Annotated in this window: 115 protein-coding genes, 1 tRNA gene and 6 pseudogenes (2 of these 122 cut by a window edge); 40 read left to right on the forward strand and 82 right to left on the reverse strand. The window is 49.0% G+C overall.

The window, feature by feature from the left end; genetic code table 11:
* Positions 1-551, forward strand: partial view of a TetR/AcrR family transcriptional regulator gene (locus tag OGY83_RS07410; RefSeq protein ID WP_048226943.1) — the 3' portion only. The gene continues 52 nt to the left of window position 1, outside the view; only the last 551 of its 603 coding nucleotides appear in the window; the start codon falls outside the window, past its left edge; it ends in the stop codon at positions 549-551.
* 77 nt (positions 552-628) lie between these two features.
* Entirely contained in the window at positions 629-1,783 is a 1,155-nt protein-coding gene (locus OGY83_RS07415; RefSeq protein WP_286635601.1) for an MFS transporter, read from the forward strand.
* A 194-nt stretch (positions 1,784-1,977) separates the two neighbouring features.
* Here the strand turns inward: OGY83_RS07415 and OGY83_RS07420 are convergent, their stop codons facing one another.
* The gene (locus OGY83_RS07420; protein WP_286635602.1) at positions 1,978-2,199 is read right to left on the reverse strand and encodes a hypothetical protein; all 222 of its coding nucleotides are present in this window, start codon (positions 2,197-2,199) and stop codon (positions 1,978-1,980) included.
* 97 nt (positions 2,200-2,296) lie between these two features.
* Between OGY83_RS07420 and OGY83_RS07425 the strand changes: the two genes are divergently transcribed.
* From OGY83_RS07425 to OGY83_RS07440, 4 genes are all read left to right on the forward strand, one after another.
* Positions 2,297-2,524: a hypothetical protein gene (locus OGY83_RS07425; protein ID WP_286635603.1), complete on the forward strand. Its 228-nt coding sequence runs from the start codon at positions 2,297-2,299 to the stop codon at positions 2,522-2,524.
* A gap of 80 nt (positions 2,525-2,604) precedes the next feature.
* A complete protein-coding gene (shiA, locus tag OGY83_RS07430) occupies positions 2,605-3,921 on the forward strand; it encodes a shikimate transporter (protein ID WP_079937954.1) in 1,317 nt (438 codons plus the stop codon).
* Positions 3,922-4,039: 118 nt separating this feature from the next.
* Positions 4,040-5,494 (forward strand): AMP nucleosidase, encoded by a 1,455-nt coding sequence (locus OGY83_RS07435; protein WP_126318479.1) that lies wholly within the window; start codon positions 4,040-4,042, stop codon positions 5,492-5,494.
* A 15-nt stretch (positions 5,495-5,509) separates the two neighbouring features.
* Positions 5,510-7,288, forward strand: coding sequence for an aminopeptidase P family protein (locus OGY83_RS07440; RefSeq protein ID WP_286635604.1), 1,779 nt, complete (start codon positions 5,510-5,512; stop codon positions 7,286-7,288).
* 55 nt (positions 7,289-7,343) lie between these two features.
* Here OGY83_RS07440 and ptsG read toward each other — a convergent pair whose 3' ends face one another.
* The 14 genes from ptsG to yceD form a co-directional block, all read right to left on the reverse strand.
* Entirely contained in the window at positions 7,344-8,777 is a 1,434-nt protein-coding gene (gene ptsG / locus OGY83_RS07445; protein ID WP_003836725.1) for a PTS glucose transporter subunit IIBC, read from the reverse strand.
* Between the two features lie 416 nt (positions 8,778-9,193).
* Positions 9,194-9,991: a metal-dependent hydrolase gene (locus OGY83_RS07450; protein ID WP_020996495.1), complete on the reverse strand. Its 798-nt coding sequence runs from the start codon at positions 9,989-9,991 to the stop codon at positions 9,194-9,196.
* A 10-nt stretch (positions 9,992-10,001) separates the two neighbouring features.
* Complete coding sequence (holB, locus tag OGY83_RS07455) at positions 10,002-11,006, reverse strand: DNA polymerase III subunit delta' (protein WP_286635605.1); 1,005 nt, start codon at positions 11,004-11,006, stop codon at positions 10,002-10,004.
* Positions 11,003-11,644: a dTMP kinase gene (tmk, locus tag OGY83_RS07460; RefSeq protein WP_123266920.1), complete on the reverse strand. Its 642-nt coding sequence runs from the start codon at positions 11,642-11,644 to the stop codon at positions 11,003-11,005. Before tmk ends, holB begins: the two co-directional genes overlap by 4 nt.
* Entirely contained in the window at positions 11,634-12,656 is a 1,023-nt protein-coding gene (gene yceG, locus OGY83_RS07465) for a cell division protein YceG (RefSeq protein ID WP_079937959.1), read from the reverse strand. The genes tmk and yceG overlap by 11 nt, the downstream gene beginning before the upstream one ends.
* A 2-nt stretch (positions 12,657-12,658) precedes the next feature.
* Positions 12,659-13,468 carry an aminodeoxychorismate lyase gene (gene pabC / locus OGY83_RS07470; RefSeq protein WP_123266918.1) on the reverse strand — a complete coding sequence of 270 codons (810 nt, stop codon included), beginning with the start codon at positions 13,466-13,468 and terminating at the stop codon, positions 12,659-12,661.
* Positions 13,469-13,603: 135 nt separating this feature from the next.
* Complete coding sequence (gene fabF / locus OGY83_RS07475) at positions 13,604-14,845, reverse strand: beta-ketoacyl-ACP synthase II (protein WP_003036260.1); 1,242 nt, start codon at positions 14,843-14,845, stop codon at positions 13,604-13,606.
* Positions 14,846-14,930: 85 nt separating this feature from the next.
* The gene (gene acpP / locus OGY83_RS07480) at positions 14,931-15,167 is read right to left on the reverse strand and encodes an acyl carrier protein (protein ID WP_000103754.1); all 237 of its coding nucleotides are present in this window, start codon (positions 15,165-15,167) and stop codon (positions 14,931-14,933) included.
* Positions 15,168-15,322: 155 nt separating this feature from the next.
* A complete protein-coding gene (gene fabG / locus OGY83_RS07485) occupies positions 15,323-16,057 on the reverse strand; it encodes a 3-oxoacyl-ACP reductase FabG (protein ID WP_003036255.1) in 735 nt (244 codons plus the stop codon).
* A gap of 12 nt (positions 16,058-16,069) precedes the next feature.
* Complete coding sequence (gene fabD / locus OGY83_RS07490) at positions 16,070-16,999, reverse strand: ACP S-malonyltransferase (protein ID WP_016152640.1); 930 nt, start codon at positions 16,997-16,999, stop codon at positions 16,070-16,072.
* A gap of 15 nt (positions 17,000-17,014) precedes the next feature.
* Positions 17,015-17,968, reverse strand: a complete 954-nt coding sequence (fabH, locus tag OGY83_RS07495; RefSeq protein WP_079937963.1) for a beta-ketoacyl-ACP synthase III — start codon at positions 17,966-17,968, stop codon at positions 17,015-17,017.
* A 77-nt stretch (positions 17,969-18,045) separates the two neighbouring features.
* Positions 18,046-19,125 (reverse strand): phosphate acyltransferase PlsX, encoded by a 1,080-nt coding sequence (plsX, locus tag OGY83_RS07500; protein ID WP_286635606.1) that lies wholly within the window; start codon positions 19,123-19,125, stop codon positions 18,046-18,048.
* A gap of 123 nt (positions 19,126-19,248) precedes the next feature.
* The gene (gene rpmF / locus OGY83_RS07505; protein WP_003036242.1) at positions 19,249-19,422 is read right to left on the reverse strand and encodes a 50S ribosomal protein L32; all 174 of its coding nucleotides are present in this window, start codon (positions 19,420-19,422) and stop codon (positions 19,249-19,251) included.
* Between the two features lie 16 nt (positions 19,423-19,438).
* Positions 19,439-19,960 carry a 23S rRNA accumulation protein YceD gene (gene yceD / locus OGY83_RS07510; RefSeq protein ID WP_003036239.1) on the reverse strand — a complete coding sequence of 174 codons (522 nt, stop codon included), beginning with the start codon at positions 19,958-19,960 and terminating at the stop codon, positions 19,439-19,441.
* Between the two features lie 197 nt (positions 19,961-20,157).
* Here yceD and OGY83_RS07515 point away from each other — a divergent pair, with 197 nt between their 5' ends.
* Positions 20,158-20,742, forward strand: coding sequence for a Maf family protein (locus OGY83_RS07515; protein ID WP_003832177.1), 585 nt, complete (start codon positions 20,158-20,160; stop codon positions 20,740-20,742).
* An 82-nt stretch (positions 20,743-20,824) separates the two neighbouring features.
* Here the strand turns inward: OGY83_RS07515 and rluC are convergent, their stop codons facing one another.
* Entirely contained in the window at positions 20,825-21,778 is a 954-nt protein-coding gene (rluC, locus tag OGY83_RS07520) for a 23S rRNA pseudouridine(955/2504/2580) synthase RluC (protein ID WP_181508846.1), read from the reverse strand.
* A gap of 574 nt (positions 21,779-22,352) precedes the next feature.
* Here rluC and rne point away from each other — a divergent pair.
* Positions 22,353-25,616, forward strand: a complete 3,264-nt coding sequence (gene rne / locus OGY83_RS07525; RefSeq protein WP_286635607.1) for a ribonuclease E — start codon at positions 22,353-22,355, stop codon at positions 25,614-25,616.
* A 40-nt stretch (positions 25,617-25,656) separates the two neighbouring features.
* Here the strand turns inward: rne and OGY83_RS07530 are convergent, their stop codons facing one another.
* On the reverse strand, positions 25,657-26,682 hold the full coding sequence (locus OGY83_RS07530; protein ID WP_286635608.1) for a LysR family transcriptional regulator: 1,026 nt from the start codon (positions 26,680-26,682) through the stop codon (positions 25,657-25,659).
* Between the two features lie 21 nt (positions 26,683-26,703).
* Between OGY83_RS07530 and OGY83_RS07535 the strand changes: the two genes are divergently transcribed.
* Entirely contained in the window at positions 26,704-27,903 is a 1,200-nt protein-coding gene (locus tag OGY83_RS07535; protein ID WP_286635609.1) for an MFS transporter, read from the forward strand.
* Positions 27,904-27,981: 78 nt separating this feature from the next.
* Here the strand turns inward: OGY83_RS07535 and flgL are convergent, their stop codons facing one another.
* From flgL to flgB, 11 genes are all read right to left on the reverse strand, one after another.
* Positions 27,982-28,935, reverse strand: coding sequence for a flagellar hook-associated protein FlgL (flgL, locus tag OGY83_RS07540; protein WP_286635610.1), 954 nt, complete (start codon positions 28,933-28,935; stop codon positions 27,982-27,984).
* Positions 28,936-28,949: 14 nt separating this feature from the next.
* Positions 28,950-30,608: a flagellar hook-associated protein FlgK gene (gene flgK, locus OGY83_RS07545; protein ID WP_286635611.1), complete on the reverse strand. Its 1,659-nt coding sequence runs from the start codon at positions 30,606-30,608 to the stop codon at positions 28,950-28,952.
* A gap of 64 nt (positions 30,609-30,672) precedes the next feature.
* The gene (gene flgJ / locus OGY83_RS07550; protein WP_016152632.1) at positions 30,673-31,623 is read right to left on the reverse strand and encodes a flagellar assembly peptidoglycan hydrolase FlgJ; all 951 of its coding nucleotides are present in this window, start codon (positions 31,621-31,623) and stop codon (positions 30,673-30,675) included.
* Complete coding sequence (locus OGY83_RS07555; RefSeq protein ID WP_019076467.1) at positions 31,623-32,699, reverse strand: flagellar basal body P-ring protein FlgI; 1,077 nt, start codon at positions 32,697-32,699, stop codon at positions 31,623-31,625. The genes flgJ and OGY83_RS07555 overlap by 1 nt, the downstream gene beginning before the upstream one ends.
* 33 nt (positions 32,700-32,732) lie before the next feature.
* Positions 32,733-33,431, reverse strand: coding sequence for a flagellar basal body L-ring protein FlgH (locus tag OGY83_RS07560; RefSeq protein WP_191212941.1), 699 nt, complete (start codon positions 33,429-33,431; stop codon positions 32,733-32,735).
* 57 nt (positions 33,432-33,488) lie between these two features.
* Entirely contained in the window at positions 33,489-34,271 is a 783-nt protein-coding gene (gene flgG / locus OGY83_RS07565) for a flagellar basal-body rod protein FlgG (RefSeq protein WP_003036202.1), read from the reverse strand.
* Positions 34,272-34,284: 13 nt separating this feature from the next.
* Entirely contained in the window at positions 34,285-35,040 is a 756-nt protein-coding gene (locus tag OGY83_RS07570; protein ID WP_003832161.1) for a flagellar basal body rod protein FlgF, read from the reverse strand.
* A 20-nt stretch (positions 35,041-35,060) separates the two neighbouring features.
* Entirely contained in the window at positions 35,061-36,314 is a 1,254-nt protein-coding gene (gene flgE / locus OGY83_RS07575) for a flagellar hook protein FlgE (protein WP_079937971.1), read from the reverse strand.
* Between the two features lie 26 nt (positions 36,315-36,340).
* Complete coding sequence (flgD, locus tag OGY83_RS07580; RefSeq protein WP_079937972.1) at positions 36,341-37,039, reverse strand: flagellar hook assembly protein FlgD; 699 nt, start codon at positions 37,037-37,039, stop codon at positions 36,341-36,343.
* An 11-nt stretch (positions 37,040-37,050) separates the two neighbouring features.
* A complete protein-coding gene (flgC, locus tag OGY83_RS07585) occupies positions 37,051-37,455 on the reverse strand; it encodes a flagellar basal body rod protein FlgC (protein WP_003036191.1) in 405 nt (134 codons plus the stop codon).
* A gap of 3 nt (positions 37,456-37,458) precedes the next feature.
* Positions 37,459-37,875 carry a flagellar basal body rod protein FlgB gene (flgB, locus tag OGY83_RS07590; RefSeq protein WP_003036189.1) on the reverse strand — a complete coding sequence of 139 codons (417 nt, stop codon included), beginning with the start codon at positions 37,873-37,875 and terminating at the stop codon, positions 37,459-37,461.
* 157 nt (positions 37,876-38,032) lie between these two features.
* Between flgB and flgA the strand changes: the two genes are divergently transcribed.
* The 3 genes from flgA to flgN all read left to right on the forward strand — a co-directional run bounded on the left by flgA (position 38,033) and on the right by flgN (position 39,505).
* Complete coding sequence (flgA, locus tag OGY83_RS07595) at positions 38,033-38,692, forward strand: flagellar basal body P-ring formation chaperone FlgA (RefSeq protein WP_286635612.1); 660 nt, start codon at positions 38,033-38,035, stop codon at positions 38,690-38,692.
* Positions 38,693-38,785: 93 nt separating this feature from the next.
* Positions 38,786-39,079 carry a flagellar biosynthesis anti-sigma factor FlgM gene (flgM, locus tag OGY83_RS07600; protein ID WP_003832153.1) on the forward strand — a complete coding sequence of 98 codons (294 nt, stop codon included), beginning with the start codon at positions 38,786-38,788 and terminating at the stop codon, positions 39,077-39,079.
* A 3-nt stretch (positions 39,080-39,082) separates the two neighbouring features.
* Entirely contained in the window at positions 39,083-39,505 is a 423-nt protein-coding gene (flgN, locus tag OGY83_RS07605) for a flagella biosynthesis chaperone FlgN (RefSeq protein WP_016149928.1), read from the forward strand.
* An 88-nt stretch (positions 39,506-39,593) separates the two neighbouring features.
* On the opposite strand, the gene murJ is transcribed toward flgN, so the two are convergent.
* The 4 genes from murJ to rimJ all read right to left on the reverse strand — a co-directional run bounded on the left by murJ (position 39,594) and on the right by rimJ (position 43,543).
* Complete coding sequence (gene murJ / locus OGY83_RS07610; protein WP_286635613.1) at positions 39,594-41,129, reverse strand: murein biosynthesis integral membrane protein MurJ; 1,536 nt, start codon at positions 41,127-41,129, stop codon at positions 39,594-39,596.
* Between the two features lie 222 nt (positions 41,130-41,351).
* Positions 41,352-42,275: a Gfo/Idh/MocA family protein gene (locus OGY83_RS07615; protein WP_286635614.1), complete on the reverse strand. Its 924-nt coding sequence runs from the start codon at positions 42,273-42,275 to the stop codon at positions 41,352-41,354.
* Between the two features lies 1 nt (position 42,276).
* A complete protein-coding gene (locus OGY83_RS07620) occupies positions 42,277-42,924 on the reverse strand; it encodes a YceH family protein (RefSeq protein ID WP_191233806.1) in 648 nt (215 codons plus the stop codon).
* 34 nt (positions 42,925-42,958) lie between these two features.
* On the reverse strand, positions 42,959-43,543 hold the full coding sequence (rimJ, locus tag OGY83_RS07625; protein ID WP_003832145.1) for a ribosomal protein S5-alanine N-acetyltransferase: 585 nt from the start codon (positions 43,541-43,543) through the stop codon (positions 42,959-42,961).
* 259 nt (positions 43,544-43,802) lie between these two features.
* Here rimJ and mdtH point away from each other — a divergent pair, with 259 nt between their 5' ends.
* The 9 genes from mdtH (at position 43,803) to OGY83_RS07670 (ending at position 50,546) form a co-directional block, all read left to right on the forward strand.
* Positions 43,803-45,011: a multidrug efflux MFS transporter MdtH gene (mdtH, locus tag OGY83_RS07630; protein ID WP_003832142.1), complete on the forward strand. Its 1,209-nt coding sequence runs from the start codon at positions 43,803-43,805 to the stop codon at positions 45,009-45,011.
* Between the two features lie 114 nt (positions 45,012-45,125).
* Entirely contained in the window at positions 45,126-45,686 is a 561-nt protein-coding gene (locus tag OGY83_RS07635; protein ID WP_079937976.1) for a lipoprotein, read from the forward strand.
* A 103-nt stretch (positions 45,687-45,789) separates the two neighbouring features.
* The gene (gene pyrC / locus OGY83_RS07640; RefSeq protein ID WP_286635615.1) at positions 45,790-46,863 is read left to right on the forward strand and encodes a dihydroorotase; all 1,074 of its coding nucleotides are present in this window, start codon (positions 45,790-45,792) and stop codon (positions 46,861-46,863) included.
* Between the two features lie 37 nt (positions 46,864-46,900).
* Positions 46,901-47,146, forward strand: a complete 246-nt coding sequence (gene dinI, locus OGY83_RS07645; RefSeq protein WP_003036157.1) for a DNA damage-inducible protein I — start codon at positions 46,901-46,903, stop codon at positions 47,144-47,146.
* A gap of 340 nt (positions 47,147-47,486) precedes the next feature.
* Positions 47,487-47,741 carry a biofilm formation regulator BssS gene (bssS, locus tag OGY83_RS07650; RefSeq protein ID WP_003036154.1) on the forward strand — a complete coding sequence of 85 codons (255 nt, stop codon included), beginning with the start codon at positions 47,487-47,489 and terminating at the stop codon, positions 47,739-47,741.
* Between the two features lie 114 nt (positions 47,742-47,855).
* Entirely contained in the window at positions 47,856-48,971 is a 1,116-nt protein-coding gene (gene solA, locus OGY83_RS07655; protein ID WP_191233808.1) for an N-methyl-L-tryptophan oxidase, read from the forward strand.
* Positions 48,972-49,026: 55 nt separating this feature from the next.
* Positions 49,027-49,140, forward strand: a complete 114-nt coding sequence (locus OGY83_RS07660) for a YceO family protein (protein WP_003036148.1) — start codon at positions 49,027-49,029, stop codon at positions 49,138-49,140.
* A gap of 262 nt (positions 49,141-49,402) precedes the next feature.
* Entirely contained in the window at positions 49,403-49,969 is a 567-nt protein-coding gene (locus tag OGY83_RS07665) for a cytochrome b (protein ID WP_286635616.1), read from the forward strand.
* Position 49,970: 1 nt separating this feature from the next.
* Positions 49,971-50,546, forward strand: coding sequence for a YceI family protein (locus OGY83_RS07670; protein WP_003832130.1), 576 nt, complete (start codon positions 49,971-49,973; stop codon positions 50,544-50,546).
* A gap of 45 nt (positions 50,547-50,591) precedes the next feature.
* Here the strand turns inward: OGY83_RS07670 and trhO are convergent, their stop codons facing one another.
* A complete protein-coding gene (trhO, locus tag OGY83_RS07675; RefSeq protein WP_286635617.1) occupies positions 50,592-51,644 on the reverse strand; it encodes an oxygen-dependent tRNA uridine(34) hydroxylase TrhO in 1,053 nt (350 codons plus the stop codon).
* A gap of 220 nt (positions 51,645-51,864) precedes the next feature.
* Here trhO and OGY83_RS07680 point away from each other — a divergent pair, with 220 nt between their 5' ends.
* The gene (locus tag OGY83_RS07680) at positions 51,865-52,785 is read left to right on the forward strand and encodes a Kdo(2)-lipid IV(A) acyltransferase (RefSeq protein ID WP_286635618.1); all 921 of its coding nucleotides are present in this window, start codon (positions 51,865-51,867) and stop codon (positions 52,783-52,785) included.
* A 155-nt stretch (positions 52,786-52,940) separates the two neighbouring features.
* Entirely contained in the window at positions 52,941-54,161 is a 1,221-nt protein-coding gene (mdtG, locus tag OGY83_RS07685) for a multidrug efflux MFS transporter MdtG (RefSeq protein WP_079937982.1), read from the forward strand.
* Positions 54,162-54,225: 64 nt separating this feature from the next.
* Here mdtG and OGY83_RS07690 read toward each other — a convergent pair.
* Positions 54,226-55,557, reverse strand: a pseudogene (locus OGY83_RS07690) (sensor domain-containing diguanylate cyclase).
* Positions 55,558-56,249: 692 nt separating this feature from the next.
* On the opposite strand from OGY83_RS07690, the gene OGY83_RS07695 reads away from it, so the two are divergent.
* Complete coding sequence (locus tag OGY83_RS07695) at positions 56,250-56,627, forward strand: MysB family protein (protein ID WP_123267752.1); 378 nt, start codon at positions 56,250-56,252, stop codon at positions 56,625-56,627.
* Here the strand turns inward: OGY83_RS07695 and OGY83_RS07700 are convergent, their stop codons facing one another.
* The 3 genes from OGY83_RS07700 to mdoG form a co-directional block, all read right to left on the reverse strand.
* On the reverse strand, positions 56,628-56,855 hold the full coding sequence (locus OGY83_RS07700) for a YceK/YidQ family lipoprotein (RefSeq protein WP_003832117.1): 228 nt from the start codon (positions 56,853-56,855) through the stop codon (positions 56,628-56,630). It abuts the gene before it with no gap.
* A 76-nt stretch (positions 56,856-56,931) separates the two neighbouring features.
* Positions 56,932-59,460, reverse strand: a complete 2,529-nt coding sequence (gene mdoH / locus OGY83_RS07705; protein WP_032941800.1) for a glucans biosynthesis glucosyltransferase MdoH — start codon at positions 59,458-59,460, stop codon at positions 56,932-56,934.
* Positions 59,453-60,988, reverse strand: a complete 1,536-nt coding sequence (gene mdoG, locus OGY83_RS07710) for a glucans biosynthesis protein MdoG (protein WP_286635913.1) — start codon at positions 60,986-60,988, stop codon at positions 59,453-59,455. The genes mdoH and mdoG overlap by 8 nt, the downstream gene beginning before the upstream one ends.
* 271 nt (positions 60,989-61,259) lie before the next feature.
* Between mdoG and mdoC the strand changes: the two genes are divergently transcribed.
* Complete coding sequence (gene mdoC, locus OGY83_RS07715) at positions 61,260-62,420, forward strand: glucans biosynthesis protein MdoC (protein ID WP_286635619.1); 1,161 nt, start codon at positions 61,260-61,262, stop codon at positions 62,418-62,420.
* 19 nt (positions 62,421-62,439) lie between these two features.
* On the opposite strand, the gene OGY83_RS07720 is transcribed toward mdoC, so the two are convergent.
* From OGY83_RS07720 to csgB, 6 genes are all read right to left on the reverse strand, one after another.
* The gene (locus OGY83_RS07720; protein WP_502873074.1) at positions 62,440-63,930 is read right to left on the reverse strand and encodes a phospholipase D family protein; all 1,491 of its coding nucleotides are present in this window, start codon (positions 63,928-63,930) and stop codon (positions 62,440-62,442) included.
* Positions 63,848-64,405, reverse strand: a complete 558-nt coding sequence (gene ymdB / locus OGY83_RS07725) for an O-acetyl-ADP-ribose deacetylase (protein WP_286635621.1) — start codon at positions 64,403-64,405, stop codon at positions 63,848-63,850. The genes OGY83_RS07720 and ymdB overlap by 83 nt, the downstream gene beginning before the upstream one ends.
* 100 nt (positions 64,406-64,505) lie before the next feature.
* Positions 64,506-64,826, reverse strand: coding sequence for a YmdA family protein (locus OGY83_RS07730; RefSeq protein ID WP_286635622.1), 321 nt, complete (start codon positions 64,824-64,826; stop codon positions 64,506-64,508).
* Positions 64,827-64,976: 150 nt separating this feature from the next.
* On the reverse strand, positions 64,977-65,309 hold the full coding sequence (gene csgC / locus OGY83_RS07735) for a curli assembly chaperone CsgC (protein ID WP_123266889.1): 333 nt from the start codon (positions 65,307-65,309) through the stop codon (positions 64,977-64,979).
* A 60-nt stretch (positions 65,310-65,369) separates the two neighbouring features.
* Positions 65,370-65,822 (reverse strand): curli major subunit CsgA, encoded by a 453-nt coding sequence (gene csgA / locus OGY83_RS07740; protein ID WP_079937990.1) that lies wholly within the window; start codon positions 65,820-65,822, stop codon positions 65,370-65,372.
* Positions 65,823-65,862: 40 nt separating this feature from the next.
* Positions 65,863-66,318 carry a curli minor subunit CsgB gene (csgB, locus tag OGY83_RS07745; RefSeq protein WP_079937991.1) on the reverse strand — a complete coding sequence of 152 codons (456 nt, stop codon included), beginning with the start codon at positions 66,316-66,318 and terminating at the stop codon, positions 65,863-65,865.
* A 760-nt stretch (positions 66,319-67,078) separates the two neighbouring features.
* Between csgB and csgD the strand changes: the two genes are divergently transcribed.
* From csgD to csgG, 4 genes are read left to right on the forward strand one after another with little or no spacing between them, the layout of a single operon-like run.
* The gene (gene csgD, locus OGY83_RS07750) at positions 67,079-67,729 is read left to right on the forward strand and encodes a biofilm master transcriptional regulator CsgD (protein ID WP_003832092.1); all 651 of its coding nucleotides are present in this window, start codon (positions 67,079-67,081) and stop codon (positions 67,727-67,729) included.
* Positions 67,730-67,733: 4 nt separating this feature from the next.
* Entirely contained in the window at positions 67,734-68,132 is a 399-nt protein-coding gene (csgE, locus tag OGY83_RS07755; protein WP_008784336.1) for a curli production assembly/transport protein CsgE, read from the forward strand.
* Positions 68,133-68,157: 25 nt separating this feature from the next.
* The gene (gene csgF / locus OGY83_RS07760) at positions 68,158-68,571 is read left to right on the forward strand and encodes a curli production assembly/transport protein CsgF (RefSeq protein WP_003832089.1); all 414 of its coding nucleotides are present in this window, start codon (positions 68,158-68,160) and stop codon (positions 68,569-68,571) included.
* 25 nt (positions 68,572-68,596) lie between these two features.
* Positions 68,597-69,430: a curli production assembly/transport protein CsgG gene (csgG, locus tag OGY83_RS07765; RefSeq protein WP_003036082.1), complete on the forward strand. Its 834-nt coding sequence runs from the start codon at positions 68,597-68,599 to the stop codon at positions 69,428-69,430.
* 46 nt (positions 69,431-69,476) lie between these two features.
* Here csgG and OGY83_RS07770 read toward each other — a convergent pair whose 3' ends face one another.
* The 4 genes from OGY83_RS07770 to ghrA all read right to left on the reverse strand — a co-directional run bounded on the left by OGY83_RS07770 (position 69,477) and on the right by ghrA (position 72,526).
* Entirely contained in the window at positions 69,477-69,959 is a 483-nt protein-coding gene (locus tag OGY83_RS07770) for a DUF1097 domain-containing protein (RefSeq protein WP_032934412.1), read from the reverse strand.
* 101 nt (positions 69,960-70,060) lie between these two features.
* Positions 70,061-70,615: a TorD/DmsD family molecular chaperone gene (locus OGY83_RS07775; protein WP_079937992.1), complete on the reverse strand. Its 555-nt coding sequence runs from the start codon at positions 70,613-70,615 to the stop codon at positions 70,061-70,063.
* 23 nt (positions 70,616-70,638) lie between these two features.
* Complete coding sequence (locus OGY83_RS07780) at positions 70,639-71,376, reverse strand: phosphatase (protein ID WP_079937993.1); 738 nt, start codon at positions 71,374-71,376, stop codon at positions 70,639-70,641.
* A gap of 211 nt (positions 71,377-71,587) precedes the next feature.
* Entirely contained in the window at positions 71,588-72,526 is a 939-nt protein-coding gene (ghrA, locus tag OGY83_RS07785; RefSeq protein ID WP_286635623.1) for a glyoxylate/hydroxypyruvate reductase GhrA, read from the reverse strand.
* A gap of 236 nt (positions 72,527-72,762) precedes the next feature.
* On the opposite strand from ghrA, the gene OGY83_RS07790 reads away from it, so the two are divergent.
* A tRNA-Ser gene (locus OGY83_RS07790) sits at positions 72,763-72,850 on the forward strand.
* Positions 72,851-73,324: 474 nt separating this feature from the next.
* Here OGY83_RS07790 and OGY83_RS07795 read toward each other — a convergent pair.
* Positions 73,325-74,092, reverse strand: a pseudogene (locus OGY83_RS07795) (IS5 family transposase); the annotation flags it as partial.
* A gap of 279 nt (positions 74,093-74,371) precedes the next feature.
* Here OGY83_RS07795 and OGY83_RS07800 point away from each other — a divergent pair.
* Positions 74,372-74,881, forward strand: a complete 510-nt coding sequence (locus OGY83_RS07800; RefSeq protein ID WP_286635624.1) for a hypothetical protein — start codon at positions 74,372-74,374, stop codon at positions 74,879-74,881.
* A 713-nt stretch (positions 74,882-75,594) separates the two neighbouring features.
* Here OGY83_RS07800 and OGY83_RS07805 read toward each other — a convergent pair.
* From OGY83_RS07805 to OGY83_RS07905, 21 genes are all read right to left on the reverse strand, one after another.
* Positions 75,595-76,047: a transglycosylase SLT domain-containing protein gene (locus tag OGY83_RS07805; RefSeq protein ID WP_502873097.1), complete on the reverse strand. Its 453-nt coding sequence runs from the start codon at positions 76,045-76,047 to the stop codon at positions 75,595-75,597.
* A 191-nt stretch (positions 76,048-76,238) separates the two neighbouring features.
* A complete protein-coding gene (locus OGY83_RS07810) occupies positions 76,239-76,937 on the reverse strand; it encodes a CZB domain-containing protein (protein ID WP_286635626.1) in 699 nt (232 codons plus the stop codon).
* 195 nt (positions 76,938-77,132) lie between these two features.
* Complete coding sequence (locus OGY83_RS07815) at positions 77,133-77,951, reverse strand: CZB domain-containing protein (RefSeq protein ID WP_286635627.1); 819 nt, start codon at positions 77,949-77,951, stop codon at positions 77,133-77,135.
* A 62-nt stretch (positions 77,952-78,013) separates the two neighbouring features.
* On the reverse strand, positions 78,014-79,603 hold the full coding sequence (locus tag OGY83_RS07820) for a vWA domain-containing protein (protein WP_286635628.1): 1,590 nt from the start codon (positions 79,601-79,603) through the stop codon (positions 78,014-78,016).
* Positions 79,604-79,862: 259 nt separating this feature from the next.
* Positions 79,863-80,492, reverse strand: a complete 630-nt coding sequence (tadF, locus tag OGY83_RS07825) for a tight adherence pilus pseudopilin TadF (protein WP_286635629.1) — start codon at positions 80,490-80,492, stop codon at positions 79,863-79,865.
* Positions 80,467-80,949, reverse strand: a complete 483-nt coding sequence (locus tag OGY83_RS07830; protein ID WP_286635630.1) for a TadE/TadG family type IV pilus assembly protein — start codon at positions 80,947-80,949, stop codon at positions 80,467-80,469. The genes tadF and OGY83_RS07830 overlap by 26 nt, the downstream gene beginning before the upstream one ends.
* Before the next feature lie 10 nt (positions 80,950-80,959).
* Entirely contained in the window at positions 80,960-81,382 is a 423-nt protein-coding gene (locus tag OGY83_RS07835) for an A24 family peptidase (protein WP_286635631.1), read from the reverse strand.
* Positions 81,382-81,810, reverse strand: a complete 429-nt coding sequence (locus OGY83_RS07840; protein ID WP_286635632.1) for a hypothetical protein — start codon at positions 81,808-81,810, stop codon at positions 81,382-81,384. Before OGY83_RS07840 ends, OGY83_RS07835 begins: the two co-directional genes overlap by 1 nt.
* Positions 81,811-81,862: 52 nt before the next feature.
* A complete protein-coding gene (locus tag OGY83_RS07845) occupies positions 81,863-82,414 on the reverse strand; it encodes a roadblock/LC7 domain-containing protein (RefSeq protein ID WP_286635633.1) in 552 nt (183 codons plus the stop codon).
* A 2-nt stretch (positions 82,415-82,416) separates the two neighbouring features.
* The gene (locus OGY83_RS07850) at positions 82,417-82,956 is read right to left on the reverse strand and encodes a GTP-binding protein (protein ID WP_286635634.1); all 540 of its coding nucleotides are present in this window, start codon (positions 82,954-82,956) and stop codon (positions 82,417-82,419) included.
* A 37-nt stretch (positions 82,957-82,993) separates the two neighbouring features.
* On the reverse strand, positions 82,994-83,356 hold the full coding sequence (locus OGY83_RS07855) for a hypothetical protein (protein WP_286635635.1): 363 nt from the start codon (positions 83,354-83,356) through the stop codon (positions 82,994-82,996).
* Between the two features lie 39 nt (positions 83,357-83,395).
* Complete coding sequence (locus OGY83_RS07860) at positions 83,396-84,607, reverse strand: tetratricopeptide repeat protein (RefSeq protein WP_286635636.1); 1,212 nt, start codon at positions 84,605-84,607, stop codon at positions 83,396-83,398.
* Positions 84,595-85,437 carry a type II secretion system F family protein gene (locus tag OGY83_RS07865; RefSeq protein WP_286635637.1) on the reverse strand — a complete coding sequence of 281 codons (843 nt, stop codon included), beginning with the start codon at positions 85,435-85,437 and terminating at the stop codon, positions 84,595-84,597. Before OGY83_RS07865 ends, OGY83_RS07860 begins: the two co-directional genes overlap by 13 nt.
* Positions 85,438-85,456: 19 nt before the next feature.
* Positions 85,457-86,362, reverse strand: a complete 906-nt coding sequence (locus OGY83_RS07870; RefSeq protein WP_286635638.1) for a type II secretion system F family protein — start codon at positions 86,360-86,362, stop codon at positions 85,457-85,459.
* The gene (locus tag OGY83_RS07875; protein WP_286635639.1) at positions 86,359-87,648 is read right to left on the reverse strand and encodes a TadA family conjugal transfer-associated ATPase; all 1,290 of its coding nucleotides are present in this window, start codon (positions 87,646-87,648) and stop codon (positions 86,359-86,361) included. The genes OGY83_RS07870 and OGY83_RS07875 overlap by 4 nt, the downstream gene beginning before the upstream one ends.
* Before the next feature lie 16 nt (positions 87,649-87,664).
* Entirely contained in the window at positions 87,665-88,813 is a 1,149-nt protein-coding gene (locus OGY83_RS07880) for a CpaE/TadZ family protein (protein WP_286635640.1), read from the reverse strand.
* Positions 88,814-88,825: 12 nt separating this feature from the next.
* Positions 88,826-90,256 (reverse strand): type II and III secretion system protein family protein, encoded by a 1,431-nt coding sequence (locus OGY83_RS07885; protein WP_286635641.1) that lies wholly within the window; start codon positions 90,254-90,256, stop codon positions 88,826-88,828.
* A gap of 48 nt (positions 90,257-90,304) precedes the next feature.
* Positions 90,305-91,189 carry an SAF domain-containing protein gene (locus OGY83_RS07890; RefSeq protein WP_286635642.1) on the reverse strand — a complete coding sequence of 295 codons (885 nt, stop codon included), beginning with the start codon at positions 91,187-91,189 and terminating at the stop codon, positions 90,305-90,307.
* Positions 91,190-91,284: 95 nt separating this feature from the next.
* Positions 91,285-91,524, reverse strand: coding sequence for a Flp family type IVb pilin (locus OGY83_RS07895; RefSeq protein WP_286635643.1), 240 nt, complete (start codon positions 91,522-91,524; stop codon positions 91,285-91,287).
* A 450-nt stretch (positions 91,525-91,974) separates the two neighbouring features.
* A complete protein-coding gene (locus OGY83_RS07900) occupies positions 91,975-92,277 on the reverse strand; it encodes a PapB/FocB family fimbrial expression transcriptional regulator (protein WP_286635644.1) in 303 nt (100 codons plus the stop codon).
* 50 nt (positions 92,278-92,327) lie between these two features.
* Positions 92,328-93,089, reverse strand: a complete 762-nt coding sequence (locus OGY83_RS07905; RefSeq protein ID WP_286635645.1) for a hypothetical protein — start codon at positions 93,087-93,089, stop codon at positions 92,328-92,330.
* 532 nt (positions 93,090-93,621) lie between these two features.
* Between OGY83_RS07905 and OGY83_RS07910 the strand changes: the two are divergent.
* The 3 genes and pseudogenes from OGY83_RS07910 to OGY83_RS07915 all read left to right on the forward strand — a co-directional run.
* Positions 93,622-94,082, forward strand: a pseudogene (locus tag OGY83_RS07910) (IS66 family transposase); the annotation flags it as partial.
* Positions 94,083-95,104: 1,022 nt separating this feature from the next.
* Entirely contained in the window at positions 95,105-95,365 is a 261-nt protein-coding gene (locus tag OGY83_RS25180; RefSeq protein ID WP_353622043.1) for a PapB/FocB family fimbrial expression transcriptional regulator, read from the forward strand.
* Positions 95,366-95,486: 121 nt separating this feature from the next.
* A complete protein-coding gene (locus tag OGY83_RS07915) occupies positions 95,487-96,326 on the forward strand; it encodes a helix-turn-helix transcriptional regulator (protein ID WP_286635646.1) in 840 nt (279 codons plus the stop codon).
* A gap of 217 nt (positions 96,327-96,543) precedes the next feature.
* Here the strand turns inward: OGY83_RS07915 and tnpC are convergent.
* The 3 genes and pseudogenes from tnpC to OGY83_RS07925 form a co-directional block, all read right to left on the reverse strand.
* Positions 96,544-97,232: pseudogene (gene tnpC, locus OGY83_RS07920) on the reverse strand (IS66 family transposase); the annotation flags it as partial.
* A 51-nt stretch (positions 97,233-97,283) separates the two neighbouring features.
* Positions 97,284-97,421, reverse strand: a pseudogene (gene tnpB, locus OGY83_RS25295) (IS66 family insertion sequence element accessory protein TnpB); the annotation flags it as partial.
* 111 nt (positions 97,422-97,532) lie between these two features.
* Positions 97,533-97,877, reverse strand: a complete 345-nt coding sequence (locus OGY83_RS07925) for a transposase (protein WP_286635914.1) — start codon at positions 97,875-97,877, stop codon at positions 97,533-97,535.
* Between OGY83_RS07925 and OGY83_RS07930 the strand changes: the two are divergent.
* Positions 97,855-97,938: pseudogene (locus tag OGY83_RS07930) on the forward strand (QacE family quaternary ammonium compound efflux SMR transporter); the annotation flags it as partial. The gene OGY83_RS07925 and the pseudogene OGY83_RS07930 overlap by 23 nt on opposite strands.
* Before the next feature lie 197 nt (positions 97,939-98,135).
* Positions 98,136-98,504: a hypothetical protein gene (locus tag OGY83_RS07935; RefSeq protein WP_123268166.1), complete on the forward strand. Its 369-nt coding sequence runs from the start codon at positions 98,136-98,138 to the stop codon at positions 98,502-98,504.
* A 57-nt stretch (positions 98,505-98,561) separates the two neighbouring features.
* Here the strand turns inward: OGY83_RS07935 and phoH are convergent, their stop codons facing one another.
* From phoH to putP, 6 genes are all read right to left on the reverse strand, one after another.
* On the reverse strand, positions 98,562-99,350 hold the full coding sequence (phoH, locus tag OGY83_RS07940) for a phosphate starvation-inducible protein PhoH (protein WP_003036052.1): 789 nt from the start codon (positions 99,348-99,350) through the stop codon (positions 98,562-98,564).
* Positions 99,329-99,625 carry a hypothetical protein gene (locus tag OGY83_RS07945; RefSeq protein WP_286635647.1) on the reverse strand — a complete coding sequence of 99 codons (297 nt, stop codon included), beginning with the start codon at positions 99,623-99,625 and terminating at the stop codon, positions 99,329-99,331. Before OGY83_RS07945 ends, phoH begins: the two co-directional genes overlap by 22 nt.
* Positions 99,626-99,872: 247 nt before the next feature.
* Entirely contained in the window at positions 99,873-101,156 is a 1,284-nt protein-coding gene (gene efeB, locus OGY83_RS07950; protein ID WP_008784328.1) for an iron uptake transporter deferrochelatase/peroxidase subunit, read from the reverse strand.
* A 5-nt stretch (positions 101,157-101,161) separates the two neighbouring features.
* On the reverse strand, positions 101,162-102,289 hold the full coding sequence (gene efeO / locus OGY83_RS07955; RefSeq protein WP_286635648.1) for an iron uptake system protein EfeO: 1,128 nt from the start codon (positions 102,287-102,289) through the stop codon (positions 101,162-101,164).
* Between the two features lie 58 nt (positions 102,290-102,347).
* A complete protein-coding gene (gene efeU / locus OGY83_RS07960) occupies positions 102,348-103,181 on the reverse strand; it encodes an iron uptake transporter permease EfeU (RefSeq protein WP_286635649.1) in 834 nt (277 codons plus the stop codon).
* Between the two features lie 943 nt (positions 103,182-104,124).
* The gene (putP, locus tag OGY83_RS07965) at positions 104,125-105,633 is read right to left on the reverse strand and encodes a sodium/proline symporter PutP (protein ID WP_079937999.1); all 1,509 of its coding nucleotides are present in this window, start codon (positions 105,631-105,633) and stop codon (positions 104,125-104,127) included.
* A 422-nt stretch (positions 105,634-106,055) separates the two neighbouring features.
* Here putP and putA point away from each other — a divergent pair, with 422 nt between their 5' ends.
* Positions 106,056-110,018 (forward strand): trifunctional transcriptional regulator/proline dehydrogenase/L-glutamate gamma-semialdehyde dehydrogenase, encoded by a 3,963-nt coding sequence (putA, locus tag OGY83_RS07970; protein ID WP_286635650.1) that lies wholly within the window; start codon positions 106,056-106,058, stop codon positions 110,016-110,018.
* A 59-nt stretch (positions 110,019-110,077) separates the two neighbouring features.
* On the forward strand, positions 110,078-110,473 hold the full coding sequence (locus OGY83_RS07975) for a lysozyme inhibitor LprI family protein (RefSeq protein WP_003832062.1): 396 nt from the start codon (positions 110,078-110,080) through the stop codon (positions 110,471-110,473).
* Here OGY83_RS07975 and rutR read toward each other — a convergent pair.
* The 3 genes from rutR to OGY83_RS07990 form a co-directional block, all read right to left on the reverse strand.
* Positions 110,470-111,108 carry an HTH-type transcriptional regulator RutR gene (gene rutR, locus OGY83_RS07980; protein WP_286635651.1) on the reverse strand — a complete coding sequence of 213 codons (639 nt, stop codon included), beginning with the start codon at positions 111,106-111,108 and terminating at the stop codon, positions 110,470-110,472. The two genes, OGY83_RS07975 and rutR, sit on opposite strands and share 4 nt — an antisense overlap.
* Positions 111,109-111,166: 58 nt before the next feature.
* Entirely contained in the window at positions 111,167-112,081 is a 915-nt protein-coding gene (locus OGY83_RS07985; RefSeq protein ID WP_286635652.1) for a DMT family transporter, read from the reverse strand.
* Positions 112,082-112,242: 161 nt separating this feature from the next.
* Positions 112,243-112,416, reverse strand: a complete 174-nt coding sequence (locus tag OGY83_RS07990; RefSeq protein ID WP_003036022.1) for a con-10 family general stress protein — start codon at positions 112,414-112,416, stop codon at positions 112,243-112,245.
* 386 nt (positions 112,417-112,802) lie between these two features.
* Here OGY83_RS07990 and wrbA point away from each other — a divergent pair, with 386 nt between their 5' ends.
* Together wrbA and OGY83_RS08000 are read left to right on the forward strand one after the other, a co-directional pair.
* Positions 112,803-113,399 (forward strand): NAD(P)H:quinone oxidoreductase, encoded by a 597-nt coding sequence (wrbA, locus tag OGY83_RS07995; RefSeq protein WP_003036019.1) that lies wholly within the window; start codon positions 112,803-112,805, stop codon positions 113,397-113,399.
* A 20-nt stretch (positions 113,400-113,419) separates the two neighbouring features.
* Positions 113,420-113,647, forward strand: a complete 228-nt coding sequence (locus OGY83_RS08000) for a YccJ family protein (RefSeq protein WP_003036015.1) — start codon at positions 113,420-113,422, stop codon at positions 113,645-113,647.
* 38 nt (positions 113,648-113,685) lie between these two features.
* Here the strand turns inward: OGY83_RS08000 and agp are convergent, their stop codons facing one another.
* Positions 113,686-114,925 carry the 3' portion of a bifunctional glucose-1-phosphatase/inositol phosphatase gene (agp, locus tag OGY83_RS08005; RefSeq protein WP_286635653.1) on the reverse strand. 2 nt of this gene lie beyond the right edge of the window, so only the last 1,240 of its 1,242 coding nucleotides appear in the window; its start codon straddles the right edge of the window (only 1 of its three bases is visible, at position 114,925); its stop codon occupies positions 113,686-113,688.

A 114,925-nucleotide genomic window follows, 5' to 3' on the forward strand; every position in this document is an offset into this window, starting at 1 on the left:
AGGATGTCATTGATGCTGCCGTCGCTGTTTTCAGCGCCAATGGTTATGCAGGCACCTCTGCACAAGATTTATGCAATGGTACGGGATTAGGGCGGGGAAGCCTATACAATGCCTTTGGAAGCAAGCAAGCCCTGTACGAGCAAGCTTTGTTGCGCAGCCATGAACAAACTATGTCAGCACAGTTAGCAATACTCACACAATCAGGTCTGGTAAAAGAGCGATTGCATACCCTTCTGCTCTGGGGTATTGCCGAAGATCTTTCTCAGCCAGAGCAGCATGATGCGATGGTCTTATTTTCAGCCCTGGAGATGGGCAGTAAAGATGAAGCCGTTGCAAACCTGAATAATGAATATCGTCAGCATTTAGAACAAACGCTGGTGGCAGTATTCATTGAAGGTCAACAAAGCGGCGAACTAAACAATAAAGCATCAGCCGTCGAAATGGCGAGAGGCTTTATGGCAGGCTATTACGGTTTACGTGTGCTGAATAAAAACATTTCAGATAGAAAAATCCTCGAAGATGTCGTCGCTGGTCTGTTAATCAATTTATAAAAAAACGCAAAACTTCATTGTCTACTTGCATTCATTTTTGTAACGATCATTCCAATACAAGGAGAAAATAAAAAACCATGCCATTAGTCGTATATATTTTAGGGTTAGCCATTTTTTCATTAGGTACAGCAGAGTTAATGGTAGCGGGTATGATGACCACGCTATCTGAAGCATTTGGTGTTACAGTCGGCGAAGTTGGGCATTTGATTTCATATTATGCATTCGGTGTAATGCTAGGTGGCCCTGTATTAACCTACGCCTTTCTTAAATTTAAAGCACCCTATCGTTCAACGTTATTATGGCTGTTAGGGTTATATGTTATCGTACAAGGATTAAGCGTCTTTGTCTCCGATTACAATGTGTTAGTTGCTATTCGAATCATGACAGGAATTTTGTGTGCAGGGTGTTTAAGTCTTTCACTCGCGACAAGTATGGCTCTTGTATCTGTAGAAAATCGCCCTCGTGCCGCCTCAATAGTGATAGCAGGTTTTATGGTATCCAATGTCTTTGGTGTACCTATCGCGACAATCATTGACCAGCAATGGGGCTGGAAAATGAGTTTTGGGCTGGTCGCGATCCTGGTTTTCATATGCCTGTTAGCATTAGTACGATTATTGCCACATATGAGCGGCGGCAGTGCTATTAAGATGGCTGAAGAGATTAAGGCATTTAAAAATAAAGCCTATTGGAAAGCCTGTGCAACCAGCTGTTTGATTTTGGGCGCAAGTTTTGCGGCATTCAGTTATTTTGTTCCCGTGCTGACTGATGTCAGTGAATTTACAATGCAGACGGTCCCCTTCATTCTAATGCTTTATGGGCTAGCCAATATCATCGGTAATATGGTAACGGGACGTCTTGCATATCGCCATAGTTTAGCTGTTATGGTTGTCGGTTTAACAATATTGAGTATTTCTTTGCTCGGCATGGCACTATTTGTTCAATATCAGATTATTGCTATTCTGGCTGTCATACTCATCGGTTTGTCAGGCGTACCAATGAATCCGGCAATGATGGCAAGAATTGTCAGCGTGGCACATCCAGGACCAATGGTCAATGCCGTTCATACTTCCGTTATCAATATTGGATTAGGTGGCGGTTCTTATTTAGGTGGAATGGCAATTTCATCTGGATTCGGTTTGCGTTCAGCTTTATGGATTGGAATGGTATTAGCGGTTATGGCCTTATTATCCGTATTACCTTATATCCGTCGTAGTAAACAAGGCTGGAGTTAATAGGTTCTGAAGATAAAAATGCCCCGATTACAAAAATCACGGGGCGTCGATTTAGCCGTTAAATTTTATTCAAAACTCACTGACTGTATGTCGCTCAAAGTTGCCCCTCAGCACCACACCAGGTGCGGAGTAAACGCATCCATGTAAGTGCACAATTTTCATGTGCCATTTAAGCAGCGTGTTCCCATCAACATTCAGTCAGCTTTATACGCCTGCCACTCGCGCCAGACATTCTCAGGATCAATATCGCGGTAGCCACGCTCTCTGATTATATCCTCGACTGCTTCGGCCGGCAGGCGGATGGCTGTAGCGCCATCGCGGATGGACTCAACCTCATCGCGGGTCAATTCCCGTCCCATGTCCTGTTCTTTATCAATCAGGACTACGATCAACGCAGGGATAAAAACAATCTTCATACTGATAAGCCTCTGAAATGTTCGCATACCACTGTATCACTGACAGTTTTGATATGGTTCAGCAATCGCCAATTTATTACCAGGACGGGAATCATTCATGACATTACAAATCCGTGAAGCCACACCGGCCAACGCGATGTTGCTTAATGCGCTGGGCTACCGCATCTACCGCGCACACTTTGAACAAAAGGCACCAATTTTTGAACACCCTGCTTTCGAGCAGTTTTTTTGCTTTTCTGTTTTCTCATTCGTCTTATTTTTCATGTTGCCATCAGATGAGGGAGATAATCGTTTTCACTTCCCGTCTGTCGCGGTAATCTCATAACGGTCGTTAATATTGCGACTGCAATGTGTGTAACCCAACTCAAATACTAATAACTAAAAAACAGTACAGACAGGATAACTATGGATTCCTCCCTCACCTCCACGGGTCCCCAACAGGACGCCTCTTCGCTTAACCGCGCCCGACGCGCTGCGCTTGGTAGCTTCGCGGGTGCCGTGGTCGACTGGTATGATTTTCTGCTTTATGGCATCACTGCCGCACTGGTCTTTAACCGCGAGTTCTTCCCGCAGGTCAGCCCGGCGATGGGGACGCTTGCTGCATTCGCCACCTTTGGCGTCGGATTTTTGTTCCGCCCGTTAGGCGGGGTGATCTTCGGCCACTTCGGCGATCGCCTGGGTCGTAAACGTATGCTGATGCTCACCGTCTGGATGATGGGGATCGCCACTGCACTGATAGGGATTATTCCTTCCTTTGACGCCATTGGCTGGTGGGCTCCCGTTCTGCTGGTGACGCTGCGTGCTATTCAGGGATTCGCCGTTGGCGGTGAATGGGGCGGCGCGGCGTTGCTCTCGGTCGAAAGCGCACCGAAAAATAAAAAAGCCTTCTACAGCAGCGGCGTTCAGGTCGGTTATGGCGTCGGGCTACTGCTTTCTACCGGTCTGGTCTCGCTGATTAGCTCGCAAACCACCGATGAGCAGTTCCTGAGTTGGGGCTGGCGTATTCCATTCCTGTTCAGCATCGTACTGGTATTGGGCGCGTTGTGGATGCGTAACCGAATGGATGAATCGGCCGAATTCGAACAGCAGCAGCAGGCACCGCAACCAGAGAAAAAGCGGCTACCGGTGGTCGAAGCATTAATCCGTCATCCGGGCGCGTTCTTGAAAATTATCGCCCTTCGCCTGTGCGAATTGCTGACGATGTATATAGTCACCGCGTTTGCCCTGAATTACTCCACGCAGAATCTGGGCCTACCTCGCGAACTGTTTCTGAATATCGGCTTGTTGGTAGGTGGGCTGAGCTGTCTGACCATCCCCTGCTTCGCCTGGCTCGCCGACCGTTTTGGTCGGCGGCGCGTCTACATTACCGGTGCTCTGGTCGGGACGCTGAGCGCCTTCCCGTTCTTTATGGCGTTGGAAGCGCAATCCATTTTCTGGATAGTATTCTTCGCGATTATGTTGGCCAACATTGCCCACGATATGGTGGTCTGCGTGCAGCAACCTATGTTTACCGGTTTATTTGGCGCAAGCTATCGCTACAGCGGCGCAGGCGTTGGTTATCAGGTAGCAAGCGTGGTTGGCGGCGGTTTTACCCCCTTTATTGCTGCTGCACTGGTGACATTCTCCGGCGGAGACTGGCACAGTGTGGCCATTTATCTGATGGCAGGTTGTCTTATTTCCGCTATTACAGCATTGCTGATGCGGGATAAGCAGCACGGTTAAGCCTGGGTGCGAAGGCCGTCCGGTCTTCGCACAATCTTCCTCAACGTCTGACTTTTGTTTCACATTCCTGTGACATACTATCGGGAGAGCAGTACATCTGTGGAACAAGGAGACAGACATGAACAATAAGGGCTCCAGCCTGACCCCGGCTCAGGCACTGGATAAACTGGACGCGCTGTACGAGCAGTCGGTTAAAGCACTGCGCAGCGCCATTGGTAAGTATATTGAAACAGGGACGCTCCCTGATGTAATCGCCCGCCATAACGGTCTTTTTGTTTACCCATCGCTGTGTGTCACCTGGGATGGCAGCGCCACCAATCCACCTAAAACCCGCGCCTATGGTCGTTTTACCCATGCGGGTAGCTACACCACCACGATTACCCGTCCGTCGCTTTTTCGCCCGTATCTTGAAGAACAACTCACGCTGCTGTATCAGGATTATGATGCGCATATCTCCGTCGAGCCGTCGCAGCATGAAATCCCCTATCCGTATGTCATTGACGGTTCTGAACTGACGCTCGACCGCTCGATGAGCGCCGGATTAACGCGCCATTTCCCCACTACCGAACTGTCTCAGATTGGCGATGAGACCGCAGACGGAACCTATCATCCGGCGGAATTCTCCCCGTTGTCGCACTTCGACGCCCGACGAGTAGATTTTTCTCTGGCACGACTGCGTCACTACACGGGAACGCCGGTTGAACATTTTCAACCTTTTGTGCTGTTCACCAACTACACCCGCTACGTCGATGAGTTTGTGCGCTGGGGTTGCAGCCAGATCCTCGACCCGGACAGCCCGTATATCGCGCTGTCTTGCGCGGGCGGGATCTGGATCACCGCGGAAACTGAAGCGCCGGAAGAAGCCATCTCCGACCTCGCCTGGAAGAAACACCAGATGCCCGCCTGGCATTTAATCACCGCCGACGGTCAGGGGATCACGCTGGTCAATATCGGCGTTGGCCCGTCTAACGCCAAAACCATTTGCGATCACCTGGCCGTACTGCGTCCTGACGTCTGGCTGATGATTGGTCACTGTGGCGGACTGCGTGAAAGCCAGGCGATTGGCGACTATGTTCTGGCCCACGCTTATCTGCGTGACGACCACGTGCTGGATGCCGTACTGCCGCCGGACATTCCAATTCCGAGCATCGCGGAAGTGCAGCGCGCACTGTATGACGCGACCAAAGAAGTCAGCGGTATGCCGGGCGAAGAGGTTAAACAGCGCCTGCGTACCGGTACCGTCGTCACCACCGACGATCGCAACTGGGAGCTACGCTATTCCGCTTCTGCGCTGCGTTTCAACCTCAGCCGCGCGGTGGCTATCGATATGGAAAGCGCCACCATCGCTGCTCAGGGATACCGTTTCCGCGTTCCGTACGGCACGCTGTTGTGCGTTTCCGACAAGCCGCTGCACGGTGAGATCAAACTGCCTGGCCAGGCTAACCGTTTTTATGAAGGTGCCATTTCTGAGCATCTGCAAATAGGTATCCGGGCTATTGACCGTCTGCGTGCTGAAGGCGATCGACTGCACTCCCGTAAATTACGTACATTCAACGAACCGCCGTTCCGTTAAGACCTGAAGGTAACTATGCACAACTCAACTCCTCTTTCCGCCCTGCGCAAGCTGCTGTTAGCACAGGGGCTGGATGGCATGATTGTTCCACGCGCCGATGCTCATCAAAGCGAAGATTGTACGCCGCATGACAATAAACTGGCCTGGCTGACCGGTTTTAGCGGCTCTGCCGGCCTCGCGTTGGTTCTGCGCGACCGTGCGTTAATATTTGTCGATGGACGCTATCAGGTCCAGGTGCGCAATGAAGTCTCGCTGGATGATTTTGAAATTCATCATTTACACGATGAGCCGCTGGCCGACTATTTGCAGTCTCATGTTGCAGCAGGTACACGTATCGGCTTTGAACCAATGCTGATGGTCAATAGCCAGTTTGAAGCACTGTCGGCAACGCATTGTGAGCTGGTGCCTCTTGAGCAAGATCCTTTTGACCAGGTATGGCTAGACCGCCCGGCAGCCCCCTGCGGTATCATTCGTGAAATGCCCATTGAAATCAGCGGGGAAAGCAGCACGCAAAAGCGTGCCCGCGTCGTGGAACAACTCGCTCAACACCAGGCTGACGTGCTGGCAATTACCCTGCCGGATAACATTGCATGGTTATTGAATGTACGCGGTTCGGATCTGGCCATGGTGCCAGTGCCGTTTTCGTTTGCCCTGCTCCATCGCAGCGGTGAGCTGGAATGGTTCGTGGATAGCAATAAAACGCAACAGCTCCCCGCATCACTGCTGGATACGCTTACCCTGGCCCCGCAAGAGAATTTTCTGACTCGCTGCCAGCAGTTAGCTAATGGGAAGCGCTTCCTGGTCGATAAAGACTACGCCCCGGTTGCGTTGCGTTTTGCCATTGAAGAACACGGCGGCAACGTCTTATGGGCGCCCGATCCCATTACCTTGATGAAAGCCCATAAAAATGACGTTGAACTGGCAGGTTATCGCGAATGCCATGAACAAGATGGCGCGGCCTGGGTAAACTTCCTTGCCTGGCTGGCCCATGAAGTCCCTTTGCGCGAAGCGGCAGGCAATCCGGTCACCGAGCTGGAAGCGCAGGCAAAGCAACTGGAATTTCGCCAACAGCAGCCGGGATTTATCGAGCAAAGTTTCAGCACGATTTCGGCCTCTGCCAGCAATGCCGCCATGTGTCATTACCACTCCAGTGAAAAAACCAATACGCCAATCACCTCGCAGGCCATGTATCTGAATGATTCCGGTGGCCAGTACCACAATGGAACGACGGATACGACGCGTACCCTCGCGTTTGGCCCACAGGATCCGCAACGTCGCCTGCATTACACCGCCGTGTTGAAAGGCTTTTTGTCGCTTATTTCACTGCAGTTTCCCAGCGGGACTCAGGGTCATCAACTGGATGCCTTTAGCCGTCGGGCATTGTGGGAGCTGGGACTGGATTTTGATCATGGAACAGGACACGGCGTAGGCCACCAGTTGCTTATCCATGAACAACCCCATCGCATTGCCAAGAAAGTAAACCCCTGGCCACTGGTCGCAGGCAATATCATCACCATCGAACCGGGTTATTATCTGGCCGGACAATATGGGATCCGCATTGAAAACCAGGTGGAGATTATCAACAGTCGTCCAGGCTTCTGCCGTTTCTCAACGCTGACGCTGGTACCGATTGATTTGAATCTGGTTGAACTGCATCTGCTGAGTGAAGCTGAAAAGCAGTGGATTGATGATTACCACCAGCAGGTCAGAGAGACGCTATCCCCGCGTGTGAACGCAGAAGCACGCCCCTGGCTGTTCGCTGCCACCGCACCGATTCGCGTTCAGGCTAATTAATGCAATAAAAAAGGCAGCCCGCAGGCTGCCTTAGTTCTCCCCAACTTCTTACTGCTTAGCTGTTACGGATGTACTCATCCATTTCAGTTTTCAGGTTATCGGACTTAGTCCCGAAGATAGCCTGAACACCGGAACCAGCTACCACAACGCCTGCCGCACCCAGTTTCTTCAGGCCAGCCTGATCCACTTTAGCAACGTCAGCCACGCTGACACGCAGACGAGTGATGCACGCATCGAGGTTAGTGATGTTTTCTTTACCGCCGAATGCAGCAACCAGAGCCGGAGCCATTTCACCGGTAGCACCTGCTTTGCTGTCTTCAGTAGCATCTTCACGACCCGGAGTTTTCAGGTCCAGCGCTTTGATCAGCACACGGAAGATGGTGTAGTAAACGATCGCATAACCGATACCAACAATCGGGAACAGCCACAGCTTGCTACTGTTACCGGACAGAACGATAAAGTCGATCAGACCGTGGGAGAACGACGTACCGTCGCGCATACCCAGCAGGATACAGATCGGGAATGCCAGACCAGCCAGAATCGCGTGGATGATGTACAGGATCGGCGCCACGAACATGAAGGAGAACTCGATCGGCTCGGTAATACCGGTCAGGAACGAGGTCAACGCCGCGGAGATCATGATACCGCCCACTTTCGCGCGGTTTTCTGGTTTAGCAGAGTGCCAGATAGCGATAGCGGCAGCCGGCAGACCGTACATTTTGAACAGGAAGCCACCGGACAGTTTGCCCGCAGTCGGGTCGCCCGCCATATAGCGAGGGATATCACCGTGGAACACCTGACCCGCAGCGTTGGTGTATTCACCAATCTGCATCTGGAAAGGAACGTTCCAGATATGGTGCAGACCAAACGGCACCAGGCAGCGTTCAATGAAGCCATAGATACCGAACGCCACGACCGGGTTCTGGTATGCAGCCCACTGAGAGAACGTCTGAATCGCGGTACCAATCGGCGGCCAAATGAAGGACAGAACCACACCTGTGAAGATGGCAGCCAGACCAGAAATAATAGGAACGAAGCGCTTACCCGCAAAGAAGCCAAGATACTCAGGCAATTTAATACGGTAGAAGCGGTTGAACATATACGCTGCAATCGCACCGGAGATAATCCCCCCGAGAACACCCGTATCAGCAAGGTGTTTAGCGGCGATCTCTTCAGCAGGTAAATGCAGAACCAGCGGCGCAACAACAGCCATGGTCTTAACCATGATGCCGTAAGCAACAACGGATGCCAGTGCAGATACACCGTCATTATTGGTGAAGCCTAACGCAACACCGATAGCAAAAATCAGCGGCATGTTCGCAAAAACAGAACCGCCTGCTTCTGCCATTACGTGCGATACAACGGCTGGCAGCCAGCTGAAGTTAGCGGAACCGACGCCCAGCAGGATACCTGCAATCGGGAGTACGGATACCGGCAGCATCAGCGATTTACCGACCTTTTGCAGGTTAGCAAATGCATTCTTAAACATAATTAGGAGTGCTCCTGAGTATTTGTGCTTATACACTTCATCCTTCAAACCGCCTCAGCGTGGGCTGCGCTCGTTCATCCCAGTCACTTACTCTGGTAAGCTCCTGCAATTCACTCACTTGCCGCCTTGAAGCAGCTTGAATGACTTTGTGTATTCTACGTTCTCACGCATTGGCGAGGGGGGAGAACCTCGCCGTATACAGGGCATCTAAGTACCCTTTATTTATTACACAGAGTAAAATAATTCAGTTTGTTTTTGTTTGACGGCTATCACAGTTCAGTCGTGAATGGCCGCAAAATCCGCACATTCCGATAAAATGAGTTTCTTAATGTGTCAAACTGGTTATTCACCGCCCATTTTGTGGCGGTGAACTTTACTCGCATTAGTGATTAATTACGAGCTTTAAAAAAAGTCAGTTAACGAACAGATTGCAGGCGAGAAGCGTCGATGTGAAACAGGCGGGCAAAGTTATCAGTGGTTGCCTGCGCCAGTTCTTCAACGGCAACACCTTTCACTACGGCCATGTACTCTGCAACGTCACGAGTCATGGCGGGCTGGTTCTCTTTTCCACGATGCGGTACAGGCGCAAGGTAGGGAGAATCCGTCTCGACCAATAACCGATCCAGAGGAACGTAGCGGGCGGCATCACGGAGCTGCTCTGCGTTTCGGAACGTGACGATGCCGGAAAACGAGATATAGAATCCAAGATCCAGCAATTTGCCCGCCGTTTCTCTGTCTTCTGTAAAACAGTGTAGTACGCCGCCACAATCCGTCACTTTTTCTTCGCGCAGAATAGACAGCGTATCGGCTCGCGCATCGCGGGTATGCACGATAACCGGCTTCTGTAACTCACGGCCGATCTGAATATGGTGGATAAAAGACTCCTGCTGGCGCACCTTTGTTTCCGGCGTGTAAAAATAGTCCAGCCCGGTTTCTCCCATCGCTACAACCCCCTCTTCGGCGGCAAAACGACGCAGATCCTCAACATCATAGGTTTCATCCTGATTTAACGGATGCACGCCGCAGGAGAAAACGACATTGTCACGCTCACCGACCAGTTCGCGCATACTGCGGTATCCTGGCAGAGTGGTCGCGACGGCAAGACAGAATTTCACATCACGTGCGGCCGCTTTCGCCAGCACGTCGTCCACGTCCTTATGCAGAGATTGATAATCCAGGCCATCAAGATGGCAGTGTGAGTCGACTAAAAACATAATGTCTCTCTCAAAGATGGGGAACAGGCAGTACGGTGCCTGGTTGCAGGTAATGCTCAATACGAAGAATAAGATCGGTTAATACCAGCTCACGGTTTACGCCTGTTACGTTCAGCAGTTGCTGACGACACTGGCAAACGTCACCGAGTATCGCCTGTATCTGGTCAACGGATAACCGTTCTGCGATAGAAGATATCAGGTCCAGCGCATCAGGATTCGTTAAATGGGAAACGCCATACGGACGTTTCAACGCATCCGTAAACAACGTTGCCAGCCAATGTAAACGGGCGGCAGCCTGATCGTGGTTTAACGCCGCAAGCAAGATATACCAGTCGCCTGCGTTTAATGTGTTCACCAGTGCCGTGCAAAAATCTGTGCGGTGCGCCCAGCTTTCAGCCTGTAACAACGTGAGTGCCGCGCCAGGCGAACCAGCACTCAGCCGTAACGCGCTAAGCAGCGCTTCTGACGACGCAGTCACCTCACGGGCAAGCCAGGAGATCGCATACGACTCCGGAGGTGGCGCAAGATGATGTAACCGACAACGGCTGCGTAATGTCGCCAGCAAGCGAGCTGGCTCTGTGCTGGCGAGGAAAAACCAGGTTTGTGCCGGAGGTTCTTCCAGCGTTTTCAACAAGGCATTGGCGGCGGCATCGGTTAACTGGGCAGCATCCGGGATCCACACGACCTTCGCACCGCCGAGACGCGAATGCTCATACAGTTTTTCACTGACCTCGCGTACCGCATCAACCCCCAGCGTGCTTTTGCCTTTTTCCGGCAACAGCGAATAGTAGTCAGGGTGCGTCTCCGCCTGCATCAGCTGACAGCCGCGGCACTGTCCGCAGCTTTTATGCCCTTCCGGCTGCTGGCACATTAAATAGCGGCTAAGGGCGTAAATCAGCGCGTCGTCACCCATTCCGGGTAACGCCTGAATCAGTAACGCATGGTGACCACGACCCGCCTGGTAGCTGGCTACCAGTTTCTCAAAATCCGGTCGTAACCATGGGTACCATTTCATGCGCCCTGCTCCTTCACCCATTGGGTGATGGTATGACGGATATCAGCCATTACAGCCTCCAGCGGCTGCGTAGCGTCTATAGTACGAATGCTGGCGTCTTTGGCAGCCAGCTCAAGATAGCGCGCGCGAGTACGATTAAAGAAATCGAAAGATTCCTGCTCAATACGATCCAGCTCACCGCGGGCACGGGCACGCTTCAACCCGACTTCTGGCGTCACATCCAGATAGATCGTCAGATCCGGGCGAAAATCACCAAGCACCGCATCGCGCAGGGTTGCCAGCATGTTTTGATCGATACCGCGGCCGCCACCCTGGTACGCCTGGGTCGACAGATCGTGACGATCGCCAATTACCCACGCGCCTCTCGCCAGTGCAGGTTTAATAACGGTTTCGACCAACTGTACACGCGCCGCGTAAAACATCAGCACTTCTGCTTTATCGGTAATGACCTCGTCACCGACCGATTTAATATCCAGCACCAGACTTCTTAGTTTCTCAGCCAGCTGCGTTCCACCAGGTTCGCGGGTGAAAACCATGTCACGAATACCGAGTTGCTCAAGTGTCTCCACCACCACGTTACGCGCAGTGGTTTTTCCGGCGCCTTCCAGGCCTTCAATGACGATATAGTTACTGCCCATTTTTTTCCTTAAGCACTTTCAGGTAATCCTGCACGGACCTGTTATGGCTGGCAAGATTGGTGTTAAACGTGTGGCCGCCTTTACCGTCAGCCACGAAATAGAGATACGGCGTTTTTGCCGGATGTGCCGCGGCTTGCAACGAAGCCTCTCCCGGCATGGCAATCGGGCCTGGCGGCAGTCCCGTAATGGTATAGGTGTTATAGGCTGTTGGGGTATCTAAATCCACACGCGACAATTTGCCATTATACCGTGTCCCCATCCCGTAAATCACTGTTGGATCGGTTTGTAGACGCATACCGATACGTAAACGGTTAATAAAGACCGAAGCCACCTGGTCACGCTCGCTGGCAACCGCAGTTTCTTTTTCAATAATGGAAGCCATGGTTACCAGCTGATTTTTGTCCTGATAAGGTAGGCCATCAGCGCGCCCCTCCCAGACAGTATCCACCGCTTTGACCATTTTCTGATGTGCGCGTTTTAGCAACGCTACGTCAGTAGTATTAGCGGTATACATCCAGGTATCTGGCCAGAACCAACCTTCCACCCATTGCGGGTTTTCCAGCTTCAGCGCCTCGGCAACGGTCTCATAGCTATCGTTGCTCAGCGTATGTTTGATATACGGGGCATCGCGCAGCTGTTTCAGGTAATCGCTCAGGCGCATCCCTTCAACCAGACGTAACGGGAACTGCGCCTCTTTGCCGCTTTCCAGCAGTTGCAGCATGTCCCGCACCGTCATGTCGGGCGTGAAGCGATATGTTCCGGCCTTAAAATGCGACAGCTCGGGCTCCACACGCAGTAGCCACTGGAACACGCGCGGACGATTGATAACTTTGTCTGCGTACAGCTGTTCTCCGAGGGCCAGACGTCCTGTCCCCGCTTTCAGCGTAAAAATTGTTTCTTCTTTAATCAATAATTTGCTGTCCGCCAGATGGCGAACTTTCCACATTCCCACTCCAGCGGCAATGCCCAGCACAACCAGCAATAACAGGACAACAAGTAACAGTTTTTTCATGACTAATTCGGGTGCTCACAAAGTGGGGCTAAATAATCGAATAACAAACGTGAAGACAACAACGTGTCGCCACAGGCACGCACGGGAATAATGGGCATTAACGCGTTACAAACGACGATTTCATCGGCCTGCATTACTTCCTCCAACCTGGCATACACTTCGACAATACTGAACGGCGATTGTGCCAGCATACGGATACAGAATTGTCGCATAATTCCGTTCACTCCAGCCTGGTCCAGATGGGGCGTGTAAACCACACCACCTTTACGCCAGAACAAATTAGCCGCACAGCATTCCGTAACCCATCCCTCGCTGTCAAGAACCAGCGCTTCATCTGCGTCCGTCTGTTCAAGATGAGTGCGAATCAACACCTGCTCCAGCCGATTCAGGTGTTTAAGCCCGGCAAGCAGTGGATTACGTCCCAGCCGAACAGGGCTTAGCGCCAGCGTAATGCCTTCTTGCCGCCAACGATCGTAATGAACGGGCCAGGCTGAAACGGAGAGGATGCGTGTGGCGCTGTGACAACTTTTGCCACTGTAACCCCGGCCTCCACTGCCACGGCTGATAATCACTTTCAACACACCGCGTACGTGCCCTTTCGCCAGCATTTTCATTTCATTTTGCAGCTCGGACCAATTATCGAAAGTGATCAGCAGTTTTTGGCAAGCATCTTGTAAACGCGCAAGATGCGCTGCAAAGAGAGGGATTTCGCCGTCGATAATACAAGCGGTGGTAAAACAGCCATCACCAAACTGGGTCGCTCGATCGCTTGCGGCCAGCATATTCTGCTCGCAGCCATTAATTAAGAACATGGTGGCTCCTTATTTCTGGTCCGCTAGTTTGGCAGGATGAGGTACACAGGACAAGGGCGGAAAACCGAATAAAAAAAGGCCCGACAAGCGGACCTTTTTAAATTGCTATCGATGCTAGCGCATCACCTGACGGACTTAAATCTTTTTAAAGATCAAAGAGCCGTTGGTACCACCGAAGCCAAAGGAGTTACACAGCGCATACTCCAGACCACTAACCTGACGCGCTTCGTGAGGTACGAAGTCCAGGTCACAACCTTCATCCGGATTATCCAGGTTGATGGTTGGCGGAATAGCCTGATCGCGCAGCGCCAGGATAGAGAAAATTGACTCTACCGCGCCCGCCGCACCCAACAGGTGTCCGGTCATGGATTTAGTGGAGCTTACCATCACACGGCTTGCCGCATCGCCAAAGACAGATTTCACTGCCTGGGTTTCCGCTTTATCGCCCGCTGGGGTAGACGTACCATGTGCGTTGACATAGCCAATCTGACCCGCTTCGATAGCCGCATCGCGCAGTGCGTTGACCATTGCCAGCGCAGCGCCTGCACCGTTTTCCGGTGGCGACGTCATGTGGTAAGCATCGCTGCTCATACCGAAGCCAACGACTTCAGCATAGATTTTTGCACCGCGCGCTTTCGCATGCTCGTACTCTTCCAGTACCACCATGCCAGCGCCGTCGCCCAGCACAAAGCCGTCACGCTCTTTGTCCCATGGGCGGCTTGCCGCTTGCGGGTTATCATTACGCGTAGACAGTGCTCGTGCCGCGCCAAAGCCACCCACACCCAACGGCGTACTGGCTTTTTCAGCACCACCCGCAACCATCGCGTCTGCATCGCCGTATGCAATGATACGTGCGGCATGACCGATGTTATGCACGCCGGAAGTACAGGCGGTTGCGATGGAGATGCTCGGCCCTTGCAGGCCATACATGATGGTCAGGTGACCAGCCACCATGTTAACAATCGTCGACGGAACGAAGAACGGGCTGATCTTACGCGGTCCACCGTTTACCAGAGAGGTATGGTTTTCTTCGATAAGACCGAGACCGCCAATACCAGAGCCGATTGCGGCGCCAATACGATGAGCGTTCTCTTCCGTAATTTCGAGGCCAGAATCCTGCATGGCCTGAACGCCAGCGACAATTCCATATTGAATGAAGGCATCCATCTTGCGCTGTTCTTTGCGCGAGATAATGTCTTCACAGTTAAAATCCTTTACTAAGCCAGCAAATTTCGTTGCATAGGCGCTAGTATCGAAATGGTCGATCAGGCTGATGCCACTCTGACCGGCAAGGAGAGCTTTCCAGGTAGACTCTACGGTATTGCCGACAGGAGACAACATGCCCAGTCCGGTCACAACTACACGACGCTTAGACACGGTTGTCCTCCAGGGAGGGAAAATAATTCAAGTGGGATAAAAAGATAAAACTCAGGCGGTCGAATGACCGCCTGGAGATGTTCACTTACGCCTGGTGACCGTTGATGTAATCAATGGCAGCCTGAACGGTAGTGATTTTCTCAGCTTCTTCGTCCGGAATCTCAGTATCAAACTCTTCTTCCAGAGCCATTACCAGCTCAACGGTGTCAAGAGAATCTGCGCCCAGGTCTTCAACGAAGGAAGCATTGTTGGTTACTTCTTCCTGCTTAACGCCCAGCTGTTCGCCGATAATTTTCTTAACGCGTTCTTCGATAGTGCTCATACTCTTAAATTTCCTATCAAAACTCGCTTTCGCGATGGTTTTCGTAGTGTATAAAATGTTGAAAAATTTGCAACTAAATCCCGGCAGGTCTTACCACGATTTTACGTTATTTTGAGGGCATTCACCCTAATAACGCAAATTTTTTTATCTCGTGGTTAAACCATGTACATCCCGCCGTTGACGTGCAAAGTCTCACCTGTGATGTAACTTGCTTCGTCAGAAGCTAAAAATGCAACCGCACTGGCGATTTCCTGAGCGCCGCCAAGGCGACCCGCAGGAACCTGCGCCAGAATACCCGCACGCTGATCATCAGACAGCGCACGCGTCATGTCCGTTTCAATAAAGCCCGGAGCAACAACGTTTACAGTAATGCCACGAGACGCAACTTCGCGCGCCAGTGATTTACTGAAGCCGATCAGACCCGCTTTCGCCGCAGCGTAGTTAGCCTGACCCGCATTTCCCATGGTACCAACCACAGAACCGATAGTGATAATACGCCCATGACGCTTTTTCATCATAGCTCGCATTACCGCTTTTGACAGACGGAAAACAGATGACAGGTTGGTTTCGATGATATCGTTCCACTCGTCATCTTTCATGCGCATTAACAGGTTATCACGAGTAATCCCGGCATTATTGACCAGGATATCGACTTCACCAAATTCTGCGCGAATATTTTCCAGAACAGATTCGATAGATGCCGGATCGGTCACATTCAACATCAGACCTTTACCATTTGCACCTAAGTAATCGCTAATGGCCTGCGCGCCGCTTTCGCTGGTAGCGGTACCGATAACTTTCGCGCCACGGGCAACAAGTGTCTCAGCAATTGCGCGGCCAATGCCACGGCTTGCACCGGTAACCAGCGCGATTTTTCCTTCAAAACTCATGGTCTTCCTCTTTTATTGCTCGAGCGCCGCAGACAGTGCCGCCGGCTCATTCAGTGCCGAAGCAGTCAGGGTGTCAACAATACGTTTCGTCAAACCGGTCAGAACTTTACCCGGACCGACTTCATACAGGTGCTCTACACCCTGGGAGGCCATAAACTCAACAGTTTTGGTCCACTGAACCGGGCTGTACAGCTGGCGAACCAGCGCGTCGCGAATCGCATCAGCATCAGTTTCGCACTTCACGTCGACGTTGTTCACAACCGGAACAGTCGGCGCGTTAAAAGTGATTTTCTGCAGCTCAACGGCCAGTTTCTCAGCAGCAGGCTTCATCAGCGCGCAGTGAGAAGGCACGCTGACCGGCAGCGGCAGAGCACGCTTAGCGCCAGCAGCTTTACAGGCAGCGCCGGCACGTTCTACGGCTTCTTTGTGCCCGGCAATAACCACCTGACCCGGTGAGTTAAAGTTTACCGGTGAAACCACCTGGCCTTCGGCAGACTCTTCGCACGCTTTAGCGATAGCGGCATCGTCCAGACCGATAATAGCAGACATGCCGCCAGTGCCTTCCGGAACCGCTTCCTGCATGAATTTACCACGCAGTTCAACCAGACGTACGGCATCGGCAAAACCGATAACACCCGCACATACCAGCGCAGAATATTCGCCCAGGCTGTGACCCGCCATCAGCGCAGGTGTTTTACCCCCCTGCTGCTGCCATACGCGATAAAGCGCGACGGATGCGGTCAACAGCGCGGGCTGCGTCTGCCAGGTTTTATTCAGTTCTTCAGCCGGACCTTGCTGAGTCAGCGCCCACAGATCATAGCCCAGTGCAGCTGATGCTTCAGCAAATGTTTCTTCAACAATTGGGTAGTTTGCTGCCATTTCAGACAACATCCCAACGGTCTGGGAACCCTGCCCCGGAAACACAAATGCAAATTGCGTCATGTTTAAATCCTTATACTAGAAACGAACCAGCGCGGAGCCCCAGGTGAATCCACCCCCGAAGGCTTCAAGCAATATCAACTGCCCAGCTTTAATACGCCCGTCGCGGACGGCTTCGTCCAGCGCGCACGGTACGGAGGCAGCAGAGGTATTACCATGTCTGTCGAGCGTCACGACAACATTATCCATCGACATACCCAGCTTTTTCGCTGTCGCGCTGATAATGCGCAGATTAGCCTGATGCGGTACCAGCCAGTCCAGCGCAGAACGGTCGAGATTATTGGCTTCCAGCGTTTCATCAACGATGTGCGCAAGCTCGGTCACCGCGACTTTAAATACTTCGTTACCCGCCATCGTCAGGTGGATCGGGTTTTCCGGATTCACACGATCGGCGTTAGGCAGCGTCAACAGTTCGCCGTAGCGACCGTCAGCGTGCAGATGCGTGGAGAGAATGCCAGGCTCTTCTGATGCGCTCACTACAACCGCGCCAGCCCCATCACCGAAAATGATGATCGTTCCGCGATCGGTTGGATCGCAGGTACGGGCCAGAACATCGGAGCCAACGACCAGAGCATGCTTAACTGCACCAGATTTAACGTACTGGTCGGCAACGCTCAGGGCGTAAGTGAAACCAGCACAAGCGGCTGCAACGTCAAACGCCGGACAGCCTTTGATCCCCAGCATACTTTGGATCTGGCACGCCGCGCTTGGAAATGCGTGAGTGGATGATGTGGTGGCAACCACAATCAGACCAATTTGTTCTTTGTCGATGCCCGCCATTTCAATCGCACGGTTTGCGGCGGCAAAGCCCATCGTCGCAACTGTTTCATTTGGCGCTGCAATATGGCGTTCACGGATACCTGTACGAGTGACGATCCACTCATCAGATGTCTCAACCATTTTTTCCAAATCGGCGTTAGTACGCACTTGTTCAGGCAGATAGCTGCCAGTACCAATAATCTTCGTATACATGTACGCTCAGTCACTTTTTGGTTATATACCGCCACGAGCAAATCGCTGATACGTTGGCCACATTCACAAACGCACCGTTATCTGTGTGTTCGTGAGGCTGCGCTTTCGCCACCGTCCAGCAGTTCGAATCCAGCTGGGTATACAGATTCCAGGCGAGCGGCAATTCGCTGAGGAACTTGTCGCTGCACCGCCTGCACTGCCTGTTCAATCGCGACTTCAAATGCTCGCTGATTGGCCGCACCATGACTCTTAATCACCGTGCCGCGCAATCCTAACAGACAGGCGCCATTATACTGGTCGGGGTTGAGGTGACTAAATCGCCTTGTCAGGCTTTTTTGTAACCAACGTTTTAATAACAGAAGCCACCACGACCGTTTTTTGCCCTCACCCTGAGATTTCAGCAGTGAAAGGAACATTCTGACAACACCTTCCATCGTCTTTAATGTGACATTACCTGTAAAACCGTCACAGACCAACACATCGGTTTTGCCAGTCAGTAACTCATTGGCTTCAAGATAGCCGATATAATTAATGGAAGGGATTGTTTTTAGCACAGCTGAAGCATCTCGAATACTGTCGAGACCTTTCGTTTCTTCTTCGCCGATGTTAAGTAACGCTACGCGAGGATTGGCAATGCCAACAACCTCTTCTGCCAGCACGGAACCCATGACGGCAAATTGCACCAACATCGTGCTATCACAATCTACGTTGGCGCCTAAATCCAGCACCACCGTTTTGCCCTTTTGCTGATGGGGTAACACCGTCACCAACGCAGGACGCTCAATCCCCTCAAGAGGTTTGAGCATTAACTTCGCAAGTCCCATGAGTGCGCCCGTATTACCGGCGCTGACACAAGCTTGTGCCTGACCTTCTTTCACGAGCTCCAGGGCAACACGCATTGAGCTTCCACGACTGGCGCGAATAGCTTGCGAGGGCCGGGCATCACTGGCAATAACTGACTGAGCAGGGATAATCTGCAGACGCGAACGTTGTTCGAAGTCAGCTTTGGCAAGTAATGGCGTGATTGTATCGGGATCCCCGACTAAAAGAAGTGTGAGTTGCGAATTAGAATTCAGTGCCTGCAATGCTGCAGGCACTGTCACGGTAGGGCCAAAATCTCCCCCCATGACATCTAACGCCAGGGTTAGACGTGTCAAGGTATCGTCGCTGCCCGGTTAGGTGTTTCCCCAGTTACCCGGGGAAAGCCTCACTAAGCTTCATCACGCGTTCACTCTTTGTCTTTCTCACCAGAAGTGGGAAAGCCATTGAGTCATGCGTGATTACTTAGCGATTACCTTACGGCCGCGGTAGAAACCGTCGGCAGTGATGTGGTGACGCAGGTGTTGTTCACCAGAAGTTTTGTCTACAGACAGGCTGGTGACTGCGGTCAGAGCGTCATGAGAACGACGCATGCCACGTTTGGAACGGGTTGGTTTATTCTGTTGTACGGCCATGGACCTTACTCCTCAATTACTTACGCTTTAAGCTGGCTAATACGGCAAATGGGTTTGGTTTTTGCGCTTCATCAGGCAATTCGCCAAAGACCATGTCCGCCTCGGACACTTCACAGTGTTCAGAATCATGCACCGGAACTACCGGCAAGGAGAGGATAATCTCATCTTCAACCATTGCAAGCAGATCGATTTCACCGAATTCGTTAACCTCAATCGGCTCATACGCTTCCGGGAGTGCTTCAGCCTGCTCGTCAGAACGAACAGGACTAAAACAATATGTTGTGTGAACATGAAGTGGGAACGGTTTCCCGCAACGCTGACATTCGAGCGTAACCGATACCTTTGCATCACCGGTTATAACGGCGAGACGCTGGTTATCGATAGCGAACGACATGGAGCATTCCACATCACTGTCCACACTGACTACAGAATCGGCGACGCGCTCAACCAGATCAGAAGTATAGATACCTTCATAATCGAGGCGTTTTTGAGCCGTACGAACCGGATCAAGAGTCAGGGGTAATTTTACCTTTTGCATAGGGCGCGCATATTAACTTTGTAACGTCATATAGTCAAAGAAAAAGGCAGCCTGTGGTTGCCTTTTGCCAATAATTCGCACACATTGCGGGTCATCGACTTAAAATCGCTCAAGACAAGCCACTACAGCCAGCTTGTAGGTCGAAGTCCATAGTTTAAAATGGCTCTCATCAATACGCTATATGCGAGGGAAAAAATATGCCTCAACTTATTCTTGCCTCTACCTCCCCCTGGCGTCGCGCTTTACTCGAAAAACTGGCAATCCCGTTTGAATGCGCGGCGCCAGAGGTTGATGAAACGCCGTTGCCCGGCGAAGCACCACGCCATTTAGTTTTGCGACTGGCGCAGAAAAAAGCGCAATCTCTCGCCCACCGTTACCCATCGCATCTGATTATTGGCTCCGATCAAATTTGTGTTCTTGATGGTGAAATAACCGGCAAACCATTAACAGAAGAAAATGCGCGCCAACAATTACTCAAAGCCCGTGGCAATATTGTGACGTTTTACACCGGACTGGCGCTGTATAATTCTGCGACCGGACATTTACAAACTGAAGTAGAACCTTTTGACGTCCATTTCCGTCATTTAAGCGAGGCGGAAATTGATGATTATCTGCGCAAAGAGCGCCCGCTCCATTGTGCAGGTAGTTTCAAAAGTGAAGGGTTAGGTATTGCACTCTTTGAACGCCTGGAGGGTCGTGACCCAAATACCTTGATCGGTTTGCCGCTTATCGCGTTGTGCCAAATGCTGCGTCGGGAAGAGATGAACCCGTTGAACGCCTGATTAATCTGCCTGATGGCGACACGATGCGTCTTATCAGGCCTACGGTGCATCACACGATTGTAGGCCTGATAAGCAACGCGCATCAGGCTTTACTGCGTAATACCTCGAGACAGCGCTTCAACTGCTTATCCATCGGCGCTTCAATACGCATCACTTCACCCGTACCCGGATGGGTAAATTTCAACGCTGCTGCGTGCAGGAAAAGTCGGTTCAACCCCGTACCCGCCAGTTGCTTATCAAACTCACGGTCACCGTAGCGATCGTCAAAAGCAATTGGATGGCCGGCATACTGGGTATGCACACGAATCTGGTGCGTACGTCCGGTCACCGGGCTACAACGCACAAGCGTGGCAAACGCATAGCGCTCTTCCACTTTGAAACGTGTTTCTGACGGTTTGCCTTCCTGGTTCACCCGCACGATACGCTCGCCGCTTTGCAGAATGTTCTTTAACAGCGGTGCCTGCACGGTTTTGACATGCGACTGCCATTGGCCTCGAACCAGCGCGAGGTAGTCTTTCTGCATGCCTTTTTCACGCAATTGTTCATGCAATGAACGCAAGGCTGAGCGTTTTTTTGCAACCAGCAGCACACCAGAGGTATCCCGGTCGAGGCGATGCACCAGTTCAAGGAAACGCGCTTCCGGGCGCAAGGCACGTAATCCTTCAATGACGCCAAAGCTTAACCCGCTTCCGCCATGCACGGCGGTACCTGAAGGTTTGTTAAGCACCAGAATGTGGTCATCTTCATATAAAATGACATCGGTCAGCGCCGCGACCTTCTGCAGGTTTGGCGAAATGGCCTCTTCTTCACGTTCAGCGACACGCACAGGTGGAATACGCACAATATCCCCATCTTCGAGTTTGTACTCGGGTTTAATGCGTTTTTTATTCACCCGCACTTCGCCTTTACGCAAAATGCGATAAATCATACTTTTCGGCACGCCCTTAAGCTGGGTGCGCAAAAAGTTGTCGATGCGTTGCCCTGCTTCGTCGGCAGTAATGGCAACTGTTTTTACGGCTGGAGTCTCTGTTTTCATGGGGGCCGATTTTAAATAGCCATCAAGATTCGCGCCACACATTTTTCTATGCTTATATTAACTGCTATACCTTATTACTTAAGTTTGACATAGCCGATTTGGTGGTTATTAAAGCAATCACCACGCGGAAGTGAAAAAACTGTGAGTAACCGGGTGATAAATGGCAAAAGTCATCTTGCTATAACAAGGTTAGCAGTGGAATAATGAGGTTGTTTCCGTGTTGAATCTTGTTAAAACAAGAACTTTTCCGGAATGACCCAATTTTGCCCGACCGATCATCAACGCAGCAATGGCGTAAGACGTATTGATCTTTCAGGCAGTTAGCGGGCTGCGGGTTGCAGTCCTTACCGGTAATATGGAAGCTTTTCTGGAGAGTAACACCCAGACTGTTCCCCTGATAATTGCGCTGTGTTTCCGTATGAAATGCAGGCAACCGACACTCTGCGCCTCTTTGAGCTGACGATAACCGTGAGGTTGGCGACGCGAATAGACACGAGGCCATCGGTTCACACCCGGAAAGGCATTACTCTGCCCGCAGCTTAGTCGTCAATGTAAGAATAATGAGTAAGTTACGATGAAAAGAATGTTAATTAACGCAACTCAGCAGGAAGAGTTGCGTGTCGCCCTTGTAGATGGGCAACGTCTGTACGATCTGGATATCGAAAGTCCTGGACACGAACAGAAAAAAGCCAACATCTATAAAGGCAAAATTACCCGTATTGAACCGAGTCTGGAAGCTGCTTTTGTTGATTACGGAGCTGAACGTCACGGTTTCCTCCCGTTAAAAGAAATTGCCCGCGAATACTTCCCCGCTAACTACAACTCCCATGGTCGTCCCAACATTAAAGACGTGTTGCGCGAAGGTCAGGAAGTCATCGTTCAGATCGATAAAGAAGAACGCGGCAATAAAGGCGCTGCGCTGACCACTTTTATCAGCCTGGCGGGTAGTTATCTGGTTCTGATGCCGAACAACCCGCGCGCGGGCGGTATCTCCCGTCGCATTGAAGGCGATGACCGTACCGAATTAAAAGAAGCGCTGGCAAGCCTGGAATTGCCTGATGGCATGGGGCTTATCGTGCGTACCGCAGGGGTCGGCAAATCCGCCGAAGCGCTGCAGTGGGACCTGAGCTTCCGCCTGAAGCACTGGGAAGCGATTCAAAAAGCCGCTGACAGTCGCCCTGCTCCGTTCCTGATCCACCAGGAAAGCAACGTTATCGTACGTGCATTCCGTGACTACTTACGTCAGGACATCGGCGAAATCCTCATCGACAACCCAAAAGTTATGGAGATGGCGCGTCAGCACATCGCCGCACTGGGTCGTCCGGATTTCAGCAGCAAAATCAAACTGTACACCGGCGAAATCCCGCTGTTCAGCCACTATCAGATCGAGTCTCAGATTGAGTCCGCGTTCCAGCGCGAAGTGCGTCTACCGTCCGGCGGCTCAATCGTTATCGACAGCACGGAAGCGCTGACCGCCATCGATATCAACTCCGCACGCGCGACTCGCGGCGGCGACATCGAAGAAACAGCGTTCAACACCAACCTTGAAGCAGCCGATGAAATTGCGCGTCAGCTGCGTCTGCGCGACCTCGGCGGTCTGATTGTCATCGACTTCATTGATATGACGCCGGTTCGTCACCAGCGCGCGGTTGAAAACCGTCTGCGCGAGGCCGTACGCCAGGACAGAGCGCGTATTCAGATCAGCCATATTTCTCGCTTCGGCCTGCTTGAGATGTCTCGTCAGCGTCTGAGCCCGTCTCTGGGCGAATCCAGCCATCACGTGTGCCCGCGCTGCTCCGGCACCGGTACCGTACGTGATAACGAATCACTGTCGCTGTCTATTCTGCGTCTGATCGAAGAAGAAGCACTGAAAGAAAATACGCAGGAAGTACACGCTATTGTTCCTGTGCCGATCGCCTCTTACCTGCTTAACGAAAAACGTACCGCGGTTAATGCTATCGAAACGCGTCAGAATGGCGTGCGCTGTGTGATTGTGCCAAACGATCAGATGGAAACCCCGCACTATTCCGTGCTGCGCGTACGCAAAGGGGAAGAAACACCGACCCTGAGCTATCTGCTGCCGAAACTGCATGAAGAGGCAATGGCATTGCCGACGGAAGAAGAGTACGTCGAGCGTAAACAGCCTGAGCAACCAGCGCTGGCCACCTTCGCCATGCCAGACGTTCCGCCAGCCCCTGCTCTGCAGGAACCTGCCGCGAAAGCCGCCGCGCCTAAAGCTGCAGCAGCAACCGCAGCCGTTGCCGCGCAGCCCGGTTTGATTAGCCGTTTCTTTGGCGCACTGAAGTCCATCTTCGGTGGTAGCGAAGAAGTGAAACCGGTTGAACAGCCTGCACCGAAAGCTGAAGAGAAAACCGAACGCCAGCAGGATCGTCGTAAACCACGTCAGAACAATCGTCGCGACCGTAACGATCGTCGTGATAGCCGTGATAATCGCGGTGACCGTGACAACCGTAGCGAACGTTCAGAAAACGGCGAAAACCGTGAAGATAACCGCCGTAACCGTCGTCAGTCACAGCAGCAAAATGCGGAAGCTCGCGATAACCGCCAGCAAACTACTGACGTTGCCGACAAAGCGAAATCCGGTGATGAGCAGCAGGCGCCGCGCCGCGAACGCAACCGCCGTCGTAACGATGACAAGCGTCAGGCTCAGCAGGAAGTTAAAGAGCTGAACCAGACTGAACAACCTGTGCAGGATACCGAGCAGGAAGAGCGCGTACGTCAGCCTCAAACCCGTCGTAAACAGCGTCAGTTGACTCAGAAAGTTCGTTTCACAGACAGCCCGGCGGTTGAAGCCGAAGTGGCTACTGTTGCAGCTATCGCTGAAACTGCTGTTGCTCAACCAACTGAACAGCCGGTACCGGCACAGCGCACCGAACTGGCGAAAGTTGATCTGCCAGCCGTCGTTACGACTGAGCAAGAAGAAAACGGTGAAGCACGTGACTCCAACGGTATGCCGCGTCGTTCTCGTCGCTCTCCTCGCCATCTGCGCGTCAGTGGACAGCGTCGTCGTCGTTACCGTGACGAGCGCTATCCGGTTCAGTCGCCGATGCCGTTAACGGTCGCCTGCGCATCTCCTGAATTAGCGTCCGGTAAAGTTTGGATCCGCTACCCTGTTGCACGTCCTCAGGATCAGCAGGTTGAAGAACAGCGCGAACAGGAAATGGTCCAGCAGCAAACTGCACCTGTCGCAGTAGAGCCTCAGGTTGCTGCAGCTGCCGTTGAACACATTGTGGATGCCCCTGCGCCGGTTGAAGCCGTGCAGCCAGAGGTTGTCGTAGCTGAGCCTCAGGCCGCCGTTGTTGAAACCACTCAGGTTGAAACCACGCATCCGGAAGTGATTGCGACCCCTGTCGAGGAACAACCACAAATTATCGCTGAATCTGACGCACCTGTTGCAGAAGAAATCGCCGCTGAAGCCGAACCTGTGGCTGACGCTGTGACTGCACCGGTTGCCGAAGAAGCGGTAGACGTCGTTGTCTCCCAGCCAGAGGTAGTTGAAGAGGTTGCTGAAGTTGTGGAAACAGCGCCAGTTGTTGAAGAAGTTGCTGCGCCGCAGGAAGTTGTTGCGGCGCCAATTGTAGAAACGACTGCCGTTAAGCCTGAAGTTGTCGCAGCCAGCGTCGATGCTGAACACCTGCACAGCCATGCAACCGCGCCAATGACCCGCGCACCGGCACCGGAATATGTGCCAGAAGCACCGCGTCATAGCGACTGGCAGCGTCCGGCATTCGCCTTTGAAGGCAAAGGTGCCGCAGGCGGACACAGCGCAACGCATCTGGCGACTGCGCCAGCAACACGTCCTCAGCCTGTTGAGTAAGCCATAATCAATATCAAAGCCGACCTTCGGGTCGGCTTTTTTATATCTGATCTACGCCTTTCATCCCCGTCAGCTGCGGCATAACATCCTTCATTAAGGCCAGAAACTTGCGTAAACGGGTCGGATAGTAACGTGCCCACGGATAAACCAAATGTACAGGCAACGGCGCCGCATGCCACTCAGGTAGCAACGCAACCAGACGTCCGTTGGCAATATCCTCCGCCACCATCCAGCTTGAAACAATCGTCACTCCCAACCCCGCCAGCGCGGCATTTCTTGCGACATAAATACTGTCGGTACTTAATCTGGGTGAAATATTAAGCGTGACTGGCTCATTACGCAATTGGTGCAGCAACGAAACGCTATGCTGATAAAACGTGTTCACGGCAATCCAGGGCAGCGCTGATAACTGCTCAGGATGAGAAAGCTCGCCATATTGCTCCAGCAGTCCAGGACTCGCCACCATACTACGGGGAACTTCAGCCAGTAAAACGGAAACCGTGGCCGGATCCACCTCTGCACCAACCCTGATAGCGCAGTCAATATTATCGCTCAGAAAATCAACGGTTTTATCGTTGAGCATCCACTCTACTGCCACCTGGGGATAGCGCGAAAGAAACTGCAAAAGCGGTTCAAGCAGTTGTTGTTGCCCGAACGCATGCGGTGCACGGACTCGCAACGTCCCCACCGGTTCATCTTCTGTGACATTAAGTCCATCTTCCAGCGCCAGCCAGGCATCAATAATCTTCTTAGCATGCTGATAGCCTCTTTCGCCGTCGTCGGTCAATTTCATCGCATGCGTGGTACGCATAAGCAGTTTCACACCCAGCAGCGTTTCCAGCGATTGCAGCCGTCGGCTGATGGTCGCCTGCGTGGTCCCTATCTGTTTTGCCGCTGCCGAAAGCGATCCTGCTTCGACAATACGTACAAACGTACGCATCAGCTCCACCCTGTCTATACGCTCATTTTTTATCATCTTCAGTTTCATCATACGCCTGACGTATAACTGTTTTACCACTGCGCTCGCTACCGCGCCACTCGCTGAAGGATAAAAATAGCCGCACATCCTGTGATTGAGGAATCATTTGTGAACACACATACCGCACTTTCCCGTTGGGTCATTTTTGTTCTGGCAATGGGCGCCGGATTCAGCGTGGCCGCTATCTACTACGCCCAGCCTCTTCTGCCTTTAATGGGTCAGGATCTGGCCTTAAGTCTCACTGGCATGGGGTTGGTCCCGACGCTGACCCAGGCGGGATATGCGTTAGGTATATTGTTTTTATTGCCATTAGGCGATCGTTATGACCGTCGGACATTAATCCTGCTGAAAAGTATCTCTCTTGCCGTGCTGCTTCTGGCTTGTAGCTTTACCGGACAGTTGCATTCGCTATTATTGGTGAGTCTGCTGATGGGAATGGCGGCAACCATGGCACAAGATATTGTGCCTGCGGCGGCAATACTGGCGCCCGAAGGCAAACAGGGAAAAACGGTGGGCACCGTGATGACGGGCCTTCTGCTGGGAATTTTACTCTCACGTACCGTCAGTGGACTGGTGGGCGAAGCGTTTGGCTGGCGCGAAATGTACCAACTTGCTGCCGTCAGTATTGCCGTAATTACCGCGATTATGTGGAAGGTACTGCCTCGTTTTGCTGTCCATTCCACGCTGAGCTATCCATCATTAATGCTCTCCATGGCGCAACTCTGGCAACGATATTCCACCCTGCGCCGCGCAGCACTGGCACAAGGCTTTCTGTCCATTGCTTTTAGCGCCTTCTGGTCTACGCTGGCGGTGATGTTATCTGAGCATTACCACATGGGTAGCGCTATAGCGGGTGCTTTTGGTATCGCGGGAGCAGCAGGAGCGCTTGCCGCACCGATGGCGGGCCATCTTGCCGATAAAGTGGGTGCTGCAAAAGTAACGCAATTGGGTGCTTTGCTGGTAACGGTATCTTTCGCACTGATGTTTTTGTTACCCGCCCTGCCCGTTCAGGGGCAGTGGCTGCTCATCGCCCTTTCGGCGGTAGGTTTTGATCTCGGATTGCAATCCAGCCTGGTTGCCCACCAGAATCTGGTCTATAGCCTGGAGCCTCTGGCACGAGGACGATTGAACGCTCTGCTGTTTACGATGGTGTTTATCGGTATGGCGCTGGGTTCGGTTCTCGGAAGTCAGGTCTACGCCTTGGCAAATTGGGAAGGTGTCGTTGCGCTGGCAACCTTCAGCAGTGCGATTGCGTTGGTCATAAGACTGACGGGGACCCCGTCGCTCAGTAAGACGTCGGTTGCCTAAAAAAATGCCCGCTCCGGGGTGTTAAAGGAGCGGGCAGACAAACATACCCAGTTTCAAGATATGTTTCAAAACGAGACGTTAACGATTGAGCTGGAACAACGACATTCCCTGCATATCGGTAAACGCTTTGTATGATGCCTGTAGCGCAGCCTGCTGCATGACATAAGACGAAATCGCGGCGTTCCAGTCGACATCCACCAGATTACTCATCTGCTGAGTTTGGCCTAATGCACGATCGGCGCCCAGTGAATCCAGCGAGCTTAATTCACTAAGCTGCGTACCTAATTCTGCACGGACGCCCAAAACATTGTTGAGTGAATTTTTTAAACCACGGTTGGTTTTATCAATGGCAGCAGCGGCGGTAGCTTTTGCAACGTCATCACCCTCAATAGGGGTTTTGAGCGCATCAATAGCGGTATCCAGCATTTTAAACAGGTTCTTTTCCTGAGTACCGCCACCAGGTTCCGGTACAGCGTTACTGGTCAGGTTGGCGAATACTTTATCGCCAGTATGACCAATCACCATGGTTCGGGAGGCATCAACCTGTTGGGTAACGTTTGTTGTACCGCCGCTGTAAGCGCCATCTGCCTGGGCAAACGGTGCGGATTCTGTTTTATATCCACCGAAAATATAGCGACCATTACCGTCAGTACTGTTTGCCAGGTTCATCAGCTGATCGCGGATCCCCTGTAGATCGGTGGCCAGCGATGCACGGTCGTCATCGCTTAACGTTCCGTTTCCGGCATAAACAATTTTTTCCTGCGCAGCCTGAATTGCCGTCGTTACCTGGCTCAGAACGTTCTCTTCAAGCGACACCTTTTGCGTCGCGAACGAGCGTGCCAGCGTATATTGGCTGTTCTGCGCCTGAGCCTGAGAAAGTACCACGGCCTGCGAGGCGGCAATCGGATCGTCTGATGGGTTGATTACGCGTTTGCCCGTTGACATCTGCTCGCCGAACTTCATCCATTCAGCCTGAGAGTTAGTGATGCCACGCATATTCTGCTGGTACATCATCTGGGTGCTGATACGCATTGTGTCCCTCTCCCTTAGCGGATATTAATCAGTGCATCAAACAACGCATTCGCGGTCTGCAGCACTTGCGCGTTTGCCAGGTAATACTGCTGAAAACGCTGTAAATTACCGTACTCTTCATCGAGATTAACGCCGGAAATAGACTGTTGCTGCCGGTAAAGCTGTGTCACCACGTTGTTCTGGGTGGTGGCGCTGGTTTTCAGCGTAGCGGTTTTGTTCCCGACATCGCTTACCAGCGTGGCATATGCATCGTTGAAGGTCTTATTGCCAACGGTAGCTTTGGTTTGCAGATCTAACAGTTTCTGACCGTTACGGTTGTCGCTCTTGCCTTTATCGATGGTGGGATCCGGATCATTTTTAGACACTTGAGCCATGGCGATTTTCGATTCGTCGGTCACCAGGACTTTCATATCAACGATAGCGTTACTCACAGGTTTTACAGTAAAGCTGTCATTAGCTGTTGCGCCAGCATTAACGGTGATTTCCATCCCGTCAAAGGACATTTTTCCACCGGTAACGGTGGCTTTGAAGCTGGTATTATCCGCCAGGCGAGTAACCTGCCAGTCCGTCCCATCAAAAACAATTTTATAATCTGTCGCCTGCACTGCGGAGCTGTCAGTAATCTTCGCGGTTAACGATCCTGTTCCCGTATTTTTCGCGTTGTTGAAGACGGTCGGGCTGCCGATAGCAAAGAAATCTTTACCCTGATCGCCGTTAGCATCAAAGCCTTCTTTATGCTGGGTGTTAAACGCATCGGCAAACGCCAGCGCCAGTTGACCCAGCGTGTTACGCGTCTGGTCAAGTTCTTGAGAACGGAAGGTCAACAGTCCGCCCAGTGAACCGGTATTCAGCAGTTTCTCAGGGATCTCTATATTCCCGGCAACACCATCAACGTAGGCCACAGTGGTACGGTTGGGATCGTCACTGGAAGGTACAGCCGCCAGTTGGCGTGCATTGCTACCCTGTACCAGCGAATAGCCGTTCGCCATGGTCAGGTTATAGGTGCCACCATCCTGAACGCTGACTTCAACACCGACAATCTGATTCAGTTCACTGACCAGCTGATCGCGTTGGTCAAGCAGGTCGTTAGGAGATGCACCTGCGCCGACGCCCGTCATACGAGAAATCTGGTCGTTGAGGCTGGCAATTTGTTTCGAATAGTTGTTGATCTGATCAACGCTGGCTTTAATCGCGGTATTGACCTGCTTATCCTGATCGCGCAGATACTGGTCGGTCGTTTTAAACTGATTTACCAACCCATCAGCTTTACCGATCAGCGCCTGGCGTGCCGCCGGATCTTCGGCGTTGCTGACCAGCGTTTGCAGGCTGGTAAAAAAGTCCTGCATTGAGGTCGAAATAGAACTGGTTTTGCTGGAGAGCAAATTGTCTATTTTTGACATTTGCTCATAGCGCGTCGCCAGGCCGCTGCTCTGGTTCTGCGCTGCTCGCAACTGATTAGTGATAAAGGAGTCATACTCGCGCTGCACGCCAGAAACATAGACGCCATTGCCAACCCAGCCCCCCGCACCCAGCGTGCTGTTCGCTTGCGCCATAATTGTTGTTTGACGGGTATATCCGGCAACGTTATAGCTGGAGATGTTATTACTGGCAGAATTCAACGCGGCCTGCGCTGCGGCGAGTCCACTCATCGCGTTATTAATCAAGCTGGACATGGAGGTTCCTTGTAATCCTTCAATACTCGTTATTATCGGCAGCAGGTCGGTAGACTTGAGCTATTTAAAAGAGATTATCGATGTTCGTGCTGTAGGTTTTGCTTACTTTTTCACTCATCGATTTCAACTGCTGGATCATGCTGGTTAATTTTCGCGCATAGTTAGGGTCCGTGGCGTAACCCGCATTTTGCAATGCCTGCGCCCCTTGCTCGGCGGTCGCGGCAGCGGTCACCGCCGCATAGCGCGGGTTACGGGATATCAGACCGACATAATCCGACAACGCCTCAAGGTAAGAGCTATAAACGCGGAATCTGGCTTTCACCTTTTTCGCCTCACCGTTTTCATATTCAGTGGTGGTGATTTCGGTGGTTGGGCCTTTCCAGCTTCCCGAAGCCTTCACGCCAAAAATGTTAAAACTCGGTTCGCCGTTTTCACGGCGAATTTGTCGCTGCCCCCATCCGGACTCCAGCGCTGCCTGCGCCAGAATCAGATGATGCGGTACCCCGCTTTGCTGACTGGCCAGCTTAGCCGGCAGTGATAGCTGGGCAAGGAAGTCTTTGCTGTCACCTGACAGCGGCTCATCATTGCTTTCTGTTGCCCGGGGGATGGCTTTGCGGACCAGTTGCGTCAGTGCCTGATTTTGATAGCTAGTCACCGTTTCCAGGGAGAACTTCATCGGCACCTGCGGCGCGTCATCCGCAGGTTGCGCTTGCCCTTCAGTCATCTGCTTAACCATCATTTCAGCCAGCCCCAGACCTTTACCTGCGGTCATTTGCTGCGCAATTTGTTGGTCATACATGCTGGTATACAAACGTGTTGAATCGCTGCTAAACACGCCATCTTTCGGCAGCGCTTCGCGCATGCTTTTCAACATCATTTGCACGAACATCCCTTCGACCTGACGGGCGACCGGGCGGATATTCGCCGCCGGGTCCTGGCCCGCTTTCGCTTTCAGTTCGTTCAGTGATTGCGCATCCCAGGCGGCGCTGGTCAGCAGTTTGCTGTCACCAATCATTAGATGATTTCCAGTTTGGCGCGTAAGCAACCCGCGCTCTGCATCGATTGCAGAATGGACATCAGATCCATCGGCGTTGCCCCCAGCGCATTCAGTGCACGCACCACATTGTTCAGGTTGGCGCTGGAACGCACGCTCTGCAGTGAACCACCGCTCTGGCGCAGATCGATCTGGGTTTGTGGCGTAACCACGGTTTGTCCACCGCCAAACGGTGTGTCCGGCTGGCTGACGTTCGCCTGGCGGTTCACCGTGATCGACAAGTTGCCTTGTGCCACGGCACAGCTATCCAGCGTCACTTCGCGGTTCATGACAACAGATCCGGTGCGCGAGTTGATAATCACTTTCGCATCCTGCGGCGTGACGTTCACCTCCATATTCTGGATATCAGCAAGGAAACGCACCTGCGAGCTGTTGCCGCTTGGCACGCGCACCTGAATAGTTCGGGCATCCAACGCCGTTGCGCTGCCAAAGCCACGCGAGCGGTTGATGGTGTCGGTAATCTGCTGCGCCATAGTGAAATCTTCATTATTGAGCTGCAGATTAATGGTGTTGCCACCGCCGAACTGGCTGGGCAACTCACGTTCGATGGTCGCGCCGTTGGTAATGCGTCCACCATTGAGCTGGTTAACCTGCACGCTACTACCACCCGCAGCCGCGCCCGCACCGCCAACTAAAATGTTCCCCTGAGCCAGCGCATATACCTGACTATCGACCCCTTTTAACGGGGTCATCAGCAGCGTTCCGCCGCGCAGGCTTTTGGCGTTCCCCATAGAGGAAACCACCACGTCAATGGTTTGTCCCTGACGACCGAATGCAGGAAACTGCGCGGTAACCATCACCGCCGCCACGTTTTTCAGCTGCATATTAGTGCCAGTTGGCACGGTGATCCCCAACTGCGAAAGCATGTTATTGAGCGTTTGCGTCGTAAACGGCGTCTGGGTGGTCTGGTCACCCGTACCATCCAGACCCACCACCAGCCCGTAGCCTATCAGCGAGTTTTCCCGCACGCCCTGAACGCTGGTCAGGTCACGAATACGGTCAGCATGCGCAAAGGTGGTTATCAGCACCAGTACCATTCCAACAAAAGATTTAAACACTGGGTACCTCGCTTACATCGGCGACAAGTTAAGGAAGAAACGCTGCAACCAGCCCATATTCTGCGCTTCATTGATGTAGCCGTTGCCTACGTACTCAATACGCGCATCCGCAACCTGGGTTGACGGTACGGAGTTGCTGCCACTGATGGTGCGCGGGTTAACGACCCCGGAGAAGCGGATGAATTCAGTGCCCTGATTTATGGCGATCTGTTTTTCACCCACGACATGTAAGTTGCCATTCACCAGTACCTGATCGACCGTTACGGTCAGCGTACCGCTGAAGGTATTTCTGGCGTTCGCGCCGCCTTTACCGTTAAAGGAGTTACCGCCGGAGGCTTCTACGTCGGCACGTTCGTTACCGAACAGACCTTGCAGATAGCGCGGTACGGTATCAAAGCCAAAGTTTGTCTTGCCGTCGCGGCTGGCGTTCGCCGAAGAGCTTTTGCTCGCGCTGACGTTTTCCTGCAATACGATGGTCAGCGTATCGCCAATATTGCGTGGACGCCGGTCTTCAAAGAGTGGCTGATAACCATAGTTAATCGGTTGTGCCGACTGGAAGATTGAGCCATTCGCCACTGGCGTTGGACCTGGAACGGGCTGGGCAGACGTTGCGCCCTGCACGAGCGGCGTGGCCGGGATCCAGGCACATCCTGTTAGTGAAATCACCAGCAGGGCTAAAATTGGGTATGGGTGAAGCGCGTATTTTCGCATTGCGGTCATCTTCAAAATCAGTGTGCCGGTGAGGTTTTCACCCCACCGGACTCCACTTTAGAGTTGCGTCAGTTTTTGCAGCATCTGATCGGTGGTCGATACCGCTTTACTGTTGATTTCGTAAGCGCGCTGAACCTGGATCATGTTTACCAACTCTTCCGCCACATTGACGTTGGAGGTTTCAACATAGCCCTGATACAGCAGACCCGCGCCGTTCAGACCCGGCGTGCTCTCGTTCGGCGCACCGGATGACTGCGTTTCGGTGTACAGATTCTCGCCAATGCTTTCCAGACCGGTATCGTTCATGAAGGTTGTCAGGTTAAGCTGCCCTACCTGAACAGGCGCCGCCTGCCCCTGTTGGGTCACGCTGACAATACCGTCGCGTCCAATGGTGATACTGAGCGAGTTAGCCGGAATGGTGATGGCAGGCTGAACCTGAAAACCACCCGCCGTCACCAATTGACCGTTCTGATCCACCTGGAAAGAACCGTCGCGGGTATAAGCGGACGTACCATCGGGCAACATGACCTGGAAAAAGCCCTGGCCTTTAATCGCCACATCTTTACTGTTGTTGGTCTGCGACAGGTTACCCTGGCTGTGTAAACGCTCGGTCGCAACCGGACGTACACCGGTACCAATCTGCAAACCAGACGGCAGCGTGGTCTGCTCAGAAGACTGTGCGCCAGGCTGACGAATCGTCTGGTACAACAGATCTTCAAACACGGCACGTTGGCGTTTAAATCCGTTGGTGCTGACGTTTGCCAGGTTGTTGGCAATCACATCCATGTTGGTTTGCTGCGCATCCAGGCCGGTTTTGGCGATCCATAATGAACTGATCATAAAATGTCCTGTATTAACTCATCGACAGCAGTTGGTTGGCGCGGCCCGCGTTATCATCCACGCTACTGATAATTTTCATCTGCATTTCAAAGCGGCGGGCGTTGGCGATCATGTCGCTCATCGCAGCAACCGGTTTAACGTTACTGCCTTCCAGCACGCCCGACATCACGCGAATGCTGGGGTCAGCCTGTAACGTCGCACCACGGGTAGCCTGTGCGGCCTGGGTCAGGCGGAACATACCGTCATCACCACGTTGCACTTCAAGCCCTGTTGCCTTCACCAGCTTCAGCCGCCCCACTGGCGCGACCGTATTAGCCGGATCGCCAGGGTTAAGTGCAGAAATTGTCCCGTCCGCCGCAATGGTGACTTCTGAACCTTCCGGTACGGCTATCGGTCCGGCTTCGCCAATTACCGGGTGTCCCTGGATAGTCAGTTCACCCGTAGGGCTTACCTGAATAGCGCCGTTGCGGGTATATCCTTCGCTACCGTCTGCGGTCTGCACAGCCAACCAACCATCCTGTTGCAGCGCCACATCCAGCGGGCGGGAGGTATAGTCCATCTGACCGGGCGTCATATCGGCCCCCGGCGTGGAGGCCACCACCAGCGTACGCGTCGGTAAAGACAATCCTTCTACAGGAACTGCGCGCAGCGCATTGAGCTGTGCACGAAACCCTGGCGTAGAAGCGTTTGCCAGGTTGCTGGCCGTCACCGCCTGTTGATTCAGCGTCTGACTGGCCGCGCCCATGGCGGTATAAATTGCGTGATCCATTAAGCCATCCCGTCAGGCGCTTAGCGCAGGTTGACCAGCGTGTTGAGGATCTGATCCTGGGTTTTGATGGTCTGCGCGTTCGACTGATAGTTACGCTGAGCGACAATCATATTCACCAGTTCTTTACTCAAATCCACGTTTGACGCTTCCAGCGCGCCGTTGGTCAGCTTGCCGAAGTTACCTTCACCTGCGGTCCCCAGCAGCGCAACGCCGGAAGACTGAGTGGCTGCCCAAACGTTGTCGCCCTGAGACGCCAGACCTTCGTTGTTGGCAAAGTTTGCCAGCACGATCTGTCCCAGAACCTGTTGCTGTTCGTTGGAGTAGTTACCGACCACAGTACCGTCATTGTTAATCTGGTAGCTCACCAGATCGCCCGGCTTGTAGCCGTTCTGATTCGTGGCAACGATGTTGTTGGCACCGGTGTTCTGCTGCATGGAGTTCAGGAAGCTCAGGGAGAAATTAGCAACATCTGCGCCGTTAATCTGCCCTGTATCGATTCTGATATCCTTTGGCCAGACGGCTGGAGCCGTCGGTGGTACTTCGGCTGCCGTGGCGCTAATCCCTAAAAACACACCGTTTTCGTTAAAGCGCATAAACCCGGCTGATTTTGCAGGATCGCCGGTTGAAGCATCCTGAGTGTGAACTTCCCAGGTATTGCTCTGCGCATTTTTGACATAAAAAATATTCATGTCATGGGCATTACCCTGGCTATCGAAAACGGTAACGGTGCCTTTTTTGTTGTAGGAATCGGCATCGCTTGGGTTAAACGGGGTCTTGGTAGGAACCTTGTCAGTGGAGTTCAGGTTGACCTGCATTGACGCAGTGGTGGTTGATTTAGCCGCCATCAGCGTATTCGGGATAGTGATCGGTGCCGGGTTCGCACCCTGCTGAACTGTCGGCGGTGTACCGGTAGCCGGATAGCCTGTCAGCTGTAGCCCCTGCATGTTAACAATATTGCGGTTTTCATCGAGTTTGAACTGACCGTTACGGCTGTAGAAAACAGAACCGTTACTGTCTACCATACGGAAAAAACCGTTCTGGCTGATAGCAACATCCAGACCACGTCCGGTGTTGGTGGTAGTACCGTCGGTAAAGTCCTGAGTAATACCCGCAACTTTAACGCCCAAACCGACTTTCGAACCGGCAAACATATCAGCAAAAGATGCCGTGCCAGATTTAAAACCGTAGGTGGCGGAGTTGGCGATGTTGTTACCAATGACATCGAGGTTGGTCGCTGCAGCGTTCAGACCGCTGACCGCTTGAGAAAAGGCCATGACTTACTCCTGATAAGTGTGAAGGCTTAAATTATCTGCCGTACTTCGTCGAGGGTGGTGGTTCCATAGGTGCCAAGATCCAGCGTATTACCGCCGTTACTGCGAATAACGCCCTGCACCAGCGCAAACTGAAGCGGCTGTGCCACCAGTTGCGTTCCGCCATTACTGGCAGCAATTGACACGTTGTAAGAACCGCTTGGTGCATCCGTGCCATCGGTCATGGTGCCGTCCCAGGTAAAGGTATGAACGCCCGCTTTCAATCCACCAATGTCAATGGTGCGTACCACTTTGCCGTCTTTATCGGTAATGGTTGCGGTAACCTTATCTGCCGGTTGCTGCAGTTCAACGCCAAATGGTGTTGTCGTGGTTTTGGCACCTTCTTCTGTCCCTTTACCGGTCAGAATGGTCGTACCCGGGATCATGACACCGTGACCAATCAGCGTACTGGCCTGCAGCGACTGACTGTTGTCGATCTGTCCGGAGATCGATCCCAGCGTAGTGTTCAGTTTCTCAATCCCGCTCACTGTACTGATTTGCGCCAGTTGGGTAGTCAGTTCGTTGTTTTGCAGCGGGTTAGTTGGATCCTGGTTTTTCAGCTGTGCAACCAGCAGCGTCAGGAAGCTGCTTTGCAGATCAGCAGCGTTGTTGCCCGTCAGCGAATTCTTCCCCGTGGCGTCATTAACGCCAGTGGTGCTTGGGTCATTCATTTTTACAGCAATAGACATGTGCGCCTCCTTTACTGGCCTAGCGTCAGCGTTTTAAGCATCAAGCTTTTCACGGTGTTGAGCACTTCGACGTTTGCCTGGTAGCTACGTGAGGCAGACATGGTGTTGACCATCTCGCCAACAACGTCCACATTCGGCATTTTTACGTAGCCGTTCGCATCGGCCAGCGGATTACCGGGTTCATAAACCAGCTTATCCGGCGCCTGACTTTCAATGACGTCAGCGACTTTTACACCACCTGTCGCCGCGCCTGGCGCAGCATCTACCTGAAAAACAACCTGCTTTGCGCGATACGGCTGACCGTCGGGTCCGCTGACGCTATCCGCATTCGCCATGTTGCTGGCCGCGACGTTCAGTCGTTTAGACTGAGCCGTCAGCGCAGAACCTGCGATATCAAAAATATTTAACAGCGCCACGAATTAGTTCCCTCCTTGCAGCACGTTCATCATGCCTTTGATTTGTCCACCCAGCGCCGTCAGCCCCATTTGATATTTGAGGCTGTTGTCTGCAAATTGCGTGCGCTCCCGGTCCATATCTACCGTGTTGCCATCAAGAGACGGCTGATCAGGAATACGGTAGAGCAGCTCCGTAGACGGCGCAGAAACGGTCTGGGCTGGAATGTGTTGTGCAGAGGTCAGCGTCAACGAAACGCCGCCGGTTTCTTCCCGTCCTCGCACCATGACTTTTTTTAATTCACTGGCGAAATCCAGATCGCGCGCCTGGTACCCCGGCGTGTCGGCATTGGCAATGTTGGCCGCCAATATTTCCTGGCGTTGGGCGCGCAAATTCAGCGCTTCCTGTTGAAAACGTAAGGCGGCGTCGAGCTTATCGAGCATATCTCCTCCGCAAATGACAAAATTCAGCCGACAGCTTAAATCCCATTACGCGCGCGTTATCGCCGGAATAAACGCAAAATGCGTCGCTATTTGTTGCGTTGATGACTGCGTCACACAGGTAAAATCCTGCCACTACCTGAAAAAGCGCGAGGTTTTGATGCAAACGTTTAAACGTGGAATGGTCGTGGCAGCACTGCTGTTCAGCCCTATGACGATGGCGCAAGACCTGAATTCGCAGCTAACGGCATGGTTTTCCCAGCGTCTGGCCGGGTTTAGCGATGAGGTAGTCGTCACTATCCGAACGTCACCAAACTTATTGCCCAACTGCGAACAACCGGCATTAAGCGTGTCAGGTAGTGCGAAACTGTGGGGTAATGTGAATGTGCTTGCCCGCTGTGCCAACGAAAAACGTTATCTGCAGGTAAACGTGCAGGCGACGGGAAACTACGTAGTAGCCGCCGCGCCTGTAGCGCGAGGTAGCGCCCTGACCCCGGCCAGCGTAACGCTGAAACGTGGTCGACTGGACCAACTACCGCCGCGCGCTGTGCTGGATATGAGTCAGGTGCAGGATGCTGTGAGCCTACGGGATCTGGTGCCGGGACAACCGATACAGCTTTCGATGTTGCGCCAGGTATGGCGGATCAAGGCCGGTCAGCGCGTGCTGGTTATTGCCAACGGAGATGGCTTTCGGGTCAATGCCGAAGGTAAAGCGCTGAACAACGCCGCTGTCGCACAAAACGCGCGAGTGCGGATGATTTCAGGCCAGGTGGTGAGCGGCGTCGTCGATTCTGATGGGAATATTCTTATTAACCTATAATAGGTTAAAGATTTTTTAGCGTGTGCCGATAGATAAACAACCAATGATTACAGCGGGCCGCTATAGCGTAACCCCTCGATGAGGAAAAATAAAATGAGCATTGATCGTACCTCACCATTGAAGCCAGTAAGCACCGTTCAGCCGCGTGAAACCAGCGATGCGCCGGTACAAAAAGCGCGGAAGGAAAAAACCACCGCGACCACCAGCACCAGCGTCATGCTGAGCGACGCCCAGGCCAAACTGATGCAGCCCGGCACCAATGACATCAATATGGAACGCGTGGAAGCACTGAAAACCGCAATCCGTAACGGTGAATTAAAAATGGATACCGGAAAAATTGCCGACTCGCTGATTCGCGAGGCGCAGAGCTACCTACAGAGTAAATAAAGTATGACTCGTTTGTCAGAAATACTTGACCAGATGACGACCGTCCTCAATGACCTGAAAACGGTAATGGATGCTGAACAGCAGCAGCTTTCCGCAGGGCATATCAACGGCAGCCAGCTACAGCGTATTACAGAAGAAAAAAGCTCCTTGCTGGCAACCCTTGATTATCTTGAGCAGCAGCGCCGTCAGGAGCATGACGCCACGCGCAGCGCCAATGATGAGATTGCCGAGCGCTGGCAGACTATCACCATGAAAACACAGCACTTACGTGACCTCAACCAGCACAACGGTTGGCTGCTGGAAGGGCAGATCGAGCGTAATCAACAAGCAATACAAGTGCTGAAACCGCACCAGGAACCGGCGTTGTATGGCGCAAACGGTCAAACCTCTGCTGCGCACCGCGGCGGGAAAAAATTCTCTATCTGATGCAAGCCTGATAACGTTTTGCTTATCAGGCCTACGCTTTTTGTAGGCCGGATGCGGTGTGGTACCGCCATCCGGCATAGGATGCCCATTACGCCGTCCGGCGAACGAACTCTTTCACTTTAAAGCCCAGTACAGCAAGAGCGGCAAAGTAGGCAACGATTCCCACGACCACCACCGCCAGCAGACGCATCACACGCCACAACATCGTTCCCTGCGACCAGTCAGGCATGATATAGAGCATCCCTACCAATGCCGCCGACATCACCAGCACGGAAATCACCAGTCGCGTCAGGAACCAGGCCCAGCCCGGCAGTGGAGTGAATATTTTCTGTTTGCGCAGTTGCCAGTAGAGCAGTGAAGCATTCAGACACGCCGCCAAACCGATCGACAACGACAGTCCGGCATGCTTCAACGGCCCAATAAACGCCAGGTTCATCACCTGGGTCAGAATCAGCGTCACAATGGCAATTTTTACCGGCGTTTTAATATCCTGACGCGAGTAAAAACCAGGCGCTAATACTTTCACGATGATAATGCCAATCAGACCGACCGAATACGCCACCAGCGCGCGCTGGGTCATCGCCGCATCAAAGGCGGTAAATTTTCCGTACTGGAACAGCGACACCGTCAGCGGTTTGGCCAGAATCCCTAATGCTACGGCACTGGGTAACGCCAGCAGAAAGCACAGGCGCAGCCCCCAGTCCATCAGGCGGCAATACTCATCATGATTACCGCTGGAAAAACTTTTGGACAGCGACGGCAGCAGGATAGTCCCCAGCGCTACCCCCAGAACACCGGACGGAAACTCCATCAGGCGGTCAGCATAGTACATCCATGACACCGAGCCGGAGGCCAGAAACGAGGCGAAAATGGTATTGATGATCAGTGAGATCTGGCTGACGGAAACCCCCAGGATCGCCGGCCCCATTTGCTTGACGACGCGCATCGCCCCCGCATCGCGGAAGTTCACGCGTGGCAGTACCAGCATGCCAATTTTCTTCAGATGTGGCAGTTGATAAACTAGCTGCAGCACGCCACCAACGGTGACAGCCCACGCCAGCGCCAGCACTGGAGGATTAAAATAAGGCGCGGCAAACAGCGCAAAACCAATCATGCTGATATTCAGAAACGTCGGCGCAAACGCTGGAATGGAGAAGCGATTCCAGGTGTTAAGGATTGCACCCGCCAGTGAGGCCAGCGAAATCAGCAGAATATAAGGAAAGGTTATTCGCAGCAGTTGGGTGGTCAGTGTGAACTTATCTGCGGTATCGGTAAACCCTGGCGCGGTGACCATTATCACCCACGGCGCAGCAAGCATCCCGGCTACCGTCACCACGGCCAGCGCCAGCGTCAACAGCCCGGAAACGTAGGCAACAAACACGCGGGTAGCATCTTCCCCCTGCTTGCTTTTGTATTCAGCAAGAATCGGCACAAACGCCTGCGAAAATGCGCCTTCGGCAAAAATTCGGCGCAGCAGGTTAGGAAGTTTGAATGCCACAAAAAAGGCATCTGTCGCCATCCCTGCACCAAAGATTCTGGCGACAATCGCATCACGCGCAAAACCCAGCACACGTGAAAACATCGTCATCGAGCTGACGGCTGCCAGCGACTTTAATAAATTCATCTATGTTGTATTCCAGACTCTGAGGCAAAACCCCGACAAACCTGCCCGTAGGTCGGATAAGGCATTCTCGCCGCCATCCGACACTTTTGCTGTGCCTGATGGCGACACCGTAGCGCCTTATCAGGCCGACAAACCAGCCTATGGTTGAAAAGAGGTGTTATTTTGAGTGGGCATATAGTACCTGGATTACAATGAATTACTACCGCCAGATGTTACAGGGGGTTATTCAGCCATCGCCTCCCGCCACAGCTTTTCGACAACACGCTGGGCCAGTAGCGCCTGCTCGCCTGCCGTCTGGGGAACCGTCTGATTTTGCACGCACTCAATGAAATGACGCGCGCATCCGGCAAAACCTCGCTGTTCTAAGGTCGTTTGCCAGCCCGCTATCGGCTTATGAACAACACCTTGCCCACGCTCTTCCCGCCATTCCCGCATATCCGTAACGTCAATCAGGCCGCCGTCCGTCACCGCCTGCACGCTCTCGCGCTGACTACCGGCACGGCGATGCATACTGGTCGTTATCTGCATTTGCCCAACAGAAAAATGGTGCTCGGCGTAGAGCATCGCACCAGATTCATTGGTCAGCAGCGTGCCGTTATTTAACTGCGCCTGCCCTCCCGCCAGCCACAATGCGGTATCGACCACGTGCAGATAGTCGTCCAGCAGAGTGAAGCGCAGATCGTGCGGCCCAACGCTGTCCGTACGATGCTTATCCATACGTACAGACGCTGCGCTGCCCAACTGGGTTTTGAGATCCTGGTACAGCGGTGCAAATCGACGGTTAAACCCGACCATCAGCGTGAGTTTTTTCCGCGCGGCCAGCTCGACCAGTTGCTCAGCCTCGCGCAGGTTTTCCGCCAGCGGTTTATCCACGCACACGTGAACTCCGGCATTCAGCAATTCACTGACTACCGCATAGTGCGTCGCGGTGCTGGAATGAACAAAAACCGCGTCGCAGGTTTGCGCCAGATTCACCAATGAATCCACGTAGGGTATCCGCCAGGTTTCGCAGATAAGCTGCGCTTTTTCCCGCGAAGGTGAAAATGCCCCTTGCAACGTCCAGTCCGCGGAGGTGCCCAGCACGGGTAGCCACGCCTTTTGTGCAATACCGCCAAGGCCGACTACACCGATACGCAATTTATTCACGTTAGTCTCCCAGGTGCGCCAGCAAGGAATCAAGCCGCTGCTTAAGTTCTGCGACTTCCGTTTCCAGCGCTTCCACGCGCGCCTGCAGATCGCCGGAGGCTACAGGGAGTTCATCTGCCGCGGCAATGGCTTCATCAACTTCACCACAAAACAGGTGCATATAACGGCTTTCACGTTTACCCGGCTCGCGCGCCAGGCGAACCACATAAGGCCCATCTTCCCGGTTCGCCAGATTTTCCAGCGTCGACTCCACTTCGGCCATATCGCTGAATTCGTACATACGGGATGCGCGGCTACGCAGTTCACCAGGCGTCTGAGCGCCCCGCAGCAGCAGTGTGGTGATTATGGCCACCTCTGCGGCGCTAAGCTTCAGATTGCCAAATTCAGAGTTGCAGAAACGCTGCTCATATTTCGTGACGCGATTGCCAAAGCCGCTCACCGTGCGCAGAAAATGTCGCTTAACCAGGTTATCCAACTGCTCCTGCACGTCCGATTCCGACAGGTTCATCACCGGTTCACGATTCGTTTTTTGATTGCAGGCTGTTACGACTCCATTAACGGAGAGTGGGTACTGTTCCGGCGTGGTCACTTGTTTTTCTAATAAACAGCCAATCACTCGTGCTTCGGTGGCGGTTAATTCGTATTTCATCGTCTTCTCCATTAATCATGGCTGCATCTGAAACTTAGCGGCCGGGGGTCCATTCTGATGTGGTCAACGCCGTCAGCACGTGATCGCGCCACTGCCCGTCAATCAGCAGGTAGTCTTTGGCATACCCTTCTTTTTCAAAACCCAGTCGCGCCAGCAGGTCACCGCTGCGCTTATTATGTGGCATGTAGTTAGCCATAATGCGGTGAATATGCTGCGTTCGCTGCATATAACGGATGGCCGAGGTTAAGGCTTCATACATTAGCCCCTGGCCCTGCCATTTCTGCGCAATGGAGTAGCCGAGATAACAGGCATGGAAGGATCCCCGCACCACGTTTGAGAAGTTCGCAACCCCGATAATCTCTTTTTCATCCGGATCGAGCAGCGCAAAGTAATAAGCGGTACCCTGTTTATGAAACTCAGAGATCATGCTCAGACGCGCCTGCCAGCCGGACGGATAGCAGTGGCTTTCGTCGCGAATAGGTTCCCAGGGTTTTAAGAAATGACGATTTTCCGCGTAATAATCTGCCAGACGCCAGGCATCACGCTCATGCACTAAACGCACGACCAGGCGGTCCGTGGTTAAGCGCACTTTTGGCACGTTACTGCGATAGCCAAACATTCTATACCTACTCCTTCCCGTAACGTCTTCAATACGCTATTCGCATTACTATACCTGTGCGAATACACCCTGTGAAAAGAGCAAAATGCCATTTTTTGAATTATTCACACATTTTGATGAAAACTCTCTATCAAGACGGACTTTTGATAAAAAAATATTGTCCCGCGAAGGGTGGGAAAAGCGATGACGACACCGCAGAATAGGAGGTGCTTATCTTTTAAACTCTATCCAGAGTGACGAGTTTTTCCCTGGAGGGGAAATGTCGCAAGTCTCGCAGGCAAGGAACCTGGGTAAATACTTCCTTCTCATCGATAATATGCTGGTCGTGCTGGGTTTCTTCGTCGTTTTCCCGCTGATCTCAATTCGTTTCGTCGACCAAATGGGCTGGGCCGCCGTGATGGTCGGTATTGCACTAGGATTACGTCAATTCATCCAGCAGGGGTTGGGTATTTTCGGCGGTGCTATCGCGGACCGTTTCGGTGCAAAACCGATGATCGTCACCGGCATGCTGATGCGCGCTGCCGGGTTCGCCACCATGGGCATTGCCCATGAGCCGTGGCTGCTATGGTTTTCCTGCTTTCTCTCCGGACTGGGCGGTACGCTGTTCGACCCTCCCCGCTCGGCGCTGGTGGTCAAACTGATCCGCCCGGAAAAGCGCGGGCGCTTTTTCTCTATTCTGATGATGCAGGATAGCGCCGGGGCCGTGGTTGGTGCGTTGCTCGGCAGTTGGTTATTGCAATACGATTTCCGTCTGGTCTGTGCCACCGGCGCAATTTTGTTCGTTCTGTGCGCGGCGTTTAACGCCTGGCTGCTCCCGGCATGGAAGCTGTCGACGGTGAAAATTCCGGTGCGCGAAGGAATGAGCCACGTGATGCATGACAAGCGCTTTGTCACCTATGTGCTGACGCTGGCAGGCTATTACATGCTGGCGGTACAGGTGATGCTGATGCTGCCAATCATGGTGAACGACATCGCAGGTTCACCGGCCGCCGTGAAATGGATGTATGCCATCGAAGCGTGCCTCTCATTGACGTTGCTCTACCCGATTGCCCGCTGGAGTGAAAAACGTTTTCGCCTTGAGCATCGCCTGATGGCCGGTCTGCTGGTGATGTCTCTGAGCATGATGCCGATCGGTCTGGTCGGGAATTTGCAGCAGTTGTTCACCCTGATCTGCACGTTCTATATTGGCTCGATAATCGCCGAACCCGCGCGTGAAACCCTGAGCGCCTCGCTGGCGAACGCTCGGGCCAGAGGAAGCTATATGGGCTTCAGCCGACTGGGGCTCGCTATCGGCGGCGCGATTGGTTATATCGGTGGCGGCTGGTTGTTTGACATGGGCAAGGCCCTGGCACAGCCTGAACTGCCCTGGATGATGCTCGGTATTATCGGCCTCATCACCTTCCTGGCATTGGGCTGGCAGTTCAGTCTCAAACGCCCAACGCGTGGTATGCTGGAGCCAGACGCCTGATAGCCGAACCTGCGTCCGGGCGCTTTTCAGTTTTTTCTGCTGGCGTCCGGGATGCTGGTACTCGATGATGCTTTGTGTCACGATTACGCCACATGCATCATGTTGAGGAACCCCATGAAAAAGTTTTTTTTTGCCGCTGCACTGATTGTCAGCGGCCTGTTGGTTGGTTGTAATCAACTCACGCAATACACGGTTAGCGAGCAAGAAATTAATCAGGCCCTGGCAAAGCATAATAACTTTTCTAAAGATATCGGCTTGCCCGGCGTTGCTGAAGCACACATCGTACTAAATAATCTCGCCAGTCAGATTGGCCGTGAAGAACCCAATAAAGTGACGCTGACCGGTGACGCCAACCTGGACATGAATTCCCTGTTTGGCAGTCAAAAAGCGACCATGAAGCTGAAGTTAAAGGCCTTACCGGTATTCAACAAAGAGAAAGGCGCAATTTATCTGCAAGAGATGGAAGTCGTGGATGCGACCGTTACACCAGAAAAAATGCAGTCGGTACTGCAAACGCTGATGCCTTATTTAAACCAGTCGCTGCGTAACTATTTCAACCAACAGCCAGCCTACGTTCTGCGGGATGACAGCAGCCAGGGTGAAGCACTGGCGAAAAAACTGGCGAAGGGTATTGAGGTGAAGCCGGGCGAAATCATCATCCCGTTCACCGACTAAGAAACTGAGGGCGCCGATGCGCCCTTTTTTTCGTGCAAACGAAAACGTTTCCGCTTATCCTTTGTTTCCGGCAAAAAAGACTATCCTCAGCCGGAGCATATTAATGACTGCACCATCCCAGGTTTTAAAGATCCGCCGCCCAGACGACTGGCATCTTCACTTTCGCGATGGCGACATGTTAAAAACTGTCGTGCCCTACACCAGTGAAATTTATGGTCGCGCCATTGTCATGCCGAACCTGGCACCGCCCGTCACCACGGTTGACGCGGCTATCGCTTATCGCCAGCGCATTCTTGACGCGGTACCTGCCGGACACGACTTCACGCCATTAATGACCTGCTACTTAACGGATACGCTGGATCCCAACGAGCTGGAACGTGGATTTAACGAAGGCGTATTCACCGCGGCAAAACTCTATCCGGCCAATGCCACCACCAACTCGACGCATGGCGTAACCTCTATTGACGCCATCATGCCGGTGCTGGAACGGATGGAAAAATTGGGTATGCCACTGCTGGTACACGGCGAAGTCACGCATGCGGATATCGATATTTTCGATCGCGAAGCACGCTTTATTGAAACGGTGATGGAACCGCTGCGTCAGCGTTTGACCTCGCTGAAAGTGGTGTTCGAGCATATCACCACCAAAGATGCTGCCGAATACGTGCGCGACGGTAACGAGCTTCTGGCGGCAACCATTACGCCGCAGCACCTGATGTTTAACCGCAACCACATGCTGGTTGGCGGGATTCGCCCTCACCTGTATTGCCTGCCAATCCTCAAACGTAACGTCCATCAACAGGCGCTGCGTGAACTGGTTGCCAGCGGGTTTACTCGCGCCTTCCTCGGTACTGACTCAGCGCCGCACGCGCGTCATCGCAAAGAGTCAAGCTGTGGCTGTGCGGGATGCTTTAATGCACCGACCGCGCTGGGCAGCTATGCCACCGTGTTTGAAGAGATGAATGCGCTGGACCATTTCGAAGCCTTCTGCTCACTCAACGGCCCACAGTTCTATGGTTTGCCGGTAAATGAGAGCTTTATTGAGCTGGAACGCGTGGAGCACCTGGTTCCTGAAAGCATAGCGTTGGAAGACGATACGCTGGTGCCTTTCCTGGGTGGCGAAACGGTACGCTGGTCAATAAAAACTAAAAAAAGTGTAGCCAACCGATACGAATAACTGTATAAATAAACAGTACATTCCACAGGGGGCTACTATGCGTATTGAAGTCACTATTGCCAAAACTTCACCTTTACCTGCCGGTGCCATTGACGCACTGGCAGGTGAACTCTCCCGCCGTATTCAACACCATTTTCCGGATAACGAAGGTAACGTTACCGTCCGTTATGCCGGCGCAAACAATCTGTCGGTTATTGGCGCGACCAAAGAGGACAAAGAACGCATCAGCGAGATCCTACAGGAAACCTGGGAAAGCGCGGATGACTGGTTCATCAACGAATAAATAATGATATGCAGTGATGTTTGTTTGCCGGGTCGCCCCGGCTTTTTTATACACGCTATCTTGTAATCAATCGTGCATTTCTTCTGACGAGTATTTAATTTAATATTAACCCGCCGATTATCTTTTAACCAAAACAACAAAATAATTGTGCAACATACTAAAAAAAAATGAATAACATGTCGGTTTCTTAGTCAGATAACGCTGAAAACAAAAAATTTATGCCCTTCCCTCTTTAAATTTTCAATGAATACCCTTATTTATTGATATACTGAAGTTGCTTCAGAAAAAAACGCATTGAACCTCGAAAACCGTTGTCTAGTAACACGAATTAGGGGGCATGATGGAAAAGAATAATGAAGTCATTCAGACTCATCCGCTTGTAGGGTGGGACATCAGCACTGTTGATAGCTACGATGCGCTGATGCTGCGTTTGCACTACCAAACCCCGAATCGCCCTGACCCGGATGGGACTGAAGTTGGTCAAACGCTCTGGTTAACCACTGATGTTGCCAGGCAATTTATTTCGATATTAGAAGCAGGAATCGCCAAAATTGAATCTGGCGATTACCAGGTAAATGAGTATCAGCGACATTAAACCTGATACATCCAACCATCAAAAGGCACCTTAACGGTGCCTTTCTTATTTGCAGGTTGAATATTCCGGTTCAGTTATTTACCCTGCAACTATCGCGATTGCAGAGAGAAGCGGATGAAATACGACTTAATCATTATTGGCAGCGGTTCAGTAGGTGCCGCAGCTGGATACTATGCCACTCGTGCCGGTCTGAAGGTTCTGATGATCGATGCGCATATGCCACCACATCAACAGGGCAGCCACCACGGCGATACACGATTAATTCGTCATGCTTATGGCGAAGGTGAAAAATACGTGCCGCTGGTGCTACGTGCGCAAACATTGTGGGATGAACTGTCTACTCATAATGAAGAACCGATTTTTGTTCGCTCCGGTGTTATCAACCTCGGTCCGGCAGAGTCGACCTTCTTAGCGACTGCAGCACAAAGCGCAAAACAGTGGCAACTCAAGGTTGAACAACTGGATGCAGCGGCCATTATGGCTCGCTGGCCGGAAATTCGCGTACCTGACAACTATATCGGTCTGTTTGAAGCGGAGTCCGGTTTTTTACGCAGTGAGTTAGCAATTAAAACCTGGATCCGTCTGGCGGAAGAAGCAGGCTGTGCGCAACTGTTTAAATGCCCGGTCAGCGCAATTCATCACGGTGATGATGGCGTCACGGTAGAAACGGCTGACGGTGACTACCACGCGAAAAAAGCAGTGATCAGCGCCGGTACCTGGGTGCAGGCTTTAGTCCCTGAACTACCGATACAACCGGTGCGCAAAGTGTTCGCCTGGTATCAGGCCGATGGGCGCTACAGCGTTAAGAATAACTTCCCGGCCTTCACCGGCGAACTGCCAAATGGCGATCAATACTACGGCTTCCCGGCGGAAAACGACGAGCTGAAAATTGGTAAGCACAATGGCGGACAGGTAATTCATTCTGCAGAAGAGCGTAAGCCATTTGCCGCTGTAGCCAGCGACGGTTCTGAAGCCTTCCCATTCCTGCGCACAATTCTGCCTGGCGTTGGCTGTTGCCTGCACGGCGCATCCTGCACTTACGATAATTCACCAGATGAAGACTTTATAATTGATACTCTGCCGGAACATGACAACACGCTGATCATTACCGGACTGAGCGGACATGGCTTTAAATTTGCCTCTGTACTGGGAGAGATTGCGGCAGACTTCGCTCAGGACAAACCGTCTGACTTTGACCTGACCCCCTTCAGGCTAAGCCGTTTTAAGTGATAATAAATGAATGGCCTCGTTGGTGAGGCCATTTTTAATGACAGGAATAACGTCAATGCGCCGTATCTTTCACTATCTGGTTAATAATATTCGCGAGCATCTTATGCTCTACATTATTTTATGGTCGCTGCTGGCCATTATGGATGTAATATATATTATGTTTTTCTAATTCCTGCGCGCTGACAATAATTGACATAAATTGAGATTAGCTTAATTTTCATTGCAATAAACTGAACAATAATAAAAATTATAAACGCCCATAAACCAAGCCCTGTCACCTACTCTCACACTAATCCCTTGATGATTAATTCAATAATCACTCAATTTTATTGAACAAAAAATAAATATCATCATCATTGTTATTTATTAGTTGCATTAATGTCTTTTACACGCCATTTTCATTCACTTCTGAAATATTAAACGGTGTGCTTATGCAATTCAATAATAGTCCACAGCGCTATGGCGCAGTGTCAGCCACATTACATTGGCTGGTTGCGATTGCTGTATATGGCATGTTTGCGTTGGGGTTATGGATGGTCACGCTCAGCTATTACGACGGCTGGTATCACCATGCCCCCGAACTGCATAAAAGCATCGGCATCCTACTCATGATGGGACTGGTTATCCGCGTTGTCTGGCGGTTGTTCTCCCCTCCACCTGCTGCGTTGGCAAGCTACTCCCGTTTAACCCGCATCGCAGCGGCAATGGGTCACCTCGCACTTTATTTGCTGCTCTTTTCGATTGTCATCAGCGGATATCTGATTTCCACCGCAGATGGCAAAGCGATAAGCGTCTTTGGCTGGTTCGACATTCCTGCCACCCTGGCCAATGCGGGTTCCCAGGCCGACCTCGCCGGTAGCTTGCACCTGTGGCTTGCGTGGACCGTGGTGATTTTATCCCTACTGCACGGACTGATGGCCCTGAAACATCACTTTATTGATAACGACGATACCCTCAATCGCATGTTGGGAAAATCGTCATCTGACTATGGAGCTTAAAATGAAAAAAAACCTGCTGGGACTTACACTCGCCTCTCTGTTATTCACCACCGGGTCGGCCGTGGCTGCAGATTACAAAATTGACAAGGAAGGACAGCATGCCTTTGTTAATTTCCGTATTCAGCATCTGGGTTACAGCTGGCTGTACGGCACTTTCAAAGATTTCGACGGTACGTTTACCTTTGATGAGAAAAATCCCGCAGCCGATAAGGTTAACGTAACCATCAACACCAACAGCGTTGACACTAATCACGCTGAACGTGACAAGCATCTGCGCAGCGCAGATTTCCTTAACGTGGCAAAATTCCCGCAGGCGACCTTCAGCTCCACCAGCGTGAAGAAAGAAGGGAATGACCTGGATATCACCGGTAATTTGACCCTGAACGGCGTTACCAAACCGGTTACGCTGGACGCGAAGCTCATCGGTCAGGGCGGCGATCCTTGGGGCGGTACGCGTGCTGGTTTTGAAGCGCAAGGTAAGATTAAGCTGAAGGATTTCAACATCACCACCGATCTCGGCCCTGCGTCACAGGAAGTCGATTTGATCATCTCAGTGGAAGGTGTTCAGCAGAAGTAACGCAAGAATTGCCGGATGAGGTTCTGCCCCTCATCCGGCATTATGTTATTGCGCAGGGTCTGGAATACCCAGTTTGGTATTCAGGTGACCACGTGATTTATTAAAGATTTTGTTGCCATTTTCACGCCCCGCACGACGACGCCGTTGTTCCTCTTCCGGCAACTCACTCTCTTCGCTACACAGCTCGCTACAGCAGCCTTTATATTTCTGCGCACAAGCCGGGCACTGAATAAACAACAGATGGCAGCCATCATTTTTGCAATTAGTATGGCTATCGCACGCCGTGCCGCACTGATGGCAATGCGCGATAACATCTTCAGAGATCCTTTCGCCCATACGCTCATCAAAGACAAAGTTTTTACCGACAAAACGTACCGGAAGCCCCTGTTCACGCGCCTTGCGGGCATACTCAATAATACCGCCCTCAATGTGCCAGACTTTGCTAAATCCATTGTGTTTCATCCAGGCGCTGGCTTTCTCACAACGGATCCCACCCGTGCAGTACATCACGATTTTTTTATCTTTATGCGCCTGCATCATTTCAACAGCTTTCGGCAATTGGTCGCGGAACGTGTCTGCCGGGATCTCCAGCGCATTCTCGAAATGACCCACCTCATATTCATAGTGGTTGCGCATATCAATGAATACCGCTTCAGGATCGTCCAGCATGGCGTTAACTTCTGCAGCCTTGAGATAATCCCCCACGTTGCTGGCGTCAAAGTCTGGATCGTCAATACCATCTGCCACGATACGTTCGCGGACTTTCATTCGCAGTACCCAGAACGATTTACCGTCATCATCCAGCGCAATATTCAGACGTAAATCCTTCAATGCAGGATCAAACGCATAGAGCTGCTGGCGAAATGCCTCGACGTTGCTTTGCGGTACGCTGATTTGCGCGTTAATTCCTTCATGGGCAAGATAAACTCGCCCGAAGACGTTCAATGAGGTGAACCTCTGGTACAGCGCATCACGCGTGTGCTGAGGATTGGCAATGGTGAAATATTTATAGAATGAGATCGTCGTGCGCGGCTCGGTCTCGGCCAGCATTTTGGCTTTGAGGGCGTCGTTCGAAATGCGGTTGTGTAACACTGGCATGGTGTACGTATCCTGCAAATAGGGAATAAATGAAAATCGGCGGCATAATAAAGCAAACATCGCCAATTTACATCCACACATTTTACGCTACATTTCATACTTCACTATAAAATCGCAACAACAATTGCGGAATTAATCACCGTTCTCCCGTCACAAATTTTTGATACGCGCGAAAAGATGCGACAATACAGGGAATTGGTCGTTTGAAGACAGGATAGACATGACGAATTTACCCAAATTTTCGGCTGCGTTACTGCATCCACGTTATTGGTTAACCTGGCTAGGTATTGGCATCCTTTGGTTAATCGTGCAGTTACCCTACCCCATTCTCTTTAAGTTGGGTCGTGCATTAGGTCGACTGGCGCTACGTTTGATGAAACGTCGGGCAAAAATTGTTTCCCGAAATCTGGAACTGTGCTTCCCGCAGATGAGTGAGCAGGAACGCCAGCAGATGGTCGTCAAGAACTTCGAATCCGTAGGCATGGGCGTAATGGAAACCGGGATGGCCTGGTTTTGGTCCGATAAGCGTATTTCGCGCTGGACGGAAGTGATCGGAATGGAACATATCCGTGACGTTCAGGCACAAAAACGCGGGATCCTGTTAGTGGGTCTGCACTTTCTGACTCTTGAATTGGGTGCGCGTCAGTTTGGTTTGCAGGAGCCGGGTATTGGTGTGTATCGCCCTAACGACAACCCACTGCTGGACTGGCTACAAACCTGGGGCCGCATGCGCTCGAATAAATCAATGCTCGATCGTAAAGACCTGAAAGGGATGATTAAAGCCTTGAAAAAGGGCGAAGTGGTCTGGTACGCGCCGGATCACGATTACGGCCCTCGCGCCAGCGTGTTTGTACCACTTTTTGCCGTTAAACAAGCTGCAACAACCTCAGGGACCTGGATGCTTTCTCGCATGTCCAATGCCTGTCTGGTACCGTTTGTTCCTCGCCGCAAACCTGATGGTAAAGGGTATCAATTGATTATGTTGCCTCCAGAATGTTCACCACCGTTGGACGACGCAGAAACCACTGCCGCGTGGATGAATAAAATTGTTGAGCAATGCATCATGATGGCGCCAGAGCAGTATATGTGGCTGCATCGTCGCTTCAAGACGCGTCCTGAAGGCTCCCCTTCTCTGTACTGACGCAGTGTTGCAGCCCAGCGGGCTGCAACATGCTCCCTACCCGTTTTAGGTTTAACTGCTATCCGCATTGCAGCAACTATCAACCAGGCGCATAATTAGCCTGCTTACTTGTATTCAATCGATAGCGCAAACAGCGCATCACACTGCGGATCGCTATGTCACCCTCAGATGCCCCCATAAACTGGAAACGCAACCTCACCGTTGCCTGGTTAGGTTGTTTTTTAACCGGAGCAGCATTTAGCCTGGTCATGCCCTTTTTGCCTCTTTACGTCGAGAGCCTTGGCGTCACGGGCCATAGCGCCCTGAACATGTGGTCAGGTCTGGTCTTCAGCATCACCTTTCTTTTTTCCGCCATCGCCTCTCCTTTCTGGGGCGGCCTTGCCGATCGCAAGGGGCGAAAAATCATGCTGCTGCGTTCCGCGTTGGGCATGGCGATTGTGATGCTGCTGATGGGACTGGCGCAAAATATCTGGCAGTTCTTGATCCTGCGCGCCTTGTTAGGGCTGCTTGGTGGATTCATCCCCAATGCGAATGCACTTATCGCCACCCAGGTTCCACGTAATAAAAGCGGCTGGGCACTGGGAACGCTTTCAACCGGTGGCGTTAGTGGCGCACTGCTCGGGCCGCTAGCGGGCGGCCTTCTCGCGGATCAGTACGGACTGCGCCCCGTATTTTTCATCACCGCCAGCGTGCTGCTGGTCTGCTTCATCCTGACGCTATTTTTTATCCGCGAGCGTTTCCAGCCGGTGAGCAAGAAAGAGATGCTGCACATTCGTGAAGTCGTGGCCTCTTTAAAGAATCCCAAGCTGGTGCTGAGCCTGTTTGTCACCACGTTGATCATTCAGGTAGCCACCGGTTCTATCGCGCCAATACTGACACTGTACGTTCGAGAGTTGGCTGGCAACGTCAGCAATATTGCGTTTATCAGTGGGATGATAGCCTCTGTCCCCGGCGTTGCAGCATTAATCAGCGCCCCGAAACTTGGCAAATTAGGCGATCGGATTGGCCCGGAGAAGATCCTGATCGTCGCGCTGATCGTTTCCGTGTTACTGCTAATTCCAATGTCATTTGTCCAGACGCCCTGGCAACTTGGTGTTCTGCGCTTTTTATTGGGTGCGGCCGACGGCGCTCTGCTCCCGGCGGTACAAACGCTGCTGGTGTATAACTCGACCAATCAAATAGCTGGACGTATTTTCAGTTATAACCAGTCATTTCGCGACATCGGTAACGTAACAGGACCTCTAATGGGGGCAGCAATATCCGCCAACTACGGTTTTCGTGCTGTATTCTGTGTGACCGCGGGAGTCGTACTGTTCAACGCCCTGTACTCGTGGAATAGCCTGCGCCGTCGTCGGAGTACAGAGGTCGTGGGATGATTTGTGTATTCATATTCGCAGGTTCGGAATAATAAAATTATCTTACACTGCATATAGTTAAGTCTTAATAATAATAGTAACACACCTTATTTCTACCGGAATTTTTGGCTTCATACAAAGCGGCATCGGCATATGAAACAACCTTATCCGCTGATTCATCATCAATTTTGCTGCAATATACACCAATACTTATCGTCATTTTTTCTTTTAACTCATATGAATTTGGTACTGTCGTACCATTCTCTACATTTCACCTAATTCGCTCTGCAACAACAATTGCCTCATCTTTATCGTTACACTTAAGAAGGATCGCAAATTCTTCGCCACCTACTCTGGCAAAAATATCCGTATCTCTGATTGATTTATTGATAATATCGACAATGCTGATTATTACTCTGTCACCTTCCTGATGACCGTAGGTATCGTTAATCCGTTTGAATTTATCAATATCCAGAACCATTACACACACTGCGCCTTTTGCTAATGATGATTTTAATGACTTATAGAATAGCTTACGATTATATATTTTAGTCATTGCGTCTTTAATAGCTGAATCTGTTTCTTTTTTTAAGATGATGAAGGTGTTGTACATCAGTATTGAAATTATACACAGGGCACTTATCACCTCAATCCCTCGGCTAACATACCAAATATACATGCTATATTCATCTAGGCTCAGAAGTAGTACATTGGTCAATATTGCTGAGCAACACAGTAGCCCTATACTTTTCCACAAGATGTTGTGCGTTCTGGTTTTAATGATTAAATACAACAGGACCAGTCCCCAGGATACAATAAGCGAATAAATGTATCCAATATGCCAGTGCACCGTGACATTATCAGGCTTCAGGCTTGTGATCTCGAGTGTAAAATTAGGGTTGTAACTGGCCAGAGTGTGCGCCAGCACCGCGATAACAAGCATGATTAAAAAAGACAGAACGATATAGCAAGGTTCTCTTTCTTTGGTTTCAATAACTGTCGAGGATATTTTATAAGATTTCAATGAAACAAATAGCAGAGCGATGAAACTAATCTGCCGAAAATAATAGAATATAGCAATATCGTTAGTTCTTTTTTCGATTGAGGCATAATCATTAATCAAATCTTGAACGATGTAGATAGTCTCGACAAAAAATATGTTATTCCCAAGAAACGCCATGCCCAATATCATAAGGCAGGTGAGGTCTTTTCTACAAAGATACTGAAATAACATAAACAGGAAAATTATCCCATATAGAAAGAACAGCCCTACAATTATAATTAGATATACTGTTTGCGGGACACTTTGCATCGTTAATTTAAATTGCGTAAGACACAAACCGCCAAGAACATAGATAGCCAAACAGATTATATAGAAAGCCATTAGCCTTCCATTATTTGAATCACCGTTATCCATAACAACCTTAAGGGCATTCTTAATTTTGCATTTTATATAATAAAGCATAAGATTTTGCAAACTATTATACCCACACAACTTCAATGACATTAATTCATTTCTTATTTAATGGTTTCTTATAGATTTATAACCTTTGTCATTAATAATTTTTTATTATGTATACTATTTTAGTATCACTCACGCTATTCAAAAAAACCACACACAAAAGATCCTTTGTCACTACCAATGACACCACTAAGATTAGCCACTTTCATTGATTACCTCTGCAACACTTCTGTATTGGGCATTAATTTTCTCCTTTACTTTGATTGAGTTATGCAATGTTGATTCATAAGCGATCGCATTCCCCCTCTATAAAACATAAGAAATGGCGTTTAACACTGAAGATTTTCTAATATAACGCCAGCTTTTATTTTTTTGATTTTCATTACTACATTGCAAACCACATACATTACTCTTTTTTCTTGAATTTTTTTCCTGATATTACGTCGGCTTCAGTATCTGCCACTGTAAATTTTTTCATAAACAACCAAAGTTACTTTGACCTGGTTTCATAGGCATTGCAGGCAGTAATCATCTGATTGAGTTAGCCACGCAGCTAACGGGTTTGACGCTCTGCAGATCGCCGTCTATAGATTGAATCATCCCCCTTTATTGTTCGCCTTAGGAGAAGAAATATGGCAAAGAATGACATGAATTTTTATGCCACGTTGGAAGAGGCTATTGATGCGGCTCGTGAAGTGTTTCTGGCTGATAACCCTGACCTTGACTCAGACAACGCCAGCGTTCAACAGCTAAGCGTCCAAAAATACGTGCTACAGGATGGCGACATTATGTGGCAGGCGGAATTCTTTGCTGACGAGGATGATGTAGATGGTGAATGTCTACCAATGCTGAGCGGAGAAGCGGCCCAGAGCGTTTTTGATGGCGATTATGATGAAATTGAAATCCGCCAGGAGTGGCAGGAAGAAAATACGCTTCACGAATGGGATGAAGGTGAATTCCAGCTGGAACCTCCCCTGGATACCGAAGAGGGGCAGACCGCAGCCGATGAATGGGATGAGCGATAATTACTCGTAAGGTCCATGATGTATGTCGAGCGGCAGCAGCAACGTATCAAACACCAGCGAAAATGGCAGATCGAGGATAGTGACGTAGCGCCATGCGGAGTCCCGAACATCCCATTGCACGCCAGGATAGTATTGGTTTCCATGTCCTTGCCCTGGGATGGTGCGACTAATAATGCTGCCGCATCCGCTCAGGAAGAAGATCATTATTCCTACAGCCAATATTCGCACCTGCTACCTCACGACTCATTCTATTCAATATAAAAAAATACCGGCACCAGGCCGGTATTTTCATGTTACAGAACGCTTATTTCTTCCTGAGCGCCAACGGGTTCAGAGTCAGCCCCTGATAGTAGTTCACCCACGAAGAATACTTATCAGGTGAATTCCAGACGCGATAATGTAAACGTGCCATGGTCACCGGATCGCTCAACAATACAAGACGGCGATCGCGATTCAGTTTCTCCGGCGTTTCATTCAACGCCTGTTCCACATGACGATCGCGGGCAATCTCCAGCACGTTGCTGGCGCGGTGACGTGCAGTTGCCATTGCCGTGGCCAGCGCGTTAAACGACGGGTTAAACACCGCATGCATAAAGCCATCGTCCAGCGTACGTTTGCGGTTCATCACCAGATAGGTATCGGTATCCACCAGAACCTGCGGCGGAGAATACTCTTCCGGGATCAGGAACAGCTTCCAGCGCTTGGTACGTAACCCCACCGTGGAACGGCTGGAAATTACTGAAACAAACGGCGACAGGATCAGCGAGAAGACAATCGGTGCCAGCCAAAACAGGAATCGCAGATCCAGCCAGGCCATACCCACAGCCCACACCAGCCCCAACAGTAACTGGGAACCGTGACGCATAAACGCTTCACCCCACGGGGTCGAATCGTCATCACGCTGCGGCGAATTCCACACTACTTCCCAACCCAGGAAGGCGCTCACGACGAAGACGGTATGGAACAGCATACGCACCGGCGCCAGCAGCACGGAGAACAGAACCTCCAGCAGCAGCGACAGCGTAACGCGGATAAACCCGCCGTACTCTTTCGTCCCTTTACACCAGATGAGCAAAATACTCAGCAGCTTCGGTAGGAACAACAGCACCATCGTTGAAGCAAACAGCGCGATCGCCAGTTCAGGTCGCCATTGCGGCCATACCGGGAATAGCTGACGCGGTTGCAGGAAGTACTGCGGTTCCGTCAACGCATGCACCACCTGCAATGCGGTAGAGAGCGCGAGGAACATAAACCACAGCGGCGCGGACAGATAGGACATAACGCCGGTCAGGAATACCGCACGGTGAACCGGGTGCATCCCTTTCACCAGGAACAAACGGAAGTTCATCAGGTTGCCGTGGCACCAGCGACGGTCGCGCTTGAGTTCATCCAGCAGGTTTGGCGGCAGCTCTTCATAAGAGCCCGGCAAATCGTAGGCAATCCACACGCCCCAGCCAGCACGACGCATCAATGCCGCTTCCACGAAGTCATGGGAGAGGATCGATCCCGCAAACGAGCCTTCGCCCGGTAACGGTGCGAGCGCACAGTGCTCGATAAACGGCTTCACGCGGATAATTGCGTTATGGCCCCAGTAGTGTGATTCCCCTAACTGCCAGAAGTGAAGCCCTGCGGTAAACAGCGGTCCATAAACACGGGTCGCAAACTGTTGGCAGCGCGCATACAGCGTATCCATACCGGAAGCCTTCGGTGAAGACTGGATAATCCCGGCATTCGGATTTGCTTCCATCAGACGCACCAGGCCGCTCAGACAGTCACCGCTCATCACTGAGTCCGCGTCCAGAACCACCATGTAGCTGTACTGATTTCCCCAGCGACGGCAGAAGTCATCAATGTTGCCGCTTTTACGCTTCACGCGACGACGACGACGGCGGTAGAAAATCTGTCCTTCGCCCTGCACTTCGGCAATCAGTTCCATCCACGCTTTTTGTTCTGCCACGCAGATATCAGGATTGTAGCTGTCGCTCAGGATGTAAACATCGAAATGCTCGGCGTTGCCCGTTGCTTTCACCGATTCCCACGTGGCGCGAAGTCCCGCAAATACACGGTCAACGTCCTCGTTACAGATAGGCATAATCAACGCAGTACGGTGTTCGGGATTCAGCGGTTCATCCCCGACCGTTGAGGCCGAGATACTGTACTTATCTCGCCCAATCAGCAGTTGCAGGAAGCCCATCAGCGCGGTCCAGAATCCCGCAGATACCCAACAGAAAAGCACGGCAAACAAAATGAGAATGCCTGTTTGCAGCATGTAGGGCAGCAGTTGCATAAAGGAGACCCATAAATCCTGCCCCATCATGTCTACCGGATTAATGAATGCCCAACCCTGATACGGGAGGATCGTCTTCATATACCAGGTTGCTACGACCGTTTGCGCCAGCGTTAGAATCAACAGCGTATAGCGGCGAATGGTGCCAACAGTACGCCATTTTTGCTCACTCTCTTGTTCTTCTTTCGTCAAACGCGAAAGATAGCGAGGCGTCACATCGCGTCCACGCAAGCGATCCCAAAAACGGCCAACCGGGTTGGTACGCCAGGGATCGGGGAACATAGAGGTACGCGTTGCTTTTGGCATCGCCTGCAGCTGATCGCGGCCCTCATCGTCCTTCACCAACTGCTCTTTAGCCAAAGAATCCGGCCATGCTTGCTCAAGGCGAGCTTTCACAGACCCCTGCGGTGAATCGTCTTCGCGCGAGTAAGTACGATGCTCGGCATCCAACGCCTGATGAACAGCGCGGATGTCAGTTTTCGGCAGTGCCGCTTTCTCGATATCCGAAAGCGGCATTGCGTCAATATACTCAGTTGTCTTATTCATTGGCAGGTAACTGGTAGCTCCAGGTTTCACTCAGCGTCTGATCGGCATTAACCAAGGCAGCACGCATTTCAGTGGTTTTCTTCACGTCTTTCACTTTCACGCGCAGCATCAAACGCCAACCTTTAGATACCGGGTTGTAGCGCACAGTGCTTTCAACGATTTCGCCATTTTCGCCAATACTGGTTTGTGCGGTAACCTGGGTATCCTGCGGCAGCTTTTTCATATCTGTGCCGGTAAAGTCCACCACAAACGCGATGGTACCGTCAGGCTGACGAATCAGGTTGGACTGTTTTACATCACCGGTCGAACGACGAGTCTGCTGTACCCAGGCGCTTTCCGGCGCATGAAGCTTGTCTTCATCACGCGTGAACGTCAAAGTGTACTTGAAATTCATCTCTTTGCCCGCTTCAGGCAGTTGATCCGGTGTCCAGTACGCAACGATGTTATCGTTCGTTTCATCATTAGTTGGGATTTCAACTAACTCAATCTTACCTTTACCCCAGTCACCTTTTGGCGTGATCCAGGCGCTTGGGCGCAGATCGTAGCGATCGTCGATATCTTCAAAACGCGAGAACTGACGGCCACGCTGCAACAGTCCGAATCCTTGCGGGTTTTCCATAGCGAAGCTGCTCACCGCGAGATGTTTCGGGTTATTCAGCGGACGCCAAATCCACTCCCCGTTACCCGCATGGATAGACAAACCATTAGAATCATGCAGTTCCGGACGATAGTTTGTCGCCGGAGACGGCTGGTTCGGTCCAAACAGGAACATACTGGTTAACGGTGCCACACCCAGTTTGCCCACTTTGTCGCGCAGGTAAACTTTGGACTGAACATCCACGACCGTGTCGCGGCCTGGAATAATGACAAAACGATACGCTCCGGTTGCACGCGGAGAATCCAACAAAGCATAAATGGTTAAGCGTTTATCAGTCGGTTTCGGACGCTCGATCCAAAACTCACGGAAGCGGGGAAATTCTTCACCAGAAGGCAGAGCGGTATCAATCGCGAGGCCACGCGCTGACAGGCCGTAGACCTGACCTGCACCCAGAACGCGAAAATAGCTGGCACCGAGCATGCTGACGATTTCATCGTTTTTATCTTTGCTGTTGATCGGATACAGCACTTTGAACCCGGCAAAGCCGAGATCTTTTACCGTGTCTTTATCATGCTGAACATCGCCAAAATTAAAATAATCCGGGCTGTATTTGATTCTTTTCACCGCCGTGGCGGTAACTTCGTTGATTTTGACCGGCGTGTCGAAGTACATACCCTGGTGGTAGAACTCGAGCTTAAATGGGGTCTTGAGATTGCTCCAGTACGCTTTATCGCGATTGAACTGGATCTGTTGATAATCCGCATATTTCATGTCGCGGAAAACGGAGGGCAAGTTACTTTTTGGCGCCTCATAGCCTTTCCCGGCTAAGGATTGAGCTTGCTTTGCAACATCATCAATACTGAACGCCCAGCTCGATGATGTGTACAGCGTTAACATAACTGCTGCACCCAACCAACGCATTTTCATCATTTGTAGTTTATGTTTCATAATTAGTAAGCACTTCCCCCTTTGTGTGCTTATATTGATCCGATCCATTTTAATGGATAATCGGGTACTCCGACAACTGAATCCCTGTATTGTTCGCGCGCTGGCTCATGGTTTAAGCAGGTTCATCTGCCTGTTTTCACTTTGCGTGCTTATCCTGGAGACAGGTTGTTGGACTTCGTGTAGGGTTGCCCTCGAATGTAACCATTATTCGTCTTAGGGATAAGACGAAAAGTCTGAGAATACGTAACTGTCTATGAGCTCTGTATCACCACCACGTGAATATTTTCTTGACTCCATCCGTGCCTGGCTAATGTTGTTAGGGATCCCATTCCATATTTCATTGATCTACTCCACCCACACCTGGCACGTGAACAGCGCAGAACCTTCGTGGTGGTTAACCCTTTTTAACGACTTTATCCATGCCTTTCGCATGCAGGTCTTCTTTGTCATTTCAGGTTATTTTTCCTACATGCTTTTTTTGCGCTATCCGTTAAAGCGCTGGTGGAAGGTGCGTGTAGAACGCGTGGGGATCCCCATGCTGACCGCGATTCCGCTGCTTACGCTGCCGCAATTTATCATGCTGCAATACGTGAAAGGGAAAGCAGACAGCTGGCATACCCTCAGCGGCTACGATAAATACAACGCGCTGGCCTGGGAGCTGATTTCCCATCTGTGGTTTTTACTGGTTCTGGTGGTGTTAACGACCCTGGGCATGTGGGTGTTTACCCAGATGAAAAACAGACTATCACGTGGAGACGTTACCCCTGCATCAGGGGTGTCGATGACCAAATTAACGTTGATTTTTATATTGTTGGGTGTCGGCTATGCCGCCGTCAGAAGAACGATTTTCATCCTCTACCCTTCGATTCTCAGCGATGGCATGTTTAATTTTATCGTTATGCAAACGTTGTTTTATGTGCCTTTCTTTATGCTCGGTGCGCTGGCGTTTATCAATCCTAATCTGAAAGCACTGTTTACCACGCCATCGCGCGGCTGCACGCTAGGTGCCGCATTCGCATTTGTCGCATACCTGCTCAATCAACGTTACGGCAACGGCGATGCCTGGATGTATGAAACCGAATATGTCATTACCATGGTCATGGGGCTATGGATGGTGAACGTCGTCTTTTCGCTTGGACACCGTTTACTGAATTTCCAGTCGGCTCGCGTGACCTATTTTGTCAACGCGTCGCTGTTCATCTATTTGGTGCACCACCCGTTAACGCTGTTTTTTGGCGCGTATATCACACCGCACATCAAGTCGAATCTGCTGGGTTTTCTCTGCGGCCTGCTTTTTGTGGTTGGAATTGCGGTCATACTGTACGAAATCCATTTACGGATCCCGGTGCTGAAGTTTCTCTTTTCGGGTAAACCGCCCATTAAGCAGGATAAAAACAAGGCGGTAGCCGGTTAGATTTCTTGCATTGAATGGTTCAGAGCAACCATTCAATGGGCAACACGGATGCAAGCCTCACCAGAACCCGCTTCCAGAATCCTGTAGCGGGTTCTTTTTTCAGTACCTGTTCGCTGCCAGAAAGCCGATCCACCCAGTTAATTCTGCCCCAACGATCAAGACGTAGTTGCCAGGCCATTTCACGCTGGCTTTGCATAAAACGTTTATGAATCAATTCGGCCAGTACTTCACTCTCAATCACAAACCCCATTTCCGTATTGAGCAACGTTGAACGGGGATCAAAATTAAGCGAGCCGATAAACACTTTACGACCGTCAATACTGAAGGTTTTCGCATGCAAGCTGGAGCCTGAATTACCGGTTAATCCCCGGTCATGTACTGCAGAAACGCGATCGCGCGTTGGTTTGAGCTCGTATAACTCCACACCGTAGCGCAAGAGTTTTTTTCGCCAGCGCGCATAGCCTGCGTGAACGACTGCGACATCATTAGCCGCCAGAGAATTAGTTAAAATCGCGATCTTAACGCCTTTTCTCACCAGTCTCAGGAGCTGTGCCACACCGGCGCGAGTTGGTACAAAGTAGGCGGAAATAATATCAATACGCTCGGTGGGAGATCCCATCACGTCAAACAAACGCTGCGGTAATAGTGAGTGACGCGGTGCTTTCCCCTCTCCTTTTGCAGGATCATCACTCAGCAAGCGCGTTCTCGCCCAAATCAGCGGTAGCGACCTCTGATCGAGGTGGGTCATAAACTGGCTTGTTTCCAGCTTATGTAGATAGCGACGGGTGATGTCATCGTTATACCAGGATTCTGGAAGTTCGATTTTTTGCGTTGAGGCTGGCTCAGCCACCTCAAGTACGTTTTGCAATGTTGAAACCGAGCGGCAGTGCCAGTAACGCTCAAAATCGTCTGCAACATCCTGGACAACCGGCCCAATAGCCATAACATCCAGATCGGAAAACAGCGGTTGTTTGCCTGCACCAAAATAGGCATCGCCTATATTTCGCCCGCCCACGAGAGTTACGACGCCATCAGCGGTATAACTTTTATTGTGCATACGTCGATTCAACCGGGCAAAATCGGTTAAGTAGCCCAGCGCACGCAGGATACGAAAAGAAAAGGGATTAAACAGGCGAACTTCAATATTAGGGTGATTGTCCAGCAAACGCAGTGTGTCATCCAGACCTGGCGTGTTGTTATCATCCAGCAACAAACGCACCCGGACGCCCCGCTTCGCCGCGGCCAGCAAAACGGAAAATAGCAATAGCCCGGACATGTCGCTTTCCCAGATGTAATACTGAACATCCAGGGTACGTTCCGCCATTTCCGTCAACCGATAGCGAGCAGCAAACGCATCCAGGCTGTCATCCAGCGTCAGAATGCCGCATTCTCCCGGGTGGTTTACACATAGCGGCGTGATGGCACGCTCAAGTCGCGTCATATCTGTCCGTGCGTTCGTCGCCTGGCTGGGTAAGTAATCTCTTGTATAGTCGAGCGTTTTCTTCATCAAAGCACACGAAGTATATTTGATCGGGAAGCGTACGTCTGGTGATAAATTTCAACACCGTTTTCACCGCGATCTCTGCCGCTGCAGCGCGTGGGTAACCATAAGCACCGGTGCTTATCGCTGGAAAAGCAATGGATTGATAACCATTGGCTAAGGCCAGTTGCAATGTATTTAGATAGGCCTCTTCGAGTCGTTCAGCCTCGTGGTGATCACCGCCTTGCCAGACGGGCCCTACGGTGTGAATAACTGCTTTTGCCGGAAGCTCTCCAGCCAGCGTGATAACGGCATGCCCGGTCGGGCATTCTCCCTGTTGTTGTATAACCTGTTTGCAGGCCTCCAACAACGCAGGCCCGGCAGCACGATGAATCGCGCCATCGACGCCACCGCCTCCCAGTAACGAAGAGTTGGCCGCATTGACGATCACATCTACCGCGATCGTCGTAATGTCGCCCTGTAACACATGAACACGCGATTGCATAAGTTCCCCCTGACAAAACACTCTACGTTAAGTGTACAGCAGGGTTTTCCTGGAAATCTCACTTTTTAGCCATAAGCGTGCATACCTACGCCAGAATGATTCATTTATATTCAATATTCAAAATTGCCATGCTTTTCCGTTCATTGAGGTAATGCATTTTCACCGTGGCAATTTGTTGCACACTCTGAGGCGCTGTCGTGAGCTGTTGCAGGTCGTAGAGACTATTACTCATCGTGCCATCACGCATACATGACAATTCAATCTGTTGTTGTCGAGTGTTAACGTCGCAAGGTGCTTCAACTATTGCACCGCGAAAATGAATAACCCCGCCGGGTGAGATTTGCGTCGCCATTACGGGGAGGGTTAAAAGAGAAAAAGCCCACAAACCGGTATTTAAAATACGCTTTAATAATGTACACATAAGGGTTCCTCAATGATTAATCATCCTTGAGGGATCGCAATGATCCTTCACAGCTGCGAGTTACGATCAAATAAAACGTTTTTCCGTTTCTATATTCATAGAACAGCACCGCACTCCCAGCCACACCCTTAATGCAAATTAAGCAAAAAATCATGGGTGACTGTTTGAGTCAGGCCATTGTTGCGACAGATGCAGAGACTGCCCATCCGAAACGGTAACGATAATTTTGACCGTATCCTCCGGTGAAATATTAAAGCTCAGTTTTGTTAATTCAATTGGCCGATTAGCAGGGACCGAAAGGCTTGTTTTCTGCTGCGATTGGCTTTGCCCCCCCTCCCCTTTACGGATGGCAAGGACTTGTACTTCACATACGCATGGTTGAGTTAACATCACCTGAGGAATAATGGTGTACATGTCACCTTGCTGAGTTGTATTAAATGTTATTTGATTTGCCAACGCGGCAATGAGTAATAGCGTGTGCATAATATTCTCCCGAAAAAAAACAGGGCTTTCGCCCTGTTTATTATCAGTCAGAAAACTGAATTAGTGCTGGTTAGCTGTAGCATTGTTGCCATAACCAACCTGCTGAATCAGCACATTGGAGTCAGAGGCTGTCTGATTAACCAGCGCACCGTTACGACCACCGAACTGAGTTACGCTGATATCAGCATTTTTTGCATTCCACTGATTGATATCAGCACTGTTCTGGAAGCCGGTCTGTTTCAGGCTAATGGTACTATCATCAGCACCTTGCCCGACGTTTGCACCGTTACCATGACCGTGTTGTGTGATAGTCACGTCTGATTTACGTGCATCACTTTGCAGCGCATTCGCAACGTTACTAGAACCGAATTGGTAAATACTCATTGAAGAGTCTGGGCCATAGTTACTACCACCACCACCATGATGATTACCGCCCCATTGCGGAACAACACCTGCCAGAGCACTGCCAGAAACTACGATTGCTGCGAATGCTGCCACTTTTAAAAGTTTCATGGTAAACCCCCATCGGATTGATTTAAACGTCGTTTATGGATTAGCGTTGAGTAACGCGAATTGCCATTTGCGACTGTCTCTGCACCACAACTGCTGTTTTTTGTGTACCGTACTGGGTAATATTGGCTTTGTTGCCAGAGCCTTTCTGGATAATCATCGCCGTATTACCGTAAGAACTTTGTTTAATACTCGCATCATTAGAGCTACCCGTTTGATCAATATATGCAAAGTTATTTGATCCCGTCTGAGCCGTTTTCGCTCGGTTACCTGAACCTTCTTGCGAAATGACCGACAATAACTTGGTGCCCTCCTGGCGAGTATTTGCACTATTAGCAGTGCCAACCTGACCAATAATGGCTGCCTGATTAAATGAAGACTTACTTAATTCATTTACCGCAAAGTTATATTCTGAATTAGCTAAATCATAACTGGTTGCGGATGCAATCCCAGGCACACCCAGTATTGTAAACATCATAAATAACAACTTGTTTTTCATGTTGTCACCCTGGACCTGGTCGTACATGAAGTTAAATTAATTACCACTCAAATTGTTGTTAACATGACTTACATTTGTTAACGCCACGTTACGATGAAGAGTATGTCCGTTGAAACATTTTAAATAACTCACCCGCGAGTGGTATTTTTATATCCAGATTCACACCAAAGTACTAATTAACAGTGAATAACACCGCTCCAGTTCTAGCTTTTATTTTTATTTTGCTATCAGAAATGAATTTCTATGCAGTCACTGAGAAAGTTCATTTTGCACGATATCAGGGCCTCGCAGTACAGCGTCACGATAGCCATCCGTACAAGTCGTGACAAAGGTCATTTTTTTCCATCTAAAATTGATCAACGTAAATTGAGACAAGGATTTTAGAATTCATTAGAAATCTAAAACTCAAGAATTATTAATTAATTGATTTAAAATCAATGCGTTACTATAATTTGTATGATTTTTTAAATCTATGCAGCAAAGGTAAAATGTACAACTTTCCTATCAAATCTAAACTCCAATAAAACCTTAAAATCACATTTTAATATATAATTTTACAAGTTGTTACATGTTTAACACTTGCTTTAAGATTTGTAATAGCTAGATTGAAATCAGTTGAAGTCCATTTGTTTTAATATTTTCACCCCTTTGGGTCGATATTTTATATCTACACAGCAGTGCAACATCTGTCAGTACTTCTGGTGCCTCTATTTTAGTAGAGACAGCTGTCAGGTGTGCGACTAAAAAGTGGAGTTTCATCATGTTTAATGAAGTCCATAGTATTCATGGTCATACATTATTGTTGATCACAAAACCTTCTTTGCAGGCAACTGCATTATTACAGCATTTAAAACAATCACTGGCACTCACCGGAAAACTACATAATATTCAACGTTCTCTGGATGATATATCTTCCAGCTGCATTGTTTTACTGGATATGATGGAGGCAGATAAAAAACTGATCCATTACTGGCAAGATAATTTGAGTAGAAAAAACAACAATATAAAGACGTTATTGTTGAATACTCCTGATGATTACCCTTATCGGGATATCGAAAACTGGCCGCATATCAATGGTGTGTTTTACGCAACTGAAGACGAGCAGCGTGTCGTAAGCGGCTTGCAGGGTATCTTGCGGGGTGAATGTTACTTCACGCAAAAACTTGCCAGTTATCTGATCACACACTCTGGAAATTATCGTTATAACAGCACGGAGTCGGCACTGCTGACGCACCGTGAAAAAGAAATACTTAATAAATTGCGTATCGGCGCCTCAAATATTGAAATCGCTCGCTCACTGTTTATCAGTGAAAATACGGTAAAAACACATCTTTATAATCTTTTCAAAAAGATAGCTGTCAAAAATCGTACGCAGGCGGTCTCATGGGCCAATGATAACCTCAGGCGATAAAGCCATGAAACGCTATTTGACCTGGATTGTGGCAGCAAATTTATTCTTTGCTGCCGGGAGTCTGCACGCAGCGACAACCGTAGAGGTGGAGGTTCCCGGACTGTTAACTGACCACACTGTCTCTTCAATCGGTCATGATTTTTATCGGGCCTTTAGTGACAAGTGGGAAAGTGAGTACACAGGAAACTTAACCATTAATGAAAGACCCAGTGCGCGTTGGGGAAGTTGGATCACCATAACGGTCAATCAGGACGTTATCTTCCAGACTTTTTTATTCCCGACGAAAAAAGACTTCGACAAAATTGTCGTCTTCGCATTGGCGCAAACTGAAGAAGCATTAAATCGTCGGCAAATAGATCAAACACTATTAAGCACGAGCGATTTAGCGCGTGATGAATTCTAAAACATGATTTTGTCCGGAGGCTTTCATGCGTGTTAAACATGCAGTGGTTTTGCTCATGCTAATTTCACCATTAAGTTGGGCCGGAAACATGACGTTCCAGTTTCGCAACCCAAACTTTGGTGGCAACCCGAATAACGGTGCTTTTCTGTTGAACAGCGCCCAGGCCCAGAACTCATATAAAGATCCAAGCTATGACGATTACGGTATTGAAACCCCATCAGCTCTGGATAACTTTACTCAAGCGATTCAGTCACAAATTCTCGGTGGCCTACTCACCAACATTAATACCGGTAAACCAGGAAGAATGGTGACCAATGATTTTATCATTGATATCGCCAACCGGGATGGACAACTGCAATTGAATGTTACCGACAGGAAATCGGGGAAAACTTCGACTATTGAAGTGTCGGGTTTACAAACACAGTCGACTGACTTCTAAGTTATAGCCACGAAAGGAAATAATCATGCAGCGTTTACTTATCATGGTGGCAGTAATTTTACTCAGCGGATGTTTAACAGCTCCGCCTCAAGAAGCCGCTAAGCCGACATTAATGCCCCGAGCCCAAAGCTATAAAGATTTGACGCATCTGCCTATGCCTACAGGTAAGATCTTTGTGTCGGTATACAATATTCAGGATGAGACTGGCCAATTTAAACCTTACCCGGCAAGTAACTTCTCTACCGCCGTCCCACAAAGCGCCACGGCTATGCTTGTCACCGCATTGAAAGATTCTCGTTGGTTCGTCCCACTGGAACGTCAGGGGTTACAGAACCTGCTGAACGAACGCAAAATCATTCGTGCGGCTCAGGAAAACGGTACGGTTGCGATTAATAACCGGATCCCGCTACAGTCCCTGACCGCGGCAAACGTCATGGTGGAAGGGTCAATTATCGGTTATGAAAGCAACGTTAAATCGGGTGGTGTCGGTGCGCGTTATTTCGGTATTGGCGCCGATACGCAATACCAGCTCGACCAGATAGCGGTAAACCTGCGCGTTGTTAACGTCAGCACCGGTGAGATTCTGTCGTCAGTGAACACCAGTAAAACCATTCTGTCTTATGAAGTACAGGCTGGGGTATTCCGCTTTATTGACTACCAGCGTCTGTTGGAAGGTGAAATTGGCTACACCTCTAACGAACCGGTTATGCTTTGTCTGATGTCAGCGATTGAAACAGGCGTTATCTTCCTGATTAATGACGGCATCGATCGCGGATTGTGGGATTTGCAGGATAAGAAGCAAGTTGATAATGACATTCTGGTTAAATACCGTCATATGTCGGTACCGCCAGAATCCTGATGGGTCTTTACAGCATATAAAGCGTGAGGAAAACCCTCACGCTTTTTTATTTACTGGTCAGCGTCGACGATATTCTATTTTCACGGCGGGACGCCAGCCACAGACCACTGTTTTTCATCGCATAGCCGAATACCAGGCCCAGTGCCAGTGACGGTACAACCAGTCGCCAGTCCCCCTGCCCTGCAAATGTTGCACATGCGCCAATAAACGTGCCCGGCACAAATGAAAGCAACCATTGCTTTGCCTGAATACACATCAGAAATGCGACAATTCCCGTCATGACATAACCAATAATGTCCATATGCGGGGCAAGCGCGCTACCGTTAATAATCACCAACGCCCACACTACACCGCTTAGCAGCGTACACGCCGAGATCCACAGTCCTTTTAACCCACCCTGCGGGCAGGCGAAATAGGCCGTGCAGCCCAGAAAGCCAGCCCAACTGAGTAAACCGAGAGAAACGGCCACCCATCCCCAGATCCCGGAGAGAATGCCCGTTGTGATTGCAATTGAGAGAAGTATGTTCATGCCGCGCATCTTAGCAGAAAAACGGCATAGGAATGAGATCGTGCACACAATTTATGCAAGAACATAAATTGTGTTGCAGTTTAAAGTGATCTAAATCACATTTATTCGTCCGTATCTTCCTGCAATTCGTCCCACATCGCACTAATGGCATCGCGCGTTAGCGGCGCCATGGTACGCCAGAACGGCGTGTTCGCGTGCGCTTCAACTTTACCAAGGAACGTACCGCACCAGGGCAGCAGGTATTCTACAAATAAGGTTTCAAGCGCTTCACTTTCATCTTCCGCAGACTGGTCTTCAAGCCAGGAAGCTGCCAGCAACAGCGTACCAATGTGATCTGCCGGCGTATCAGCCAGCGGCATGCCGCGGGCAGAAAGAAATGCACGAACATCGGATTCTTTCGCCCCTTCTACCCAGGCGCTACGATAAGGCGGCACCGCACACTCGTCACCGACAAACAGCGCGTTGTAATCTGCAGCCAGCTGGGGCATGTCGCAGCTCTTCTGCAGACGAGTGAGCAGCTCGTCCTGTTCCAGCGGCCAGTTGGCGGACAGTTTACCCTCACTAATCAGGGTAAACAGGGGAACCAGTAAAGGGTCCTGCGGTTGGCGGTAAAACAGCGAGCCCAGTACACGACACAGGATAGAAAACTCGTTCATTGATATATTCCAGTTAGTAACAATTACAGTTCAGCAAATTCCGCGATCGGCTCCATGCCTCGCGATTCCAGAAACGCCAACAGGCGTTTAGGTGTGACGTTTAAAATTCTGTCTTCAGGGAAATTAACATCATCCAGGATTTTACGGCATTCGCCAAATTCTCCCAGCGTGAAAGCAGTATGTGAATCCGACCCTAACGCCACCCAGCCGCCGGCATCACGCACAGCCGCAGCAACCGCACGACAATTATCCTCACTGCCCTTACGCGAATGCAAAAACGAAGAGTTATTGATTTCCAGTGCAACCTGGTACTTCGCCGCCGCCTGCGCAATTGCAGTAATATCAACGGGATACTTGGGATTTCCCGGATGGCTAATGATGTGCACATTACCGCTGGCCATCGTGGCTATCATTGCCTGGGTATTGGTGTCTTTATCGTGAGGTGCGAAAACCGGCTCATGGAAGCCCGCAATAATGAGGTCCAGGGAGGTAAACATCGGACCTGAACAGTCAATTTCACCTTCAATATTCTTAATATTGGCTTCTATTCCGCGCAGAATCCCCACGCCATCCACGACACGTGGCCAAATACGCATATTGATAAAGTGCCAGTGGTGAGGCGCGTCAGCCATGTCCGGTCCATGATCGGTAATGGCAAACAGCTTGATGCCTTTGCGGCGGGCTTCAGCGATGTAATCACTTAAGGTGCTGTAGGCGTGGGTGCTGGCGACGGTATGCATATGCAGGTCAACGGGATACATAACTCTCTCCTGTAGTCATTTTCCGTCAAGGATAGCAGGTATCGCCGCCATTAATACCCTAAATAATGCGAGTTACAGGCCGCCGGCAAGGGAGTAATACCCGAATCACTTACTTAAGTAAGTGATTCGGGTGAACAACCGTAGCCAACGCACATGCAGCTTGAAGTATGACGGGTATTTTAGCTGAAACCCGGCACTTGCCGGGTTACCATCAATATCCCCGAACGCGATTGACCTGACCTGTTACGACTTGCCCGCTCTCCAGGTTCATAATCGTGCGGGAGATATAGTCCACTGCCTCTGCTGGTCGAGTTACCGCGGCAATATGCGGCGTCATTGCCACACGCGGATGATTCCATAGCGGGCTGTTTTCTGGCAGCGGTTCCCGGCTATAGACATCCAGCATGGCACCTTTCACCTTGCCGCTGTCCAGCGATGCCAGAAGATCGTCTTCATTGAGATGAACACCGCGTGCAAGGTTCAGCACGTAAGCGCCATCCTGCAATTGGCTAAGTAAATTAGCGTTAATAATGCCTACGGTTTCTGCCGTATTAGGCAGGAGGTTGATCAGCACGCGAGTTTGACTCAAAAACGCGCCCAGTTCCTCAGTACCGGCGAAGCTTTCTACGCCAGACCAGGATTTACGCGTACGACTCCAGCAGCGCAGTGGGAATCCCCATGCTTGTAGGCTTTCGGCAACTTTTGCGCCCAACACCCCTGCCCCCATGATCCCGATGGTAAACTCCTCACGAGTATATTCTGGCAACGGTTGCCATTTCGCCTGATTTTTCAATGCCTGATAATCATCAAAGCGACGAAACCAGTGCAGCACCTGACTGACCGCATATTCCTGCATTTGCAGGCCCATACCCGTATCTTCCAGACGGAAAAGCGGGATCGACGCATCCAACATTTCCGGATGAGCATTGAGTTTACTGAGAATAGAATCGACACCCGCTCCCAGCGCAAATACGGCTTTTAATTTTCGTCCTGCGAGCATTTCAACCGGCGGATGCCAGACCAGCGCATAGTCAGCATGTGCGTTATCACCCGCTTTCCACTCACGTACGTTCGCACCAGGTATTGCCTTTGCCAACGCATTAATCCACCAGGTCGTATCGAATGTTGGGTGATAGAAAATTATATCCATATTGTCTCCTGAACATTGTTGTGCGGAACTTTCTCGCACTTATTATCATCATTTTTCGAGGGAACATCAGAGTAGCAAATTTTAGGATGCTGGCAAAAAAAACAATTCCCGCTTATTTATGCTCCATGTTGCTTGAAGTTTGTGTAAATGCACATTTTTTTCAAAAAGTTGATTGACGGCGGGGCGGTGTTTCCCCTACATTAGCGCCCGTTCCGGTAACACAGGAACAACAATATGGTGAGGTGTCCGAGTGGCTGAAGGAGCACGCCTGGAAAGTGTGTATACGGCAACGTATCGGGGGTTCGAATCCCCCCCTCACCGCCATATTTTAAGAAGAGCTCGTACGAAAGTACGGGCTTTTTTTTCGCATGTTGCACATCTGCAGGGGGATGAGAAGCCCCGACCGGGGTTCGACACAAAATTGCCGGGAGCAATTTTGAACAGCGCATGCGCTGGCCCCGTAGGGGCGAGGCCCAGGGATGGGCCGAGTAGCGGCGCAGCCAGTTGGACAGATGACGAGCCTGCGAGGAATCTGCCCGCAGGGCGAGCAAAGCGAGTCAATCCCCCCCTCACCGCCATATTTCGAGCACATGTCATTAATTAACATGCACTTTCTGTTTTATACATCTTTACGGTATGCCATTACCGTCTGGCTTGCGCTGGCTCACCTGCGAAGGCATCGGACAGCTCACTCACCTTTCATCTTACCGCCAGTGCCCCCGGATAATGGCGAGCGATGATGGACTTTGTTGAATAAATCAGATTTGGGATAAGCATCCCCATAGCTGGTTGTTGCTGTCAGGCAATACGCGCGCTTTCTGGCATGCCTGCCTTCGTCATTTTGTTGAGTGCACGCACCATGGCCAGAGCCTCTGCTACCTGGTCATCGTAATCACGTAGCGTCAGTGAACCACCAAATAACTCTTTTACCCTGTACATCGCCGTTTCCGCTATTGACCAACGGTTATAATCTGTTGTCCATTTTTCCACCGAGCATTACTCCCGGTCAGTCGCTGATTAGCAACAGCACGGTTGCGGTCTGCATACTCATCCGGCCAGTAATCCGCTCTTTTCGGGGAGGGATGAGGGCGCTGATTTTCTTGCGGCGCAGTTCATCGTGACATAACCGCATATCGTAAGCGCCGTCAGCTGCGGCGGACCTGATTTTTCGATGGGTCTGCCGGATGAGTCCGGGGAAGACCTCTGCGTCCGTGACATTGTTCAGTGACAGGTCTGCGCAGACAATTTCATGTGTGTTCGCATCAACCGCCAGATGCAGCTTCCGCCAGATACGACGGCGTTCTTTGCCGTGCTTTTTAACTTTCCATTCGCCTTCACCGAAGACCTTCAGGCCTGTCGAATCAATCACCAGATGCGGGGTTTCACCCGGGTGGACTTTTTAAAACAGACATTAACCGGCTGTGCCCGCTTGCAAACACTGGTGTAATCCGGGCAGCGCAGCGGAAAAATGGAATCAACAAAGCCCTGTGCGGCCCGCAGGGTCAGCCGGAATACGCGTTTAATCACCAGGACGGTGGTGATGGCAAGATCAGAATAGCGCTGAGGTGGCTGCTCTTGAAATTTACCTGTCTTTTGACAGCAACTATTTTTCTAATATGGATGAGCACCATAAAAAAATGATGCTGGCGGTACGACTTATAGCAGGGTTATGCATGAACAATTTGCTAAACATGCCCGAAATTTTAATATTGTCATGCTGAGCAAGCTTGCTCGCGAGAATGGTGTGGACAGTGAATTCCTTGTTGGGGCAACGGAAGATATAATGAATTATGAGGCGCTGGCATTATCATCAATGCCTTATCTAATCAGATACCGACTAACTGAATGTTGCTATGCTTTGGAATAACCCAATGTACCTCTCGGTTTTATCAGGAGCTGGCGAGTAGAGAGATTATTTCATTCAGAAAATACTCACACAAGGCTCCGCCGTCTCTAAATGAACCTGGTTCAGAGCTATCACTGTTGTTCATCCGGGCAGGCTTGCTGTTTGATTTTAAAATGCTGCAAAGGTCACTGGCTGTAATGATTTCTATCCAGGAGAACGGCTCTATTGTTTTTCCTGCTCTTGACCCCGGAACGCCTCGTACAGATCGTAAAATTATTGCTGATTACTACAAACGACTTATTGATATCTGGTTACTGGAAGCACAGCCAAATTCTTCTGCATCTTTTAAGTGTCAAAATCGTGTTTCAGCAACAGATACTGAACAGCTCCTTAAAAACATGAGCCGATTTTATTTTCATAAACAAATGTTTGGTGGTATGCAGGGAAGCTTGCTTGGGACGCTGGGGCATTTGATATCGAGGTTAACCGTTGGAAAGAACCAGGGTTAGAAATTTATTACGATATGAGCAACAAAAATACAAACTCAGAAAAAATAAGCTCAAAGTTTAAGGCCTCTGGCTTGATTATATCAGCAAGGAATTTGTATTTGCGACATAAAATGATAAGAAAAGATAGTTACTCTAAAATTCGATATTATTGTGGTATTTTAATGAATCGGCCATGCTTGATCCCCTGGTATCTAGATGAAACAGCTATTACGACATGGTTCTGAAGTTTGAAGAAGGAGAATAACCGGAGTTTATTCATGGGTCTGCATATTAATATAACCTCGACTAGACTTTCATGATGGTTATTTTTTTGGGGATGTACAGGTAGTACCTGTAGTTCTGTACTAACCAAATGCTGATGAACATTTAAGCCCAAAACTGAGTTCTCTTGAGTGATCTACTATTCCGAGTAATTATTTAGAATGACTGGGGCAGTACAACACTTTAAAATATCATATTTTCCGCAATAAATTCCTGATAATTTCGTCACTTTAGAATCCTTTGATAACAACAATAAATTCCGAACCCACATTAAAATACAGAAAGAAGCAATTCAATTATGTGACTCATCTATTCGACTCATTAGTGCAAAAATATGAAAAACACAATAAGGTTGAATTGTTCTTTATACACACGGCAATAAAGAAAGCTTGAGCTTGGACAGAGTCGAAAATCGCCAAAAACAAAAGGAGATTCATAATCTATAAAAAAAATTATTTACGCCGTCTTTTTTTCAATTTTGTATATATTAACTGAACGCCTGACGCATATTGTATCCTCCTTAGGTTTTGCTTCTCATTAATTTTGAAGCCAGCATTATAAGCACCTACGGCCTGCCATGAGTATCCCCAGCGCCTGAAAGCTATGGAAAGATAGTAAGCACCCGTATAAATATTCAAACAACTGTTATGGTAGAGTTTTTGAGGTGTAATACCTAACGTTGCCAAATGAGAGAAATTTTGTGAGTGAATTTGCATCATTCCTACAGCATATTCTTTTGATGATACAATATTCATGGCTTTGCCTCGCCACGAGGACTCTCGGAAAGCAATAGCACGTAGTAAATCTGGATCTATTCGATAATGTCTACCAGCACGATCAAAACAATCCTGAGACAAAGCAGAGAAAGAAATCAGCAGCAGACCCATAAAAAAAGTTGTTATCATCCCTGATAAACCCCGGCGCATTTTTACTCCTGTTGACTTGAAAATTGACTTAGATTATAGCCACTAAGCATGATAACCATCTGAAAATATTGAGGTTAGACATTGTAAATCTCAATAATCTATAATCGAACTGTGCGGCAAATTTATTGAAGTTAAGTGCAATAACCCTGGAATTAACCTAAGGCAAAACGTTATGGCTGTGGATACAATAAACTAGTGCACTCATCAAGACGATCCAGTGCACCGATGAGTTGTTGACTAGCCTCTTCTACATCATGCAACACTCGTTTCAACTCTTCGGGGATAAACGTTTTAAGCTTGCGTCTGAAAAGATTATTGCTGGTCTCATGAACAAGGTGATGACAGGCATCGAGTTCCCGAAAGCCAGGCAATGTACGAAAACGACGGAGACCTTCGCCATGTATCCATAGCCCTAAGGTGCACTCTCGTTCATCAGAAAGAATATTACTTTGTTGTTCTGTCAACAAAGCGATATACAACCTGTCACGCCATTGATAGTGCTGAACTTTAAGAAGTGCAAATAATAACTTGTCCGCCGCAAGAGCCAACCCAGACGCAACACGACTCAGGTTCTCCTGCGTAAAACCCGTTTGTTGGTACTGCTCACGTGCCAGCTTTAATAACTGGCTATGTTCAGTTTTGTAATTATCTTGCTGGGTATCTTTAGCAAGATAATTAACAAGCCGATACTGACGGTTTAAGACAAGGGTAAGCGACTGAGACTCTTCCCTACAGTGCGATGCCGAATGCAACATACTTTCGCGTAAGCGAAAACTCTTCTCTGATGTATAATGTACATGGGCAAATTTTGTTACGGCACTGGAACGAATATGCTCGAGGACAATGTCACGAAGTTCAGATGTAAACATGGAAAATTCCTTCATAGACTTCACTGAAAGCTTTTTCACTACCAGAAACTGGATAATAAATCCCTTTAAAAAATCACAATCAATTTATTTGTATAGCATGTATCATGCCAGTAACAAATCCGAAGTTAAAACCTGATTACAATTTCAAATAAATAACAGGCGCTGCGAACAACGCCCTTAGCTCAATCAGCCGTGTTAAATACTGTCAAAGAAATGGACTATCTGTTCCTGTACAAGTGCAGACCTTTTCTGGAAATTCCCCGTCAACTCACATTTCGCCGCATCTACACCATCAGCGATATACATATCAACAACTTCCTGCACGCAGCGATGGAAATTATGATGCAATTTCATTAGTTCCTGAAACTCAGACATACTACCATATTGGTTTTGACCAACGGTATGCAGCCACTGTCCTAACTCACATCTGTCATCCATCCCAAGTTCATTAAGATTGGTAACAGTATCGGTACCATTAATAATGGCAATTAACTTATCACGCCAGCGACAATGCGCATCCAGTGCCGATTTAACATTAAAACCGTGATTTTGAATATCGCCATCTGTATACATTAAAGAGATTAGATTAGCCTCGACATCAGAGATGTTACGCTTAAGCAAAGCAAGATTAGCACGCTCACGGCTTGCCACCAGGTAAATGAAAATATCTTTCATCCCCCGACAAGGATATAATAGTTGATATTCATCATCAGTCGTAATGAGTATATCCAGTACATCATCGTTAACTTCTAATAGTTTGATTGTCTTAAGCTCTGCCCGCATCACCCGTATAGAACAGTCGATAAGCGCATCACCATCCTTTAATAAACCGACAGAAGCCAGTTTCATCCCACTATTCATATCAACAAATGCGACATAACTAACTGAACTATCAGGGCGCAATTGTTCTAAAACATTGTCAAATTTGTTCATAAATCCAGGCTCCTTTATAAAACTTTTTGATGATGCAATTTCTTGCTTGACAAATAATCGACTCAAAAATTTTAAAATCATTATAATTGCCGTGAGCAGCCCTCGATTTATATATCCATAAACAAAAGATGCCGCTTAAATTATTAAGGCACGATCATATCTGATTTATTGATGAATTTTAAACCACCCGGTTCACTACTAAAAATACTGGTTATCGCATCCTTCAGAGCAGAGTAGTCAGTAGCAACAAAGGCACCATCCTCTCCAACACAGTTTCTCTTCCAGTCATTTATTATTGAATTGGTTTGAAAATCATTTACAATTGAGACAAAATAGATTTTAACTTCTTTAGTGTTTTTTGAGTTATTTTTTACACCATCCATGATTTTTTGACAAATTGCAGGTGTTCGAAATTTATATGCAACAGTTTCCTGCTCGCCATACTCTTCACCATCAGAGACAATAATAATAATTTTACGTGGATTATCTCCTTTAGCAACTTCTCGAGCTGCATAAAGCATCCCTGCGACTATATCAGTACCAGCTCCATCTTGCGGCCACATAGATTGAAACTGATCGAGCTCTGTTTTATCTGATGATAAACCTATAACATATGCGTTTTGTTTAACTCTACTAAGATACTTCCCATAATAATCATCAGGTCCATCATAGGGATAGCCCTGAGGTATAGACTGTGATGGCCCCCAGGCAGGAATTGGACCTTGTAAATTAAATCCTGTAAGGCACATCTTTTTGAAAGGATTACCTTTCCTGATGCTTGCAAAAGGCATAATAAAATGTCCCACAGTATCAGCACCAAATAGAAACGAATCATTTACCGTACCTGCATAGTCAATTGTGGTATCATTTGCAAAAGACTGACTGGTTGAATCATTAACAAGAGGTTCAAAATAATCTTGTATTATCTGGCTATAATTTTTTATTTCAGCGTAATTTAATGGTGAAACTGCACTTACTTCCTCCATCGCTTCACAGGATTCAGGATTTGAGTGGATATCAGAAGCATCAGCCATTGCGTCATAATCACTATTCACCTTGCAATATTTCTTATAATTACCAGTTGCTCTGGAAATCTCCCCTTTATAATATTGATAACGTCTTAGGTCAAGATATCCTCGTATAGTTTTCACCCCTTCGGATACATTATAACCCATTGATGTCCAGTCAATTTTCTTGTTAGACCAGAAAGCATGATCGATATCGTATTGATTTTTAAATTTGTAGGGAATAGCACATCCTATACGGTCCCCGCCAGCTTCATTTATTTCTTCACGCTTAATTGGAATCCCAATATCAAAAGGGATGATTGCAATTTTTGATTTAGCTTTTTCATTAACAATTTGTGTAGACAAATCATCAACAACATCCCGCAAAACCTGTATACGCAATTTCCTATCGGGCGTCATTCCCAGCATTGATCCCGAGAAGTCAACCGCGAAAGCAATGTCACTCTCAATATTTACTTCACCGATTATTTTACGCACAATACCATTATTTTCATCTGCAATAATAGGTACATCCTTATTAAATCCAGGCAATGCACTGCTGATTCCATCTATGATGGGGTGTGCAATTATTTTAGCGGTGGCCACATATTCAATAGAGTTAACTTTTGTCGAGTCATCAGGATCAACATCAATATTAGCTGAGACAGCAAGCGTTGATTCGTCAAGTTCATTACCCGGAATGTAATAGCTAATATAGCTTCTCACCAAATCTTTACCTTCTGTTTTTTCGGGTTCAGTGGTGAGATTAGAATTTGTGGAAGCGACAGCAAAACTTCCCTGAGATAATGCATCAGCTAGACGTGCCCTTTTAATTAAAAAGCGAGAACCATCAATACCTAACGCAAAGTTGCAATCAGCACAGGAAGAATGATAGCAAACATTATGGAGACACCCGCGTTACCATCCTGGGTAAAGTGGCGAATATTAAACTTATTATATATTTTCATCATCATCACCTGTATGCTTATCTTGGAATAACAATATTGCTTACAGAAATAGTGTCTGAAATAATCCCCGTACTGGACAGCGCATTCAAAAATAAACTATTTCTTCCTTTTGTACATAGCGTTACCTGATATAACGGCGCCCACTTTCCTTTATCTTCCGCTTCTTTCATCCACGGTGACATTTTATAAACCTCAGCGCTTCGGATATCAAATGCCCCTTTGCAATTTTGTTTCTCTACTGCGTTATTAATCGCAGCTATATAAATATCAATCGATTTAGTATTATCTTCAATTTTTCCTGTCTTTGTTGATGTATCAGAAAAATGTACAGTCTGCACCCTGACACTTACTGTTTCTTTGAGAGTGTCGGAACCAAGCAATAAATCCACTGTCTTTAGCAGATTTTTCGCATCTTCATAATCAACAACAAGATTATTGGCATACAATGTACTACGCTCTCTCAACATTGAGGACATAGAGTTACTCAGCCGGGCAAGTTTACTTTCGGCAGAAAAATGAAACGTAAAATCAATCAGCATAAGACCCAGCAATACAATGATGGGGAATATAAAAGCAAACTCAACCGAGGCACTTGCCTGGCTTTTATGCCAAAATAAGTACCTATGTTCTGTTGGGCTCTTGCACATACACTATATTCCGTTCAAAAATTGATGAAAAAAAACCGGTACCAAAGAAAAAAAAGACAGGTTGATAACTGTATCTAAATGAATATACTGACAAAAGATGGTCTGCTGTAGTTGTTCCCGTAACACAACTGTCTTTTAATATATCTGCAATATTTTTACAATGTTTAACTTTTACCGATATTTCGCTACCGCTGAAGAGTAAAGGCCAGTGGCTCGCATTATTTTTTATATTTTGTTCAAATGCAGTTGAGTGATCTGTCACAGTACTGTCCAGTGAGATGTATCGTCCGGACTCAGCCAGTACAACATCCAAAGCCGATGATAAATACATGACTCGACATAGCTCAATAATAAACAATATAGAGACAAGAAATGGAATGATGACCAATGAAAGCTCAACGGCGATCGCACCGTCTTCACCTCTCATTTTTTTAATTAGTCGTATGAAGTTGTGCAATCAAACCTCCTTAAAAGGTTAGTAAGTTAATTATGTAACCACAGCCTAATGCTATACCATAAGGTAGCGTTTTATATTTTCCATATAAGCGAGGAACAATGAGCATCAGGATAGCCATTACACCACCAATAACTGAAGTCAAAAAGAGGAATGCAGACAGATTTTCCCCTGGTATCGTAAGCGATAAAGCAAAACATAGTTTTGCATCACCTGCCCCCCATATATTAAACATGCTTAGAACAAATCCAATCACCAGGATTAGAGATGCTGAAATATAAGATACATTAATATCTGAAAACAAATTCAGAAATAGACTGACAGCAATGATAATCAACGACACACTGTTATATATTTTTCTGGTCTTAATATCAGTATAAATACCATAAAAAATTGCGCATACAATAATTGAATAACCAATACCTGTGACTACCATTACTTCTTCCCTTTACGAGGAAATCTTTTGCAATTCTTCTTCCCCATGACTTTAGGCTTTCCAACAATAACAGATACCGACTCTACCAGGACTTCATTTCTGCAGGCCAACTTCGGTACATTGATCAAATTCATATATTTTGTAACCGAATCAATAATCATGGTGATTCGGTCACAAAGAACAGGTGAATGGCCAATAAAATTAGATGTGATATCAGATTTTACCAATAATATAGCATATTCAATCAATTGTTCAGTTTGCTCAGGAGTATAGCCTCTGAGGGTACCAATCTTTTTCCATATATCCAGATTATCAGAAATCAAAGAATTATATGCCAGTATTTGCTCCTGAATTAATTCATCACGATTATCCAGCACAGGTTTTAACGGAATAAATTCGGAGATAATATCTGCGGCGACTAATTTCATTGAAAACCTGTAAACTAATACACTATTCATTTATTAAATCCTTTAATATCCGTTATTGAATCAACTCTTTAACTTCATCAACCAGCTTTTGCATCATCCACAATGCCTGCCCCAAAGAATCGATTTCTCCTGAAACGGCCATCAAAACAACATCCAGTTGATTACCAGAAATAAGATAAATAAAAACTGAACGTTTGCCATTATTCAGATATAAATATTGATACCCCGGAGCGCCAATCTCTCTCAATATGGCAGAACCAATAGACTGCAATGAACTCGACATTGCAGAAACTTTCCGAATAATATCTTCACCACCCCGGTCAAGAACAGAAGAAATCTCAAAACCATCTACTGTTGAAAGTACGAGATTCTGAATGTCCGGGAATTTATTAGCATAATTATTTAATGTTTTATCGATCTGTTCCTTAAGAGTTGCATAAACAAAGTTTTTATCGTTATCACTTATCTTCTCTTGCTTTTCATCAAGGGGTTGAAGAACAACTTCAGCTTCTGTCACTTGTTCCGTATGGTCTTCGACACCCGCATTTTTACTTTTATCTGAACTAACCGTAAACTTCAATGGGAAAGGAAGTGCATTCTTCATAACTACCTCCTGATTTGCTTTAATAAAACACTTAATACTGATATAACGGCATCTTTATTTCTGGCATCTATCCAGAGCATTGGAGATAAAATATTTTCTTTATAGATAGCCTCTTTTAAGATCGATAATGCCTCAAGACTTAGCAAATCACTTTTTACAACAGCAATAACTGTAGGAAGCATAATCCGCTCGCCATCAGAATTAGCAATACTTGTATAATAATGAATATCCTCAATAGCGCATTTGTCAGTTGCATCTATCATTAGAATCAGTCCAGAGCAACCTTGCTGAAGTATCTCCCAGGAAAAAGAAAAACGCGATTGCCCAGGAACACCGTATAATCGTAACCGACAGCACCCATTATGATCTTCCACAATAAGATCGCCATAGTCCAGACCTACTGTGGTTTCTTTTTTTTCGTCGGAAGCCATAAATGACATGGCTACATCCGTTGAAACCACATCAATCTGGCTGGCAGAATTTATGGCCGTCGTTTTTGCTGAGCCACTACGGCCAATAAATAAAACTTTATAATCATCCATATCTTTTATATTCAGTATAGGGTACGTGAAGCGAGTATTAAATTGATTCTACAGAAGATTCAACATCCATAACCTTACGACGAGCCAATGCCAGGTTACTTTCGCGTTTATCTAACACAAGGTAAATAAATACAGACTCTACTTTTTGTAAAGGGCGCAAAATATGATACTGTTTTTCCAGCGTAATCAGAATATCCTCAATTGTTTCATTCAAACCAAGGAGTTTGATTGTTTTGAGTTTTGCCTTCAACACATCGGTATTACCCGCAGCTGCGATCTCGATATCAATACCTGTGCCTGCATGACCTAAAATCATTCCATTACGCGTATCAACTACGGCAGCGCAAACTGCGCCATCAAGTTCCATTAGATTTTCAAGTGAATCACTTAACTTACTCATAAACAACTCCTACTTTGGTTTAACTATCCCCTGAGGGGATTAGAAAATAATATCTAATACTAATCGATTACTAGATATGGATGATTTTGGTGACATATAAGTTCTGACCTGCTTGACAACACGTTTGGCGCTGAATATCAGGTATAAGTCGTCGCCACGTTGCTGTACAGAAACATCATTCAGTGACTTTGTGTATTTTTTAATGTTGTCGGTAAGATCGTCCATTTTTTTGTTCGTTTTTATTTTTCTCAAAACAAACTCAACATGATTATCACGCCCACCCGCTACTTTCTCCCCCTTAATAAAGGAGGATGAAATAAACACTAAACGAACAAACTTGCCATGCTCGCCAATCACAATATTTTCTACCTGACCAGGGCTATCGGGCGCGGCAATGACAGTTTGTGGTATTGTATTTTTATATTCGCTCGTGGTTGAATTTTTCTGTTCATTTTTATTCAGGAGAGCTGAATTACTTTCCTGCACTTTATCGACAGTGCTTTGTGCTGAAACTAATGCTCCAGCGTCCTGTAATTTACGCTCTGGAATCGTAGTCATGATGCCATCAAGATCGGCAATTAAGCGCTGAGACGAGTCCTCAAGATTATTTTGTCTGATCAATATATCTGCCGTGCTATAGTCATTAAGCTTGACAAGGGTAAAAATCAGGTTGTGCACAATTTTAGGCGAATTATAACCTCTGGAATACAGAGGCATTAAGTAAGATCGAGCCAGATTGTAATCTTTTTCAACAATAGCGATCATTGCCAGATTATTATTTACAATATCCTCAGCAACAAACAGATTCCTGGCCTTTTCAAAGTTCACTTTGGCGTTTTCTAAATCGCCTAAATGTGCAAGAATAACACCTTTAAGATTGTAAGCCTCTCCCATTTTGGGGTTAATTTTCAGCGCTTCATCAATTTGTTTTAACGCAATTTCATTGTGGCCAAGAGTACTGTTATTTTGTGCCGATAATAATAAAGACTCGTCCGTAGGAGAGCTGCTTACCAGTTCCTTCAGGCAATTCTGAGAGGATTCATAATCTTCAATTTTATTGTACACCTCACAAAGTTTTAACCGAACTTCAGGCGTATCATTTTTACTGAGCTGTTCACGATAAAAGGCGATAAGCCCTTTATAGTTATTGACCTTTGTTAAAATAAACTCCCGTTCTTTATTATCAAGGTTAGTTTGTGAATTACACGCTACCAGTAACAAAGAAAGAACTACAGCGATTAACTTCCCCATATTGCCATCATCCTGATAAATCCGGGACCTGCAACGATTGCAAGAATCGGAAACATAATAAATAAAATCATTGGAGCTGCCATTTTTGCGGATAAACTGGCTACTTTTTCTTCAACAGATAAAAGCTGCATCTCACGCATCTCCTTCGATAACTCCACAAGCACAGTACTGATTGATGCCCCATATGTGATACTTTGTTGCAACGTGGTACAAAACATTCTCACTTCGGAACTGGGCACTTCCTCATACAATTGATCAAGCGCACTGACAATGCCACTGACCTCAATCTTAATAGCCGTTCTTTCTAACAAACTCGCTATATCGCTGTTGATAAATTGGATATTTTTAGAAATGTAAATTAAAGCATTTTCTATAGTCATCCCAGATTGAACACATATTGACATAATATCTATGACATATGGCAGGTCGACATTTATTTTTTTTGTCTTTTTTTGCATTACGTAGTTCTTAATTCTTGGCGGAATAAGAATAACCAGAACTAATGCCACACCAATAATTATACCCTGCGTTTGTTTATCATATTTCAGCACCCCCAAAGCATTGAGAATAAAAATCAGCAAGGAAAAACCGATTACAATACCAAATTTCAGGAAAACATTAGAATCTAAAAAATCAAAAAAAGTGACTGTCTTACTTGTTTTTCGATAGATCTTCTCAATATTAGAGACCAACTCTTCATCCCTAACAGCAAATTTGTTTTGCCTTCCTAATACTGCGGAAATTTTTTTCGTTTGCTTGTTCTTAGTCAGCAAATGAAAAAGGAAAAAGAGCAAAGAAATCACAAAAAAGTACAGGACATATAATAACATTTGTTATGTCTCCATAATTTTAAACAGCTTTATTCATCATATTCCATATGATAGCAAGGCCAATGCAAACACTACCTACTGCATAATATAAAATATATTGTCCAGATTCATTATTTATCAAAATATCAAAATTTTCAGGACTTAAAAAATTCAAAACAAAAACAAAACCAACAGGGATCATAGCCAGAACTTTGACTGACATTCTGGCTTCAGATGTCATCGTCAGTTTCTTACGATCGGTGATTTTTGCATCTGATATCTGCTTAGCCAGACGAGTCATTACCTCCCTGACCTGTCCCCCGCCGTTGATGTTTATAATGACAGCAAGAATAAAGAAGTAATACTCACGGTATGGCAGACGCTCATATGAATCCATCAGAACAACATTCACATCCTCACCAATGCTAAGTCTTCGGGATATAACTTTAAATTCTGGCCCAACAATTTCCCCACTTAATTTATTACCACACTGCGTTATTCCCACCACTATCGAATTCCCAGAGCTAATGGAGCTATTAATAATATTAAGTGCCTCGGAAAACTCAATTTCGAATAATGTACGCTGCTTCTTCTGGCTTATTCTGTAATTAAAATAAGTCAGTAATATCAGTAACACTAATAATGCTATAAAAATGTTAAACTTTAAAAAAGAAAAGTTTATATAAATCCCGGCAAAAAACAGCCCCAAAAACAGTAATGCGTCTTTGGGTTTCATATTCCGATACGTTGATTTTACACTTCTGACGTCGCCAGTTATAACTTGTTTTAGCTGTTCAAAGAAATGACTGCTCCAGTTATTTTTCCTGGTTGCGATACGGAAACGTTGTTGTCCACCATCCAGTTTTTTTACTTTTTTGTAATAAATAAGTACAGCAAGAAAATTCACTGTTCCAAGAACTACAAGTATAATAAAAAAAATTGTCATTGGATCTGACTCCCAAACAGCTCGTTCAAGGCATCGGTCATGCCATAGATAACGCCCTGGCGATAAACAACAGAGCGCTTCAGAAGGCCATTAAATTTATACACTCCCTGAATCCTGCCGTTGATATCTCTCTGAGATGAAGCTTCAAAAGTGAAGATGTCCTGGATAATAATATTTTCTCCTTCCATACCCATTACCTCTGAAATATTCATGACCTTTCGCGAACCATCCGGCATACGTGAAACCTGAATAATCAGATGTATTGCTGAAGAAATATTTCTTCTGATAGCCATCAAAGGTAATGATGCACTTGCCATCATCACCATACTTTCCAGACGCGCAATAGCATCACGTGGCGAGTTGGCATGCAGAGTTGACATAGAACCATCGTGGCCGGTGTTCATCGCCTGAAGCATCTCAAATGCCTCCTCACCGCGACACTCGCCGACAATAATACGATCGGGACGCATACGAAGTGAGTTTATGACCAGTGAACGCATCGGGATCATCCCCTGTTGCTCTGCACCGGCCATGCGAGTTTCCATACGTACCACATGAGGCTTAATCAGGCGAAGTTCCGCTGCGTCTTCCAGAGTGATAATACGTTCTGTCTCACCAATATACTGCGATAAGGCGTTCAGTAATGTTGTTTTACCCGAACCAGTACCACCGGATATAATAATATTAACCTTGCAACTGGCAGCAATAACCAGGAAGTTGGCCATCATTTCATCCATACTTCCATAATTGATCAGATCACCCAGTGTTTTCTTGCCTTTACCAAATTTACGGATGGATATCGATGTACCATCCAGGGTTATTGGCGCAATAACAACGTTTAAGCGACTACCATCAGGTAAACGGGCATCCACCAGCGGCTGTGAGTCATCAACACGTCGCCCAACCTTAGAAACCAGACGCCGGGCAATCTCCGTTAACTGCTGGTTACTGAGAAAAAATGTTTCAACTTTCTCCAGGCGTCCGCTACGTTCGACAAAAATCTGCTCTGGTCCGTTAACGAGAATATCGCTGACGGAATCATCTTCCATTAAATCCCGTAACGGGCCATAGCCGGAAATTTCATCAGCCACAAGTTTGATAAGATCCAGCCGAAGCTGGGTTGATAAATATTGACCTATCTCAGCAGATACGCGTTGTAAAACATCACTTATCTCTGTTTCCAGAGCTGCTCTATCATCCTTGATCGCATCAACACGATCCAGGTCCAGTTTCTTAAGGATATTTTCCCTGAATATCCTTAATGATGATAGTTCATTAGGTCCCATTTAGCTTCTGCAGCCTCTATTTTTTACTGAATCGATTTATAATGTCTGACAAGTCAAATATTTTTTTATTTTTTTTCAATTCTACTTTCTCACGACCCAGAATCGCTGCCGATAGCTGGAGCGCACTCTGCGAGAAATTATCATTTTCTTTCCTGCTTTGAAAATGTGGCAGTATTGTACAAATTTCTTTGCCTAAATAATCGGTGATATCTTCATTCGAGAATTTCTGTTTATTATCAGCGATATTATATTCATTAATGCTGATTATAATTTTGCGCTTAACCGCATCATTCTTTTGTCGCTCAAATCTTGCATACTCATCCAGAACTCTTTTAGCTGTTCTAAATGAAGAAAAATTTCTCCCAAGAACTAAAACTATAGTGTTTGAGTTTTTAAATACCAACTCCAGATTTTCTGCTGAAATTGCGCAAGTATTATGGTCAAACAAGGCAATATTAAAGTGATTAAACACCGGGTCGCTGTAGTTTAAAACCTCATTGACTGATTCCATTTTAACAGAGCGGTTATCCGCAATTTTTTGCACTTTACTGTCTGAAGCGTCTATTTCATTGCCAGAAATTAAGTCGAAATCTTTACTACCAGTCGCACCCTGTACCAGGAGACAGGGTGCTGTCGTAAAATTATTCAGTGCCATCAACACTTCGTTGCTTATCGTGGAGGTGCCACACCCCCCCTTACACCCCAGAATACTGATGCGCAGCGTGGATTTATCGGCAATTTGTACCTGCGATTTTAATATAACCCCCGGTAATTCGTTTATCTGAGTATCGATATACAGATATTTGCTACCGTTCTTTTCAAGAGCTTTCGCAAACGCGATAGAGTCGGTATTACCAATCAGAATAAAATAGACATCGTAAGGAACAATTAAAGAGGTAACCTCATTAATTACATTGATATCATTCTCATCTTCAATATCAAGGATCATCCAGCCAGCGTCTTTGGTGTCCTGATCGTCAAGGTATTCATTAACTACCACCTCTCTTTGCACAATATTACTGACATTGTGCATCGCGAGTGTATTTTTAACATCAACATGTATCTTTTTGTTCCGGGAAACTAAAACCACTTTGCTTCTGTCAAGAACTACCCGATTATTATCTTCTTTAATTTCTGACTCAGTTGCCGTGCTAAACAATCTCATAATTATTCTCTCCTATTTAGCAAAGCCAACCTGATCGAGAAACTGTGCAGTTTCATTATTCAAACGATCGCTACGTGTCTTTTCATCAACACCGGTATTAAAGAACAATCTTGTGGATGATGTTTTGTTAAACTTCGGTAAAGCTATTTTTTCACCAGAGGACATTGGCTTCACCAGATTGACCGTTGCAAAGACAACTAATTCAGTCTTACTACGTTCACTTCCCGCACGACGCCCCAACGCCCCCAAAATGGGGATATCTCCAATGAAGGGAACCTTGGTCAACGTTTCGAGATCGGATTCATTCAACAGACCACCAATTGCAAAACTGTCCCCGTCACCTAACTCAATCGTTGAATTCGATTTACGCGTTTTCAGCGTTGGTATCTGGTAGGTATTGTAAGCATAAGTGCCCGTTACGCTACTAACCTCGTTGGAGATAAAAAGTTTTATTTTATTTCTTCTTTCAACTTTTGCCGCAATATTTAGACGAATACCGTATTCTTTGTAAGTGACTGTCGTCGCATCACGGTCCTGCATCAGGATTGGTATTTCTCCACCAACGAGAAAGTTAGCTGACTCTCCAGATAATACCGTGAGATTTGGTTGTGCAAGTACGCGTGCAATTTTATCGTTATGTACTGCATTAATCAGTGTACTGATATTTCTGGCATCAAATCCGTTTTTGAAACCTAACAGATTGAAAGTGCCGGCTGCATTTGCCGTCGTCCCTCCCCCCATCATACTGTCGAGCGTTAAACTACTCCATTCAATCCCAAGGTTATCAGTAAATTCTTTTGTAACCTCTACGACAGTCAGTTTGACATTGACCTGGTTGGATGACGGCAATTCTATGCGATTGATAATATTGTCATAGGTTTTGTAGCTGACAAAGGGGATCTTGTCACTTTTAACCATCATATTACTGCCACCCACACCGTTGCTGCTGGTATCGTCTGCCTCTACCTTTTTCTCTTCCCCTGAGGTTCCGACTAAACTACCAACCAGCTGATACACACCATCTTTGATTTCTTCACTCGGTGCTGTACCTGATAATATATAGGAGGCCTTGCCACCATTATCGTTAAAACGTTTGATAATAACGTTACTACCTGGATACTCCTGTCTGATACGCTGAGAGAGCTCCGGTAACAAGGGGTCGACGCCTAAACTGACGTTATAAATAATTTTTGAATTCGCACCATAAACCGAAATCTCAGCAGTACCGACTTTTTTTCCATAAAAAACCACCGCTTTATTACTAATGACTTTATAGTCAGCAATTTCCGGTGATGAAATAAAAACAGTTTTAATAGGTTCACTGGTTTTAATCTGTTTCGACATACCAGGTTTTATATACATTTGTTCCGCAAGGCTTATGGTGCTTATAATAAGTGTCGAGAGCAGTAAGCATGCTTGCCATAAAAAAGTAGTCAGACGCATTAGATTATCCTTTTTCAATTTTCCAGAACTATCACTTCTGTTAAGCGCTTATCCGCGTAACTCAGTTACACCATCCCTTACAGGAGCCTCATTCAACCCCGGTGCAGGATAATTGCCTTCTGGTAAGTAAGGGGCATCATCTACCCAGTTACTCTCTGGTAGCAGCAACAAACTATCCAGTGTCAGTTCTTGCTGATCTTTATCGCTTGCCGGGAATAATGCTAACTTCGTTCCTGTTTCCAGCGCTTTCAGGATCTTCACATCATCATTATTGAGTTCCACAATTACCTGACTACCTTCGGCGATCGTATAAATGCCATCCTTTTCCTTACGCTTTGCTTTGTTAATTGCCAGGACACGTTTATTCGTAATCACCTTTTTCAGGCTGCGCCCAGTGACGGAAGTAGGAGGTGAAACAATACTTTCTTTCATATCACGCCCCATTTCACGACCATATATCAGATAAATATCCACCCCGGTGCCAGTCTTCACATTGTCGAGAAGATAATTTTCATTACTTTGCAAGGTAAATGTATAAACGACATTTCCCGGCAACAGAAAAAGTTCAAAATACTCAGTAGTACCTGGCTTGGCAACATCATTCAGCGTAATCATTGCGTCCTTGCTAAGATCCGACTTCAGTGCCCAGCCAGTGATGTTTTCCAGTCCATCAATCGCTTTTTTCTCTGCGGCGGTGACTTCATTTTCTTTTTTCCGGACCGAAGTAATACGATAATCTGTAGCGGTTAAAATTTGGCCCCGGGTCAAATCTTTGATAGCTTCAATACGCTGCACTTCAATCGTTGGTTCATCTTGTTTAACTTGAGTTACTGGCTGGACATCCGTGTCCGGCGCATTATTGCTGAAAATAAAGATACCGACAATACCGACTAAAATCATCAAAATATAGATAATGACGAGTTTCCGCTTCATTCTAATCCCTTAATGCCTAAATAATTAAAAACCTTTCTTAAAAAGAAAGTTTAGTCAAATATTCTCAGTATTATTAATAGCTATTTATAAGAATTTTATGGGGTTCCCATCAGTGTTTTGAGTTTAGCCTCTAAGTCTGTAAAAGTATTCTTCAACATTGACTGTACAGGTCCACTAGTACCAAAGATAAACAAAACCACTGCAGCAACACCAGCCACCACAATTGCATATTCTACAGCGGTTACGCCTTCTTCTTTTTTGAAAAAGTCTTTTAAGCTATTTTTAATGTATACGTCGGCACCACAATATGCCTTGAGTAAGGTATTATTTAACATATTTTTCTTCCTTTGAAAGAAATTAATAAAATCAGCAAGAGCTTGCCCTTCTGCTGTTCACTACAATCAGTCTTAAACAACTGAGACTTTCTTCAAAATTACTACTTTCCCCTGCAACCTTTTTAACAACTATTTAATTTGCCATCTGCTTTTGATTGATATCGGGTAAAGAAGTATCCTTTTCTCACGCGGATAAAGAAGTCATTATTGCCGTGTAAGTTATCAGTTTTAATCCTTGCACTCTGTTACCATACTTTATTCGGTTCATGGCTACCGCACGGATTTTGTATTTCACAGAATCCAATCACTTACTTTCTGAATAACAGGTACAGTCATCCCTGACAAAAATGCCTTTTAAATATTCTTAATAACTAGCGATAAAATGAAAATTCAATTTTATCAACATGTTATTATAATGCCATCCATCTTAAATTAATGATTTCAGCCCTGTTATCCCGAGCTGCATTCGAGCTCGTCCTGAACATATGGATATATCCGTAACACAATCTGGTTTACGTCCTGTAGCCTGCGGTATTTCACCGACAAATGACTCTGGGATACACCATTGCGTTCACATGCTTCCCGCCGAGATACCCCATTGACCAGTACTTCTTCCAGCGCCAACACCATTCGTGGATTGCTGATGCTGCACAACACCAGCAGCAATCGCAAATGACGAATATCCACCATCCCTGGTTGTAAATTGCCCGGAATGGAATAACGCCTCTGATAGTGTTCATTACGCATCAGCATCCCCATAATCCTCTAACCCTGTATCCCATGCTTTAATGAACCACTGGTGACTAAGCGACAACTCTCATCTGGCATGTCACCGGGCGGTCTAATGGCACTGGCCCCTCTTTCAAAGATAATGAGGCAATAAAGTCCCGCGGATGACCGGAAATTCTTAGTTCCTGTATGATCCGACTGCGATAGTGATATACCAATTTATCGCTGCGGTTCAGACGCTTACCCACCTCATGTGCAGAAATCCCACGTGACAACCACTCAGTCGCAACCTGCGCGCAGATCCCCGAACCAATTCTTTCTGTCAGACGACCGCACAACCATTGTTCCACACGATTAAGAAGCTGTGCATCACTCATTCGTCCCGGACATTCTGTTGAACAGGCAGCGGAACTATATGCACCTGCAAATCGGAGATCTGTCAGGCAGGAATCGATCAGCACATCCGGATATCCGGCCATCAGGCTGTCATATTCTCGTAACCAAATATTACCAAACCAAGAGGCAACAGCCCGGTCAGAGAATAATATTCTTGACTGGGTGATAACCACCGGCAATGCCGGATGCAAGTGGCGAATATGGCATAGTAGACCAACAAAATCCCTGGGAGGAATATCCAGAACAATAATATCTGGAACGTCAGAACTTTTTTCACTTAAACGAGAAAATAAAGTTCTAAGATCCCCCGTAGTCTCTATAAAAATCTCTTTACCATCAGCAGAATGCCCACACAGATATTTCAATGCGACTGTTTTTGCCCACTCCATAGAATAAACGATCACATGTTGCAGACCTTTTGATGTTTTCTCAGCACACATTCAAAGCAACCTCCTGTTGTCATGTGGAAAAAGCTGACAGGCCAATTCTTTGTTACAAACATTCTTAAACAAATATTTAATAGGTAAAAATCAATAAAATCGATCGATAAGATATTGAAAATTAATCAACAATTAAAAAACATCAGTCATGTACTCAGATGTTAAATTTAAAATAAGTGATATTTACATTATTTAATTACTCGTTAAAAATCATATAATTCATGCAATTAAAAATGATGATTACATAAATTATATAATTTATATAAAATAAACAAAAATAATGATTACAATAAGTTAAGTTATGCTGAAACTCATACTGTTAATTGAATTCTCAATCATTACAATCAGAACTAATTAATTAAACTAATGTATAAATCATAACATCCATTTCGTTGATTTCTTAACTTTGACCTTTTTCAGACAATTTCAAACGGTAAGACAGTTCAATGAAGTAAGATTACTTCCAGGTCATGTGATGAGATACTTAAAATTAAGACAAAATAGTTACAAGGAAGAGAAAATTACTGAGTTTCTGTACGTCATAGAGGCAGATATAAGGGGAATGTCGACAGAGCAGCGGCTTGCTGAACGTCAGCGAAAAACGAAACCGCTGTTGAAATCCCTGGAAAGCTGGCTGTGTGTAAAGATGAAGACCCTGTCGCGACACTTGGAGCTGACAAAAGCGTTATCGTACGCACTTAACCAGTGGCCGACACTTACGTACTATGCGGACGATGGCTGGACCGAAGCAGACAACAACATTGCTGAAAATGCCCTGTGGACGGTCAGTCTGGGTCGTAAAAATTACTGTTCTTCGGCTCTGACCATGGTGGTGAGCGGGGGGCACAGCTGTACAGCCTGATCGGAACGTGCAAACTGAACAGCGTGGATCCAGAAGGCTACCTCCGCTATGTGCATGAAGTCATCGCCGACTGGCCAGTCAACCGGGTCAGCGAAATGCTACCCTGGCGCATCACACCGCCAACTGAATAACACATCCCCTTCAATACGGCCCTCGGTGTATGCTTATAATGAGCAGGCAAAAATTATACATTTAAAAAATCGATCGATAAGTTCTTATTTTTAAAAGATAAAATGGTAAATATTGATGGTTTGGTGAGATATGAATTTATAGAAAAATCATAAATGAATTTTGATACAACACGTTATGAATGACATTTCATATATTTATTATATTTACGTAAATGTCATAATTACCATTAAATACAATGAATTAAAAAATCAATACCTGATACTTACTCTTCTCATTACCGTCACTGCCATTTCGTGAATACATCTAAATAAATGAAATTAAGTAAATGAAAATCATATAGTAATTTGATTTAAAAAAATAAAATCAAGCCAGATATCCGATTCAGTCTGGATAATCTCCGGCTTCTAAAAAATTGCAGATGGGCACGCCACCCGGAAAGCATTCAGGTCAAAGGCAAAAGCGCCCCACCGCAGGAGACACGGCCTGTACAAATATTCCGCAGCTGTAACGAACCCAGAGTGATATGAACGGAAGTGCTACATTTTTAGATAGGGGCTTAATGACAGGAGGCTTTTGAATTTGTCCCGCGAAGGACTAGTTTTGGTAGGCTGTACTTTTCGTAACAGCAAGAAGTATCCATTTACCCGTCAGCGAAATAGTGACAAAAAATCCCCCCTTAGTGAAACAACCGTCAGGGACCTAGCCCTTGCTTAACCACTGGTTCGCCAATGTCAGGGAAGTTGTAGTGATAAGTGTTAGTACGTTACCGTCAGAATACAGGCTGATGTGGTAACCATATGCGATACCAGTAGCGCCAGATAAACATAAGATTCTGGTGAAACCGGATTCCAACAGCCTGTACCAGCAAGTTATGAAAATTTCGCAAAATGAATATCTGACTAAACTATGTTTTACGTAAGATACATAACTCATTCAAATTCCATTTTGAATTTCAAAACACATTGTCGTCGCAAGCCGTATCAGTGACGAATCTTACCGCCCCTGACTCTGGAACGTTAAAATGCAATTATGTCCTGGTTCATTTACATCTCAACAGTTTGACCTCTTCATCGCCTTATCTTCCATCAGAAGCAAAAGCGCCATTTCTGCTCTGAAGGACTATTTTGTCTGTGGATATAATCGGCGTACCGTATGTGCAACACATGGTATCTCACAGGGATATCTGTCACTTAAGATTAAGGAATGTCGCTTGTTGAGTAAAAAACTGCATGCTTTCTTATCTGCTGTCTCACCCACATTCAAGGAACAAGAGATAAATTGAACCAATCTACAAAGGGTTAAGGAAAAGAACAGATGATGACAATCGTTATGCCCCCTGAAAAGACAGATTTTTTCTTCTGTCTGTCACTCATGCAGTCTTGCCATACAGCCCATCTACCATTATGAATAAGGACATCAGCGAATATATTCTCTGTTGGGTTGAAGATAACCTCTACACAGGGGCGACCATCAGTGAGCTTGCTAAAAGTGTTGGTTATAGCCGGAGAACACTGGAAACAGGATTTCGCCGGGACTACGGCCTGTCTTTGGGGAATTACTTGTTCCGTCGACGGATGGCAAGAGCTGCTGTAACCTTAAGACTGGCCCGTTTGACCATCACAGAATTGGCCCTACTCCTTCATTATTGTAGTGCGGCAAACTTTACACGGGCTTTCCATCGGTATTATGGTCAGACTCCGGATGCTTACCGCCGTTCACAATTGTGGGACACAAGCCTGTTGCAAGTCCCCTTACATTACGAATCACCTGAATACAACAGTGAAAGAGTTCATTTGAACTCTCCTGTGTTTATAGCAGGAGAAAGTTTCCGGTATCAGGCTCAGTACACAAATACGCTCGACGACAGTTTTATGGAAAACTTCAGGAAACATATTAAAAAATGGGCGCCATCATATCATGAAGACATATGGACGGTAACCTCGATGCATATCCCGGAAAGCATAGCGGTTAATCGTAAAGGTCTTGTGGATGTAGATGTGGTGGTCGGCACTCAACTTCAGCATGAAAGAAACAGTGTGGCAGTTATTCCTTCGGGAAACTATACCAGGTTCAGTTTTTCAGGTAGTTGGAATAAATATATAATTTTCTCCAGGCTGGCTTACACACGTTGTCTGGAGGGAAAAAAATGGTGCGGGTTAGGTACAAGCTGTTTTATGAAAATCACTCTCCTGGATGTTGTAGCGGAACAATTATCCTGCCAGCTTTATATCTCCGTCGAATAGTTCACTTTGTCACAGTCAATCTGTGCGGCTGTCAGTAAAAATTACTACAATTTTTTATGTTGTGTGGTTGAGTAATCTCGCGAAGGTGAGCACGACAAGAATCTCAGCAGTAGTTTGTTGCAGGATGAATCTAACGCTTTGCTGCGGCTGTTAATCAGTAAGCGTACAAAGTGTACCGTATTGACGGGATGCGTTATTCAGTTGGCAGTGCGATGCACTATGGTAGCAGTTCACTGACCCGGTTTACCGACCAGTCGGCGATGACGTCAAGCAGATGGTGAAGGTAGCGCTCTGGATCTACCCCTTTTAATTTGCACGTACCGATCAGACTGTACAGTAATGCTCCACGTTCACCATCGTGGTCAGAGCTGAAGAACAGGAAGTTCTTGCGACCCAGACTGACCGTCCGCAGCGCATTTTCAGCGATGTTGTTACATGCTTCAGCCCAACCGTCATCTGCATAGTACGTTAGTGCTGGCCACTGGTTCAGCGCGTACGCTTTCGCCAGCTCTGAGTGTCGCGACAGGGTTGCTATCTTTTCTCTCAGCCAGTTTTCCAGGGATTTCAGCAGCGCTTTCGTTTTCAACTAACGTTCGGCAAAGCGCTGCTCTGCCGGCATTCCCCTTATATCTGCCTCGATGGCGTACAACCCACCTATTTTTTTCAGGGCTTCCTCCGTCAACGCTGATGGGGTGCGAACGTGCACATCGTGGATTTTTCGGCGAGCGTGCGCCCAGCAGGCGGCTTCCCTGATATGACCTTCACGGTCAGCTCGTTTAACCCGGCGTACGCATCCGCCTGCAGCACACCGCTGAAGCTGGCAAGATGGCTCTACGGATGGATGCCTTTTCAGTCAGGACTGTACGCGAACCACACTGCTGGCGGCTGCGTTGATCCGGCATTGCGGGCTGACGGCCAGGCGAAGCGGCCGCGCTCCAGCCGTTTGGTCAGCAAACACAGTCTGTCACCAGTAGACCACTGCAGTTTGACCTGGCTGCCCCTGCGGCCCCGGAAGATGAAGACGCGGCCGGACATCGGATCATCTTTCAGCGCCGTTTGCACCTTTGCGGCGAGGCAGTTGAAGCCGTTGCGCATATCGGTAATACCGGCAACCAGCCTGATTTTGGTCCCTGATGGTAGTGGGATCACCGTTTGAACTCCTGTATCAGCAGGTTCAGAAGGTTTTCGCTGACAGCGCCGTTAATGCTAAGCGTCCCGTGCCGGAAAGCTGATATTGAGTGATTCAGGTGACACAGCATCTACAGATTGTGACCGGAAGGAGTCTGGGGGGACATCTTCGGTATCAAGTGTTATCGGGAGCGGTTCAGGCATGCTGTTTTCTGCTGTTGAAGGAGGGCGTAGTTTTCCTTCACGCCAGTACTGGCGCCACTTGAACAGCAGATTATCGTTGATCCCATGTTCACGAGCGAGTTGCGCCATGGAGGTCTCTGGTCGATGTGAGAGTTCCACCATTTTGATTTTGAATTCAACGGGGTAATTAGGGCTTTTTTTACGCACTGCGGTTAATGATTTACCGGCGATCGCAGGCATGCTTCTTATTTGTGCCGGAGTTCTGGTTATTAACATTTTTTCAAAATCCTCCCCGCATTAATTTTCTGGAAAGAGAGTCGGACAGGAGCCTCGCGAGGAGGGTTTCATACCACGTCTACGTTTGCCCTAATCAAAAGCAGTATTAAGACGATCCACACATTCAGGCCAGTGCATAAGCATCTCCAGTCCGTTGCGCATTAGATAAACCATTCTTATGCTGTAACAACCGCGTACTCATAGGATCAGGAATATAAGGGCATGTTAAATACAGAAGGAACTTTGCTTGATGAGATCATGTCGCAGGCAGACGAAGCAGGATTTATTCCCTTAAAGGTTTTCTCACGAAAATTACTCAAACGAACACCAAATGAAATAAATACGTTTTTCGATCCCAACAGCCGATTCTACGAAGAGTATCAACGAACGGTTATTTGCAACGTCAGGCATAATGTCACCATTAAAAAAACCTACACCAGCACTGGGCTCTTACGAAAAGAAGTGACGACAGGCGGGATTTATAAAGATGACCTGTTGACCTTTCTGGCACAAGCGTTAAAGAAAATTGACGAAAACGACCAGTTGTTCGACCAGGCCTGTGCTAACTACTGGAGCAGTAAAAAAAAGTAATGTGCTGACGTCAAATAACAAAGCCCGGTTTCCCGGGCCTTGAAGACGGTGTACTTATCAGTTGTAAGCGTTGAGCGTCCGCTGACAGAGCGCAGAGCGGACGCAATCGTCTTTATTGAAACGAACAATCCCTACCATGTCATCTTCTTCAAAACGGGCCAGCGCATCGCTAAGCCCTGAGCGAACATGAGCGGGTAGATCGCACTGGGTCACATCCCCATTCACAATTACCGTCACATTCTCCCCGAGGCGGGTCAAAAACATTTTCATTTGCGCAGCAGTGACGTTCTGAGCCTCGTCAAGAATGACCACTGCATTTTCAAATGTACGTCCACGCATATAGGCGAACGGCGCGATTTCCACCTTACCAATCTCAGGTCGCAGGCAATATTGCATAAAAGAAGCTCCCAGCCGTTTCACCAGTACGTCATACACGGGGCGAAAATAAGGAGCGAACTTCTCGGAAACATCTCCAGGTAAGAAGCCGAGGTCTTCATCAGCTTGCAGAACTGGACGGGTTACAATGATCCTGTCCACGTCTTTATGGATCAGGGCCTCTGCTGCTTTTGCCGCGCTGATCCAGGTTTTACCACACCCGGCTTCACCGGTGGCGAAGATCAGCTGTTTACTCTCGATAGCATTCAGGTAGTGCGCCTGAGCTTCATTCCGCGCCGTGATTGGCGTGGCGTCGCGACTGTCACGCGCCATACCGATCGCTTCTACGCCGCCCATCTGCACAAGCGAGGTGACCGATTCATCTTCACGTTGCTTATGGCTACGCGAATCCCGCCTCAGCACACGTTTTGCTTCACGACGAGCTTTGATCACTGCTTTTTGTCTTCCCATGGATAGCACCTTGAGTTGTAGGTATACATCACACGCGCCGTTGGCGGCACGATTATGCGCACGAACATCTGAGGGTTGGCTTCCTTGTAAGCCATTGCTTGCTTTCGGATAAGACGCCACACACGGCTACGCGCACCGTACAGGGCGTCAGTAACAAGGATAAGAAGTGAATGAGAGAGAGATTTAGCGGTGACGACGTGGCTACCGGAAGAGAAACGTCCGCGTAAGGTACTGCTGTTACTGTGAAAAACGTGTCCAGTACAGGACTTTTCCATTCGCGATCTCCATAGTGAATGACTATCACCGCCGGGAACTACCGCTATTACTTATAAGTACATCATAACCTTTCGCTAATGCAACAATATTTTTACTTGTTGTTAACTTAAATTCTATCTTATCACCAGAGACAGTTTCTTGCCCAGAGATGACAGAATTATTTCAGTCGCATACCGATCATAAAAAATAGTTTGTTTCTTCATCAAGATGTCAGGAAAAACCCCGCTGTACTGCGGGGCATAATCATCAGGCTTCGAGCAGAGACTGTCCCAGATAATTGTCTGCGGTTTTAACACCCGGCAAAGCAAAGAAATATCCCCCACCAATCGGTTTGACATACTCTTCGAGCGCTTCACCGTTCAGACGTTTCTGCACCGTCAAAAATCCTTTTTCCAGATCGTGCTGATAGCAAACAAACAACAGCCCCATATCCAGTTGACCGGAATTAGTCACGCCGAGCGAATAACTGTAGCCACGACGCATCATCAGGCTCGAGTCGGTTTCTTTCGTGCGTGGGTTTGCCAGGCGGATATGGCTGTCGAGCGCAATCACTTCGCCTTCAGGATCGCTGGCATAGTCAGGCACATCATGCTCATGCTGCATACCCAGCGGCGCGCCGGTGTGTTTATCGCGACCAAAAATCGTTTGCTGCTCTTTCAGCGGCGTACGATCCCAGAACTCAACGCGGAACTGAATGAGCCTGACGGCCTGATAGCTTCCGCCTTGCGCCCAGGCAGGTTCGCCCTGCCCATCCGTCACCCACACCACGTCTTGCATCAACTTCGCATCCGTAGCGTCCGGATTCGCGGTGCCGTCTTTAAAGCCAAGTAAATTGACCGGGGTCTCTTTACCTTTGCTGCGCGCGGCGTGGTCGGAAATAAAACCTTCACGTTTCCAGCGAACGCTGAGGAGATCGGGCGTATGTTTAATGATATCGCGCAACGCATGGATGACGGTATCCTGGGTGTTGGCACAAATCTGCAGCAACACATCGCCATGACACAGCGCCGCATCCAGCGAATCATTCGGGAAGCGGGTCATTTTTTGCAGCTTTTTCGGCATCTGCGATTTTAGGCCATAGCGTTCATCGAACAGCGAGGAGCCGACTGACAACGTCATCGTCAGGTTGTCTGGCGCAATGTAGGCGCCGAGGATACCGGAGTCCATAGGGGGTAAACGCGGATTCGGCGTATCCGGCGCCGGTCCACCGGTGGTCAGAAACGCAAATCGGCTAGTCAGCAACCGGAATAACCGCTCAAGATCGGCCTTATCGCTGGCGAGAACATCGAATGCCACCAGCATCATTGATGCCTGCTGCGGCGTCAGGATCCCCGCCTGATGCTGACCATAAAACGGCTGCGCTTCACTACGTGCATCCGGAGACAGCGTGCCCGGCGCGCTTTGTGGTTTTTGCGCGTGGGCAACCGGACACCCACCTGCCAGCGCAAGCGCCCCACCCAGGGCGCCCATCCCTTTCAGTAAACGTCGGCGTGACGGTTCGCTCACGCCGTTTTCATTATCTTGCTGCATAGTGCTTAATCCAGACCCAGAACACCGCGTAATTGCGACAAGTCTTCCGCCAGCGTCGTGATTGGCCCTTTCAGCGCATTACGATCGGCATCGGTCAGTTTGTCATAGGTTTCAAAGCCGTCTTTGGTACGGTACTTGCTCAAAATGGTATCGACCTTTTTGAAGTTCGCATCCACCTTCGCCAGCAGTTCAGCATTGGATTTTTGCAACTGAGGACGCAGGAGATCGACAATTTTCTGCGCGCCATCGACGTTGGCCTGGAAATCCCACAGATCGGTATGGCTGTAGCGATCTTCTTCTCCGCTGATTTTGCTGGCAGCAACTTCTTCAATCAGCCCTGCTGCCCCGCCAACAACTTTAGACGGTGGGAAAGCCAGCTCGCTAATACGCGTTTGCAGGTCAAGAACATCGCTGTTTAATTGGTCGGCGTACTTGTCCATACCTTTGGTGGTATTGTCGCCAAACAGCGCTTTCTCCAGGCGGTGGAAGCCAGTGAATTTAGGATCGGCGGCTTTTTGTTCATAATCATCTTCACGTGCATCGATGCTGCCGTCGAGATCGGAGAACAGTTCAGCAATCGGTTCAATACGCTCATAATGTTGACGGGTTGGCGCATACAGCGATTTCGCTTTTTCCAGATCGCCAGCTTTAATCGCCTCGGTAAAGGCTTTGGTGCCCGCAACCAGCTGTGCGGTTTCGGCTGTCACATAGGCTTTGTATTCGGTAATCGCGCCGCTCAGACTCAGCAGAGCATCGCTTTGTGCGGCATCCGCCGTTGCACTACCTTTTACGATCAGTTTGCCTTTCGGGTTAGTCAACAGGCCGCAGGTCATATCATATTCGCCCGGCTGCAGGTTAGCCGTCATTTTCTGGCTAAAGCCTGGCGCAATGTTTTCGCGTTCTTCAACCACCATAACGCCTTTGAGGATCTCCCACTCCAGCGCTTTCTGGCTGTGGTTCTGTATGATGAACTGCGTTTTCCCGGCGTTTACCGTGATTGTCATCGGTTCACACTGTTTGTCGTTAACCGTGACTTTCACCTGCGGAATATCGGCGGCTTGTGCAGAAAAAGCGGATGCAAACAGCGCGGCAATACCCAACTGCAGCGCACTACGGCGAAAATTAAGCGTCATAACCTATCCCTTTAAATAAGTATGTTGTAACTAAAAAGTATTCTGCATCACGTTTTTCTCAAGGTGCGGTACGCGATGCCGTAGTGCCTGAACGCGGCGGTAGTGCAAACATAATCAACGCCGGAATCAGGTAGATAAACCAGACAGCGACTTCACTAACGCTTGGCGCTTCCTGATAGCCGAAAATACCTTCCATCAATGTGCCAAACAGCGAATGCGTCGACAGCACACTGCTCAGGTCAAACGCCACATCCTGAAAATGATTCCACAACCCGGCTTCGTGGAAAGCGCGGATCGCCCCAGCGGCAAGACCGGCAGCCACCAGCAAAATGAACAGGCTGGTCCATTTAAAGAATGCCCCGAGGTTGAGGCGAATGCCGCCGAGGTAAATCAGGTAACCCAGAACCACCGCGGTAGCCAGTCCCAGCATCGCGCCTAGCGGCGGCCAGATGCCTACATCCTGCTGGAATGCCGCCAGCAGGAAGAACACCGACTCCAGCCCTTCACGGGCAACGGCAAAAAAGACCATCATTACCAGCGCCCAGCCGTGATGGTTGCCACGTTGCAACGCGTTATCGACAGCCTGTTCAAGCTGGACTTTGACGTTGCGCGAAACTTTACGCATCCAGAACACCATCCAGGTGAGGATCGCCACGGCAATGACCGCCACGATGCCCTCAAACAGCTCCTGTTCTTTTTGCGGAAATTCACCGGTGGTTTCGTTGATGAAAATCCCTAACGCCAGGCATAACGCCGCCGCCAGCAGAACACCAATCCACATCACACCAATCCATCGACCACGCTGAGTCCGTTTCAGGTAGCTGGCAATCAGGCTGACAATCAGCGCGGCCTCTAACCCTTCGCGCAACATAATTAGAAATGGAACAAACATGCGAAGAACCCTTAAACGTTATTCTCGGTCAATTGATGAAAAGAAAAGTAAATTACAGTGATAGTGATTATCATTACAGTAAGGAAAAACTCAAGCAGAATGTTTTGAGAATGATGACTTAATGTAAACAGTTAGGCGGGTAATGGTTATGCAGGTATGCGGGGCGCAATAAAAAGCCCCCTACTTTTAGCAATGTCATTCAGTTATCGCCTCTGTATCAGAAAGCATCAACCTGTATTCGCGAAGGTAATGAACATGCTATTTCAGAGAAAGGGTTCCGTTCACCGTATGTGCATTGCTTCTCTAAGACAGTGATTCCTGTGAACGTGTAAAGGGCGTTCGCCGCCACGCCCTTTACAATCCCGGCTCCCGGCGGGAAAATTGCCACTTCGTGGTTCCCTCCGCTTTTTCCTCCAGGCTACCGGGCCGGGCGCGAGGAAACTTCCCTGTAAAACGCGCCCTGAGCCAGCATCCATGCTGGCTCTCCCGGCCTGACGGAAACACGTCGGCAATTTTCAGCCGGACCAGTCCACACCTCACCACCTACGCTTTTATTTGAATATCTCTGAACAGCAAAACGGATATAACTGGAAGTCAGAGTGCTGAAGCGATGCTCTGGTCCGGCTGGAAATCGATGAGACGTTGACGGCTGACCGGGGCTGTCCGCAAGGATGCGGACAGAGGGGACGGCCTGCAGGGATGCAGGCTCGGCCCCGACCCGACAGGCAGACGGAATAAGACGAATAGCTCGCGTAGCGACGATTTTCCCGCCGGGAGCCTGGGATGCAAGGGAGGCGGCGGTGAGCCTCCCTTGCACGTTCACGGGTATAGCGATATCAGAGAAGCAATGCACATAAGGTGAACGGAAACTTATTCAGGGTAAAACGTTCTCCGTACATGCTTAACTGAACGGTATTGCGCACGCAGCGGGCTTGAGGGCAGATTATTCTGCCTGTAAACGCGATGGCGGAGCTGAGTGATAATGCGCATCAGCCTCGGCAAAACGTTGCTGCATAGCGGCTGAAGGTGCTTTACCCAACAGGCTGAAGACCACAATACCGATGCTGCCGAAAACAAAGCCCGGGATAATTTCATACAGACCTAGCCAGGCAAACTGCTTCCAGACGATTACCGTCACCGCACCGATGATCATCCCTGCCAGCGCGCCGTTGCGGGTCATACGCGACCACATTACCGAGAACAGAACCACCGGACCAAACGCCGCGCCGAAGCCCGCCCAGGCGTAGCTTACCAGACCCAGCACGCGGTTCTCCGGGTTCGCCGCCAGCGCGATAGACACCAGCGCCACGACCAGCACCATGATGCGGCCAATCCATACCAACTCTTTCTGGCTGGCATTTTTACGCAGGAACGCTTTGTACAAATCTTCGGTGATTGCGCTGGAGCACACCAGAAGCTGGCAGCTCAGGGTCGACATAACCGCAGCGAGGATCGCAGACAGCAGAATACCGGCAATCCACGGGTTGAACAGGATTTGAGCCAGTTCAATAAACACACGCTCGGCGTTCTGGTTAACGGCACCGGCAAGCTGTGGGTTGTTGTTAAAGTAAGCAATACCAAAGAAGCCCACGGCCACGGCACCTGCCAGACACAGGATCATCCAGGTCATACTGATACGGCGAGCATGAACGATGCTATGGTGGGAATCTGCCGCCATAAAGCGCGCCAGAATATGCGGCTGGCCAAAGTAGCCCAGACCCCAGCCCATCAAAGAAATGATGGCAACAAAATTCAGCCCTTTGAACATGTCCACGTTCTCAATGCTCTTTTGTTTAATCACTTCCAGCGAATCTTCAAATCCGCCCACGCCAATAATGACCATTACCGGCGTCAGGATCAGAGCAAAAATCATCAGGCTGGCCTGGACGGTATCGGTCCAGCTAACCGCCAGGAAACCACCAATAAAGGTATAAATGATCGTCGCGGCCGCCCCTGCCCACAGCGCTGTTTCATAGCTCATGCCAAAGGTGCTTTCAAACAGACGCGCCCCTGCCACAATCCCTGAAGCACAATAGATGGTGAAAAACAGCAAAATAACCAGCGCGGAGATAATACGCAGAATTCGGCTTTTATCTTCAAAGCGACCGGTAAAGTAATCCGGTAACGTCAGCGCATTGTTATTGTATTCGGTATGTACGCGTAAACGTCCGGCCACCAGCTTCCAGTTGATCCATGCGCCCAAAATAAGGCCGATGGCGATCCAGCTCTCTGAAATGCCCGACAGGAAAATCGCGCCGGGCAAACCCATCAGTAACCAGCCGCTCATGTCAGATGCCCCGGCGGATAATGCGGTCACGAATGGACCCAGACTGCGTCCACCCAGAATGTAATCGTCAAAGTTTTTGGTTGAACGCCATGCAATAAACCCTATCAATATCATGCCGAAAATATAGACACAGAATGTCACTAACATCGGTGTGCTAATAGCCATCAAAACTCTCCAAAATTATGTATCAGCAATGCCGTGGCTTGCCGTTTTATTACCCTGCCGGAACGTGGCAAAGATATCTATGTTGACCAGGGCGACCGTATCCTGCCGGAAGCGATGGTTATTCACAATCGATTTAACACACCATTTACATCAAATTTGATCCAGAGTAGATAGCATTTTTCTGTAGGTTGCACTCTCTCACATTTTTTTCGGTTGCACCTTTTAAAAGTGTTAACTACCGCAGAGAAAAAGATTCTGTAATTTTTACAGCCCACATCATAAGACTCATTTTTATTAACATTTCATTCATTTCCAAGCTTGCAAACCAAGTCACATTTAACACGGTTGCACAAAGTTGCAACATAGTGGATATTTCTCGGTAACTATCAGACCCGTATTTCAGTACAACAGGAGTAAACGGCATGGGAACCACCACGATGGGGGTTAAGCTGGATGACGCCACTCGCGAGCGTATTAAAACAGCAGCATCACGAATCGATCGCACGCCACATTGGCTGATCAAACAAGCCATCTTTAATTATCTCGAACGACTGGAAAATGACGACGCGCTTCCTGAACTACCGGCTCTGCTGGCGGGTGCCGCGAATGAGGGTGAGGAGTCAACCACGCCACAGAATGAAGCACATCAGCCTTTCCTGGAATTTGCCGAACAGATCCTGCCGCAGTCTGTTTCCCGCGCAGCAATCACCGCCGCGTACCGCCGAGCCGAAACCGATGCCGTGCCGATGCTGATGGAGCAGGCTCGTCTGCCGCAACCCATCGCGGAGCAAGCACACAAGCTGGCGTACGATCTGGCTGACAAACTGCGTAACCAGAAGACCGCCAGTGGCCGCGCCGGGATGGTACAAGGTTTATTGCAGGAATTCTCCCTTTCTTCACAGGAAGGCGTCGCGCTGATGTGCCTGGCCGAAGCCCTGCTGCGTATTCCAGATAAGGCCACCCGCGATGCGTTAATTCGCGACAAAATCAGCAACGGCAACTGGCAGTCGCACATTGGACGCAGCCCGTCCCTGTTCGTCAACGCGGCGACCTGGGGACTGTTGTTTACCGGTCGTCTGGTTTCTACGCATAACGAAGCCAGCCTCTCACGCTCACTCAACCGTATTATCGGTAAAAGCGGTGAACCACTGGTGCGTAAAGGCGTCGACATGGCAATGCGCCTGATGGGCGAACAGTTCGTCACCGGAGAGACTATTGCCGAAGCGCTGGCTAACGCCCGTAAACTGGAAGAAAAAGGTTTCCGCTACTCTTACGACATGCTGGGCGAAGCGGCTCTGACCGCCGCCGATGCCCAGGCTTACATGGTTTCGTACCAACAGGCAATCCACGCCATTGGTAAAGCCTCTAACGGTCGCGGCATCTATGAAGGGCCGGGCATTTCTATCAAGCTGTCGGCGCTGCATCCGCGTTATAGCCGTGCGCAGTATGACCGCGTGATGGATGAACTCTATCCGCGTCTGAAGTCGCTTACTTTGCTGGCCCGCCAGTACGACATCGGTATCAATATCGATGCTGAAGAGGCCGACCGACTGGAGATCTCCCTCGATCTGCTGGAAAAACTTTGCTTTGAACCTGAACTCGCGGGCTGGAACGGTATCGGCTTTGTTATTCAGGCCTACCAGAAGCGCTGCCCGTATGTTATCGACTACCTGATTGACCTCGCCACGCGCAGCCGCCGTCGCCTGATGATCCGCCTGGTTAAGGGCGCCTACTGGGATAGCGAAATCAAACGTGCCCAGATGGATGGCCTGGAAGGTTATCCGGTCTATACCCGTAAGGTCTACACCGACGTTTCCTATCTGGCCTGTGCGAAAAAACTGCTTGCGGTACCGAATCTGATCTACCCGCAGTTCGCCACCCACAACGCCCATACGCTGGCAGCGATTTATCAGTTGGCCGGTCAAAACTACTATCCGGGTCAGTACGAGTTCCAGTGCCTGCACGGCATGGGCGAACCGCTGTATGAGCAGGTCACCGGCAAAGTCGCGGATGGTAAGCTGAACCGTCCATGCCGTATTTACGCACCAGTCGGCACGCACGAAACGCTGCTGGCATACCTGGTGCGTCGTCTGCTGGAAAACGGCGCCAACACCTCGTTCGTCAACCGCATTGCAGACACTACCCTGCCGCTGGATGAACTGGTGGCCGATCCGGTCGAAGCCGTTGAAAAACTGGCGCAGCAGGAAGGCCAGGCCGGTCTGCCGCATCCGAAAATCGCCCTGCCGCGTGACCTGTACGGTAAAGGCCGCGAAAACTCAGGCGGGCTGGATTTAGCGAACGAACATCGTCTGGCCTCACTGTCCTCCGCCCTGCTCAACAGCGCGCTGCAAAAATGGCACGCTAAACCGATGCTCGAACATCCGGTTGCTGACGGTGAAATGACGCCCGTCATCAACCCGGCCGAACCGAAGGACATTGTCGGTTACGTGCGAGAAGCGACTCACAGTGAAGTGGAACAAGCATTGCAGAACGCGGTAAATAACGCGCCGATCTGGTTCGCCACACCGCCACAAGAGCGCGCCGCTATTTTGCATCGCGCCGCCGTTCTGATGGAAGGCCAGATGCAGCAGTTGATTGGCATCCTGGTACGCGAAGCAGGTAAAACCTTCAGCAACGCCATTGCGGAAGTGCGCGAAGCGGTAGACTTCCTGCACTATTATGCCGGTCAGGTCCGCGATGACTTCGATAATGAAACCCATCGTCCGTTAGGACCGGTGGTTTGTATCAGCCCATGGAACTTCCCGCTGGCCATTTTCACCGGGCAGATCGCCGCCGCGCTGGCGGCGGGCAACAGCGTGCTGGCAAAACCGGCGGAACAAACCCCGCTGATTGCCGCCCAGGGCATCGCTATTTTACTCGAAGCAGGTGTACCGCCGGGCGTGGTACAACTGCTGCCAGGTCAGGGTGAAACGGTCGGGGCACAGCTCACTTCCGATGAGCGCGTACGCGGCGTCATGTTTACCGGCTCAACGGAAGTCGCCACGCTGTTGCAACGTAATATCGCGACCCGCCTGGATGCTCAGGGGCGTCCAATCCCGCTTATCGCCGAAACCGGCGGGATGAACGCCATGATCGTCGACTCCTCCGCGCTGACGGAACAGGTCGTGGTCGACGTTCTGGCTTCTGCCTTTGACAGCGCCGGACAGCGCTGCTCCGCGCTTCGCATCCTGTGTCTGCAGGACGATGTCGCCGACCATACGCTGAAAATGCTGCGCGGCGCGATGGCGGAATGCCGCATGGGTAACCCGGGGCGCCTGACCACCGATATTGGGCCGGTTATCGATGAAGAAGCCAAAGCCAATATTGAGCGCCATATTCAGGCTATGCGCGCCAAAGGACGTCCGGTGTTCCAGGCCGCGCGCGAAAACAGCGAAGATGCACGTGAATGGCAAACCGGTACCTTTATCGCCCCGACGCTTATCGAGCTGGAAAGCTTCGACGAATTACAAAAAGAGGTGTTCGGTCCGGTACTGCACGTTGTGCGTTACACCCGTAACAATCTGGGCAGCCTGATTGAGCAAATTAATGCCTCCGGCTACGGCCTGACGCTGGGCGTGCACACCCGTATCGATGAAACCATCGCCCAGGTCACGGGCTCGGCACATGTGGGGAACCTGTACGTTAACCGCAATATGGTTGGCGCCGTCGTCGGTGTGCAGCCATTCGGTGGCGAAGGCTTGTCAGGAACCGGGCCAAAAGCGGGTGGACCGCTGTATCTGTACCGCCTGCTGGCTAACCGCCCGGAAAATGCGTTAGGCATTACGCTTGCCCGTCAGGATGCGGAATACCCGGTCGATGCGCAGCTTAAAACCGCGCTCGTTCAGCCGCTGGAAGCGCTCAGCGAATGGGCAACCGACCGTCCATCGCTGCGTGCGCTTTGCCAGCAGTTTGGCGAACTGGCGCAGGCCGGTACCCAGCGTCTGCTGCCAGGCCCAACCGGCGAGCGCAATACCTGGACGCTGTTGCCGCGTGAACGCGTGCTGTGTATCGCCGATGATGAGCAGGATGCACTGGTTCAGGTTGCCGCTGTGACTTCAGTAGGTAGCCTAATCCTGTGGCCAGATGATACGTTCCATCGCGACCTGGCAAAACGCCTGCCAACTGCGGTTTCCGGGCGCATTCAGTTTGCCAAAGCGGACAACATCGCCACGCAGCCGTTTGATGCGGTTATTTTCCACGGCGATTCCGATCAGCTTCGCGCACTGTGTGAAGCAGTGGCGGCCCGCGAAGGGGCGATTGTGTCGGTCCAGGGCTTTGCCCGCGGCGAAAGCAATATCCTGCTGGAAAGGCTGTATATTGAGCGCTCCCTGAGCGTCAATACCGCCGCAGCCGGGGGGAACGCCAGCCTGATGACAATCGGCTAAGGTTGTGGTTAATTAAGGCTCCGGTAACGGGGCCTTTTTTTATGAAGCCAGAGGGAAGCATGAAACGAATCGTACTGACATGTGCAGCGCTGCTGCTGAGTGGCCAGGTGCTGGCGGATGACTGCGCCAACGCGAACACGCAGATTGAGATGAACACCTGTGCGGCAGAGCAGTATAAGGCGGCCGACGCCAAACTTAATGAAACGTACCAGAATGCGCTGAAGCGCGCGGCCCCAACCCAGCGCGATTTACTGAAAAAAGCGCAAATATCCTGGATAACTTTGCGCGATGCGGACTGTGCGTTAATCAGTTCCGGTACCGAAGGCGGTAGCGTTCAGGCGATGATTTCCAGCCAGTGCCTGACGGATAAGACCAACGAGCGCGAAGCGTTTCTCGCCTCGCTCTTGCAGTGTGAAGAAGGCGATTTAAGCTGTCCGTTACCGCCGGCCAGTTAACGCTCGCGGATCCCTTCAATAATCATCCGCTGTACGCTCTCCACCGTTTGGTTAAAAAAGGCTTCATCACGCAGCGTTGCGCCCGTCACCGCCTCTACCTGTGGGGCAAAGTCGGCGTAGTGCTGAGTTGAAGCCCAAATCATAAAAATCAGATGATGTGGATCGACCGGAGCCAGTTTTCCGCTTTTGATCCAACCGGCAATCAGCGCGGATTTCTCATCAATTAGCGTTTTGAGATCCCCCTCCAGTTCTGCCATCAATAAAGGCGCGCCGGCCAGCATCTCCATACAAAACAGCCGTGAGGCCTGAGGGTAATCGCGCGACACTTCCAGCTTAAGACGAATGTATTCTTTAATGGCCACCAGTGGCGCAAAGTCTTCGCGAAAAGCTTTCAATGGAGCCAGCCAGATGTCGAGGATCTGCCGTAAAACGGCGATATAGAGCACCTCTTTTGACGGGTAGTAATAAAGCAGATTGGTTTTTGACACGCCCGCCTGCTCTGCCACCTGCTCCAGGCGCGTGCCGTGGATCCCATATTGGGAGAAGATATTTAATGCCGCGGTTAATATGGCCTGGCGTTTTGCACTGACGGCCTGCGAGCGCTTACCTGTTTTTTTCTCTGCGCGTTGAACCATGCGCCCTCTCCTTCTTGTAAGGGCGCCAGCATACCAAATCACGCGGTGAATGGTTAAATTAAAGCGATTCCGGCGGTGCCTCTTGCCCAAGCGTTTTTTTCTTTTTGAACTTCAGCTCGCTAACCAGCACGCCAACAATAATGAATGCCGCACCAAGCAATGCAAGTAGCGGTAAGCGTTCACCCGCCAGACGGCCAAAGATCCCCGCCCACACCGGCTCACCGGTATAAATAACCGTCGCGCGCGTCGGCGAAACACTGCGCTGCGCCCAGTTCATGGTGACCTGAATAATCGCGCTAAAAATCCCCAGCCCCAGCGCCACCACCAGCAATCCGGTAGACATTGGTGGTACGGTCTCTCCGGCCGGTCCCATCGCCATAAACGCCACTATCGAAGCGGTTGCCAGTTGCACTACCGTAACCCGACGTACATCCACTTTTCCCGCCCACGCGCTAATCAGGATAATTTCTGCCGCAATCGCCACCGCACCGGCAAGCGTGATCCACTCGCCTTCGCCCAGGGCCAGCAAATTGCCTCCCGGTCCGGCAAGAAAAATCAATCCGATAAAGGCCAGCACAATACCAACGCACGGCATCAGGCCAGGTATGCGCCCCAGACACAACCATTGTAAAAGCGGCACCAACGGTACGTACATCGCGGTAATAAACGCCGATTTACTGCTGGGAATAAACTGTAGCCCCCAGGTTTGCAGGCTATAGCCCAGCGCAATTGCGATACCAATTGCAACCCCTGCTTTGACCTCCAGCCACGTCAGCTTATGCAATGTGTGTAACGACAAAAGCGCGACCGCCAGCGCGGCAGTGGCAAAACGCACACCGACAAAGAAAAAAGGCCCGCTCAGGGTAACGGCATATTGCACTGCCAAAAATGTGCCACCCCAGAACATGGTGATCACAATGAGGATCGCTTCCTGAGGTTTAACAGAGAAGGAATAACGAGAAAGTAATGACATGAGACACCCGATTAACTGAATGTCATTAGTCTGCGTTGCGTTTTGTTACAGTTCAACCTTGCAGACAAAAAAAACCGCCGGAAGGACCCGGCGGCGGTGGCTACGTAACGTCTGTCTCTGACACTCAGCCGTCACGACATATCTGACAGATAACCCGACAATTACGATTTGTTGTTGCCGTGGCTATTTTTGCCCCCTTTTTTGCCTGCCTCTGAAGCGCGTTGCGGGTCATTCTTAAAGTTGCCCCCGCTGTGCTGGCCACCTTTTCGACCTGCTTCTGATGCTCTTTCGCGGTCTTCCGCAAAGTTGCCGGAACCGCCCCGATGGTTTGCCATTACTGACCTCCGTCATTGATTAGACATCATATTGCATAGGTACTGAGGAGTGATACCTCACGCAGCGTTACGGGCGAGGCCCTGAAAATAACTGCGTGGGATTAAGCATAGTGAAGCGTGGCCTGGGCAGACGCTAACTGTAATATCCTGCAACAGGATCAGCAGTGACAAAGATATAATCACCATAAGAAATCAATAAGTCTTTCTTATGACTACCGAATTCTACCCGGTTAAATATGTATCATTTTGCTACAAAGTAGGTTGTTATAAAAATTGTTATAAATCAAAGAAGTGATTGTGAAATTTGCACTCCTGACAGTACGTCATATCTTTAAAGGTAGGTAGCGAGTCGCTACGGACACGGTTAACTCGAGGAGTAGTGTAAAATGGCAAAAGTTCTGGTGCTTTATTATTCCATGTATGGACACATTGAAACTATGGCCCACGCAGTCGCAGAAGGCGCAAATAAGGTAGATGGCGCGGAAGTGATTATTAAGCGTGTACCAGAGACCATGCAGCCCGAGATTTTCCTTAAGGCTGGCGGCAAAACACAAAACGCACCAGTCGCAACCCCACAAGAACTGGCTGATTATGACGCCATCATTTTTGGTACCCCCACGCGTTTTGGCAATATGTCCGGTCAGATGCGTACCTTCCTCGACCAGACTGGCGGGCTGTGGGCCTCTGGCGCCCTGTACGGCAAACTCGCCAGCGTATTCAGCTCAACGGGAACCGGCGGCGGTCAGGAACAAACCATTACATCAACCTGGACTACGCTTGCCCACCATGGGATGGTAATTGTGCCTATCGGTTACGCGGCGCAAGAGCTGTTTGATGTCTCTCAGGTTCGCGGCGGTACCCCTTACGGTGCAACCACCATTGCCGGAGGCGACGGCTCCCGCCAGCCAAGTCAGGAAGAATTATCTATCGCCCGCTATCAGGGTGAATATGTCGCAGGTCTGGCAGTAAAACTCAACGGCTAATCTTCAACAGGAGGATACGAATGCCAACTCAAGAAGCGAAAGCCCATCGCGTCGGCGAATGGGCAAGTCTGCGCAATACATCGCCGGAAATAGCCGAAGCCATTTTTGAAGTCGCGCATTATGACGAGAAACTGGCGGAAAAAATTTGGGAAGAAGGTAGCGACGAGGTGCTCATCAAAGCCTTTGAGAAAACAGACAAAGATTCGCTCTTTTGGGGTGAACAGACTATCGAACGTAAAAACGTCTAGTGCTCAGACTCCCCCGCGAACACGGGGGAGTTTTTCTTTTACTTAGCCGCCTCATTCAGCACGCTGTCGAACTTATCTATCGGGCAAAAACCTTCTGCATCTATCGGACACCCTTTCAGCTCCAGCGTTACGCGCTGCGCCGGGGATTTCAGCGTCAGAACATCTGCATTACGCAACTGCTGCGAGCTCTGATACACATACTCGATTTTCATCAGATCACGATTTGCGTTGCTGTCATGCCAGCGCTGGAAAACAATCTTCCCGCCAATCGGCGTACGCTCGTTCTGATCGTGAAGCTGGTACGGTTTGAAATCCAGCGCCGTGAGCAGCGAAGCAATATTTGAGTCATGCCCCACCAGCACGGTTATTTTCGGTGCTTTCGCGCGATCGGTAACCAGCGCATTATCAATATATTTCACCAGTGGTTTGGCGACGTTCTGCGCTACTTCCGGGGAGGTGAACAGGCTGTCCTGATAGCCGTTTTTCAGTTTCGACAGGACCTTCCACTGCTGATCCGATTTAATCTCGCCCCAGGCAACCTTATCCATCGGGAAGCCTTCGTAATATTGCAGCGTGAAGGCATCAACCAGCGAATTCCCCACCTTCAGCGGCCCCGAAACGCCTGGCTCCTGCTGGTATTTCGCACTAAACGTATCTTTGGCATCGGTCAGGGAACACTGCTGTTTTTCTTTGCAGGACGGAGAGTCTTTGTAGTCTGTCATTTGCTCAAGCAGCTGATAGCTTTCGTTGAGCTGCATTTTACTACGCTCTTTCTCCATGGCCTGAACGGCCTGCTGGCTGAAGTCAGCGGAATCATCGGTGATCACCGGATTAAAGGTAGGATCCATGGTGCCCATTTTTTCCTGATGATGGACCGGAACATCACAACCAGGAAAAGCACCGGTGACAAAGAACTGCGCCGTGGCGACCGTACGCTGCAGGCTATTAGCGTAGGTATAAACCGTGTCCGGCGCTGGGCATTCGCCCGACTTCACCATTCCCTGCTCTGCCAGCCACTCTCGCATGTAGTGGCCCATATAGATTTCCAGCACACCGCCTTTGGTAGTGAGTTGTCCGCCGGGGACATCCCATTCTGGCCATTGTTTGGGGGTGGACTGTTCAAGAACGCTGCCATTATTGGCTAAAGGTGCACGTAAGTTATGCCGACTCATCATCAATACTTGTTGAAGCTGATACCCTTCCGGCGCGGTCTGCGCCTGCGCGGCGGTTGACAATAATACAGCCCCTGCCACGGCTGCGGCGATTAACGATTTATTC

The sequence above is a fragment of the Citrobacter sp. Cpo090 genome (assembly GCF_030332665.1).
Lineage (GTDB): Bacteria > Pseudomonadota > Gammaproteobacteria > Enterobacterales > Enterobacteriaceae > Citrobacter > Citrobacter portucalensis.

What these genes read in the sequence shown, in the direction of transcription:
- efeU (WP_286635649.1), bottom strand. Translation starts at nt 103,181, where the DNA reads ATGTTTGTTCCATTTCTAATTATGTTGCGCGAAGGGTTAGAGGCCGCG.
- dinI (WP_003036157.1), top strand. Translation starts at nt 46,901, where the DNA reads ATGCGTATTGAAGTCACTATTGCCAAAACTTCACCTTTACCTGCCGGT.
- rluC (WP_181508846.1), bottom strand. Translation starts at nt 21,778, where the DNA reads ATGAAAACAGAGACTCCAGCCGTAAAAACAGTTGCCATTACTGCCGAC.
- mdoH (WP_032941800.1), bottom strand. Translation starts at nt 59,460, where the DNA reads ATGAATAAGACAACTGAGTATATTGACGCAATGCCGCTTTCGGATATC.
- efeO (WP_286635648.1), bottom strand. Translation starts at nt 102,289, where the DNA reads ATGACGCTTAATTTTCGCCGTAGTGCGCTGCAGTTGGGTATTGCCGCG.
- fabD (WP_016152640.1), bottom strand. Translation starts at nt 16,999, where the DNA reads ATGACGCAATTTGCATTTGTGTTTCCGGGGCAGGGTTCCCAGACCGTT.
- OGY83_RS25180 (WP_353622043.1), top strand. Translation starts at nt 95,105, where the DNA reads ATGCAATTATGTCCTGGTTCATTTACATCTCAACAGTTTGACCTCTTC.
- mdtH (WP_003832142.1), top strand. Translation starts at nt 43,803, where the DNA reads ATGTCGCAAGTCTCGCAGGCAAGGAACCTGGGTAAATACTTCCTTCTC.
- csgC (WP_123266889.1), bottom strand. Translation starts at nt 65,309, where the DNA reads ATGCACACGCTATTACTCATTGCCGCGTTGGCAAATCAAATAACATTT.
- yceG (WP_079937959.1), bottom strand. Translation starts at nt 12,656, where the DNA reads ATGAAAAAACTGTTACTTGTTGTCCTGTTATTGCTGGTTGTGCTGGGC.
- rne (WP_286635607.1), top strand. Translation starts at nt 22,353, where the DNA reads ATGAAAAGAATGTTAATTAACGCAACTCAGCAGGAAGAGTTGCGTGTC.
- OGY83_RS07850 (WP_286635634.1), bottom strand. Translation starts at nt 82,956, where the DNA reads ATGGATGATTATAAAGTTTTATTTATTGGCCGTAGTGGCTCAGCAAAA.
- OGY83_RS07620 (WP_191233806.1), bottom strand. Translation starts at nt 42,924, where the DNA reads ATGAAATACGAATTAACCGCCACCGAAGCACGAGTGATTGGCTGTTTA.
- flgE (WP_079937971.1), bottom strand. Translation starts at nt 36,314, where the DNA reads ATGGCCTTTTCTCAAGCGGTCAGCGGTCTGAACGCTGCAGCGACCAAC.
- OGY83_RS07875 (WP_286635639.1), bottom strand. Translation starts at nt 87,648, where the DNA reads ATGGGACCTAATGAACTATCATCATTAAGGATATTCAGGGAAAATATC.
- pyrC (WP_286635615.1), top strand. Translation starts at nt 45,790, where the DNA reads ATGACTGCACCATCCCAGGTTTTAAAGATCCGCCGCCCAGACGACTGG.
- OGY83_RS07440 (WP_286635604.1), top strand. Translation starts at nt 5,510, where the DNA reads ATGCACAACTCAACTCCTCTTTCCGCCCTGCGCAAGCTGCTGTTAGCA.
- OGY83_RS07530 (WP_286635608.1), bottom strand. Translation starts at nt 26,682, where the DNA reads ATGTGCGGCTATTTTTATCCTTCAGCGAGTGGCGCGGTAGCGAGCGCA.
- OGY83_RS07805 (WP_502873097.1), bottom strand. Translation starts at nt 76,047, where the DNA reads ATGATAACAACTTTTTTTATGGGTCTGCTGCTGATTTCTTTCTCTGCT.
- rimJ (WP_003832145.1), bottom strand. Translation starts at nt 43,543, where the DNA reads ATGTTTGGCTATCGCAGTAACGTGCCAAAAGTGCGCTTAACCACGGAC.
- yceD (WP_003036239.1), bottom strand. Translation starts at nt 19,960, where the DNA reads ATGCAAAAGGTAAAATTACCCCTGACTCTTGATCCGGTTCGTACGGCT.
- tmk (WP_123266920.1), bottom strand. Translation starts at nt 11,644, where the DNA reads ATGGGCAGTAACTATATCGTCATTGAAGGCCTGGAAGGCGCCGGAAAA.
- mdoC (WP_286635619.1), top strand. Translation starts at nt 61,260, where the DNA reads ATGAGCTCTGTATCACCACCACGTGAATATTTTCTTGACTCCATCCGT.
- flgA (WP_286635612.1), top strand. Translation starts at nt 38,033, where the DNA reads ATGCAAACGTTTAAACGTGGAATGGTCGTGGCAGCACTGCTGTTCAGC.
- OGY83_RS07985 (WP_286635652.1), bottom strand. Translation starts at nt 112,081, where the DNA reads ATGTCATTACTTTCTCGTTATTCCTTCTCTGTTAAACCTCAGGAAGCG.
- OGY83_RS07855 (WP_286635635.1), bottom strand. Translation starts at nt 83,356, where the DNA reads ATGAGTAAGTTAAGTGATTCACTTGAAAATCTAATGGAACTTGATGGC.
- OGY83_RS07925 (WP_286635914.1), bottom strand. Translation starts at nt 97,877, where the DNA reads ATGCCTGCGATCGCCGGTAAATCATTAACCGCAGTGCGTAAAAAAAGC.
- OGY83_RS07425 (WP_286635603.1), top strand. Translation starts at nt 2,297, where the DNA reads ATGACATTACAAATCCGTGAAGCCACACCGGCCAACGCGATGTTGCTT.
- OGY83_RS07660 (WP_003036148.1), top strand. Translation starts at nt 49,027, where the DNA reads ATGCGCCGTATCTTTCACTATCTGGTTAATAATATTCGCGAGCATCTT.
- rpmF (WP_003036242.1), bottom strand. Translation starts at nt 19,422, where the DNA reads ATGGCCGTACAACAGAATAAACCAACCCGTTCCAAACGTGGCATGCGT.
- ptsG (WP_003836725.1), bottom strand. Translation starts at nt 8,777, where the DNA reads ATGTTTAAGAATGCATTTGCTAACCTGCAAAAGGTCGGTAAATCGCTG.
- csgB (WP_079937991.1), bottom strand. Translation starts at nt 66,318, where the DNA reads ATGAAAAACAAGTTGTTATTTATGATGTTTACAATACTGGGTGTGCCT.
- OGY83_RS07975 (WP_003832062.1), top strand. Translation starts at nt 110,078, where the DNA reads ATGAAACGAATCGTACTGACATGTGCAGCGCTGCTGCTGAGTGGCCAG.
- OGY83_RS07905 (WP_286635645.1), bottom strand. Translation starts at nt 93,089, where the DNA reads ATGTGTGCTGAGAAAACATCAAAAGGTCTGCAACATGTGATCGTTTAT.
- bssS (WP_003036154.1), top strand. Translation starts at nt 47,487, where the DNA reads ATGGAAAAGAATAATGAAGTCATTCAGACTCATCCGCTTGTAGGGTGG.
- OGY83_RS07570 (WP_003832161.1), bottom strand. Translation starts at nt 35,040, where the DNA reads ATGGATCACGCAATTTATACCGCCATGGGCGCGGCCAGTCAGACGCTG.
- mdtG (WP_079937982.1), top strand. Translation starts at nt 52,941, where the DNA reads ATGTCACCCTCAGATGCCCCCATAAACTGGAAACGCAACCTCACCGTT.
- OGY83_RS07555 (WP_019076467.1), bottom strand. Translation starts at nt 32,699, where the DNA reads ATGGTACTGGTGCTGATAACCACCTTTGCGCATGCTGACCGTATTCGT.
- OGY83_RS07800 (WP_286635624.1), top strand. Translation starts at nt 74,372, where the DNA reads ATGTTGCTATGCTTTGGAATAACCCAATGTACCTCTCGGTTTTATCAG.
- ghrA (WP_286635623.1), bottom strand. Translation starts at nt 72,526, where the DNA reads ATGGATATAATTTTCTATCACCCAACATTCGATACGACCTGGTGGATT.
- OGY83_RS07635 (WP_079937976.1), top strand. Translation starts at nt 45,126, where the DNA reads ATGAAAAAGTTTTTTTTTGCCGCTGCACTGATTGTCAGCGGCCTGTTG.
- OGY83_RS07695 (WP_123267752.1), top strand. Translation starts at nt 56,250, where the DNA reads ATGAATTTTTATGCCACGTTGGAAGAGGCTATTGATGCGGCTCGTGAA.
- OGY83_RS07900 (WP_286635644.1), bottom strand. Translation starts at nt 92,277, where the DNA reads ATGCTGATGCGTAATGAACACTATCAGAGGCGTTATTCCATTCCGGGC.
- csgA (WP_079937990.1), bottom strand. Translation starts at nt 65,822, where the DNA reads ATGAAACTTTTAAAAGTGGCAGCATTCGCAGCAATCGTAGTTTCTGGC.
- mdoG (WP_286635913.1), bottom strand. Translation starts at nt 60,988, where the DNA reads ATGATGAAAATGCGTTGGTTGGGTGCAGCAGTTATGTTAACGCTGTAC.
- OGY83_RS07865 (WP_286635637.1), bottom strand. Translation starts at nt 85,437, where the DNA reads ATGTTATTATATGTCCTGTACTTTTTTGTGATTTCTTTGCTCTTTTTC.
- fabH (WP_079937963.1), bottom strand. Translation starts at nt 17,968, where the DNA reads ATGTATACGAAGATTATTGGTACTGGCAGCTATCTGCCTGAACAAGTG.
- wrbA (WP_003036019.1), top strand. Translation starts at nt 112,803, where the DNA reads ATGGCAAAAGTTCTGGTGCTTTATTATTCCATGTATGGACACATTGAA.
- flgK (WP_286635611.1), bottom strand. Translation starts at nt 30,608, where the DNA reads ATGTCCAGCTTGATTAATAACGCGATGAGTGGACTCGCCGCAGCGCAG.
- putP (WP_079937999.1), bottom strand. Translation starts at nt 105,633, where the DNA reads ATGGCTATTAGCACACCGATGTTAGTGACATTCTGTGTCTATATTTTC.
- OGY83_RS07815 (WP_286635627.1), bottom strand. Translation starts at nt 77,951, where the DNA reads ATGATTTTAAAATTTTTGAGTCGATTATTTGTCAAGCAAGAAATTGCA.
- OGY83_RS07680 (WP_286635618.1), top strand. Translation starts at nt 51,865, where the DNA reads ATGACGAATTTACCCAAATTTTCGGCTGCGTTACTGCATCCACGTTAT.
- efeB (WP_008784328.1), bottom strand. Translation starts at nt 101,156, where the DNA reads ATGCAGCAAGATAATGAAAACGGCGTGAGCGAACCGTCACGCCGACGT.
- OGY83_RS07775 (WP_079937992.1), bottom strand. Translation starts at nt 70,615, where the DNA reads ATGAACGAGTTTTCTATCCTGTGTCGTGTACTGGGCTCGCTGTTTTAC.
- phoH (WP_003036052.1), bottom strand. Translation starts at nt 99,350, where the DNA reads ATGGGAAGACAAAAAGCAGTGATCAAAGCTCGTCGTGAAGCAAAACGT.
- flgD (WP_079937972.1), bottom strand. Translation starts at nt 37,039, where the DNA reads ATGTCTATTGCTGTAAAAATGAATGACCCAAGCACCACTGGCGTTAAT.
- fabG (WP_003036255.1), bottom strand. Translation starts at nt 16,057, where the DNA reads ATGAGTTTTGAAGGAAAAATCGCGCTGGTTACCGGTGCAAGCCGTGGC.
- csgG (WP_003036082.1), top strand. Translation starts at nt 68,597, where the DNA reads ATGCAGCGTTTACTTATCATGGTGGCAGTAATTTTACTCAGCGGATGT.
- acpP (WP_000103754.1), bottom strand. Translation starts at nt 15,167, where the DNA reads ATGAGCACTATCGAAGAACGCGTTAAGAAAATTATCGGCGAACAGCTG.
- flgN (WP_016149928.1), top strand. Translation starts at nt 39,083, where the DNA reads ATGACTCGTTTGTCAGAAATACTTGACCAGATGACGACCGTCCTCAAT.
- OGY83_RS07770 (WP_032934412.1), bottom strand. Translation starts at nt 69,959, where the DNA reads ATGAACATACTTCTCTCAATTGCAATCACAACGGGCATTCTCTCCGGG.
- OGY83_RS07560 (WP_191212941.1), bottom strand. Translation starts at nt 33,431, where the DNA reads ATGCGAAAATACGCGCTTCACCCATACCCAATTTTAGCCCTGCTGGTG.
- OGY83_RS07935 (WP_123268166.1), top strand. Translation starts at nt 98,136, where the DNA reads ATGTTAAATACAGAAGGAACTTTGCTTGATGAGATCATGTCGCAGGCA.
- ymdB (WP_286635621.1), bottom strand. Translation starts at nt 64,405, where the DNA reads ATGCAATCGCGTGTTCATGTGTTACAGGGCGACATTACGACGATCGCG.
- OGY83_RS07780 (WP_079937993.1), bottom strand. Translation starts at nt 71,376, where the DNA reads ATGTATCCCGTTGACCTGCATATGCATACCGTCGCCAGCACCCACGCC.
- OGY83_RS07450 (WP_020996495.1), bottom strand. Translation starts at nt 9,991, where the DNA reads ATGTTTTTAGTCGACTCACACTGCCATCTTGATGGCCTGGATTATCAA.
- OGY83_RS07860 (WP_286635636.1), bottom strand. Translation starts at nt 84,607, where the DNA reads ATGGGGAAGTTAATCGCTGTAGTTCTTTCTTTGTTACTGGTAGCGTGT.
- OGY83_RS07845 (WP_286635633.1), bottom strand. Translation starts at nt 82,414, where the DNA reads ATGAAGAATGCACTTCCTTTCCCATTGAAGTTTACGGTTAGTTCAGAT.
- OGY83_RS07415 (WP_286635601.1), top strand. Translation starts at nt 629, where the DNA reads ATGCCATTAGTCGTATATATTTTAGGGTTAGCCATTTTTTCATTAGGT.
- OGY83_RS07945 (WP_286635647.1), bottom strand. Translation starts at nt 99,625, where the DNA reads ATGGAAAAGTCCTGTACTGGACACGTTTTTCACAGTAACAGCAGTACC.
- OGY83_RS07880 (WP_286635640.1), bottom strand. Translation starts at nt 88,813, where the DNA reads ATGAGATTGTTTAGCACGGCAACTGAGTCAGAAATTAAAGAAGATAAT.
- OGY83_RS07870 (WP_286635638.1), bottom strand. Translation starts at nt 86,362, where the DNA reads ATGACAATTTTTTTTATTATACTTGTAGTTCTTGGAACAGTGAATTTT.
- OGY83_RS07420 (WP_286635602.1), bottom strand. Translation starts at nt 2,199, where the DNA reads ATGAAGATTGTTTTTATCCCTGCGTTGATCGTAGTCCTGATTGATAAA.
- OGY83_RS07890 (WP_286635642.1), bottom strand. Translation starts at nt 91,189, where the DNA reads ATGAAGCGGAAACTCGTCATTATCTATATTTTGATGATTTTAGTCGGT.
- OGY83_RS08000 (WP_003036015.1), top strand. Translation starts at nt 113,420, where the DNA reads ATGCCAACTCAAGAAGCGAAAGCCCATCGCGTCGGCGAATGGGCAAGT.
- trhO (WP_286635617.1), bottom strand. Translation starts at nt 51,644, where the DNA reads ATGCCAGTGTTACACAACCGCATTTCGAACGACGCCCTCAAAGCCAAA.
- OGY83_RS07895 (WP_286635643.1), bottom strand. Translation starts at nt 91,524, where the DNA reads ATGTTAAATAATACCTTACTCAAGGCATATTGTGGTGCCGACGTATAC.
- rutR (WP_286635651.1), bottom strand. Translation starts at nt 111,108, where the DNA reads ATGGTTCAACGCGCAGAGAAAAAAACAGGTAAGCGCTCGCAGGCCGTC.
- putA (WP_286635650.1), top strand. Translation starts at nt 106,056, where the DNA reads ATGGGAACCACCACGATGGGGGTTAAGCTGGATGACGCCACTCGCGAG.
- OGY83_RS07810 (WP_286635626.1), bottom strand. Translation starts at nt 76,937, where the DNA reads ATGTTTACATCTGAACTTCGTGACATTGTCCTCGAGCATATTCGTTCC.
- solA (WP_191233808.1), top strand. Translation starts at nt 47,856, where the DNA reads ATGAAATACGACTTAATCATTATTGGCAGCGGTTCAGTAGGTGCCGCA.
- csgE (WP_008784336.1), top strand. Translation starts at nt 67,734, where the DNA reads ATGAAACGCTATTTGACCTGGATTGTGGCAGCAAATTTATTCTTTGCT.
- OGY83_RS07670 (WP_003832130.1), top strand. Translation starts at nt 49,971, where the DNA reads ATGAAAAAAAACCTGCTGGGACTTACACTCGCCTCTCTGTTATTCACC.
- OGY83_RS07840 (WP_286635632.1), bottom strand. Translation starts at nt 81,810, where the DNA reads ATGAAATTAGTCGCCGCAGATATTATCTCCGAATTTATTCCGTTAAAA.
- flgG (WP_003036202.1), bottom strand. Translation starts at nt 34,271, where the DNA reads ATGATCAGTTCATTATGGATCGCCAAAACCGGCCTGGATGCGCAGCAA.
- OGY83_RS07885 (WP_286635641.1), bottom strand. Translation starts at nt 90,256, where the DNA reads ATGCGTCTGACTACTTTTTTATGGCAAGCATGCTTACTGCTCTCGACA.
- OGY83_RS07835 (WP_286635631.1), bottom strand. Translation starts at nt 81,382, where the DNA reads ATGGTAGTCACAGGTATTGGTTATTCAATTATTGTATGCGCAATTTTT.
- OGY83_RS07665 (WP_286635616.1), top strand. Translation starts at nt 49,403, where the DNA reads ATGCAATTCAATAATAGTCCACAGCGCTATGGCGCAGTGTCAGCCACA.
- holB (WP_286635605.1), bottom strand. Translation starts at nt 11,006, where the DNA reads ATGAAATGGTACCCATGGTTACGACCGGATTTTGAGAAACTGGTAGCC.
- shiA (WP_079937954.1), top strand. Translation starts at nt 2,605, where the DNA reads ATGGATTCCTCCCTCACCTCCACGGGTCCCCAACAGGACGCCTCTTCG.
- OGY83_RS07515 (WP_003832177.1), top strand. Translation starts at nt 20,158, where the DNA reads ATGCCTCAACTTATTCTTGCCTCTACCTCCCCCTGGCGTCGCGCTTTA.
- flgJ (WP_016152632.1), bottom strand. Translation starts at nt 31,623, where the DNA reads ATGATTGGTGACAGCAAACTGCTGACCAGCGCCGCCTGGGATGCGCAA.
- flgM (WP_003832153.1), top strand. Translation starts at nt 38,786, where the DNA reads ATGAGCATTGATCGTACCTCACCATTGAAGCCAGTAAGCACCGTTCAG.
- csgF (WP_003832089.1), top strand. Translation starts at nt 68,158, where the DNA reads ATGCGTGTTAAACATGCAGTGGTTTTGCTCATGCTAATTTCACCATTA.
- OGY83_RS07915 (WP_286635646.1), top strand. Translation starts at nt 95,487, where the DNA reads ATGAATAAGGACATCAGCGAATATATTCTCTGTTGGGTTGAAGATAAC.
- OGY83_RS07730 (WP_286635622.1), bottom strand. Translation starts at nt 64,826, where the DNA reads ATGTGTACATTATTAAAGCGTATTTTAAATACCGGTTTGTGGGCTTTT.
- tadF (WP_286635629.1), bottom strand. Translation starts at nt 80,492, where the DNA reads ATGTGCAAGAGCCCAACAGAACATAGGTACTTATTTTGGCATAAAAGC.
- pabC (WP_123266918.1), bottom strand. Translation starts at nt 13,468, where the DNA reads ATGTTCTTAATTAATGGCTGCGAGCAGAATATGCTGGCCGCAAGCGAT.
- csgD (WP_003832092.1), top strand. Translation starts at nt 67,079, where the DNA reads ATGTTTAATGAAGTCCATAGTATTCATGGTCATACATTATTGTTGATC.
- flgL (WP_286635610.1), bottom strand. Translation starts at nt 28,935, where the DNA reads ATGCGTATCAGCACCCAGATGATGTACCAGCAGAATATGCGTGGCATC.
- OGY83_RS07990 (WP_003036022.1), bottom strand. Translation starts at nt 112,416, where the DNA reads ATGGCAAACCATCGGGGCGGTTCCGGCAACTTTGCGGAAGACCGCGAA.
- murJ (WP_286635613.1), bottom strand. Translation starts at nt 41,129, where the DNA reads ATGAATTTATTAAAGTCGCTGGCAGCCGTCAGCTCGATGACGATGTTT.
- flgB (WP_003036189.1), bottom strand. Translation starts at nt 37,875, where the DNA reads ATGCTCGATAAGCTCGACGCCGCCTTACGTTTTCAACAGGAAGCGCTG.
- OGY83_RS07435 (WP_126318479.1), top strand. Translation starts at nt 4,040, where the DNA reads ATGAACAATAAGGGCTCCAGCCTGACCCCGGCTCAGGCACTGGATAAA.